The sequence below is a fragment of the Pseudomonas frederiksbergensis genome (assembly GCF_900105495.1).
Lineage (GTDB): Bacteria > Pseudomonadota > Gammaproteobacteria > Pseudomonadales > Pseudomonadaceae > Aquipseudomonas > Aquipseudomonas frederiksbergensis.
In genome coordinates this window covers 3624929-3737328 of sequence record NZ_FNTF01000002.1, presented here as the reverse complement: position 1 = coordinate 3737328, position 112400 = coordinate 3624929, and the positions used below count along the sequence as shown (strand labels likewise).

Below are 112400 nucleotides of genomic sequence, written 5' to 3'. Positions count from 1 at the left end.
ATCTGGTGGGATGGCTGGTTGAATCCTGGTTCGATGCCGACAAGCGCCGGGCGACGTTGCTCCCTGTTCTGCCAACTGGGCAGCAAGCGCTCTATGATGCTTTGATCGGACTCAGTATCCGACAAGGAGAAGTTGGTGCCTCGTGCCGGACAGCCTAAGCAGGAAACGCGACATGGCATGTCGTCCAATCAGTAGTTGGAACTCAGGAGAGATCACCGATGCCCCGAGAATTTGAGCTCATTAAGTCCGTGCCAGTCCCCTCGAGGTCCGGCATCACCCACCTTTACAAGTCGATGAACCTGGCGGACGCTTTTGCGATTCGGCTGCCTGCGGGCACATCCGGCAATCCAGATTTGCTTGCTCGATTCATCCTTTCCCACCAGCCATCCTGGATCGGATGGCTCATGAAAGTCCGGGACACTATCGTTGCCTGTTTTGGTCTCAAGACAGCCAGACAGTTGGCATCACTTGCCAATCGGGTTGGAATCTTCAAGGTCTACAGCACGAACCACACTGAAATCGTGTTGGGAGAGGATGACAAGCACCTCGACTTCCGGATATCGATCCTGTGTTCTGGAGAGGCAGAGCCAGAAGGCAGTCGCCAACTCGTTTTTTCAACCGTGGTCCACTGCCACAACCGCTTAGGCCGGGCCTACATCTTTGTTATTGCCCCCTTTCACCGCATGGTTGTTAAGGCCAGTCTCCTTCGTGCAGCGCGAATTGGTTGGCCACTGGCTACCTGCCCCCAAGGCTGAGAGCGCTGACCCATCACGCACAAAAAAGCCCACTGACCGTCACCGGTTCAGTGGGCTTTTGATCAGGCCTCTAGTTACAGAGCCATATCCGTCGCAGCATTAGCCTTCGGCGCCTTGGCCGGAGCAGCCGGAGCAGCCGCCGGAGCCGCCATCTGACCAATCGCCGGTGGCGGAGTCAGCTCCAGCACCTTGGAGGTGTAAGCCCACTCTTCAGCCACTTTCGCAGGGTTGCCATTCAACTGAGTGCCATAGCTCGGCACGATCTGGTGCAGCTTTTCCTGCCAGGCAGGCGATGCAACCTTGTCCTTGAACACCTTCTGCAGCACGGTCAGCATGATCGGTGCGGCAGTCGATGCACCCGGCGATGCGCCCAGCAGACCAGCGATGGTGCCGTCTTGCGAGGCAACGATCTCGGTACCCAGCTTCAGCACGCCACCGGCGGCTTCATCACGCTTGATGATCTGCACGCGTTGGCCGGCTTGCCACAGGCGCCAGTCTTCAGCTTTGGCGTTCGGGAAGTATTCTTTCAGGGCGTTGAGGCGGTCTTCATCAGACAGCATCAGTTGGCCAGCAAGGTACTCGACCAGCGGGTACTCCTTGATGCCGACCTTGGTCATTGGCCACACGTTGTGCGTGGTGGTAGTGGTCAGCAGGTCCAGGTACGAGCCTTCTTTGAGGAACTTGGTGCTGAAGGTCGCAAATGGGCCAAACAGGATGACGCGCTTGCCGTCCAGGACGCGGGTGTCCAGGTGCGGAACCGACATTGGCGGTGCGCCAACGGAGGCTTTGCCGTAGGCCTTGGCCAGGTGTTGCTCGGCCAGGGTCGGGTTCTCGGTCACGAGGAACGAGCCGCCTACCGGGAAGCCTGCGTATTCCTTGGCTTCAGGAATACCGGACTTCTGCAGCAGGTGCAGTGCACCGCCGCCCGCGCCGATGAACACGAACTTGGCGTCGGTTTCGGTTTTGCTGCCGTCTTTGAGGTTTTTGTAGCTGACGCGCCAGGTGCCGTCTTCGTTCTTGGTGATGTCTTGCACTTCGCTAGACAGTTTCAAGTCGAATTTCGGCGTGGTTTGCAGGTGCGCAACGAACTGGCGGGTGATCTCGCCGAAGTTGACGTCGGTCCCGATAGGAGACCAGGTGGCCGCGACTTTCTGGTTCGGGTCACGCCCTTCCATCATCAGCGGAACCCACTTCTTGATCACAGCCGGGTCTTCGGAATACTGCATGCCAGCGAACAGCGGGCTCGCTTGCAAGGCTTCGTAGCGCTTTTTCAGGAACTTGATGTTGTCATCGCCCCACACGAAGCTCATGTGCGGCGTGGAGTTGATGAACGAACGCGGATTCTTCAGCACGCCTTGCTGAACCTGCCAGGCCCAGAACTGACGGGAGATCTGGAAGGCTTCGTTGATTTCAACGGCTTTCGGGATCTGAACGTTGCCTTTATCGTCTTCCGGGGTGTAGTTCAACTCGGCCAGGGCGGAGTGACCGGTACCGGCGTTGTTCCAGCCATTGGAGCTTTCCAGGGCGACGCCGTCGAGGCGCTCGATCATTTCCATCGAAGTGCCAGGTTCCAGCTCATTGAGCCAGACACCGAGGGTCGCGCTCATGATGCCGCCGCCAATGAGCAGTACATCGACTTTCTTTGCCTCTTCCGCGTGAACGGACGTGATCCCCATCGACAAAGCCAGCCCCAGCAGGGCCGTGTTCATTTTTTTAAACATGTGTAGCACCTATGATAAAACGCCATCCGCCCTTCCATCCCCATGCTTGAGGCCCCGGTTCACGGCATGCAGGCAGCATGCAGTGGGTTGCGCTCGCAAAGGGATTGGAGGGTGGGCACACAAGGCCGACGTGTCTCCATCGACCTCAGTTTATATGTCCCTACTGAACTGACTTCTTATCGTTATTGGCTTCAGCTACTTGAGCGACAGTGATTCTGTTGGCGCGTCTCAAGGACACGCAAACTGAATAGGTCAAAGCAAGTTGGGGCGAAGAATATCACGACACGGCAAACCCGCGCGTCTGTTCCCGACTTGATAGTCTGCCCCGGCCACTATACTCATCGTGCTTTTCTCGATGAGCCGGTGAGGAGATGTCATGAGCGACAAGGTTGATCTGCGCAAATATTCCTCCCAAGTGGTCGACGGCGTAGAACGCGCGCCCGGCCGCTCGATGCTGCGGGCCGTGGGTTTTACGGACGAAGACTTCAAGAAACCGCAGATCGGCATCGCCTCGACCTGGGCGATGGTCACGCCCTGCAACATGCACATCGACAAACTGGCCATTGAAGCCGAAAAAGGCGCGAATGCCGCTGGGGCCAAGGGCGTCATTTTCAACACCATCACCATTTCCGACGGCATCGCCAACGGCACCGAAGGCATGAAGTATTCGCTGGTATCGCGTGAAGTGATCGCCGATTCCATTGAAGTGGTGGCCGGCTGCGAAGGCTTTGACGGCCTGGTCACCGTGGGCGGATGTGACAAGAACATGCCGGGGTGCCTGATCGGTATGGCGCGGCTGAATCGCCCTTCCATCTTCGTCTATGGCGGCACCATCCGGCCGGGCGCCGGCCACACCGATATCATTTCGGTGTTCGAGGCCGTGGGTCAGCACGCACGGGGCGATATCAGCGAGATTCAAGTCAAGCACATCGAGGAAGTGGCGATTCCGGGCCCTGGCTCCTGCGGCGGCATGTACACCGCCAACACCATGGCGTCCGCGATTGAGGCGTTGGGCATGAGCCTGCCCGGTTCCAGCTCTCAGGACGCCGTCGGCAGCGACAAGGCGTCGGACAGTTTCCGCGCTGGCCAGCAGGTCATGGAGCTGCTCAAGCGAGACATCAAACCGCGCGACATCATGACCCGCAAGGCGTTTGAAAATGCCATTCGAGTGGTGATCGCCCTCGCCGGCTCGACCAATGCCGTGCTGCACCTTCTGGCGATGGCGCATGCCGTGGATGTCGAGCTGACGCTGGATGATTTCGTCGAGCTGGGCAAGGTGTCCCCGGTGGTGGCCGACCTGCGTCCCAGCGGCCAATACATGATGAGCGAACTGGTGGCCATCGGCGGCATCCAGCCGCTGATGAAGCGTATGCTCGCCGCCGGCATGCTGCATGGCGATGCGCTGACAGTCACCGGCAAGACCCTGGCCGAAAACCTGGAAAACGTACCTGACTACCCCGCAGACCAGGACGTGATCCTGCCTTTCGACCAACCGATCAAAAAAGACTCCCATTTGGTGGTGTTGCGCGGCAACCTTTCGCCAACCGGCGCCGTGGCCAAGATCACCGGCAAGGAAGGCCTGCGCTTTGAAGGCACGGCGCGGGTCTATCACGGTGAGGAAGGTGCGCTGGCCGGCATCCTCAACGGTGAAGTCAAGGCCGGCGATGTGATCGTGATCCGCTACGAAGGCCCCAAGGGCGGGCCCGGCATGCGCGAAATGCTTTCGCCGACGTCAGCGGTCATGGGCAAGGGACTGGGCAAGGACGTTGCGCTCATCACCGATGGCCGTTTCTCCGGCGGCTCACACGGGTTCGTGGTGGGCCATATCACGCCCGAAGCCTTTGACGGCGGGCCGATCGCGCTGATTGAAGACGGCGACAAGATCACCATCGACGCCGAAACACGGCAGATTACGGTCGATGTCTCCGACGCCGAACTGGCCGAGCGCAAAACCCGTTGGGTGCGCCCGGAACCCAAGTACAAACGCGGTGTGTTGGCCAAATACGCGAAGACCGTGTCCAGCGCCTCGGAAGGCGCCGTAACGGACAAATATCTCTAGGCGTTGAGGAAATGGCCTGGCGGTTACCCCGCCGCCAGTCCCTTCCCGGCCCGCTCCAGATTGCGCCACAACCAAACCGGCAGAACATCTGGGTCAAGGCTGTCGATCAGGTTCTTCAATGCCAACCCCAACTCCGTATCGCCCTCAATCACCAAACGCCGGCGAAAGAACAACGTGTCCGGATCTTCCTGACGGCTCGCCAGCAATAGAAACTCGCGCCAGTTACCACTGATCGTCACATGCGCCGTGGCGTGTTCGGCAATTCGCAACCCGTCACGAGTCAACGTCAGGAACCACGACAACCCCAGGTCCGGGATCCGCAAGCACAACCAACGCCCGCGCAAAACCTCAAACTCGCCATCGCGTAACGGCCCGGCGAGGCAGCGATTGAGCGCCTGTTGCAACGCCAGGCGCTGCACCGCAAATGGCACCCGGCGCACCAACGGCAACAACCGGTCGGCGCCTTTCAGCAGCCATTTCTTTCGATTCAACACAGGCCAACCTCCTCGACGCGCAACATGCCGGCCTGGCCATGCCAATAGCCATTGCAACCGTCGACGAACAACGGCGGTGTCTCGCCCAAACGAACCCGTTGATAGGCCGCGATCACCTCGGCCATGCCCTGAGCGCGGGGGCTCAGACGCAACAGATCGGCGCCACAGGCCACCAGCCCGGAGTAATCCGCCAGCAGATTGGTCACCTCCGCTGACATCGTTTGAATACCGTTGATGGTGAACAACGCCTGCCCTTCCTGACTGGTCAGCGGCAAGCCATCGGGGTAGTTGAGGCAGCAAAACCGGCAGTCGTCCTTGGGCAGGTTTTCCGCCCGTGCGGTGAAGCAGCGAGCGGAATAGGCCAACGGCAAATGCCCATAGGCAAAGATCTCGACTTCCGGCACCTCGCGGCCCAGTTCGCGCACTTGCTCGAGCACATCGCCAATCAGCGCCGCGGAGCATTCCACCGGCGGCACCCACCGGGTCATCCCGCAGTCCAGCAGTTGCGCGAGGGTATGACCGTTGTACACATTCAGTGCCGGACCGCCCACGAATGGCAACTTGCGCTCGGCCAGAAACTGCACCGCGCCCATGTCGTTGGCTTCCACCAGCAATTGGCCGTTGTCGCACAGCCGCCGCAGGCTGGACAGTTCGGAGGCCGCTTCGATCAGCGTCAGGCTGGAGATCACTAACTGTGCCTGGCTGCATTCCTGCAACTCGCGCCCCAGCCCTAGCCATTGATCCAGCGAAAAGGCCCGGCGTTTCGAACACACGGTTTCGCCCAGGTAAATCACGTCCAGCGGCAAGGCCGACATTTCGGCGTAAAAGTTGCTGAGTTGCTCTTTGTCCCAATAAAACAGGACCGGTCCAAGGCTGAGTTTCATGTCGCCTCCCTCATTGCCATGATCGATGATAAGCACCCAGGGTGGTCTGGCTGCCTTCGGACAAACCGGCCAGTACCTTGCGCCATTCCTCCTTGACCCGAAAACTGCCCGGCGAGCCACGATGGGCATCCAGTGCCGCACGCCAGACGCGGGTGACTTGTTCGACATAGGCCGGGCTGCGTTGCCGGCCTTCGATTTTGACCGCCTCGACGCCGATGGCCGTCAATTCCGGCAGCAAGTCCAGGGTGTCGAGGCTGGTAGGTTCTTCCAGCGCATGAAAGCGTTTGCCGCCGACCAGGAAACGGCCCTTGCACAGAGTCGGGTAACCGGCGGGTTCTTCGGGGGTGTAACGGTCGATCAGCACTTCACTGAGCCGCGCGCTCAAGCCTTCGGCGTCGTCGCTCCAGCGCACCGCTTTGGCCGGTGAGCAGACGCCGCAGAGGTTCGGCGACTCGCCGGTGATGTAGGACGACAGATGGCAACGCCCTTCGGCCATGATGCACAAGCTGCCGAAGCCAAACACTTCGATGGGCACCGGGCTGCTCGCGGCGACCTGGCGCACTTGCGCCAAGGACAACACCCGCGGCAGCACCGCACGTCGAATGCCGTAGCGTTGCGCGTAAAATTCCAGCGCCGCAGCATGGGTCGCCGAACCCTGGACTGACAGGTGCAGCGCCAGTTGCGGATGGCGCTGGCTGGCGTAGTTGAGTACTCCGGGGTCGGCGGCGATCAACGCATCCACACCGAAATCGGCGGCGCGATCGACCGCCCGTTGCCAGCGTTCCCAGCCCTTGGGTTGCGGGTAGGTGTTGACCGCGACGTAGAGTTTGCGTTGATGCTGGCGGATGTGGGCGACCGCCGCGTCGAACTGTTTGTCGTCCATGTTCAGCCCCGCGAAGTGCCGGGCATTGGTGTCATCGCGAAAACCGACATACACGGCATCGGCGCCTTCGCGCACCGCCGCTTTTAGCGCAGGCAGGTTCCCTGCCGGGCAGACCAGTTGCATGGGTGATCCTCATGGAAAAACGCGCTGCCAGTCTAGCGAGACCGGCAGGCGCGGCCTTGACGGCAATCAATTGCGATCAATGCATCAGGTCGGCGAAGGACAGGAACATCACGTTGTCGTGCTTGAGCACTTGCTGCTCGCACTCGATCACCGCCAGCCCATCGGCCCAACACGCGGCGCTCAACATCGCCGAACTTTGCTGAGGGTGGAGCTCCACGCGCAACTGGCCGTCAGCACCCGGCGTCAGTCGAGCCCGCAGGTACTGCCGACGCTTGTTGCGCTGCAACCAGTCGAACCCGGCGGGCACGGCCATTGGCAGCGGCAACACGTCTTTCACGCCCTGGGCCCTGAGCAGGAACGGCCGCACCACCACCAACGCGGTAATCAGCGCCGCCGAAGGATTGCCCGGCATGCCGATCCAGGGTTTGCCGGCCACTTCGCCGAAGGCCAGCGGTTTGCCCGGCTGAATCGCCAGCCGCCAGAAATCCAGGCTGCCGAGTTCCTCGATGGCCTGCTTGAGGTGATCTTCCTCACCGACCGAGACGCCGCCGGAACTCAACAACAAGTCGCATTCCGAGGACGCCAGGCTCAAGGCATGCCGGCTGGCCGCCAACTCATCGGCCATGACGCCATAGTCATGTACCTCGACACCCCAGCCGCTCAACAACGCCGCGAGACAGTAGCGGTTGCTGTTGTAAATCTGCCCCGGCGCCAATGAGTCGCCGGGCTCACGCAATTCATTGCCACTGCTGAGCAAGCACACCTGCAACGGTCGATAAACCTCGACCCGCGCAATGCCCGCGCCGGCCAGTAACCCCACTTCTTGCGCGCGCAGGCGTTTACCGGCCTGGAGCAACAGGTCTCCCCGGCGAACCTCCTCCCCTTCCTTGCGCACGTGATCGCCAACGCTTACGGACGGGAACCAGACGCGCTCGCCATCGATCCGGCAGCGCTCCTGCGGCACCACCGTGTCGGCACCCGGCGGTAATGGCGCGCCGGTGAAAATCTGTACCGCCTGCTGTGCGAGCAAGGGGGATTTCGCCTGATCGCCCGCCGCAATTCGTCCGCCAATCGCCAAATAGCCGCCGTCCGGTGGCAGGTCAGCGGCCCTGAGGGCGTAACCGTCCATGGCGCTGTTGTCCCAGGCCGGCAGGTTGACGGGGGAATGAATGTCCGCCGCCAGCACCCGACCCAAGGCTTGATCCAGACCGATCTTTTGCGCCAGGGGCGGCGGCGGTGCCTGCTCCAGCAGACGGTTGATGGCCTCGTCCACCGGCATAAGGTGGCCGAGGTCGCACACCCGGCCAGTCATGAGCGTGGCTCGCAGGCGTCGATCACCCGTTGCGCTTGCGGCTTCAAATGCGGGGCGAAATTGCACGGGCCGGTGCGGCTGTCCAATTGTTCGAGCAGGATCTGGTTCCAGGCAGTTCGACACGCGCCGGGCGAACCCGGAACGCAGCACACCAGCACGCCGTTGCTCATCCCGGCCAGCGCCCGTGACTGCAGACTGGACATGCCGATTTCCGCCAGGGACACCTGACGAAACAGTTCACCGAAGCCTTCCACGTGTTTGTCCAGCAACGGCAAGACCGCTTGCGGTGTGTTGTCGCGCGCGGTGAAACCGGTGCCGCCGGTCATCAGTATCACTTGAACCTTGGGGTCGGCGATCCAGTGAGAGACCTTGGCGCGAATCTGATAAATGTCGTCCTTGACCAGGTCACGGTCGATCAATACATGCCCGGCCGTTTGCAGCAAATCCGTCAGGGTCTGCCCCGAGGTGTCGGTGTCAAAGGTGCGCGTATCGCTGATGGTCAGCACGGCAATGTTCAGGGGTTCAAACGTGCGTTGCGCCAGATGGGCCATATCCAAGCCTTCCCGTGAATGAGGGTATGGGACAAAGCCTGAACCGGAATCCCCGGTGAGCCTATTCCTCCAAGGAGGTACCTCGACAGGGACATAAGCAGAATGTGTCGGGCACACAAAAACCTGTGGGAGCGAGCCTGCTCGCGATAGCGGTGTGTCAGGCAACATCAATGGTGACTGACACACCGCTATCGCGAGCAGGCTCGCTCCCACACTGTCTCCCATCGCTATCAGGGCGCCAGTCGGTTGCGCTGCCAAACACCATCGCGCAACCGGTAATCGAGGCGGTCATGCAAGCGGTCGGCACGGCCCTGCCAGAATTCCAGACGCTCAGGGCGCAAGCAGTAGCCGCCCCAATGTTCGGGCCGCGGCACGGTCTTGCCGGCAAAGCGCTGGATGGTTTGGAGCAACAGCGATTCGAGCTCGGCCCGATTGGCCAAAGGCCGGCTTTGCGGCGAAGCCCAGGCGCCCAGGCGACTGTCCTGCGAGCGGGAATCGAAGTACGCATCCGACAGCATTGGGTCGAGCCTGGAGACCTGGCCTTCGATACGCACCTGACGCTCCAGCCCCGGCCAGAAAAAGGTCATCGCCGCATGCGGGTTGGCAGCCAGTTGCTGGCCCTTGTCGCTCTGGTAATTGCCGAAAAAGGTGAAGCCTTCATCGCTCAAGCCCTTGAGCAGCAGGACCCGGCAGTGCGGGCGCCCTTCACTGTCGACCGTCGCCAACACCATGCTGTTGGCTTCGACAGGCGCGCGCTCGGTGTCGCGGGCCAGTTGCAGCCATTGCCGGAACATCGCCATCGGGTCGTCCAGCGCCGACTCGTCTTGCAGGCCAAAAAGGGTGTAGTTGCGACGCATCTGTGCCAGGGAAAGGGGCATGACGGTGATCTCCAAAAAGGTTCTGCCCAGTGTGCAATGCACAGCGCAAGACCACCTTGACCACCATCAACCTTATTTGAGACGCAGACGCCGAGCCAGTTTGTGCAGGTTGCTGGGATCGACTTCCAGAATCCGCGCGGCGCTGGCCCAGTTTTCCCCGGACAGGCTCAAGGCCTGGAGAATTTTCTTGCGCTGGTAATCGTCGACCGCTTCACCAAGAGGCTGGAACGGCTCATCAGCCGTGACGTCCAGTGGATTTTCGACGACCGCACCCTGCCCGCCCACGGCACTGTCGAGGTCCAGAATCTCGGGCTCCAGGGTCATGATCAACGTGCGACTGGTGCCGCGACTGAGCTGCTTCAACGCGGCCCGGCTGATCACATGCTCCAGCTCACGCACGTTGCCCGGCCAGGTGTACGTCAGCAGCGCTCGCTCGGCCGCCGGCGACAGACGCAAACCGCGCAAACCGAGCCGCGCCCGATTGAGTTCAAGGAAATGCCCGGCCAGCATCAATACATCGTTACCGCGCTCGCGCAGCGGTGGAATCGGCACCGGGTACACCGAGAGCCGGTGATACAGATCGGCCCGAAACAAGCCGTCGCGGATGCTGTCCGGCAGGTGCCGGTTGGTCGCGGCGATGATGCGCACATCGACATGCAACGGCTTGTCGGCGCCGAGGCGCTGGATCTCGCCGTTCTGCAGGGTGCGCAGCAGCTTCGCTTGCACGGCCAATGGCAATTCGCCGACTTCATCGAGAAACAGCGTGCCACCGTTGGCCGCATCGAAACGTCCGGCACGGTCACTGGTGGCACCGGAAAACGCGCCTTTGACATGGCCGAACAATTCACTCTCTGCCAGAGACTCCGGCAACGCCGCGCAGTTGACCTGTACCAGCGGCTTGTGACTGCGACGCGACAGACGATGCAAGCGCCTTGCGAACAGCTCTTTGCCGACGCCGGTCTCGCCCAGCAGCAACACCGGCAATTCGGAGTCGGCCAGCACGTCCAGTTCATTGAGCAACTGATGCAGCACTTCACTTTGCCCGAGGATTTCGCCTTCATCAGCCGGCCGCCGCACGTCTTGAATATCGCTGCGGGACAAGCGCAGGCTGCGGTTTTCCTGCTCGAGCCGGGTAACTCGCACGGCGGCTTCGATCTGCAAGGTGCAGCGCTTGAGTTCTTCCCGCGCACGACTGTCGAAAGTCCCGGCGTGCAGCGCATCGAGGGTGATCGCGCCCCAGATCCGCCCCTCCACGTACAGGCTCACGCCCATGCAATCGTGCACGGGCATCGGTTCGCCGGCGTGATGGTCGAGCAAGCCGTCATAGGGGTCCGGCAGACGGCTATCGGGCTCGAACCAGGTGGGTTCGCGCGACGCCATGATCGCCGCCAGCCGCGGATGCTGGGCGATGACGAACCGACGGCCCAACGCTTCATGCACCAGCCCCACCGTCGCCACCGGCCTGAGGCTGTCGTCGTCCAGACGCAGCAATCCCACGGCGCCACTGTTGAAGTACTCGCGCAGGGTCTGGACCAGTCGTTGCAACCGCACAGCATTGGGCAACTCGACAATCAGGTCGGCCGCCAGGCTTTCTCGCAGCATGGTAGTTATTACCCTCTATGGTTGGATTCACCCTAAAGCGTCCGGGTGTCTATCACCACAACTAAAAATAAATCTCTATTTTTCAATACGTTAAAGATGGCATGCCGGGTGCAATGAGCCTGGGGAACCGTTGAAATCCAAACAAGGAACCCCCTGATGAGCCTGACCCTACTGGAACAAAGCCTCGGCCAACTGGCTTGCGATATTCCCGGCGCCACGCGGATTTTCCACACCTTCAAACTGGACTTCTGCTGCGGCGGGCATAAAAGCCTGCGTGAAGCGGCCGCGGGCAAAGACCTCGACCCGGCGCTGATCGCCGATGCGCTGAACCGGCTGCAAGACACCGGCGAAACCCAACACGACTGGCGCAGCGAACCATCAGAGCTGTTGATCGCCCACCTGCTGGCGCGCTACCACGCCCGCCATCGCGAGCAACTGCCGGAACTGATCCGCCTGGCCCGTCGTGTCGAGCAGGTCCATGGTGCGCGCAGCAGCTGCCCCAATGGCCTGGCCGATCTGCTGACTGACATGCAACAAGAACTCGAAGGCCACATGCTCAAGGAAGAACAAGTGCTGTTCCCGATGCTGCAACAGGGCATCGGCCCTCAAGCAGCACCACCGATCCAGGTCCTGCGTTTTGAACATGATCAACATGGCGAAGCCCTCGAAAAGCTGCTCGCGCTGACCAACAACATCACCCCGCCGGCCGATGCCTGTAACACCTGGCGCGCTCTGTATCGTGGGCTGCTGGAGTTTCGGGATGACCTGATGCAACACATCCATCTGGAGAACAACGTGTTGTTTGTTAATGCCCTCAAACCCCGCCATTGATCGGCAACCAGTGACACCGCTTTCGCGAGCAGGCTCGCTCCCACAGGGGATGGAATTCCAATGTGGGAGCGAGCCTGCTCGCGAATAGCGTCACCTCGGAATTACGGGTTCTCCAGCGCGATCAACCGTGCCAATAGAACATCGCCTTGGCCAGGATCACGATCAACACCATGTGCCCGAGGATGCTGCGGCGAATCCAGCTCGCGCGGGTCGTGGTCAGTCGTGCGCTTTTCAGCCAGTACGCCAGCAGGAAGTAATGGCCGATGATGCTCAGGGCCAGGATGATTTTCAGACTCAGCAACGTGCCAAAACTGCTCGCCAGCGGCTGACTCAATACGCCGCGGTGTTGCCACGCCAGGCTGATGCCGGCGCCATACAACAGCAACACCACGCCATGCAGCACCTTGCGCGAACGCACTGCAATCGCTTGATCCGCCGTGGTTAGCGCGGTATCCGCCAACTGCTGGCGAGCGCGGTGCCAGATCACCACCTCAAAAAACAGCGTGCCGATGAAGGCAATCGCTGCCAGCAAGTGGGTGACCAGTAAAAAGGGATATAACACTGGCAGCCTCCATCAGTTGACTTGCTTAGCCCGGATGACCGTCGACACGGGCCCGCAGCAGCATCGGCCCATAGCGCCAGGCGTACAGCGCAAACGCCAGCGCCCAACACACACCGGCCAGCCACAACGCAGGCAGGGGAAAGAACAGGATCAACACCACCCGGCTCAGACAGGCCAGATTGAGCAGAATGAACGCCAGGGTCATGCCCGACGGCGGCTCCAGCGCACGACCGGTGTGGCCCAGGCTGACCCGCGCGATCATCGCCAGCACCAGGCCGCCCATGGCGCCGATGGTCAGGCAATGCACCGCCAGACTCGGATTGATCGGCACACCGAAATGCCACAGCGCCATTCCAAGACAGGCCGCTGCCAACCAGGCATAAGCCAGGTACAACGACCACAGCAGCGGCACGTGCCAGAGGGCCCGATCATGCCAGCGAACCAGGCGCACCAGATGCCCGGCGGCCAACATGGCGAACAACAGGCCGACCCAGAGATTGGGGTCAAGCGCAGGTCCGGCGGCATATAGCAACGCCACCAGCGGTGAGCCAATCAACAGCAGCCAATCCAGCCACGGCCAAGGGGTCACGCCATCGACCTTGCCGAGACCGCGCTGGATAAAGAACGGAATGACGCGCCCGCCGATCAAGCCCATCATCGCCGCCACCAACCAGAGGCCGGTCAGCACGCCTTGACGCTGCCAGGCTTCATGACCTTCGACCAGGCCGTAAAGGGACAACCCGTCGGCCGCCGCTAACAACAACAGCACCACCGCAATCGGGTAGTTACGTTTCTGCCGCACCTTCCACAAGGTGAAGCCCATGAGCGCCGCCACCGCCAGTGGGAACGCCAATTCCAGCACGGCGAGCACCGGCCACGGAGCATTGACCAGCCAGGCCACGCGCGCCAATAACCACAGCAACGCCAGCGCGGCCAGGGGTCGCCCGCTGAGGCCGGGACGACCGGTCCAGGTCTGCACGGCCGTCAGCAGAAAACCCGCGATGATTGCCAAGCCGAATCCGAACAGCAGTTCGTGTCGATGCCAGCCCAGCCAGCCACCCGCCGGCTGCCAGTCGGCAATCGAACCGCTGAAGGCGGCCAGCCAGAGTGGAATGGCCAGCACTGCCAGCAGGCAGCCGGCGAGGAAAAATGGCCGAAAGGCCAAACGTAACAGCGGCGCGATGGCCATCGCTTTACGGCGGTCAAGCACTTGCATAAAGCCACTCCTTTACCTTGCTGCTGACCTGACGCCAACCCGCACGCGTCGAGGTAAGTCCGGGAGCAATGATCGGGTATTAGCGATCCATTGCCTTTGTCACAGATCAAGTGTGCAAAGGGCGTGCCCCGGATCCCAACTCAACCCACTGTGGCGAGGGGGCTTGCCCCCGTTGGAGTGCGAAGCACTCCCAAAACCGGTATCCGCGGTGCGTCAGATAGAACGCTTCAGCCGGTATTACGACTGCTACGCAGCCGAACGGGGTGGTGCGGCGGTCCGACAAGCCCCCTCGCCACAGGTGTTTCGGATCAGGGTAAAAATGACCATTTAAGGGTTATTTAAACCATTAACCTCGTGGTCGTTTTTACCCTCCTTTCTGACAACCCTAATAAACAAGGGGTCTCCAGGCATGGCCCGCGTCTTGCTCAGGCTTTCAGCAATCAAAAAACCTTGATCCCTCTCGAATCCCCAGGAGTCGTCATGAAAAAAGTCATCCAGCCACTGGCCTGGTTCGTGGTGTTGACCTCGGTCCTGGCGTTGGCCAGCGGCGTCTCGCTGGGCCTCGTTTGACTTGATCGCCACCCCCTTCTCAACCTTCAGGATGAATTCTTATGGTGCTTCATCGCGTCCATCACCAGATTCTGCGCAGTCACCACTTGTTCGAGCCGTTGAACGAAGAACAGCTGGATGAACTGATGAGTACCAGCCACCTGCTGAGCATCGACAAGGGCGAACCGTTGTTCCGCCAGGGCGAGCCGGCCGACTCGTTCTATTTCGTGATTGCCGGCGCGGTGAAAATCTACCGCCTGACACCGGATGGGCAGGAGAAAGTGTTTGAGGTCATCAGCGATCGGCAAACCTTCGCCGAGGCGATGATGCTGATGGACACCCCGAACTATGTGGCCTCGGCCGAAGCGATCTGCCCGACTCAGCTCTATCGGTTATCCAACAGCACCTACATGCGCCTGCTGCAGAGCAACAGCCGGCTGACCTTTGCGCTGCTCGGCAAGCTCTGCGTTCGCCTGCATCAACGGGTCAACGAAATCGAAACCCTGTCCCTGAAAAACGCCACCCACCGGGTCGTGCGTTATCTGCTGACGCAACTGGTGCGCCAGCAAACCGTCGACAGCCAATTCGAACTGCCGATGGCCAAGCAACTGATTGCCGGGCATCTGTCGATCCAGCCGGAAACCTTTTCGCGGATCATCCGTCGCCTGATCGATGAAAACATCATCACCCAGGACGGCCGCCAGATCGCCATTCTCGATCGTCTGCGCCTGGAACAGTTCGAGTGAATGCCATGCCCGTCTGTTTGTATTGCCAGCACACCCACCCCGCGCAAGAAACCGAGTGCAGCCAATGCGGCATGCCCCTGCCGGCATTGGCGGCACAGGCAGGGGAACGCCGGCTGCGCCGGTTCACGTGGTTCTGCATCGGCCTGACGATCTTCTGCGTGGTCATGTTTTTCTGGCTGCCACGCAGCATCTGATCCCCACACATTTCCCTGTAGCAGCTGCCGAGCCTGCGAGGCTGCTGCTACAAGGGCGTAGGTGACTAGGGACCGTGTCGATCACGGCTGGGTCAGCTGCCGATACAACTGCGGCAAGCGCAGGGGCAATTGCTCGGGCTGGCGGATCAAGGTGTAGCCATTGGCGCCGAACATGTACGGCAGGTAGTCCCCGGCCTCGCGGTCAATCGTGATACAGAACGGCGTCAACCCCTGGCGCCGCGCTTGCAGCACCGCTTCGCGGGTGTCTTCAACGCCGTAGCGACCCTCATACAAATCCAGATCATTCGGTTTGCCATCCGTGAGCAGCAGCAACAGTTTGCTGCGGCGTTTGCTCTTGCCCAGCAGTTGGGTGGCGTGGCGGATGGCGGCGCCCATGCGGGTGTAATACCCCGGTTTGAGCCCTTGAATACGACCACGGGTATTGTCGTCATAACGTTGGGTGAAGGACTTGAGTTCCTGCATGCGCACTTGATGGCGGCGCAGCGAGGAAAACCCGTACAGGGCGAAATCATCACCCAGCACCGACAGGGTTTCGCCGAACAGCAGCAAACTGTCGCGGATCACATCGATCACCCGATGCTCATCGTTCAAGTGCGCGTCGGTGGACATCGACACATCGGCCAGCAACAGGCACGCCAGGTCGCGGCGTGTCTGCCGTTGTTCCATGAACAGACCTCGCTCCGCACACTGGCCATGCTCGCGTTCAACGTGAAAATCCAGCCAGGCCTGCATGTCCAACTCAGAGCCCTGAGGCTGCTGGCGTAACCATTGGCGGTCATTGCGCAGGTGCTCGAACTGGCGGCGCAAACGGTGTGCCGGGGCCTTCAGCCGTGGCGGCAGTGGCTGCGCCTCACAGTCCCGGGGCACCATCATTTGCAGATTGACGAAAGCGTCCTGCAGCTGCTGTTTGCGGTAGTCCCACTCCGGCAACTTGATGCCCTCGCCCAGGGGAATATCGTCGACATCGGCCGGCGGCAAATCCAGGTGCAGCTTGAGGCCGCCGCCCTTGCGCAGACGGGTGCGCGACAGGCTCAACTCGTCAAGGTCTTCGGCGACTCTGGCGGCGTCCGGGTTTTCGCTGTCGTCTGTCCAGCGATCCAGGTCCACGTGTTCGGTCCAACTGAACAGGTTCTCCAGGCGCACGATCAACAATCCGCCATCGCGGTTGCCTTCATCGATCCGCTTGGCGCGTTTGCTTGCGCCTTTCTGCTCACCGGGTGGGGTCGTCAGGGATTCTTCCGACTCGTCACCGAGGTCGGCCGCCTGCGGGCTGGCGAGGTTCTGCGGCGGGTACAGCCACAGCGGCAGCGGCCATGCGGCCCGTTCGCTGCGGGGAAAATGTTCGACACTGCCCGGCTCGCGTAGCGCCTGGCATAACGCTCGTTCCAACGCCGCTTCGCCGGTACTTAAAGTTGCCGGATCCGGGCGCAATTGCAGGTGCGCATCGACTAGACGTTTATACCGGGCACGCAACGCGGGATAGCGCCGCAACAGCTGTTGCGTCCAGCGTTGATTGTCCCGCCCCCAATGACGCATCTGCCCGGCCTGGGCCGCCAGCAACGCGAGCCAGCGATAGAGCTCCTCGTTCAGTGCGACTTCAGGAAACACTGCCAGGCTCGACGGCAGACGCAGATTGGCCTCGTCGCACCACGCCAGGGGCACTTGCTTGCAGGTGCCGGCGATCTGCTGCAGCACGTTGCGCCGCAACAGCAGATCACGTTCGCTGGCGGCTTCCACGCCGACGCCACTGGCCCCACCCATGGCGCGAAACAACAACGCCAGCGGCCGCTGCTGGTGGATCAGTTCGACCCGGGCCTCGGGAAAGTCCGGGCTGGCGCGACGGGTGATAAAGCGATGCCAGACACTGCCGACCCACTCTTCCAGTTCGACGGTAAAGGCCATGGTTTTTTTCCTCTGAAACCAATGTGAAACGGCCCGCTGTACCAGCCGGGCCGTCCTCCTTCAGGGTGTTATTGGCTCACGAACGAACAGCGGAGGCGGCAGTGGCAGTGATCCCCACTGGCACCCGACGCTTGAAGCTGAACAGGTAGCAGATCAGCCCTGCGAAGAACCCGAGACCGGCGCCAAGACGAGCCCAGAACAGCACTTGCAGATGATCGACAGTGGCCATGAACGGTAACGCGACGCCATCTACCGGCCAGCGTTGCAGATAGATCTGCACGACACCGGCTGCGGTGAGCAACAGCGTGATCATCACCATCGATAGGGTCATCAACCAGAAACCCCAGATCTCGAGTTGCTGCGAACGCTCGTCCGCTGCCTCACCGAGCCCGCGCAGTTTCGGCATGGCGTAGCTGATCAAGGTCATCACGATCATCGCGTAAGCACCGTAGAAGGCCAGGTGACCGTGAGCCGCCGTCAACTGCGAACCATGGGTGTAGTAGTTGACCGGTGCCAGGGTATGCAGGAACCCCCAGACGCCAGCGCCGAAGAACGCGGTGACCGTGGTGCCCTTGGCCCACAGCGTGGCGGCGCGGTTCGGGTGGTCTCGACGACGGTTCTTGACCATGCTGAAGGCGAATATCACCATCGCCAGGAACGGTAGCGGCTCGAGTGCCGAGAAGATTGACCCCACCCACAACCAGACCTCAGGCGCACCGATCCAGAAGAAGTGGTGACCGGTACCGATAATCCCCGTTATCAGCGCCATGGCGATGATCACGTAGAGCCATTTCTCAACGACCTCTCGGTCCACGCCGGTGATCTTGATCAGGACGAAAGCGAGCATCGAACCCATGATCAGTTCCCACACGCCTTCTACCCAAAGATGCACCACCCACCACCAGTAGAACTTGTCACGGGCGAGGTTGCCGGGGTTGTAGAAGGAGAACAGGAAGAACACCGCGAGACCGATCAGCCCGGTCATCATGACCATGCTGACGGTGGTCTTGCGCCCTTTGAGCAAGGTCATGCCGATGTTGTAGAGAAAGCCCAGGCAGACCACCACGATGCCCATTTTGGAAATGGTCGGCTGTTCCAGGAACTCTCGCCCCATGGTCGGCAGCAGTTCGTTGTGGGTCAATTTGGCCAGGCCGGCATAAGGCACCAGCAGGTAACCGAGGATCGTCAGCACACCTGCGGCGGCGAATACCCAGAACAGGATGATCGCCAGCTTCGGACTGTGCAGTTCGCGGTCGGCCTCTTCCGGAATCAGGTAGTAGGCCGCCCCCATGAAGCCGAACAATATCCAGACGATCAGCAGGTTGGTGTGCACCATCCGCGCCACGTTGAAGGGGATGATCGGGAACAGAAAGTCGCCGATCACGTATTGCAGGCCCATGATCAAACCGAACAGTATCTGACCGAGGAACAGCATCAGGGCAAACACGAAGTACGGTTTGGCCACGGATTGCGAGGCGAATTTCAGATGCGGATTAGCAATGCTCATGTCTTAGCCCTCCTTGTTTGGCGGCCAGCCATTGGTGTTGATTTTCGAGCTCCATTTGAGGAACTCGGCGATGTCATCCACCTCCTGGTCACTCAACTTGAACTGCGGCATCGCGCGTCGGCCCGGTACGCCCAGTGGCTGCATTTTCATCCAGGCATGCAAGAAGGGTTTGAAGCCCGCCTCTCCGCCGCGCCGCTGGAACACGTTGCCCAGCTCAGGCGCGAAATAGGCGCCCTCGCCCAACAGCGTGTGGCAGCCGATGCAATTGTTTTGCTCCCAGACCAATTTGCCGCGCTCGACTGATTCGGTTAACAACGCCTCATTGCTGCGCTCTGGAAAGGTCTGTTCCGTGTGATAGGTCAAAGCCAGGAATATCAGGAAGAAGAAGATGCTTCCCCCGAAGTAGATGTTCCTGGCCATGCCTTTGGTAAAGGTGTCTGACATGGTCGCTTCCTCTTTGCTAGGCCCGTCCATCATAGGAAGCGAAGGGTTGAAACCTGCTTGATGGCGATCAAGAAAGGCAGATGGTTTCGGTCGGGTATTACACCTGAGCCAAACTCGGTCCTTGTAGCAGCTGGCGAAGCCTGCGTTCGGCTGCGCAGCAGTCGTAAAATCAGGCACTGCGGTGTATCAGATTGACCGAGGTGGCAGGATTTACGACTGCTGCGCAGCCGAACGCAGGCTTCGCCAGCTGCTACAGGGATCGTTTAACGGAACAAGATAAGCGTCAGGCCTACCACCGTTGCCAACACCAGCGCCCAGCTCAACATCAAGCGCCGCCACAGTCGCGGCGCGTGGCGCATCTCCATGAAGCCATCGGTGATCAGCCACGCCTTGCCGACCGCCACCAGCAAAATCGCAATCGACAGCAACCACGTCGCCCCGGCCTGGGCCAGCACTACGGTGCATACGCTTAACGTCGCGAGCGCCGCCCAACAGACGAGCAAAACCCTGGAAACAGACATGAGAACCTCGTCAACTCAACACGTAGACCAGCGGAAACAGCACCACCCAGATCAGATCGACCATGTGCCAATACAACACGCCGGATTCAAACCCGCTGCGATTGTCGGCGTCGTACAGGCCACGGCGACAGCGCTCGGCCAGCCATCCGAGAATGACCATGCCGAGTACTACGTGGAGAAAATGAAACCCGGTGAGGATCCAGTAGAGCGTGAAAAAGGTGTTGTGCTCCATGCCCAGCCCCGAGGCGAGCAAGTGCCGATATTCGGTGAGTTTCAACCCCACGTAGACACTGGCAACGAGCAACGCCATCAGCAGGAAAACCGTGCCATGACGAGGCCGCGAGCGCCTGACCTGCTCCTGCGCCAGTGCAGCGAACAGGCCCGCGGTGAGCAGGCTCAGGGTCATCGCCAAGCCGGTTGAGGTGTTCAGCAACAGGCGGCTTTCACTGAACATCTGCGGCTTGAGCGCCTGGGTCACGGTGAACACCAGGATCAGGATGGCGAACACCGACAGCTCGGCCAGAATGAAAAACCACATCGCCAGATCACCCGGCAAGTGGCGACGCGAGACGCCCGCGGACTCAACCGAAGTGGACATCAACCACGTCCATCAGCGCGGCAACGGTCAGCGGATCATCGCTCAGTGGCTCGGCCAGGCATGCCATGCAGGCCTCACGCGGGCTCATGCCGGAGCCGATCATGCGCGCGGTAAAAATCAGCAGCCGCGTTGAGGCGACCTCCTCCAGATCATGCTGATCGAGCCGGCGCAGTGCCTGCCCCAGCCGCACCACTTGCGCCGCCAGCGCGCTGTCCACCTGTGCTTCCCGGGCCACGATGCGTTCCTCATCGGCCACCGGCGGATAGCCAAAGCGCATCGCCACGAAACGTTGCCGAGTGCTGGGCTTCATGCCTTTGAGCAGGTTCTGGTAGCCGGGGTTGTAAGACACCACGAGCATGAAGGAGGGCGGCGCCTTCAGCACTTCGCCGGTGCGTTCCAGGAACAACTCCCGACGATCATCAGCCAGTGGATGCAGTACGACCACGGTGTCCTGGCGCGCCTCGACCACTTCGTCGAGGTAACAGATGCCGCCTTCACGCACCGCCCGGGTCAGCGGTCCGTCCTGCCACCAGGTGCCCTGGGCACCGATCAGGTGACGGCCGATCAGGTCGGCCGCGCTCAGATCGTCATGGCACGCCACGGTGTACAGCGGCAGTTTCAGCCGATGGGCCATGTGCTGGACGAAACGGGTCTTGCCGCAGCCCGTCGGGCCTTTGATCAGCACCGGCATGCCGTGTCGCCAGGCTTGTTCGAACAGCGCCTCCTCATTATTCAGCGGTTGGTAGAAGGGTTCGGTCGGGTGTTCGCAAGACGGGGTACGGTCCATGGGCTGTCTGTTCCAAAAGCGGATTCAAGGAACACGCTACGGGCCCCTGCGACAACCTGGCAAGTGAGATGGCCGGCAAACTTGATCGTCGTCAAGCGGACATTGGCCTGCTCGGGCATAGCCTTGCACGGCACTAAGAACCTGCGTTCTGCGCTGCCGTTTCAGCACATCGCAAAGGTCTTGCCTGAGGAGAAATGGAATGCTGATCAGCAATAGAAAAACGTTTGCCCTGACCCTCGTCACATTGTGTTCGTCACTGGCCCTGGCGGTGAGCCATGCCGCCAGCGCTGAAGAGCCCGCCGCCGCGGCCGCCCCGCCCATGGTCAAAACCGCGGGTGCTCCCGACATGAGCCAGGCCGAGTTCGACTCGTCCAAGGAAATCTACTTCCAGCGTTGCGCAGGCTGCCACGGCGTGCTGCGCAAAGGGGCGACGGGAAAACCACTGACGCAAGACATCACCCAGTCTCGCGGGCAACCGTTCCTGGAGGCCTTGATTACCTACGGCTCGCCAGCGGGCATGCCGAACTGGGGGACGTCCAATGCGCTGACCAAGGATCAGATCACGTCAATGGCCAAGTTCATTCAGCACGCGCCGCCGACGCCGCCGGAATGGGGCATGGCCGAGACGCTGAAAACCTGGAAGGTACTGGTCAAACCCGAGGACCGCCCGAAAAAGCAGCTGAGCAAACTCAACCTGCCGAACCTGTTTTCGGTGACGTTGCGCGATGACGGCAAGATCGCCCTAATCGATGGGGACAGCAAGAAGATCGTCAAGCTGATCGAGACCGGTTACGCGGTGCACATCTCGCGGATCTCTGCCTCGGGTCGCTATCTGCTGGTGATTGGTCGAGACGCGCGGATCGACATGATCGACCTGTGGCCGCTGGAGCCGACCAAGGTCGCCGAAGTCAAAGTGGGCATCGAGGCGCGCTCGGTCGAGACCTCGAAGTTCAAGGGCTACGAAGACAAATACACCATCGCCGGTTCTTACTGGCCGCCGCAATTCACCATCATGGACGGCGAAACCCTGGAGCCGAAACAGATCGTTTCGACCCGCGGCATGACCGTCGACAAGCAGGAGTACCACCCCGAACCCCGGGTCGCGGCGATCATCGCCTCCCACGAATGGCCGGAGTTCATCGTCAACGTCAAGGAAACCGGCAAGGTCATGCTGGTCAATTACCAGGACATCAAAAACCTCACCGTCACCTACATCGACGCCGCGCCTTTCCTGCATGACGGTGGCTGGGACAGCACGCACCGCTACTTCATGACCGCCGCCAACAACTCCAACAAGGTTGCCGTAATCGACTCCAAGGAGCGCAAGTTGACCGCGCTGGTGGACGTCGGCAAAACCCCTCACCCGGGTCGCGGCGCCAACTTCAACCACCCGACCTACGGCCCGGTCTGGGCCACCAGCCACCTGGGGGATGACGGCATCTCGCTGATCGGCACCGACCCGACCAAACACCCGCAATACGCCTGGAAACAGGTCGGCTCACTCAAGGGCCAGGGCGGCGGATCGCTGTTTATCAAGACCCATCCCAAGTCTCGCCACCTGTACGTCGACACCACCCTCAACCCGGACGCCAAGCTCAGCCAGTCGGTGGCGGTGTTCAACCTCGACAAGCTCGACGCGGGCTACACCGTGCTGCCCATCGCCGAATACGCCGGCATCAAGCAAGGCGCCATGCGCGTGGTGCAGCCGGAATACAACAAGGCTGGCGATGAAGTCTGGTTCTCCGTGTGGAGCGGTCAGGCAGAGGAATCGGCGCTGGTAGTGATCGACGACAAAACACTGAAGCTCAAATCAGTCATAAAGGACAAACGACTGATCACACCCACCGGCAAGTTCAATGTCTACAACACCCAACACGACATCTATTGAGCTCCATCAATGCAAGGAAACACCATGAAAAATACTCTGTTTTCACTGTTCGCCCTGACCGCTGCGCTGAGTGTGCAGCCGGCCATGGCCCAAGACGCGCAGGAGCTGTTCAAGAGCAAACCCTGCGCAGCCTGCCACTCCATCGACACCAAGATTGTCGGCCCGGCCCTCAAGGAAGTGGCGGCCAAGAACGCTGGTGTACCCGGGGCCGTGGACACCCTGGCCAGCCACATCAAGAACGGCACGCAAGGCAATTGGGGCCCGATGCCAATGCCGGCCAACCCGGTAACGGATGAAGAAGCAAAAATTCTCGCAACCTGGGTACTGACACTCAAATAACCGCCTGGAGGGCGTCTGATGGTTTATCGACACGCTGTGATTCTGGCGGCCCTCCTCCTCATTTGCGCAACCGCGGTTGCGGCGCCGGACGCCCAGCGTCAGGCACAACTCGAACACCTGCTGACCCAGGACTGCGGCGCCTGCCATGGGCTGCACCTGACCGGCGGGCTGGGCCCCGAACTGACGCGCCCAGCGCTGGCCGGCAAGTCACGGGACAGCCTGATTGCCACCGTCACCCATGGCCGGCCCGGCACGGCGATGCCCGGTTGGGCACCGTTGCTCAGCCCCGATGACATCCGTTGGCTGGTCGATCTTCTTCTCCAGGGAAATCCCGCACCATGATCCGTTCAATCCTGCTGTCAGCGGCGACCGGGCTGTTGTTGTCCGCTTGCGTTCAACCACCGTTGCGTGGCTCCGGCGACTTGGGCGTGGTGGTGGAGCGCGCCAGCGGTAGCGTGCAAATCATCGAAAGCGACACCCGCACCACGCTGGCCCGACTCGAGGGTTTCGGCGACCTGTCCCATGCCTCGGTGGTGTTCTCCCGTGACCAGCGCTACGCCTATGTGTTCGGGCGCGACGGCGGGTTAAGCAAAATCGATTTGCTGGCCCAACGTATCGACCACCGAGTCATTCAAGGCGGCAACAGCATTGGCGGCGCCATCAGTCAGGACGGCAAGTTGATCGCGGTGTCGAACTACGTGCCCGGCGGGGTCAAGGTGTTCAATGCCGACACCCTGCAACTGGTGGCCGATATTCCGGCCACGGCCCTGGCCGATGGCAGCAAGCGCTCGCGGGTGGTCGGCCTGGTCGACGCGCCGGGGCAACGTTTTGTGTTCAGCCTGTTCGATACCGGCGAAATCTGGACCGCCGATTTCAGTCAGGGCAGCACACCGCAGATCAGCCGTTTCACCGGTATTGGCTCGCAACCCTACGACGCCCTGATCACCCCGGATGGCCGCTATTACATGGCCGGGCTGTTCGGTGAAGACGGCATGGCCCAACTCGACCTCTGGCATCCAGAGCGCGGTGTGCAGCGGGTACTCGGCGACTACGGACGCGGCCAGGTGAAACTCCCGGTCTACAAGATGCCGCACCTGGAAGGCTGGGCTGTCGCCGATAACCAGGCCTTTGTGCCCGCCGTTGGCCAGCATCAGGTGTTGGTGATGGATTCACGCACCTGGCAGCAGACCGCGGTCATTCCGGTCGCCGGCCAACCGATATTCGTCACCTCGCGCCCGGACGGTCGGCAGCTGTGGGTCAATTTCGCCTACCCGGACAACGATCGGGTGCAGGTCATCGACACCGAAACCCATGCCGTGGTCGCAGATCTGAAGCCGGGACCGGCGGTGCTGCACATGGAATTCACCGCACGCGGCGACCAGTTGTGGCTGTCGTTACGCGACGGCAATCAGGTTCAAGTCTGGGATCCGTACCGCCTGAAGCTGCTGAGCACCCTGCCAGCCTCCGCGCCGAGCGGCATCTTCTTCAGCAGTCGCGCGCAGAAAATGGGGTATTGAAATGAACCTTGAACGGCTCAGCCGCCAACTCATCGAGCGCTTCCAGCACGGCATGCCGCTGTGCCCGTCACCGTACAAGGAGATGGCGCAGATTCTCGGTTGTCGCGAATCCCAAGTGATGGCCTGCCTGGAAGAAATGGATCAGGCCGGCACCCTCTCACGCATCGGCCCGGTGTTCGAGCACAGCCGCGCCGGGGCCAGCACCCTCGCCGCCCTCGCCGTGCCCGCCGACCGCCTGCAACAGGTGGCCGATCGCGTCAGTCAGTACCCGGAGGTCAATCACAACTACGCACGGGAGCATTTCTACAACCTGTGGTTTGTGCTGACCGCCCCTGATCGCCAACACATCGACCGTGTGCTCAAGGAACTGGAGGACGACACCGGCCTCATGCCGCTGGACCTGCCGATGTTGACCGCTTACCGCATCGACCTCGGTTTTGCCCTGGGAGAAAAGTCATGACGCCCGGATTGAGCCCCCAACAAGCGCTGGCGCTGCGCCGACACCTTGAAGGCGGGCTGCCGTTGGTAGCGCGCCCGTATCAGGCCCTCGGCGAACGGATAAACGCTGACGAAAACCAGGTGCTCGAACAAATGCGCCAGTGGAGCGAGCAAGGGCTGTTTCGCCGTATCGGCCTGGTGCTGCACCATCGCGCGCTGGGCTTTACCGCCAACGCCATGCTGGTGCTGGATGTTCCCGATGCGCTGATCGACGAAGTCGGCCAGCGCCTGGGAAGAGCACCCGGCATCAACCTCTGCTATCAACGGCCACGGCGTTTGCCGCAGTGGCGGTACAACCTGTTTTGCATGGTGCACGGGCGTAGACGTGATCAGGTGGAGGCGCAAATTCAGGCGTTACTGGAAGAGAATTTGCTGAGCGATTTGCCCCATCAATTGCTGTTCAGCACCCAGGTCTTCAAGCAGTGCGGCGGCCGCTTTGCGCCCTCGCGTACAGGCGCACCTTCCCATGGATGACTTCGACCGTCGACTGATCAACCGTTTGCAATTGGGCCTGCCGCTGGTGCGCCACCCTTGGCGGGTATTGGCTGCGGAACTGGAGAGCAGCAGCACTGAACTGCTCGGCCGACTGCATACCCTGCTCGATGACGGAATGCTCACGCGCTTTGGCCCGATGTTCGACATCGAACGCCTGGGCGGCGCCTTCACCCTCGCCGCCCTGGCGGTGCCGGAAGAGCGTTTCGACGAGGTCGCCGAGCAACTGCATGACCTGCCTGAAGTGGCGCACAACTACCGACGCGAACACGCCTGGAACATGTGGTTCGTGCTCGCCTGCGCAACTGAACATGACCTGACCGAGACCCTGAACCACATCGAAACCCTGACTGGCTTGCCGCTGCTCAACCTGCCCAAAGAGGAGACCTACCATGTCGGTCTGTATTTCCCGGCCTGAAGACACCCTCGTCCAGCGCCTGATCGTGTTGACCCAGGCGGGTCTGCCTTTGCTGGAAGACCCGTGGGCGTGGCTCGCCGAACAGTTGGGGCTGAACATCGACGCCACCCTGGATCTGCTCAAGCGCTTGCAGGCCGAGGGCGCGATTCGGCGGATCGCCGCCGTGCCCAATCACTACCGCCTCGGCTATCGCCACAACGGCATGACGGTCTGGGATGTGCACGATGCCGACATGCCGCGCCTCGGCGCGCTGATCGGCGCGCAACCCTTCGTCAGCCACTGCTATCGCCGTCCACGCCGAACCGACTGGCGCTACAACCTGTTCGCCATGGTTCACGGCCGCAGCCGCGATGAAATCAACAATTACCGCGAGCACCTGCGCCACTTGCTGGGTGACGCTTGTGCGGCCGACGAAATGCTGGTGAGCAGCCGCATCCTGAAGAAAACCGGCTTGCGCTTAACACCAGTCAGTCCAACACAGACCTTGTAGCAGCTGCCGAGCCTGCGAGGCTGCGTTCGGCTGCGCAGCAGTCGTGAAATCAGACAGTGCGGTGTTTCAGATAAACCTCGCACACAGGTTCTACGACTGCTGCGCAGTCGAACGCAGCCTCGCAAGCTCGACAGCTGCTACGGGTATCCGCGCTGAACACACCTGACTCAAGGAGAGTTGCATGTTGAGGATCAGCCAATACCTGCGTGCGTTAGCCGGCCAGGCGTCTGCACCCAGGACCAGTCCACCGGGCAGCAATCGGGCGCCGGTGGTGATCTGGAACTTGCTCAGGCGCTGCAACCTGACCTGCAAACACTGCTACGCCACCTCGGCCGACAGTGTCTTTCGCGACGAACTGGATACGCCCGCCGCGCTGACCGTGATCGACGACTTGCACGATGCCGGCGTCAAGGTGTTGATTCTTTCCGGTGGCGAACCGCTGTTGCGCGAGGATCTGTTTGTGCTCAGCGCCTACGCCCGGACCAAGGGTTTCTTTGTGGCGTTGTCCACCAACGGCACGCTGATCGATGAGCACAACATCGCGCAGGTCAGCGCAGCGAATTTCGACTACGTCGGGATCAGCATCGATGGCCTGGAAGCGACCCATGACGCCTTCCGCCAACTCAAGGGTAGCTTCGCCCGTTCCATGCAGGCGATCCGGCTCTGTCGCGAACAAGGCATTCGCGTCGGGCTGCGCACCACCCTGACCCAGGAGAACCATGCGCAGCTGCCGCAACTGCTGGCGCTGATGAACGAGTACGACGTGCAGAAGTTTTATCTGTCGCACCTCAACTACAGCGGTCGCGGCAAACGCAGTCGCAAACTCGACGCGCACCAGCAGATGAGCCGCGAGGCCATGACGTTGATCTTTGAGCGGGCCTGGGAAGACATCCAACAGGGCCGCGACAGCGATTTTGTCAGCGGCAACAACGATGCCGACGCCATTCTGCTGCTGCAATGGGCAGCCCTTCGTTTGCCCGAGCATTACCCACGCCTGGAAAACATGCTCCGCGCCTGGGGTGGCAACGCCTCCGGCAGTGGCATCGCCAACATCGACAACACCGGCGAAGTGCACCCCGACACCTACTGGTGGCAGCACTCGGTGGGCAATGTCCGGCGCACGCCGTTCCGCACGTTGTGGCTGGATCAGCCGGATGCCCTGCTGTTGCGCTTGCGCGAACATCCCCGCGCCGTCGGTGGCCGTTGCGCGCAATGCCGCTGGTTGCCCATCTGCAACGGCAACACCCGCACACGCGCCTGGGCCGAAGGAGATCTGTGGGGCCAGGACCCCGGCTGCCACCTCAGCGATGACGAAATCGGCGTGCCGCCGGTGACGACCATCCCTTGCATCACCCACTGAATAGCCCGTCCGGCCAACCACCTGACAAAGGTGGGGCCGGCCAACCTGATGAAGCACCAAGGACGTCCCATGCCTCCATCGATTGCTATACCGGCCACACTTGAGTCCCCGTTCCGACCGGGCGAAGTTGCCCTGGTCGGCGCCGGCCCCGGCGATCCACGCCTGCTCACCCTGCGCGCCTGGAGCCTGTTGATGCAGGCCGACGCCGTGGTGTACGACCGGCTGATCAGCCCCGAATTGCTGACCTTGATCCCCCTGACCTGCGCCCGCCATTACGTGGGCAAGGCCAGCGGCTGCCACAGCCTGCCCCAGGACCAGATCAACGAACTGCTGGCCGACCTCGCCGATCAAGGGCAGCGCGTGGTCCGGCTCAAGGGCGGCGACCCGTTCATTTTCGGTCGCGGTGCCGAAGAGCTGGAGTACTTGCTGCAACGCGGTGTTGATTGCCAGGTGGTGCCGGGCATTACCGCCGCTTCCGGCTGTAGCGCTTACGCGGGCATACCCTTGACTCACCGCGACCTGGTCAATTCCTGCCGATTCATCACCGGTCATTTGCAACGCGATGGCGAGTTGTCGTTGCCCTGGAACAGCCTCGCCGACAGTAGCCAGACCTTGGTGTTTTACATGGGCTTGTCGAACCTGGGGATCATCGCTAAACGCTTGATCGAAGCCGGGATGTCAGCCGACACGCCGGCGGCGCTGATCAGCAACGGCACGCGGCCCGACCAGCACGTCGCCCGTGGCAAGTTGCACCAATTGCCGACCCTGGCGCTGGATTGTCCACCGGGCATTCCGACATTGACGGTGATTGGCACCGTGGTCGATCTGTTCGCCGCAGAACAACTCGAATACCCGGCGCGGCTGTACCCGGCGCAAGCTCTGCAACGTCAGGCCAAGGTGGCGATATGAGGCGAATCCTCCTTGCCCATCTGTTATGGATCAGTGCCGCCCAGGCCGGCGCAGCGGTTCCGGCACTTGAACACGCGGCGCATAACTATCAGCAGCATTGCCAGAGTTGTCATGGCACTAACCGTCTCGGCGGTGCGGGGCCGGCGTTGTTGCCGGAGAGTCTCAGCCGGATCAAGCCTGATGAAATTCGTCGGGTGATCCAGAACGGCCGACCTGCGAGCCAGATGGCTGGTTATGCCAACGTGTTCAGCCCCGCTCAGATCGACGCGCTGGTGGATTACCTTCAGCAACCACCCGCCACCCCGCCCACCTGGAGCAATGACGACATTGTCGGCAGTCACTCGATGCTCGCGGATCTCGGCAAATTGCCCACTACGCCCCAGCATGGCGCCGATCCGCTGAACCTGTTCGTGGTGGTGGAAGCCGGCGACCATCACATCGACATCCTCGACGGTGACCGCTTCGAGGTGTTGGCGCGGTTTGCTTCGCACTTTGCCGTGCATGGCGGGCCGAAGTTTTCGCCGGACGGCCGCTTCGTCTACTTCGCCTCCCGTGACGGCTGGATCAGCCTGTATGACCTGCACAACCTGAAGTTGATCGCCGAAGTCCGCGCCGGCCTCAATACCCGCAACCTGGCGGTGAGCAAGGATGGACGCTGGGTGCTGGTGGGCAACTATCTGCCGGGGAATGTGGTGGTGCTCGATGCCCGTGACCTGTCGCTGGTCAAAACCATTCCCACGATCGGTCAGGACGGCACCGCGTCACGGGTCAGCGCGGTCTACTCCGCCCCGCCGCGGGACAGTTTCATCGTGGCGCTCAAGGACGTGAAAGAAGTCTGGGAACTGTCCTGGGCCGGCACACCGGATTTCGAACCACGGCGGATCCCGGCCGGGGACGTTCTCGACGACTTCTCCTTTTCACCGGACTACAAACAGCTGCTGGCCACCTCGCGCAAGGCCCAGGGCGGCCAGGTGATCGACCTCGACAGCGGCAAGGTGATCACCGACATCCCGCTGCCGGGGATGCCGCATTTGGGCTCGGGGACTTATTGGAAACGCAACGGTGAGTGGGTGTTCGCCACGCCGAACATCAGCAAGGGGCTGATCTCGGTCATCGACTTCAAGAGCTGGAAACTGATCAAGGAAATCCCGACCCTGGGGCCGGGGTTTTTCATGCGCAGTCACGTCAATTCACGGTATGCCTGGAGCGATGTGTTCTTTGGGCCGGACAACGATGCGATTCACTTGATCGACAAACAGACGCTGGAGATTGCCCACACGCTGCGTCCGATGCCGGGCAAAACGGCCGCTCATGTCGAGTTCACTCGCGATGGCCGTTTCCTGCTGCTGAGCATCTGGGCCACCGACGGTGCGCTGATCGTCTACGACAGCAACACACTCAAGGAGATCAAACGTATCCCGATGAACAAGCCTTCGGGCAAGTACAACGTGGGGAACAAGATTGAGTTTGCCGAGGGGACTTCGCATTAGGGTTTGGATCGGGTCAACTCGCCACCCGCACAACCCCCATATCAATCCCCAAATGCACCAGTTCGGTATGGGAAGTCACCTGCAACTTACTCTTGAGCAAGGTCAGGTGATTGGAAACAGTCTTGCTGCTAATGCTCAGCTGCTCGGCAATCACCCGCGCCGGAGTACCTTTGGCAAGCATCACGAAAATCTCCAGTTCACGCTGAGTCATGCTCTGCAAGCGCGGATCACTGGCATCCTGTTGCGGATGACACGCGAGCTGAGTGGCCAGCGGCTGCTCAATGTAGGCATGACCGGCGAGGATGCGCTGCACGGCCTCGATCAGCACTTCGGGTGCCGAGCTTTTGGTCAGGTAGCCCGAAGCCCCGGCGTCGAGCGCCTGGCGCACCAACGGCAGTTCATCGTGCATGCTGAAAAACAGCACCCGCAGTTGCGGCAAGCGCTGACGCAATCGCCGGGTGGTTTCCAGACCGCTGATCCCCGGCAGACCAAAATCCATGATCACCAGATTCGGTACGGCTTCGTGTACCCGCGTCAGCGCCTCCTCGCCCGTCGCCGCTTCACGGACTTCCATTGCCGGCAACAACGCTCGCAACAGACTGGCATAGCCCTGACGGACCACCGCATGGTCATCGACCAACAGGATATTCATGACACCTCCCAAGGCATGCTCAACGTCAGCGCCCAACCGGCGCCGGGGTGACTGATGACTCGCAACTCGCCGCCCAGGCTGCGCGCACGTTCGAACATCGAATACAAACCGACACCCGGCCGCTGCGGCTGTTGCGCGCCTCGTCCGTTATCCCGAATGAGCAAGCGCAAACGGCCGCCGTGGAATTGCAGGCGGACCCGCACCTGGCTGGCTTCGGCGTGCCGGGCGATGTTGGTCAATGCTTCCTGCAACAAACGATACAGATGGGTTTTGTTCGGTGCGGACAGCGGCGGGAGCTGCGCGCTGACCCGTAACTGGCAATCGATGCCTTGCCGGCCCCGCCATTGCTCCACCAGCAAACCGAAGGCTTCGGCCAGCGGCAGGTGTTGCAACACCACCGGATAGAGGTCATGCACCAGCGCCCGGAAACCCTGTTGCAAATGTTCGCAGTTGTGCTCCAGTTCCCGCACCGTGCGCTCCACCACCCCGGGTTGATCGGCCACCAGTCGCAACAGGCAGGCCTGGGCGCGAATGCCCGCCAGGTATTGGCCGAGGTCATCGTGCAGGGTCTGCGCCAGATGGGTGCGTTCCTGCTCCTGCACCGCTAATAACGCCTGAGTCAGTTGGGTCTTGTCGGCGCAAGCCTGCTCCAACGCAGCGGTCATCTGATTGAAGTGCACCGCCAGTTGCCGCGCTTCCGGCACACCTTCAGCGCGCAATCGCACCTTGAGTTGCCCACCGGAGACCTGTTGCAACGCGCGCAACAATTCATCGAGCAAGCCCATGCCCCGGCGCACGGCCCAGCGGATGGTCAACAGACTCAACAGCAACGCCAACCCACAGAGGCTCAGCAGCTGTAGCAAGGAATCCCGGACTTCGTCGATTTCATCCCGCGGATCGACCGCGATCTGGACACGCCGGCCATCCTGCAAATCCAGCACCTGGGCGCTGTGTCGAGCTTGGGCAAACAACAAGCGCCCGAGCCAGGCGTCGGCCCCTTCCTGAACCGGCAGCCGTGCCGCCTCGCCGGGTTCCAGCCAGCGCACCCGTACATGCCGCAAACTGCCTGTCAGCCGGGGTTGCAGGCTGGCGGGGTCACGCTCGGCGGTTTCGCTCAAGTACTCGACCACCGCTTCGGCGGATTGCAGTTCACGCTCCACGTCCGCCAGCGCCTGGTGCACCAGCAAGCCCATGCACGCCAAGGTGACCAAGGCGAAAAATCCGCCGACCCAGAGGTTGATCCGCCACAGGGCCGACATCCCTAGCGCCCCGGTGTCATGGGCAGGACCAGCAACGGCGCGGGACGCGGGCCGTGGAGCTTGTCGACGCCGATCAGGGTCAGGATCAGCAGCAACGGCAGAAGCAGCGCTTTGAGAATACGCATGATCGATCTCCTCCCGTGTGATGGCCGTTATCGCCCATGCTAGAACCGCGCCACCCCGGGCGAGCTACTACCTTGGTACTGGCTCACTGGTACTTTCTGCATATTTCCTTCTGCCTCACAGCGTTCCTATGCTGGCGCTACCTGTAATGGAGTGCCCTATGCGCCAGCTTGCCCCTTACGCCCTGATCTACCTGTTGGCGATTGCCTGTGCCGCCGGGCTGGCGACCCAGAGCCAGGCTGCCGAGGCGTCGTTGCAGGTGCAGATCGGCTACCTGGGCTATCGCCCTGATCCGGGCCCGTTGCTGTCGAACGTCATTCCCGAGCCGGTCGATGCCGGCCTGCGTGGCGCCGAACTGGCGATCACTGACAGCAACAGCACCGGGCGTTTCCTCAATCAGAGCTACAACCTGGTCAGCGCCAACGTCGACAATCCGGATGCCCTGGTCGAAGCGGCCAAGGTTCAACATGCCCAAGGCCTGCGCCTGTTTGTCGTCAATGCGCCAGCCGCCAGCCTGCGCCAACTCAGCACCGTGCTGCCCGACAGCTTGCTGTTCAACGCCGGCAGCCCCGATGACAGCTTGCGCACCAGCGACTGCCTGCCGAATGTGCTGCACAGCCTGCCAAGCCGGGCGATGCTCGCCGATGCACTGGCGCAATTTCTGGTGCTGCGCAAATGGCAACGGGCGCTGCTGATCGTCGGCCCGACCCCGGACGATCAAGCCTATGCAGCCGCCCTGCGCCGCGCCGCCAAACGCTTCGGCCTGACCCTGGTCGCGGAAAAAGCCTGGAGTTTCGACAATGATCAGCGCCGTAGCGCCCAGGCCGACATGCCGCTGTTCACCCAGACCGCCGAGTACGACGTGGTGCTGGTGGCGGATGAACGGGGTGATTTCGGCGAATACGTGCCCTACCAGACCTGGTACCCACGGCCGGTCGCCGGCACTCAGGGACTGACCCCGGTGGGCTGGCACAAAACCGTGGAAACCTACGGCGCCGCCCAATTGCAGAAACGCTTCGAAGCCCTGGCCGGACGCTGGATGAATGACCGCGATTTTGCCGCCTGGATCGCCGTGCGCAGCATCGCCAGCGCCGTGAGCAAACTGCGTCAGGTTGATCCGGTGGCAATCCGTACGCTTGAGATCAGCGATCAATTGCCGCTGGACGGTTTCAAGGGTCGCAAGCTCAGCTATCGACCGTGGAACGGCCAGTTGCGCCAACCCATTCCCATCGTGCAGCCCCGGGCGCTGGTCAGCACGTCGCCGCAAGACGGCTTCCTGCACCCCTTCAACGAGATGGACAGCCTCGGCTACGACAAACCCGAGGTCAGCTGCCGTTTTCCCTGACCCAATAATTAAAACAACAAGGAATCTGCCATGCGCCGCACCCTGCTTTCCTGCGCTCTGCTGCTCGCCGCCGGGCACGCCGCTGCCAGCACCGCCTGGGTTTCCAACGAAAAAGACAACAGCCTGAGCCTGATCGACCTGCAGACCCTGCAAGTCACCGACACCCTGCCCGTCGGCCAGCGCCCGCGCGGTCTGCTGCTGTCCCACGACAACAAGCTGCTGTACATCTGCGCCAGCGACTCGGACCGGGTCCAGGTGATGGACGTGGCCACGCGCAAGATCATCAAGGAACTGCCCTCGGGCAAAGATCCTGAACAATTCGCCCTGCACCCGAATAATCGCTGGCTGTACGTTTCCAACGAAGACGATGCGCTGGTGACGGTGATCGACACCGAAACCTCCAAGGTGCTCGGGCAGATCAGCGTCGGTGTCGAGCCTGAAGGCATGGCCGTCAGCCCCGACGGCAAGTGGGCGGTGAACACCAGTGAAACCACCAACATGCTGCACTGGATCGACACCAGCACCCAGACTCTGGCCGATAGCACTCTGGTGGATCAGCGACCGCGCTTCGTTGAGTTCACACCCGATGGCTCGAAGCTCTGGGCTTCGGCGGAAATCGGCGGCACGGTGACCATTCTCGACGTCGCCAGCCGCAAGGTCCTCAAAACCCTGACCTTCCAGATCAAGGGCGTGCACCCGGACAAAGTCCAGCCAGTGGGGATCAAGCTCAGCGCTGACGGCAAGTACGGTTTCGTCGCCCTCGGCCCGGCCAATCATGTGGCGGTGATCGATGCCAAGACCTTCGAAATTCTTGATTATCTGCTGGTCGGCCGGCGGGTCTGGCAGATGTCGTTTACCCCGGATCAAAAGCAATTACTGGCCACCAACGGCGTCAGCGGCGACGTGTCGGTGATCGATGTCGACAGCCTCAAGGTGACTAAATCGATCAAGGTCGGGCGTTATCCGTGGGGCGTGGTGGTGACGCCATGAACGCACTCGAAGTCAGCGAACTGAGCTTCGCTTATGGTGCGAAAGAGGCGTTGCGCCAGGTGAGTTTCAGCCTGGCGCCCGGCCGTTTCGCTGCGTTGCTCGGGCCGAATGGCGCGGGCAAATCGACGCTGATTGCCCTGCTCACCCGGCTCTATGATTTACAGCGCGGTGACATCCGCGTCGGCGACTGTTCGTTGCGCAACGCCGCACGTCCGGCGCTCAAGCAATTGGGTGTGGTGTTTCAGCAAAGCACGCTGGACCTGGACCTAAGCGTCGAGCAAAACCTGCGTTATCACGCCGCGCTGCATGGCATGTCGCGGCGCCAGACCAGCCTGCGGGTCGACGCCGAACTGGCCCGTCAGGCCTTGACCGAACGCCGTCGCGAACGGGTTCGCGAACTCAATGGCGGCCACCGTCGCCGAGTGGAAATCGCCCGTGCCTTGCTGCATGAACCGCGCCTGCTGCTGCTCGACGAGGCCAGCGTTGGCCTCGACCCGGCCAGTCGGCTGGCGCTCAATCAACACATTCGTAGTTTGTGCCGCGAACAGAACATCAGCGTGCTCTGGACCACCCATTTGCTCGATGAAGTGCAGCCCAGCGATGACTTGCTGATTCTCCATCAGGGCCGGTTGGTGGCCAGCGGACAGGCCGATGCGCTGAGTCTGGAGCACGGTGGTGACCTGGGTTCGGCCTTCGCTCGACTGACCACTTCAGGAGCCGCCCAATGAATGCCTACTGGCAATGTTTCAGCGGCATCGTGCTGCGCGAATGGCTGCGTTTTGTGTTGCAGCGCACGCGGTTTCTCAGCGCGCTGGTTCGGCCGTTGCTGTGGCTGCTGGTGTTCGCTGCCGGTTTTCGCGCGGCACTGGGGATCGCGATCATCGAGCCCTACGACACCTACATTCCCTACGAGGTCTACATCATTCCCGGACTGGCCTGCATGATCCTGCTGTTCAACGGCATGCAAGGTTCACTGTCGATGGTCTACGACCGGGAAATGGGCAGCATGCGCGTGCTGTTGACCAGCCCCCTGCCCCGGACTTTCCTGTTGTGCAGCAAACTGCTGGCCACCTCGTTGATCTCGTTGTTGCAGGTGTACGCCTTTCTGGCGATTGCCTGGGTGTACGGCGTGCAGCCACCGGCCATGGGGCTGTTGATCGCCTTGCCGGCGTTGCTGCTGGTGGCGTTGATGCTCAGCGCGCTGGGTTTGTTGCTGTCCAACGCGATCCGCCAGCTGGAGAACTTTGCCGGGGTGATGAATTTCGTGATCTTCCCGCTGTTTTTCCTGTCGTCGGCGCTGTATCCGCTGTGGAAGATGCGCGAGTCCAGCGAGTGGCTGTATTGGTTGTGCGCATTGAACCCGTTCACCCATGCGGTGGAACTGGTGCGGTTTGCCTTGTACGAACGCTTCAATCCGCTGGCACTGGCGGTGTGCGTGGGGCTGACGCTGGTATTCGCCCTGCTCGCCGTACTCACCTTCAACCCGCAACACGCCGCCCTGCGCAAATCCAACTAATGCCGTGTAACCCTGATCGTTCCCACGCAGAGCGTGGGAACAATCAATCAGCGATCAACGGTTCGAAATTACTACTTTAGTACTGGTTTTCCTGTCTATCGTCGCATTCCAATCGCACCGAGACTGGCATGTAATAGGTTCATAACTATAAGGATTGAACCCCATGCCGCGTGCCCGACGTCGTCTGCTGCGCCCTTCTCTCGCTGCGCTATCGCTAAGCCTGTTGCTGGGCGTCGCGCAGGCCGAAACACCGCTGTTTTCCGCCGACGGCTATCGCATCGGTCTGTACCGCAGTCCGACCCCGAATCACGTACAGGGCGCCGACATCATCGATACCGCCGCCCTGCAAACCCTGCTGACCCAGACACCCCGTCCAGTATTGATCGACGTCTACCGCCGGCAATGGCTGCAAGGACGTTTCATCGAGGACCAGCCCCACGAAAGCCTCCCCGGCAGCCATTGGCTGGCCAATACCGGCGACGGTGACCTGACGCCTGACTGGGAGGACTATTTTGCGCGTAAGCTGAACACATTGACCGCAGGTGATCTCGCACAACCGCTGGTCTTCTACTGCCGCTCCGATTGCTGGCTGAGCTGGAACGCCGTGAAGCGCGCCGCCGCCATGGGCTATAAGACTCTGTATTGGTATCGCGACGGCCTGGACGCCTGGCAGGCAGCCAACCTGCCCGTAACGCCCGCCCAGCCCGAGCCCTTCCCCTGACCTTTACGCGTGCGAGTTGTTGCCACACCCTAATCAAAATAATGAGGTGAAAGGCTATGTACAAAATTCTGATTGCCGATGATCACCCGCTGTTTCGCGAAGCCATTCATAACGTCATCAGCGATGGTTTTCCGGGCAGCGAGGTGATGGAAACCGCCGACCTGGACAGCGCCCTGGTGTTGACGCAGGAACACGACGACCTGGACCTGATCCTGCTCGACCTGAACATGCCCGGCATGCACGGCCTCAATGGCCTGATCAATCTGCGCAACGAGGCACCGACCATTCCGGTGGTGATCGTCTCGGCCGAACAGGACAAACAAGTCGTGCTGCAAGCCATCACTTACGGCGCGGTGGGCTTCATCACCAAATCCTCGCCACGGGTGCAGATGACCGAAGCCATCCAGCAGATCCTCAACGGCAATGTCTACTTGCCGCCGGACATCATCCGCACGCAAAAAAGCGGTACAAGGCGCATGAACGATGCCCCGAGCTTCCCACCTGAGCTGCTACAGGCCTTGACCCGCAAGCAGTTGCTGGTGCTCGAACGCATGACCAAGGGCGAGTCGAACAAACAGATCGCCTACACCCTGGAAATCGCCGAAACCACCGTCAAGGCCCACGTCTCGGCGATCCTGCGCAAACTGAATGTGCACAACCGGGTGCAGGCGATTCTGAGTGCCGGGGATATTGATTTCGGGTCTTACTTACGCCGCTGATGTCTGATGATGATCGTTCCCACGCTCCGCGTGGGAATGCAGCCCGGGACGCTCTGCGTCCCTCCAGAGCCGAACGCGGAGCGTCCGTTGAGGCATTCCCACGCGGAGCGTGGGAACGATCATCTCAAGGCCTGCCGAGCAAATGACTCATCGCGGTCTTGAGCTTCATCGGCCGCACCGGTTTGTGCATCAGGGTGTGGCCCAACTCGCGGATCTGCTGTTTGAGTTCGTTGCTGTAGTTGGCGGTGATCATCATCGCCGGGATCGCCGAACCGCGACGGGCGTTGATCCGGGCCACGGCATCGACGCCGTTCTGATCGTCGTCCAGGTGATAGTCGGCGATCAGCAAATCGGCTTCTTCGTGATAGTTGTCCACTTGCCGCGCCAGGTCCTGCTCGGACAGCGCCGTGACCACCAGACACCCCCACCCTTCGAGCAAGGTGCGCATGCCGGCGCAAATGGCCGCGTCGTTGTCCAGCACCCAAACCCGCGCCCCACGCAGGCGTTCAAGCATCGGCTCACTCATCAACAGGCTCGGCAGCGCCTTGGGGGCCGTAGCGCTGAGGGGCACTTCGACCGAGAACATCGAGCCCTTGCCCGGCCACGAACGCACATGAATACGGTGGCCGAGAATCCTCGCGATCTTTTCCACGATCGCCAGTCCCAGACCTAACCCGCGATCCTGATCCGGTCGCTGCACATCACCACGTTTGAATTCCTGAAAAATCTCCTCGAGGCGGTTTTCGGCGATGCCCATGCCGCTGTCCCAGACCTCGATCGACAGGCGCTGGTGATGACGCCGACAACCGAGTACCACACGTCCGCTGTAGGTGTAGCGAATGGCGTTGCTCAGCAGGTTCCGAAGAATCCGCGCCAGCAACTGAATGTCGCTGCGCACCAAGGCGGAACAAGGAATGAAATGCAGCTCCAGGCCTTCACTGCGAGCCACCTGGGTGTACTCGGCCGCAAGGTTTTCCAGCAATTCGCTGAGGGCAAATGGCGCAATGTCGGCCTTGATCACCCCGGCATCGAGCTTGGAGATATCGACCAGCGTACCCAGCAGGTTCTCCACGTCTTCCAGGGAGTTGCTGACATTTCGCACCAAAATGGCATTGGCCACCGGCTCCCGCCGTTCGAGCAACGCGCTGGTAAACAGCCGCGCTGCGTTGAGCGGTTGCAGCAGGTCATGACTGACGGCAGCGAGAAACTTGGTCTTCGACAGGTTGGCTTGTTCGGCCTCGAGCTTGGCTTCACGCAGGCGAGATTCCGCCCGCCGACGCTCGTCGATTTCGCGCAGCAACTGGTCATTGAGGGTGGTCAGTTCTGCCGTGCGTTCGCGCACCCGCAACTCAAGATTCTGATAGGCCTGGTGCAGCGCTTCGGCGGTGCGGCGGCGTTCGGTGATGTCGCGGATCAGCACGAAAATCCCCACCACTTCCCCGGTGGCCAGGCGATTGGGCACATAGGAGCGCAACATGTAGCGCTCCTGATTGTTGATGTTGGTTTCGGCGAACTCGAACGTCACGCTCTCACCGGCCAAAGCCCGGGCGACGTAGGCTTCCAGGCGCTGGTAATGCTGTTCGCTGTGGACTTCGCGCAGGCTCTGCCCAAGCATCACACCCCGAGGCCAGCAGTACCATTCTTCGTACACCTTGTTGGTGAATTCGTAGACCAGATCGGCATTCAGGTAGGCAATCAGCGCCGGCACATGGTCGGTGATCAGGCGGATCCAGCGCTCGCTTTCGCTCAGCGCTTCGGCGTGTTGGTAGCGTTCGGTGATGTCGGTGAAGGTGTTGACGAAACCGCCGGTGGGCAACGGATGGGTGCGAATTTCCAGCACCCGGCCATCGTAGAGGCGCTGCTCGCACTCCAGCACATGCCGTCCGTTCAGATCCCGGCTGGCCGGGGTCAGCAGATTCAGCTCGCTGTCGCCGATCACTTCGGCAAACGGACGATGGGCCGCCACCGGGGCCAGGCCGCTGAGTTCGAGGAATCGCCGGTTCCACAATTCCAGAATGCCCTCGGCGTTGACCATGGCCACGCCTTGGGACAGGTTGTCGACCGCCCGTTGCAACAAGTGGGATTTCTGCGCCACCGCCTGCTCGCGGCGCACGGTTTCGCGGAGTTTGACGTCGGTAATGTCGGTGAACAGGATCACCCGCCCGCCTTCCTGGGTGGGGCGTTCGCTGACTTGCAACCAGCGACCGTCCTGCAGGCGATAAAGCAGGTTTTCGTCGGCATGCCCGCGCGGCTCTTCAGTGAACAACCCGGTGGCGGACATCAGCCGCTTGACCTCGGTCAGGCGCATGCCGGCGTTGATCCGCACCCGGCTGTTGCCCCAGAACGCCTTGAAACGGCTGTTGAACAACACGATCCGCTGGTCCGCATCGAACAGCACGAACGCGTCGGAAATGCTCTCGATGGCATCGATCAAATGCTGATGCGCGGTTTCTGCTCGCAGGCGTGCCTCGCTGAGCAAGCGATTGCCCGACTTGAGTTCAGCCATGGCCTGGTTCAAGGCGTCGGTGCGCTCACGCACCTGCTCGGCCAGCACCACAGAATGCTGGAACGCCGCGTACGGGTCATTGCCGCGGGTGATGCCGGACTCGATCCGCTCGATCAGCGCGCCATTGATACGCTGCAGCTTGTGGTTGTCGCGCTGCAGGCTGGCGATCTGCGCTTGAAGCTCAACGATGTCCAGGGGACCGGCCTCGGGCAATGGCAACCCCGGTGAAGGTCTGGTTGATGTGCATGCCATTGAACTGTTCTCCGTAGGTGTTGAAACCCATCACCCGCTGGTCACGCAAAAACGTTCCGATCTGCTCCAGACTGCCGCTGTCTTCCAGTTCCATACGCCTTAGAAAGCAGTCGCAGCCGATGGTCAGCAACAGATCGCCAAGGCGCTCCTGCAAGCCTTCGAACAGGGTTTGCAGGTTTGGCAGCATGGGGCCGGGCTTCATGACAGTAAGGACGATGCCGTTTTCCACCGCACAGTAGAAACTCAGGCTCAGGTCCGGATGAACCTGCTGGATCGCCCTCACGTAATACTGATCGTTGATCCGCACGGCCAAGGGGTGCGCGGCGAAGATCCGGTGATCGAGCTCCGCCACCGGCACACCAATGTGCCGGGCGTATTCCTCGGCGGCCGGTTCGGCATTCAGTTCAAAGACCCGGCGTGAGGCGCTGTCGGCGCCGGTGACCACCAGTTTTTCCGCCCGCGGCAGAATGTGGTGGGTGGTGAAAACTTCAAAGTCGAGCCAGGTATTGACCAGCACCACCACCGCCGCGCCGCTGTGGAACTCGCCATTGAAATAGACGTGGGTGTGGGTCAGGTAATTGTCGTCGCCGGCAGAACCGCCGAAATGCGGGATGTCGCCCAATGCTGCACTCAGGGCCGCGAGGACCATTTCTTCACGACTGGACAAGCCATCGAGCAGAGTCAGGGCAAAGCTGTTGCCCTTGATCGGCGCCAACGTGTTGCTGCGACAGCCACTGACCAGGCGCTCGACCATTTGCTGGGCGTCGATCAGGCTGAAGCGCTCCATCTCGCAGATCAGTTCGGCGTCGATGGAAAAATGCCGGTGGTCGAAGCCGACCGCGGTCACGCAGTTGCGGCCATAGCCCAAGGGCGTGATTTCCCCGGCACTGGTGCAACCCACCAGGCGTATACCGCCGAAGCTTTGTTGCAAGGCCTGGCCCAGCGCCTGCAAGTCGTACTCGGCGGAACAGAAGAACAGCACGAAGCCCAAGTGCGGATGCAACAGTTGTCGCGCCAGCTCCTGCGCCACTTGCTGGGCATCGGTGGCCTGGGACATGGCACTGACCACACCTTCACTCTGGACCTGCTGCATCGTCGCCTCCCGCAGGTGCGCATGTATGAGGCTGGAGTGTACGAAGCCTGTGAGCTGCGACGTATGCTACTTGGGTAGCGGGTAGCCGCTTCGATGGGATGAGAGTCGGCAAATTGAGTACTTGATGACTGACGCATTTGTGGCGAGGGAGCTTGCTCCCGCTGGACTGCGAAGCAGTCCCCAACCGGCCGATGCGCGACCAGGATCGGGACCGCTACGCGATCCAGCGGGAGCAAGCTCCCTCGCCACAAGTAAGCGGCGTCGCTACAGGGTTACCAGGTCAGCACAGCCCCCACCGCAAAGGTGTCGGTGTCTTCATCCTGGTCGCTGGTGTCGTGGCCGTTGATTGCGAACTGGTTGTACTCGGCCACCAGCTTGAGGTTGTCGTTGATGTCATGGAACAACGCAACGCCGCGCGTTTCGTAGTCCGCGCCGCTGCCGACCACGCCATTGCCGTCGTCGTTGGTCTTGCCGTAAGACAAGGCCAGTCGGTTCTTGCCCAGTTTGTAGGAGCCCTGCAGCAGGTAACCGTCACTGTCGACATTGCGCAGGGTCGGTTCGCCAGCGTTGTTGGTGAAAAACGGGTTGATGCCTTTGGCCTGGAAGCCGGAGCCTGTAAGGGACAAACCGCCCATTTTCGCCTGCACGCCATAGCCGACGCCTTTGGAGGTGACGGACTCGACGGTGGAATCGGTATTGTCCGACGTCTGGTAGCTGCCGTTGACCCAGCTGTAGATCTTCGCCCCGGCGAGGTCGAACTGATAGGTGATCTCGCTTTCGGTACGCGGGTTCTCTTGGTACGCCTTGCCGGTCGGGCTGCTGTCGTTGGTGTCCACCGGGTCCATGATCCCCACGGCCACTCGCAAACCCTCCATCACCGGCGTGCGGTAGGTGATCTGCGACGTCGGGAACGGGTACGGATAACCCGTGCCGATATTGCCGAACGACACCCCGCCACCGTCCACCAGCCCCAGGGTATCGCTGACCTGGCCGTAACCGGCGAGCAACTCATCGAGCAGGATGTTGGAACGGGCGAACAGGCCGAAGTCCTTGCCGACCAGCACTTCGCCCCACTCAGGGTTGGCCACCGTGCCGTAGAACTGACGCACGTCGATGGCGGTGTCGGTGCCGTTGGTTTCGCTGTCGTTGATGGTCACCCAGAAAGAAGACCGGGCGCCGAGCTTGAGGTCATCGACCTGCTTGCCCATGTTGAAGCCCAGGTAGTTGGGCAGAAAACCCATTTTGACCCGCGCTTGCTTGCGGTCGAACTGGTCGCCGGCACGGTCCACATCGCTGTTCACGTAAAAAGCGTTGATGTAGCCGTCGGTGGAAAACGTGGTCTGGTCCTTGTCGTACAGCACGATCTCGGCTTGGGCCATCGAGCTCAAACCGAGGGTCGAAAGGCTGGCGATGAAGGCAGGCAAGAAACGATGCTTGATGTTCTTATTGTTGTGCATGACGCGCTCCGCAGCGGGGGACTGGATGTCGGAGGCGATTATCGAAAGCTGACCGGCGGCGTCATACGCTGCCTTGGAGGCGGTTTTGAAATGCTTTGGAGTGGCAGGTGATGCGCGGCAAGTTCGGTGTAAGACCGTCCGTCGACGAGGCCCGGAACTTAAGGCGTACGCCTGTGGAACGGACTGGCGTCCACAGGAACCGGTACTTGCTAGACGCCCGCTCTAAACAGCATGTAAGCGGCGACCACGACACAGATGCTGGCGAAGCCGATCTGCAATGCCCGGGCCGGGACTCGCGCACAAAGTCTTCGGCCAATGATCATGCCGACGATGCTCGCGACGATAAACGCCACGCCCAAACCGTCGATTCGCACCCCGGCCTGAAACGCGCCAATCACGCCGATGGCGGAAATCAGGCTGATCACCATCAACGACGTGGCGACGATGCCGCGCATCTGCACATCGGTCAGTTGCTTGAATGCAGGGACGATCAGGAAGCCGCCACCGACCCCGAGCAGCCCCGATACCACACCGGTCACCGCGCCCAGTGCCGCGAGGGTCGCGGTGCATTTGGCGGTCCAGGAAAAGCGCCCGGTCTGCTGGTCGAGCATGCAGTTCTTCTGGCCCCAGTTGGCGTGGCCGTGGTCGCTTGGCCCTTCGTCCTGGCGCTCTCGGCGCAGCATCCGCCAGGCCACCATGACCATCAGCAGGCTGAACAGGATCATCAGGATTTTTTCCGGCAACTGATGGGCGAAGTAGATGCCGATCGGCGAAAAAATCGCCCCCAGCAGAGCGATCAGCAACGCTGCGCGATAACGCACCAGGCCATGGCGCAACCCGTCAATGGCGCCGACAGCCGCCGCACTGCCCACCGCGAACAGGGCGACCGGCGCGGCTTGCGTCATGGTCCAACCCAGCCCCAGCACCAGCGCCGGCACCGCAAGAATGCCGCCACCGGCGCCGGTCAAACCGAGAACCAACCCCATCACCACGCCAAAAAAAATTGCCAGCAACATAAAACACTCGTGATCCGCGAAAAAAGCCGGGAACGCCCGGTATCGATGACTGACAGAATAGAGCCCGCGCAGCTTTTTTGATTAATTGAATTGATGCGGGCTGGTCAGCGCAGGGAGAATGAAACTACCCTCATGGCTTGTCCTAAAAGAAAACGGCCACCATGCCTGCCTTGATTGAAGCTTTTTTAGACCCTGCCTCGTCGACCTACAGCTACGTCATCTACGAACACGATGGCGGACACTGCGCCATCGTCGACCCGGTGCTCGATTACGACCCCGCCGCGGGGCGAACCGCCACCACCCAGGCCGACAAGATCATCGCCTTCGTTCGCCAGCATCAGTTGCAGGTGCAATGGCTGCTGGAAACCCACGCCCATGCCGATCACCTGTCCGCTGCGCCGTATCTGCGTCGGGAACTGGGCGGGAAGATTGCGATTGGTCAGTCGATCAGCAAGGTTCAAAGCGTGTTCAAGACCCTGTTCAACCTTGAGCCGGAATTCTGTATCGATGGTTCGCAGTTCGATCATCTGTTCGCGCCGGATGAATCGTTCCGCATCGGCAATCTCAAGGCCACGGCCCTGCATGTTCCCGGCCATACGCCAGCGGACATGGCTTATCTGATCGACAGCGATGTGATTCTGGTGGGCGATACATTGTTCATGCCGGATGTGGGCACCGCGCGCTGCGACTTTCCCGGCGGCAATGCCAATCAGATGTTTGCCTCGATTCACAAGCTGCTGGCCTTCCCTGCCGGCGTCCGACTGTATGTCTGTCATGACTACCCGCCCGAGGGGCGTAAACCGCAGTGCATGAGCACGGTGGGTGAACAGCGCAAAAGCAACATTCACATTCATGACGGCATCGACGAAGCCACGTTCGTTGCCATGCGCACCCGGCGCGATGCGGGGTTGGGCATGCCGACGCTATTACTGCCGGCGATCCAGGTGAATGTGCGGGCGGGGAATTTGCCGCCGGCTGAGGGCAATGGCGTCACCTATTTGAAGATCCCTCTGAATAAACTCTAATGATCGAACACGTAACCCGTAGCAGCTGTCGAGCACCGCGAGGCTGCGTCCGCGGTTTACCTGAAGGAACTCGGTTGTAGGGTCTGCGACTGCTACGCAGCCGAACGCTGCCTCGCGGTGCTCGACAGCTGCTACAGGGGATTTGCGTTTAGTTCGCGAGAGTTAACCCATTCGCCGGCAACGGCAACGCCGTCTTATACCGCACCTGCTTGAGCGCAAAGCTCGAGCGGATATTGGCAACGCCGGGGACTTTGGTGAGGAAGTCCATCATGAAGCGCTCCAGCGACTGAATAGTCGGCACCAGTACGCGAATCAAGTAATCCGGGTCGCCGGCCATCAAATAGCACTCCATCACTTCCGGGCGATCCGAGATCGCTTCCTCGAAATGCTGCAACGCCTCCTCCACCTGTTTTTCCAGGCTCACATGAATGAACACATTCACATGCAGCCCCAGCAAGTCGGCATCCAGCAGCGTCACTTGCTCACGAATCAGGCCCAATTCCTCCATCGCCTTGACCCGGTTGAAGCACGGGGTTGGCGACAGATTGACCGAGCGTGCGAGGTCGGCGTTGGTGATGCGCGCGTTCTCCTGAAGGCTGTTCAAAATGCCGATATCGGTACGGTCCAGTTTGCGCATGAGACAAAACCACCTGTTTTTTATGTTTATGCAGATTTTTTATCCTCAAATGATCACCAGCGCAATGAAACAGAGAGAAATATTCTTCTTGGCCCGGCCTATGATTGTTGTAGGACAAGATTTCTTTCACCGAAGAATGACGGTCAGCTCACTACAAGAAATTCACAAGATCGAGCGTAGAAGCCATGAACCAAGCGTACGAACCGCTGCAACTGCACGTTCCCGAACCATCGGGCCGTCCAGGCTGCAAAACCGACTTCTCCTACCTGCGTCTGACCGACGCCGGCACGGTGCGCAAACCCCCAATCGACGTTGAACCGGCCGACACCGCTGATCTGGCCAAGGGACTGATTCGCGTCCTCGATGACGAGGGCAATGCCCTCGGTCCCTGGGCTGAAGGCGTGCCGGCAGAGATCCTGCGCAAAGGCATGCGCGCCATGCTCAAGACGCGGATCTATGACAACCGCATGGTGGTCGCCCAGCGTCAGAAAAAAATGTCGTTCTACATGCAGAGCCTTGGCGAAGAAGCCATCGGCAGCGGCCAGGCCCTGGCGCTGAACGTCGATGACATGTGCTTCCCGACGTACCGCCAGCAAAGCATCCTGATGGCGCGCGAAGTGCCGCTGGTGGACCTGATCTGCCAGCTGTTGTCCAACGAGCGCGATCCGCTCAAGGGCCGTCAGCTGCCGATCATGTATTCAGTCAAAGACTTCGGCTTCTTCACCATTTCCGGCAACCTCGCCACCCAGTTCGTGCAAGCCGTGGGCTGGGGCATGGCCTCGGCGATCAAGGGCGACACCAAAATCGCCTCGGCCTGGATCGGCGACGGCGCTACCGCTGAATCCGACTTCCACACCGCCCTCACCTTCGCCCACGTTTACCGTGCGCCAGTGATCCTCAACGTGGTCAACAACCAGTGGGCGATCTCCACGTTCCAGGCGATTGCCGGTGGTGAAGCCACCACGTTCGCCGGTCGTGGCGTCGGTTGCGGCATTGCCTCCCTGCGGGTCGATGGCAACGATTTCGTCGCGGTCTACGCCGCCTCTGCCTGGGCCGCCGAACGCGCCCGCCGCAACCTCGGCCCGACCATGATCGAATGGGTCACCTACCGCGCCGGCCCGCACTCGACTTCTGATGATCCGTCCAAATACCGTCCTGCCGACGACTGGAGCTACTTCCCGTTGGGCGACCCGATTGCGCGTCTCAAGCAGCATCTGGTGAAAATCGGTCAGTGGTCCGAAGAGGAACACGTCGCCGTCAGTGCCGAACTGGAAGCCGAAGTGATCGCCGCACAGAAAGAAGCCGAGCAGTACGGCACCCTCGCCGGCGGCCAGATTCCGAGCGCCGCGACCATGTTCGAAGACGTCTACAAAGAGATGCCGGAGCACTTGAAGCGCCAGCGTCAAGAGTTGGGGATCTGACATGAACGATCACAACAACAATATCGAGTTGGAAACCGCCATGACCACGACCACCATGACCATGATCCAGGCCCTGCGCTCGGCCATGGATGTGATGCTTGAGCGTGACGACAACGTCGTGGTGTTCGGCCAGGACGTCGGCTACTTCGGCGGCGTGTTCCGTTGCACCGAAGGCCTGCAGAACAAGTACGGCACCTCCCGCGTATTCGACGCGCCGATCTCCGAAAGCGGCATCGTCGGCGTCGCCGTCGGCATGGGCGCCTACGGTCTGCGGCCGGTGGCCGAGATCCAGTTCGCCGACTACGTTTACCCGGCGTCGGACCAGATCATTTCCGAAGCCGCCCGCCTGCGTTATCGCTCGGCCGGCGAGTTCACCGCCCCGATGACCCTGCGCATGCCTTGCGGCGGCGGCATCTACGGCGGCCAGACCCACAGCCAGAGCATCGAGGCGATGTTCACCCAGGTCTGCGGTTTGCGCACGGTGATGCCGTCCAACCCTTACGACGCCAAAGGCTTGCTGATCGCCTCCATCGAAAACGATGACCCGGTGATCTTCCTCGAGCCAAAACGCCTGTACAACGGCCCGTTCGACGGTCACCACGAACGCCCGGTTACCCCGTGGTCGAAACACCCGGCCGCGCAAGTGCCGGACGGTTACTACACCGTGCCGCTGGACGTCGCCGCGATCACCCGTCCGGGCAAGGACGTGACCATCCTGACTTACGGCACCACCGTTTACGTGTCGCAAGTGGCGGCTGAAGAAACCGGCATAGACGCCGAAGTCATCGACCTGCGCAGCCTGTGGCCGCTGGACCTGGAGACCATCGTCAAGTCGGTGAAGAAAACCGGCCGTTGCGTGATCGTGCACGAAGCGACCCGCACCTGCGGTTTCGGCGCCGAACTGGTCGCCCTGGTGCAAGAGCACTGCTTCCACTACCTGGAAGCGCCTATCGAACGCGTCACCGGTTGGGACACTCCCTACCCGCACGCACAAGAGTGGGCGTATTTCCCTGGTCCGTCCCGAGTGGGCGCGGCTTTGCATCGGGTTATGGAGGTCTGAATGGGCACGCACGTTATTAAAATGCCGGACATTGGTGAAGGCATTGCAGAAGTTGAACTGTCGGTTTGGCACGTCAAAGTCGGCGACATGGTCGTCGAAGACCAGGTACTGGCCGATGTCATGACCGACAAGGCGATGGTCGACATCCCTTCGCCGGTGAACGGCAAGGTGATAGCCCTGGGCGGACAGCCTGGCGAAGTCATGGCGGTTGGCAGCATCCTGATCAGCATTGAAGTCGAAGGCGCGGGCAACGTTAAAGAGTCGGCGCAGCCTGCACCGGTTAAAGAAGCGCCGGTGTCGGCACCGAAAGTTGCCACCGCTGTCGAGAGCAAACCGGTTGTTGCCGCAGCGCCGCGAGCTGCCGTATGCCAGGGCCCGATGGTCGCTCGCGAAGCGGATGAGCGTCCGCTGGCCTCACCGGCCGTGCGCAAACATGCGCTGGACCTCGGCATTCAATTGCGTCTGGTGCGTGGCACCGGCCCTGCCGGTCGGGTGCTGCACGAAGACCTCGAGGCCTATCTGGCTCAAGGTCAGCAGCCGCAATCCACCGCTGTCGCCGCTTACGCCCAGCGTAACGATGAAGAACAGATCCCGGTCATCGGCATGCGCCGCAAGATCGCCCAGCGCATGCAGGACGCCACTCAGCGCGCCGCTCATTTCAGTTATGTCGAAGAAATCGACGTCACCGCCGTGGAAGAACTGCGCGCTCACCTGAACGAAAAACACGGCGCGACCCGCGGCAAGCTGACCTTGCTGCCGTTCCTGGTCCGCGCACTGGTCGTTGCCCTGCGCGACTTCCCGCAGATCAACGCCCGTTACGACGACGAAGCCCAGGTCATCACCCGCCTCGGCGCGGTGCATGTCGGCATCGCCACCCAAGCTGACATCGGTTTGATGGTGCCGGTGGTCCGTCACGCCGAAACCCGCAGCCTGTGGGACAGCGCTCAGGAAATTTCGCGCCTCGCTACCGCTGCCCGCAATGGCAAGGCCAGCCGCGATGAGTTGTCCGGTTCGACCATCACCCTGACCAGCCTCGGCGCCTTGGGCGGTATCGTCAGCACCCCGGTGCTGAACCTGCCTGAAGTGGCGATCGTGGGCGTCAACAAAATCGTCGAACGCCCGATGGTCGTCAAAGGCCAGATCGTGATTCGCAAGATGATGAACCTCTCCAGCTCCTTCGATCACCGCGTGGTCGACGGCATGGACGCGGCGCAATTCATCCAGGCCATCCGTGGCTTGCTCGAACAACCCGCAACCTTGTTTGTGGAGTAAGACATGCAGAATTTGAACACCACGCTGCTGATTATCGGCGGCGGCCCTGGCGGTTATGTGACGGCGATTCGTGCCGGTCAGCTGGGCATCTCGACCATTCTGGTCGAAGGCGAATCCCTGGGCGGCACGTGCCTGAACATCGGCTGCATTCCGTCCAAGGCGTTGATCCACGTCGCCGAACAGTTTCACCAGACGCAGCATCACAGCCAGCATTCGGCGCTGGGCATCAGCGTGTCGGCGCCGACCCTCGATATCAGTAAAAGTGTCGAGTGGAAGGACGGCATCGTTGATCGCCTGACCACCGGCGTGGCGGCGCTGCTGAAAAAGAACAAGGTTCAGGTCATTCAAGGTTGGGCCAAGATCGTCGACGGCAAAACCGTCGACGTCGGCGACACGCGGATTCAGTGCGAACACCTGGTGCTGGCCACCGGCTCGAAAAGCGTGAACCTGCCGATGCTGCCGATTGGCGGCCCGATCATCTCCTCCACCGAAGCCCTGGCGCCGACGTCCGTGCCGAAACGGCTGATCGTCGTCGGTGGCGGTTACATCGGTCTGGAGCTGGGGATCGCCTATCGCAAGCTCGGCGCTGAGGTCAGCGTGGTCGAGGCTCAGGATCGCATCCTGCCGGCCTACGACGCGGAACTGACGCAGCCTGTGCATGACGAACTGAAAAAATTCGGCATGAAGCTTTACTTGAAGCACAGCGTCCAAGGCTTTGATTCTTCTAGCAATACACTGCAAGTTCTTGATCCGAATGGCGACACCCTGAACCTGGAAACCGATCAGGTACTCGTCGCCGTCGGCCGTAAACCGAACACTCAGGGCTGGAACCTCGAAGGTTTGAACCTGGACATGAACGGCTCGGCGATCAAGATCGACAACCGCTGCCAGACCAGCATGCGCAATGTGTATGCCATTGGCGACGTGAGCGGCGAACCAATGCTCGCGCACCGGGCCATGGCTCAGGGTGAGATGGTTGCCGAACTGATCAGCGGCAAATCCCGCGAGTTCAACCCGACCGCCATCGCCGCCGTGTGCTTTACCGACCCGGAACTGGTGGTGGTCGGCAAGACCCCGGACGACGTCAAGGCGGCGGGCCTGGACTGCATCGTTTCCAGTTTCCCGTTTGCCGCCAATGGTCGGGCGATGACGCTGGAATCGAAAAGCGGCTTCGTGCGGGTCGTGGCGCGGCGTGACAATCATGTGATTGTCGGCTGGCAGGCGGTCGGTGTGGGCGTGTCGGAATTGTCGACGGCGTTCGGCCAGAGCCTTGAAATGGGCGCCCGGCTGGAAGACATTGCCGGCACCATCCACGCGCATCCGACACTCGGCGAGGCGGTACAGGAAGCGGCGTTGCGAGCCCTCGGCCACGCGCTGCACCTGTAACCGCTTCATCTGATCGTTCCCACGCTCCGCGTGGGAATGCCTCAACGGACGCTCCGCGACCGCGTTATGGACGCGGAGCGTCCCGGGCTGCATTCCCACGCAGAGCGTGGGAACGATCAAAGGAACGAATTGCGGGCTGCGAAATGGGCCCGGAATGAAGTATTGTTGTCCCCATCCAGAAAAACGTCAGAAGCCTTGAACCGTTTCGGCGGTTGTTAAGCGATAGAGGGTGTCATGGGTAACGAAAGCATCAATTGGGACAAGTTGGGTTTTGACTACATCAAGACAGACAAGCGCTATCTGTCGCACTGGCGTAATGGCGAGTGGGACAAAGGCACCCTGACCGAAGACAATGTGCTGCACATCAGCGAAGGCTCCACTGCCCTTCACTATGGCCAGCAATGCTTCGAAGGGCTGAAGGCCTATCGTTGCAAGGACGGTTCGATCAACCTGTTCCGCCCGGACCAGAACGCCGCCCGCATGCAACGCAGCTGCGCGCGCCTGCTGATGCCACAGGTGTCCACCGAGCAGTTCGTCGAAGCCTGCAAGGAAGTGGTCCGCGCCAACGAGCGTTTCATCCCGCCTTACGGCACCGGCGGCGCGCTGTACCTGCGTCCGTTCGTGATCGGCGTGGGTGACAACATCGGCGTGCGTACCGCCCCCGAGTTCATCTTCTCGATCTTCGCCATCCCGGTCGGTGCCTACTTCAAGGGCGGCCTGACCCCGCACAACTTCCTGATCTCCAGCTACGACCGCGCCGCCCCACAAGGCACCGGTGCAGCCAAGGTCGGTGGTAACTACGCGGCCAGCCTGATGCCAGGTTCCCAGGCCAAGAAAGCCCACTACGCCGACTGCATTTACCTGGACCCGATGACCCACACGAAAATCGAAGAAGTCGGCTCGGCCAACTTCTTCGGGATCACCCACGACAACAAGTTCGTGACCCCGAATTCGCCGTCGGTCCTGCCGGGCATTACCCGCCTGTCGTTGATCGAGCTGGCAAAATCGCGTCTGGGCCTGGAAGTGGTCGAAGGCGACGTGTTCATCGACAAGCTGTCCGACTTCAAGGAAGCCGGCGCTTGCGGTACTGCTGCGGTGATCACCCCGATCGGCGGCATCAGCTACAACGACAAACTGCACGTGTTCCACAGCGAAACCGAAGTCGGCCCGGTCACCCAGAAGCTCTACAAAGAGCTGACCGGTGTACAGACCGGCGACATCGAAGCGCCAGCGGGCTGGATCGTCAAGGTTTGATTTGACGGGACCTGATCCCCAGCGGCACATAACCCATCCATCGCTTTGCCGATGGGTGGGTTTTTTATTGCACAAGGAATGGCGATTCGGGGTCCGTACCCATTCCCTGGTTCACTTGATAAACTAGCCCATTTTTCAGAGCCGAAGGCTAGGGACTGCGCCGTGAATTTAGAAACTTTGACGATGCATTGGAAATCGGAAGTTTCAAACAAGAAAAAACCAGGAAGTCGCATCGGCCTGATCACCAATATTCTTAAACGAACCAGAAAGAGCAACACGCTCAGGTACTTGTTCATATTCAGACTGGCGCAGTATTTAAATGCTCGCAAAGGTTTGTGCCGCGTTTATGCGAAACGGCTGGAAAGAAAGAGCAATCTAAAGTACGGAGTTGACATAAATATCGATGCCCAAATAGGCCCCGGCTTTCGTATCGGCCATTTGCCTGGGATCGTTATCACTGGCCATGTGCGGATCGGCCGAAACTTCTTTATCCGTCAAAACACTACCATTGGCATTAAAACCATGGGACTAGCTGAATATGACCTCAAGATCGGCGATAACGTAAGTATCGGGGCAAATAGTTGCATCATCGCGGACACCCTCTCAATTGGTGATGACGTTACTATCGGGGCCATGTCCTTCGTCAATAAAAACATTCCCGCAGGCACTACTTTTTATAACGCCCGATAATCGTGAGTGCATCCCGTTCTATCTGAGCAAACAACCACTCCACAAACACCCGTGTCTGCGCCGTCACATTAGGCGCGACACCGTAGTAATAACGCGGCAACGGCATTCGCAATTCGGGCAATGGGCAAATCAGGCGACCGCTAGAGAGATGGGTGCCCAGCAAAGAGGTCGGGCACAAGGCAATGCCCTGTCCTTCCACGGCGGCCTCAAGCACCCGGTGCATGTGGTCAAACTGCCGGGTGACCTGAGAGGCTGACTGGCCTTGACCAAAATGCAGGGCCCAGTTGTGCCAATCTTCGCGACGCGCCTTGGCGGTCAGTAACGTGTGACGGCTCAGGGACGCGAGGTCTTCAAGGGCCAGGCGCTCGATCAGCGAAGGTGCCGCGACCAGCAACAGTTCGTCTTCGAAGAGCGCTCGTGCCTCGATCGCCGGTGCCCAGTCATCACGACCACGGCGAATGACGATGTCGAACCCGTCGCGGGCATGATCGGGTGCCTGGGTCTGGGTCATCACTTGCGGCTTGATGTCGGGGTGCTGCGCGATGAAATCTTCCAGTCTGGGCGCTAGCCACAGCATCGCAAAGGATGGGCGGACATTGATCTTCACGGTCGGCAGCGAGGCATGTTGCTTGAGCGCAGCGGTGGCGTTGGCAATCTGCGCCAGCCCGGCACTGACCTGCTCATAAAAGCGTTGACCCGCCGGCGTCAGCACCGATTGCCGGACACGCCGCTCGAACAGCAGCACACCCAGGTGCTCCTCAAGCAATTTGATGTGCCGGCTGACGGCACTGTGACTGACATGCAGCTCTTCGGCCGCCAGGCTGAAACTCTGATGGCGAGCAGCAACAGCAAAGGCGCGAACAGCATTGAGGGGCGGTAGTGGATTGATCATGTGTCTAATTTAGTCACATATGCAGCGCAATTAAAGCGTTTGTCATGCCCACGTCGTCACGCCAATCTGCTCGCACGCAGCCAGCGCCACCTGACGGAGCAAGACATGAACAGCTACGGACTCTTTCTATTGTTCGCCACCCTGACCATTTTGAGCCCGGGGCCTGGCGTGGTCCTGACCCTGTCCAACGCGGTGCGCCATGGCTGGACCGGGGCAGTGCCGGGCATTCTGGGGATCGCATCGGGTGCGTTTATCGTCGCCGCCATCAGTGCCACCAGCGTCGGCCTGATCCTCAGCACTTCCGCCAACGCCTTTACTGCGTTGAAATACGCAGGGGCCGCCTATTTGCTGTACCTGGGTTACAAGAGCTGGCGCTCGGCAGGTTTCAACACGCTGCTTGAAACACGTCCCTCAAGCCCGGGCTACCGCTTCCTGGAAGCGGCTTCGATCCAGTTTCTGAACCCCAAGGCCGTGTTTTTCTTTCTGGCGGTGTTCCCGCAATTCATCGACACCTCAGCGCACTTCTCCACCCAGTTTTTCAAACTGGTCGCCTCCTATGGCGTGCTGGTGATCCTCGTGCATGGCAGCTATGCCTTGCTCGCCAATGCTGCCAAAGGCTGGTTGTCGAGTCCGAAAGGTTCCTGGCTGGCGGCGAAAGTCTCGGGTGTGACCTTCGCCGGTTTCGGCGTGCTGATGGCCTCGGCCAGTCGCTAAGGTGCAGACCTGGCGATCGCTCGACGCCGGGGCTCGGTGAGCGCGGTTTGTGTTGTCGATACCTGAACTGGCAGTTCAACAGCGAACCGGCTGCTGAGCTCCTTGCATCCCGTCGCCGTCAACGTCAGCACGCGGCTGTCCAGGTCTTGAGTTACCCATTTGCGCGTGATCGCCGTTTTCAACAACGCCGCCCCCAGCGATCCACCCAGATGCGGGCGGCGCATGCTCCAGTCCAGGCACGGGCAGGCAAAACGGCGGCGCAGCGTGCTCAAATCCTTGACCTCGATACCCAACCCTTCAAACAACGCCTCACCGCTTTGGCTCAACTGATAAGCCTGTTCATCGGTTGCCAGCAGCCACCCCGCTTCGATCATCCGGTCATGCAGCAGCACCGCCAACGTGCCGGCCATGTGGTCGTAACACGTGCGGGCGAATTGCAGGCGATCCGGGGTGCGCGAATTGAAGATCGGCGTAGCGTTCTGCCCGATCACCATCAACGCTTCCAGCGCCTGGGCGACGCGCTTGTCCGTCAGGCTGTAATAGCGATGTCGGCCCTGCACGTGCAGCCGCACCAGCGCCAACTCCTTGAGTTTGGCCAGATGCGCGCTGGCGGTGGAGGCACTGACTTCGGCAATCGCCGCCAACTCAGTGCTGGTGCGGGCGTGGCCGTCCATCAGCGAACAGAGGATTTTCGTCCGGGCCGGCTCCGCGATCGCTGCAGCCACCTGGGAGACGCCGATGTCGTGCTGTTCTACGTTCATATTTCGTTCCCGGACGAATCAAGGCCCTTTCGGACTGGAGATAGTAGCAACACTTTTCCAACCACGAACAAGGCTGCGACCCATGGACCCGATCATCGCTGCGACTCATGCCGATCCTTATCCCTATTACGCGCAACTGCGCGCGCAGGGCGGGATGGTTTTTCACCAAGGACTGAAAGTGTGGGTGGCGAGTAGCGCCCGAGCCGTTGCGGCAGTGCTGGCGCATCCTGACTGTCATGTTCGGCCGTCCCATGAACCGGTGCCCAAGGCGATAGTTGGCGGGATGGCCGGCAAGGTCTTCGGTCGGTTGATGCGGATGAATGAGGGCGAGGGGCAGCGTTGCCCGAGGTCGGCGATACAGCCAGGGTTGGCGTCTATTGATGCAGATGAAGTCAATGCGCTCGTCGGCGCTCGCCTGATCACTGCAGACGCCGATGGGTTGTACAAGGCAATGTTCCGCGGGCCGGTTTGCGTGGTGGCTGCATTGCTGGGGTTCTCTGCGGCTCAAAGCCGCGCTATCAGCGAGCTGACCGTAAATTTCGTCGCGTGCCTGTCGCCCCTCGGCGATCAGGCGCAACGGGATGCCGCGCACGTAGCGGCGGAACACTTGAGCGGCTATTTGATTGAGCTACTGGATGACCCGAACAATCAGAGCGCCCTGCTCGCCGGGATCCGCCAGCGCTTCGCGGCAACCTCTGGCGACGCTGAAACGTTGATCGCCAACCTGATCGGGCTGTTTTCCCAGACCTATGAGGCCACCGCGGGGCTGATCGGCAACGCGTTGTTGGCGTTGATTAGAACCCCCTCGTTGCACAGTGAATCGACATCCTTGGACGACTTGATCGCTGAAGTTCAGCGCTTCGATCCGTCGGTGCAGAACACCCGCCGGTTTGTCGCTGCGCCTTGTGAAATCGAGGGGGTAAGCCTGAACCCTGGCGACGTGATTCTGGTGATGCTGGCTTCGGCCAATCGTGATCCGCAGCTCAATGACCATCCCGACGTCTTTCTTCTGGATCGTCCAGACCGGCGCAGCTTTACCTTTGGTGCGGGGCGGCATCAATGTCCGGGGCAGGTGTTGGCCTTGAGTATTGCCTGCGCCACCTTGAGGGAGATTCTGACGTTAAAACCTGCGTTGGATCGCCTGACCTGGCATTACCGGCCTTCGCTTAACGGGCGTATTCCGCTGTTTAGTGATTTGCCGTAAGACCACGTCAACACGCAACGGTCACGCCAGTCGCTGCGCAACAAAATCGATAAAGGCTTTCAACTTCGGCAGTGATTTTCGCGAGCGTGGATACACCATCTGTACCGGCTTGGGTGGCGGCGCATAGGCGTCCAGAATCCGCACGAGTTCGCCTTTGGCCAACGCGGCCGACACCAGGAAATCGGGCTGCATCAAAATCCCCTCTCCGGCCACGGCCGCCTGCAGCAGCACTTGGCCGTCATTGCTTTTCAACACCGCTCCTTCGGGCCAGGGAACCTCGCTTGCGCCGTTTTGCAAAGGCCAGGCAAAACGATTGCTCCAGGACGTGTGGGTGAGGATTCTGTGTCGGTGCAGGTCTTCGGGGGACTGAGGTACCTGCCATTTTTCCAGATACCGGGGCGATGCGCAGATCACCATTCGATACGGTGGCAATGGCTTGGCCAGCAGATTCACGCCGATCAGTTCGGAAATCCTGAACGCCAGATCGAATGACGTCTCGTACAGGTCCACCACTTCGTTGCTCAGAATCAGCTCGACCTGGATCTGCGGATAACACTGCATGAACGCCGAAACCAGAGGACCGACCAATGCCACGCCGAGGGTCATCGGTGCGGTGATTCGCAACAGTCCGCTGGGCTCCGGGTTCGACGCCTCCACCCGGCTGAACGCGTACTTCACCTGCTCCAGTGCCCGCTTGGCTTCTTCATAAAACAACCGACCTTCCCCGGTGATGGATTGGCGTCGGGTGGTGCGTTGAATCAATTTGGTATTGAGGGTTTTCTCCAGGCTTTGAATATGCCGTCCAACCATGACCGCCGACATCCCGACATCACTGGCCGCATCGGCAAAGCTGCCTGCCTCGACCACGGCGACGAAAACCTCCATTTGCCTGAGTTTGCTCATGACCATGCCTTGTGAAGGGAGAAAGCGGAACGCTTGATTAAGTACATCAGGTTAAAGGAGTAATAACCGGCAATGCGTTTATCACGAAGGGCGTCCTCCATAGAGTCACATTATTAAAGGTGAACAACGAGGCTCCATTGATGCAAACCCTACTGGACACGTCACTGAGTTGTTTTGCGCGGGCAGAGCTCCTGCAAGGCACCACGCCCATTCAGCGCGCTGAACGCCTCGAACACCTGCTGGGCTTGAAGCCGCAGGGAATCGGCCTGTTTCTCAAGCGCGACGATCATATGCTGATTGGCGGTGGCGGTAACAAACTGCGCAAACTCGAATTTCACATCGGCGCAGCGCTGGCGGCCGGAGTCGACACGGTGATCACTGTGGGCGGCATTCAGTCCAACCATGCGCGCCTGACCGCCGCGGTGTGCGCGCGCCTGGGCCTTGCCTGTGAACTGATTCTGACCCGCGCGGTACCCAAAACCGATGTGGATTACGAACTTAACGGCAACGTCCTGCTCGACCAATTGTTCGGCGCACAGCTACAGGTGCTTGCCGGCGGCAGCAACTCACTCGCCGTGGCCGAAATACGGGCCGCACAACTTCGGGATTTGGGGCGCAACGTGCTGGTGATTCCCACCGGTGGTTCAACGCCGCTGGGCAGTCTCGGTTATGCGCGCTGCGCAGCGGAGATCGCACAGCAAGAGACGGAACTCGGCCTCAGCTTCAATCAGGTCGTGGTGCCCAACGGCAGCGCCGGCACTCACGCAGGGCTCGCGGCGGGCTTCCAGTTGCTGGGCCGAGGCACCTCGATCGTCAAGTCCTATTCGGTTTTGTCCGATCGAGACACGTCAGCGGACAGAACCCGGCAATTGACCCAGGACGCATTGGCACTGTTGGGTAGCAAGGCCGTCGTTCAGGCTGAAGAGATCGCCATTGACGGCAGTCAGTTGGGCGACGGTTACGGTCTGCCAACGCCAGCCATGCAGGAAGCAGTGCGCCTGATGGCTCGCGCCGAAGGCCTGTTGATCGACCCGGTGTACTCCGGCAAAGCGTTTGCCGGGCTGTTGGCCGATCTCAGACAAGGACGCTACCGTACCGGAGACAACGTGCTGTTCGTGATGACCGGCGGAACACCGGGTTTGTATGCCTATCGGGAGACCTTTCAGTCTTAGCGGTTAATCATCCCGCGTCAGCACTTCCAGCAGTTCATAGAGCCACGGACATGTCAGAACATGGAATAAACTCCATCAAGATATGAAAAATGTATTAATCAAGGCAAAAAAAGCCGATATAAAGGGAAACATCCTGGGAGTTAAACAGTGAGTCTTATCTACCACGATCCGTCGATTAGCCATGACGAAGCAGTCGGTCTCTTTGATAGCGGCTTAGAAAAGAACATTATCATCGCGCTGATTTCCATCGGATTAAATGAGCAAGACAGTGCCTGGGCTCAGACCATTTGCCTGAAACATCTCGAAAGTGGCACTCAATCGGTGGCTGCGGCAGCAATCACCGCACTCGGCCATGTAGCCCGCAGATTCGGTGAGCTTGAAATGCAAGCCGTGATGCCCGCCCTTGATTCCGTAAAAGGAAAATTCCCTGCACTTGAAGCCACAGTTGCTGACACGCTCGACGATATTGAAATGTTCACCTGACTCGCTGAATCAAACCAGAAAACATAAAAACCCCACCATTTCTTCTAACTGAGATGGCGGGGTTCGCCATTTCAGCCCACACCCAACAAATCAATCATCCCGAGTCAGCACTTCCAGCAATTCAATCTCGAAAATCAGGTTCGAGTTCGGCGTGATCTTGCCCATGGTCCGTTCACCGTAGGCCAGATGCGCCGGCACCAGCAATTTGCGCTTGCCGCCGACCTGCATGCCCATAATCCCCTGGTCCCACCCCTTGATCACCCGCCCCGTGCCAATCACGCACTGGAATGGTTTACCCCGGCTGTAGGAAGAATCGAATTCTGTCCCGTCTTCCAGCCAGCCGCGGTATTGGGTGGTAATCAGCGCGCCTTTGACGGCGGCTTTGCCGTCGCCCGGCTCAAGGTCAATGATTTGCAACTCGTCGTTCATGATTCCTACTCGTTCACGGTCGCCCGGTGATTGGGGCGCGGACGGAGGTTTTCGCAGAAACCGGCGCGCAAGGCAATCCACGGAACCGAAAGACCGTCCTCCGGCTCACATGAATAACGTCTTCGTTTCAGGAAAGGATGCTCTGATGACCGACTCATCACCGCTGTACAGTTTCATCCCGCCCTACATCCTCAACCGAATCATCGCCTACGGTTCCGACCATCAGCGCTCCAGCGCCCAGGCCACGCTGAGCCATGTCCGTCGTCTGCGGCACAATCCCGGCCCGCCATCGCGGCCACCCGCCAAAGCGATCCTGCCGCTGTCCGGTCGCCCCGGCCTGGCACAGCGCAGTATTCATGACGCGCAAGGCAAAATGCTGCTGCCGGGTATGCCTGTGCGACTTGAAGGTCAGGCGGCAACCGGCGATCCGGCGGTCGACGAAGCCTACGACGCAATGGGTGCCAGCTATGATTTCTTCTGGAAGGTGCTGGGTCGGGACTCCATCGACAACAAGGGTTTTGCCTTGGTCGGCAGCGTGCATTACGGCCAGGATTACGAGAACGCCTTCTGGAACGGCGCGCAAATGGTGTTCGGTGACGGCGATGGCGAAATCTTCGAGCGTTTCACCCGCTCTCTGGATGTGGTCGGGCACGAGTTGACGCACGGCGTGATCGAAAGCGAAGCCGGTCTCGTTTATGCCAACCAGTCCGGGGCTTTGAATGAATCGATATCGGACGTTTTCGGGGTGCTGATCAAACAACATGTACTGGGCCAGACCGCCGAAGAGGCTGACTGGCTGATCGGCGCCGACTTGCTGGCACCGGGCATCAAAGCTATCGGTTTACGCTCGATGGCCCATCCGGGCACGGCTTATGACGACCCGTTGCTCGGCAAGGATCCGCAACCGGATCACATGCACAAGTTCGTCATTACCCAGGAAGACAACGGCGGTGTGCACATCAATTCGGGCATCCCCAATCGGGCGTTTTATCTGGCCGCGATGGCGCTAGGCGGTTTTGCCTGGGAAAAAACCGGCCGCATCTGGTACGACGCGCTGTGCGACAAGCGCCTGAGTAGCGAAGCGACATTCAGTGCCTTCGCGCAATTGACTGTCGAGCATGCCGGGCAAGGATTGGGTGCAACGGCAGTCGAGGCGGTGCGACACGGCTGGTCTGAAGTGGGCGTCGACCTGACGCTGGAGGAACAATGAAAACCTTGCCAACGCTGGACGATAACGCGGTGGTCTGTGTCTCCCGCCAGGGCGGTATGGCGGCGATCCACAGCTTGACCCGCCCCCGAGAGATCGAATTCGCCCAATGCGATGCAGAGCAACGTAGCCGCATCTGCTCGTTGCTCGAAGGTTGCCTGCCTATGACGAGTTCATCCGCCGGCCGCGGCGATCAGCGCTTCTATCAAATCGAAGTGCGCTACCGCAGCGGCGAACAGGACGACCGGATGGTGATGAAGGTGCCTGAAGATAAAGCGCCTGGAGAATTGGTGCATCTGTGGGACAAGGGTGAGCTGCTATAAGTTTGGCGCCTCCGGTAATAGAGGCTGCTGATCGAGGGCCGTGTGAACTAACATAGGCGCACCTCTCCCGATACGGCTGATACGCCACGATGGCAAAACCTGCATGAATGTGGACTGGACCAGCGCCGCCATCGGCTCAGTGATGCTAGCCCTGATCGTCGCCTTGATCGGTCGCGAGCGCTCGCTGCAAAAGCAGCTGGCCGAGTATCGCGTGCTGCTCACCAGCCTGACTGACGGACAAAACATCCGCCAGGACGGTGACGCCGAACGCTTCAAGCGCAGCCAGTATTTTGCCCGTATCGGCACATGGGACTGGGATGTCGACACCGACAAGCTCTACTGGTCGGAAGCTATCTACGGCATGTTTGGCTTCAAGATCGACGAAGTAACGCCCTCCTACGCGCTGTTTTGCTCATGTGTCCACCCGGACGACCGGGCCAGGGTCCGGGCCGGGGAATTGCGCTGCCTGGATACCGGCGACAACCATGACGAGGAATATCGGGTGGTGTGGCCCGACGGCACGATCCGCTGGCTTCGGGAAACCGGCAATGTGGTCAAGAACGACCACGATGCAACGATCAAGATGATGGGTGTGGTACGCGATATCACCGAGGAAAAAGCCTCCGCCAGCTACCTGCAACACCTGGCCCATTTCGATCCGCTGACTGGTCTGCCCAATCGTCTGGTGCTCGAGGAGCGTCTGTCCGAAGCGCTGGAACAGGCGCGCATCAGCGCCACGAGGGTTGCGCTGGTATTTGTCGATCTCAATGGTTTCAAGGCAATCAACGACCATTACGGCCATGCCGCCGGCGACCGGGTATTGATCACCACCGCCACGCGATTGAAGAAAATCCTGCGTTCAACGGATACCGTCGCCCCGATTGGTGGTGATGAATTTGTGGTCATCCTTCAAGGCCTGCCCCAAGGCAACAGCCTGCAAGACGAAGCCCGCAGCATCTGCCAGAAAATCTTCGTCGAACTGTCGCCACCGGTGACCATCGGCAATGATCAACGACACATCGGCACCAGCCTTGGGGTCGCGGTGTTCCCGGACCATGCGCCGAGCATGGACCGGTTGATTCATATTGCGGATCTGGCGATGTATGAGGCGAAGCGCAGTGGGAATAATCAGTATCGGTTGGGTGAACAATCGATGAGTCATAGCCGGGTCGATTGACCCGTTCAGTCCTTGCGCCGGCCGAAAGGAATGCCGTTAAACGTGTGGGTGCAGCAATGACAGTTTGGCGTCATGTGCTCGGCTTTCAGCTCAGGATTGACGATCCGCAGATACCCTTGACCATCGACATACAAGCCGCTGAAGTAGCTCGACTCTCCCAGACACACCTGCGCTTTCCTTTGGTTTTCATGCAAAGCAACCATCCAGAACACCGGTTCAGGCCGATCGAGGCGAGCCACCGTTTCGCTGAAAACCTCATCCCATTGCCTACCGACGCGAGACAGCAGAAACCGGAACAACGGCGTGTAATCGAACCCGTGCCGGCGAGTTCCATGCATCGAACCCCGTGACGCATCGTTGTTGATTTCATTCTTGGTATTGCGCTGATGCCGGTAATGCCCGGTAATTTCGTTACGCCAGACACCCCAAGTGCGGGTATTGACCTTGCGGTAGAGGGATTTCTTGTCCAACGGGTAGCTCCTGACATCCAGTCAATGAAATCGCCGCCGAGCTTTACCGGAACCGCTGGCGATTTCAATCAGCCTTCAATGGCCAAATGTTGCTTGCGGGCTAACGCTCCACTGGCGTGATATCCACAAGCAGGCGCACTCCCACATTTATTTGCAGGGGGCGGAGATACTGTGTCCACCGCAGAACCATTGTGGGAGTGAGCCTGCTCGCGATGGCGGTAGGCCAGGCAACATCGTTATCTGTCATTGCTGACGCATGAAGCATCACCCTTTATCCTTGTCCCCCCGCCATACCGAGTGAATGGAGTTTTTGTCATGCCCCATGAAGGCAACCTGCTGCAAGCCGCTGTCGTGTTTCTGTTCGCTGCGGTGCTCACCGTTCCCTTGGCCAAGCGCCTGCAACTGGGGGCGGTGCTGGGTTACCTGTTTGCCGGCGTGATCATCGGCCCGTCGGTGCTGGGCTTGATTGGCAATCCGCAAAGCGTCAGCCACATATCCGAACTCGGGGTGGTGTTGCTGCTGTTCATCATTGGCCTGGAACTGTCGCCGCGACGTTTGTGGGTGATGCGCAAATCGGTGTTCGGCGTTGGTCTGGCGCAGGTGTTGCTGACGGGCACGCTGATTGGTGTGCTGGCGTTGTTCGTGTTCGGCCAACCGTTGAACAGTGCGATCGTTCTGGGCTTGGGCCTGGCGCTGTCGTCTACGGCATTCGGATTGCAAAGCCTGGCCGAGCGCAAGGAACTGACCAGCCCCCACGGGCGTTTGGCATTTGCGATTCTGCTGTTCCAGGACATCGCCGCTATCCCGCTGATCGCCATGGTGCCGTTGCTGGCGGGCGGCGATCACACCAGCAGCGCGGGTGAAGGCCTCAATCACGGCTTGCGCGTGCTGGGCAGCATCGCGGTGATGGTGATCGGTGGCCGATACCTGTTGCGGCCGGTGTTCCGGGTGGTGGCCAAGACCGGTTTGCCGGAAGTCTCCACGGCCACCGCATTGCTGGTGGTGATGGGCACGGCATGGCTGATGGACCTGGTCGGCGTGTCCATGGCGCTGGGGGCGTTTCTCGCCGGGTTGCTGCTGGCGGACTCCGAATACCGCCACGAACTGGAAGCGCAAATCGAGCCGTTCAAGGGATTGCTGCTGGGGCTGTTTTTCATCAGTGTCGGCATGGGCGCGAACCTGAGCCTGCTCCTGAGCGCCCCGATCACGGTGCTGGGCCTGACCCTGCTGCTGATCGCAATCAAATTGCCGCTGTTGTTCGTTGTCGGTCGGTTGGCCGGTGGCTTGGGCAAGGTCAGTGCGATTCGCCTAGGCATCGTGCTCGCGGCCGGTGGTGAATTTGCATTTGTGGTGTTCAAGATTGGCCGCGATCAGGGGCTGTTCGAGCCGAACCTGTACGACTTGCTGGTGCTGACCATCACCTTGTCGATGGCGGTGACGCCATTGCTGTTGCTGATTTGCGCGCGACTGGTCAGCCCCAAGGTTCAACCGGTGGTGGTGCCGGAGAAATTCCGCGAAATCGATACCGACACGCCACGCGTGGTGATTGCCGGCATGGGCCGTATGGGGCAGATCGTTGCGCGGATTCTGCGCGCGCAGAACATCAAGTTCGTCGCCCTCGACACCTCGGTGGAAACCATCGAACTGTCGCGCAGTTTCGGCGGTGTGCCGGTGTTCTACGGCGACCCGATGCGCCCGGAGATCCTCAGTGCGGCCAAGGTCGAGCAGGCGGAGTACTTTGTCATCGCCACCGACGACCCGGACACCAACATCAAGACCGCCGAACTGGTGCACAAACTCTACCCGCACATCAAAATCATCGCCCGGGCACGGAACCGCCAGCATGTGCATCGCTTGGTGGACCTTGGCGCCGAGGCCATCCGGGAAACCTATTATTCGAGTCTGGAAATGAGCCGGCGCACGCTGGTCGGCCTGGGGCTGACCCAGGCCCAGGCCGATGCGCGGATCAAGCGTTTCAAGCATCACGACGAGCAGGTGCTTGAGGCCCAGCACATGATTTATGACGATGCGGCGAAGGTCTTGCAGACGGCGCAGGAAGCCCGGGCGGAATTGGCGAGATTGTTTGAGTCGGATCAACTGGAAGAAGAATCAGGCAAGGCATAACTGATCGTTCCCACGCTCTGCGTGGGAATGCCGCCCGGGACGCTCCGCGTCCCTTCGCAAGTCGTGACGCAGAGCGTCACAGGATGCATTCCCACGCAGAGCGTGGGAACGATCGACATAAGGAATCCACAATGGCCGCTGACCAACCCGCTCCCGCCCTGAAAGAAATCTTCAACGCCGACCGCCTCAAGCACATCGCCACCGAGATGACCGCCGTCTACCCTGCGTTCAACGCCAAGTCCTTCCTTAAACTGGCCAACGACGGACTGGCCGAATTATCCATCATGCAGCGCATGGCCCGTGTCAGCGAGTGCCTGCACGCGGTCCTGCCGTTGAGCTATGAAGAGACGCTTGAAGTGCTGCGCGCCCTCGCTCCACGGCTGAACAGCGGCTTCGTCAGCATTTCATTACCGCATTACGTTGCGACCTATGGCGGACAGGCCTTCGAGCAGTCGATGGAGGCGCTGAAATATTTCACCACCTTCGGTTCCTCGGAATTCGCGATCCGCTATTTCCTGCGCAGTGACATCGAACGCTCCCTGGCGGTCATGCACGAGTGGTCCCAGGATGAAAACGAACACGTCCGCCGTCTGGCCAGCGAAGGCAGCCGACCGCGCCTGCCATGGTCGTTTCGACTGGAACAGATTCAGGCTGACCCGACATTGGCGGCGGCGATCCTCGACAACCTCAAGACCGACAACAGCCTCTACGTGCGCAAATCCGTGGCCAACCACCTCAACGACATCACCAAGGATCACCCCGAATGGGTGCTGGACCTGATCGAAGGCTGGTCACTGGACAACAAACACACGGCATGGATCGCCAAACACGCCCTGCGCAGCCTGATCAAACAAGGCAATCAACGCGCATTGGCGATCATTGGCGCGGGCGGCAAGCCTGAGGTCGAGATCATCGATGTGAAGGTGGAACCGGCGGTGATTCGTCTGGGTGAAAAAATCACCCTGTCCTTCACCGTGAAATCCAAGGTGCAGGACAGTCAGCGACTGGTGATCGACTACGCGATCGATTACGTCAAAGCCAACGGCAGCACCTCGGCAAAGGTGTTCAAGCTCAAGGCGCTAACCCTTCCCGGCAAAGCGACCGAGTCCATCGCCCGTAGCCAGCAGATCAAGGAACTCACCACCCGCCGGCATTACGCCGGTCAACACGCCGTGCACATTCTGGTGAACGGCGAGCGCCTGGCCAGCACCGGGTTCGAGATTAGCGCTGACGTTGATTGACCGTATTGCCGGATCGACCGGGCAGCATGCGCGTCAGGGTGTTGTCGCGGACCCAATAGTGATGAAACAACCCTGCCGCCGCGTGCAAGCCGATCAGCCAGTAACCGGCGCTGCCGAGCAATTCGTGCCAATGCTTGAACTGCTTGGCCAGGTCAGGATCGACCGCCACCGGCGAAGGCAGGAAAAATCCGAAATAAGGCATCGGCTTGCCACCTGCTGACAGCATCAGCCAGGCCAATAACGGCGTGGCGATCATCAGCCCATACAACGCCAGGTGCATCAGGTGCGAAACGCCTGTCTGCCAGACGGGCAGCGTCGGCGTAATCGGCGGACGCGGGGTGAGCCGCCCGAGCAAGCGCACCCACACCAACACAAAAATGCTCAGCCCGAACAAGCCGTGCAACCCAAGAAACAAGCTCTTCAAGGCGTGTCCCTTTGGCAACAGCCCTTTGATTTCGATGCAGGCATACACGCCGACAAACAGCGCGAGCATCAGCCAGTGCAAGGTGATCGAGAGTTTTCCATACCGGTGAGCGAGTGCATCGCGGGTCATAACAGGCCTCGTGAACGTTATTGTGGCTGTCGAATCATTCGCGCAGCCCGGTTGCGCTGTGTTGCCGAACCGATGGGCGCCACCCTGCCCGCCCAGTCTTAAGGCAATCTGAAGACTGGCCCGAGCGATCTTTCGGCCACCTTCAGACTCCGTTAAGAAATGCCTCCGATACTCCTCCCACACTTACTTGGGGAGGCGTCTTTCAATGCCCGATTTCAACTGGAACATCCCTCTGCCCCTGCATTTGGGACAAGCCGAAACATCGCAGATGAGTTTGGCCAGAGCCCTGCCGGACGAACCCCTGCGTCCCGTCTTCGAAGCCTTTATCCAGCAACGTTTCCGTAAGGCCCACGGTGCCGACATCCGTCATTTCATGCCGGAGCTGTTTGGCATGAACAACGCGTCAGGTGAACTGTGTGCGGTGGCCGGCGTGCGGCTGGCAAATAGCGAACCACTGTTTCTGGAACGTTACCTGGACGAGCCGATCGACCCGCTGATCAGTGCTGCAGCCGATTGTGCAGTAGACCGCACGGGTATCGTCGAGGTGGGCAACCTGGCTGCCAACGACACCGGCAGTGCGCGAATGAGCATCATCGCTATCACTTACCTGCTGGCCATGGGTGGCCTGGAATGGGTGGCGTTCACCGGCAACATCGGCCTGGTGAACAGCTTTCATCGTCTGGGTTTGAAACCCGTAACTCTGTGCGCCGCCGATCCTGCGCGGCTGGGCGACGACCGCCATAGCTGGGGCAGTTACTACGAGAGCAAGCCCTGGGTGCACGTTGGCAACATCCGCGCCGGCTTCATCCATTTGCGCAATATCGGGATGTTCAATCGCCTGGGGTTGCCATCGTCGATCGAGGAATCCAGCCATGTCGCCTGAAACCGAGCGTTTCAAACAGGCCCTACGCAGCCATGCCGAACGCAAGACCAATGCCATCGCCCTGTGGGGCGATCACCTGAAACTGGACTACGCCACGCTGTACGCAGAAGTGACGTATCGCCAGCAGCGTCTGCGCGATGAAAGCGTCAAGGTAGTTGCACTGGCCCTGGACAATGGCGTCGAAGCCATGCTCTGGGACCTGGCCGTGCTGTTTGAAGGCCTGACCTGCCTGACCTTGCCACCTTTTTTCAGCCCGGCTCAACGCAAACATTGCCTGAAGCAAAGCCAGGCCGCCCTGGTGATTGCCGAGCCAGCACTGGAAGCGGAATTGCAAATGGCAGGTTACGAAAAAACCGGTGAATTCTGGCGGTGCACCTTCAGCGGCCCGAACCGGATGCCCGAAGGCACGGCAAAACTGACCTTCACCTCGGGCACCACCGGCACACCCAAAGGCGTGTGCTTGAGCGCCGAAAGCATTCTGCGGGTTGCTCGCGAACTGAATCAGGCCAGCAAACCCACCCACCCACAGCATCACCTCGCACTTCTGCCGCTGGCGATCCTGCTGGAAAATCTGGGTTGCTACGCGGCGCTGTATGCCGGCGCGACGCTAAGCTTGCCCAGCCAGAAAACCCTGGGCATTCAGGGTGCCAGCGGTGTGGAGGTGCCGCGACTGCTCGGATGCCTGGCCACCCGTGTCCCCGAGAGTTTGATCCTGGTGCCGCAGCTGCTGTTGATGCTGGTCAGCGCCGCCGAGCAAAAAGCCTTCAGCCCCCACGCGTTGCGTTTTGCCGCCGTGGGTGGCGGTCGGGTTAGCGAAGAATTGCTGCTCCGAGCGCACCGGATCGGCCTACCGGTTTACGAAGGCTACGGACTGTCCGAGTGCGCGTCGGTGGTGTGCCTCAATCGACCAGAAGCGCGCCGCCCCGGCAGTGTCGGCCGGCCCCTGCCCCACGTGGACATTCGCCTGGCCGACGACGGCGAAGTGCTGATCAAGGGGGCGACCTTGCTCGGTTACCTCGGCGAGGCGCCGCACACCGATGAATGGTGGCCCAGCGGCGATCTTGGCGAGTTCGACCCCGAAGGCTTTCTCTACCTCAAGGGGCGCAAGAAGCATCAATTCGTTACCAGTTACGGCCGCAATGTGAACCCGGAATGGGTCGAGGCTGAATTGACCCAGCGTCGTCATATCGCCCAGGCCTTTGTCTACGGCGAAGCGATGCCAAGCAACCACGCGCTGCTCTGGCCCCATCGCCCGGATTGCACCGACGAAGAACTGGCCGCCGCCGTGGCCGAGGCCAATGAGGCCTTGCCCGATTACGCCCAGGTCCATCACTGGACCCGGCTGGATCAACCGTTCACACCCGCCAACGGTCTGCTGACCGCCAATGGCCGTCCGCGCCGGGACGCCATCGTCGAGCGTTACCGCGAGCAACTGACTGAAGCTGTCTTTTCAGAGGAATCTGCGACATGAGTTTTTTCGATACGCTGCAAGAAGCCACGCAACACGAACGCCATGAACTGTTCAATCTGCCGATCATCCGCGACGCCCTCGAGGGCAAGGTCAGCCTGGAAAGTTACCGGGCCTTCCTGGCGCAAGCCTATTACCACGTGCGCCACACCGTACCGCTGATGATGGCGTGCGGTGCCCGTTTGCCGTCGCGCCTGGAATGGCTGCGTAAAGCGGTGGGCGAGTACATCGAGGACGAATACGGTCACGAACAATGGATCCTCGACGACATCGAAGCCTGCGGCGGCGACAAGGACGCGGTGCGCGACGGTCGTCCGTCCTTGCCGATCGAATTGATGGTCAGCTTCCTCTACGACCTGATTGCCCGGGACAACCCGGTCGGTCTGTTCGGCATGGTCAATGTGCTTGAAGGCACCAGCATCGCCCTGGCCACCCATGCCGCCGACAGCATCCGCGAACGCCTGGACCTGCCGCAAAGCGCTTTCAGCTATCTCAGCTCCCATGGTTCGCTGGATATCGAGCACATGCAGACCTATCGGCGACTGATGAACACCCTCGATGATCCGGCCGACCAGGCGGCTGTGATTCACGCCTCCAAAGTGGTGTACACGCTTTACACCGACATGTTCCGCGGTTTGCCACGCGACGGGGAGAACCTGCATGCACCTGTCTGAGACTCGCGTGGTGTTGACCGGCGCCAGCGGCGGCATCGGGTTGGCAATCACTACTGCCTTGTGTGCCAGTGGCGCCCGGGTATTGGCGGTGGCTCGGCATCGGGAACCGTTGGCGCCGTTACTCGAACGCTATCCGCAGCAGTTGTGCTGGATCGGCGCCGACCTGACGTTCCTCAATGACCGCCGCAAAGTGCTGGCCGCCGCCGAAGCCATCGGCGGTATCAACCTGCTGATCAATGCCGCCGGGGTCAATCACTTCGCCATGCTTGAACAGCTCGATGACAGCGACATCAACGCCATGCTGGCGGTGAACATCAGCGCGCCAATCTGCCTGACCAAGCTATTGCTGCCGCTGCTCAAGCAAGCTGAAAGCGCGATGGTGGTGAACGTCGGTTCGACCTACGGCTCCATCGGCTACCCCGGTTACGCCAGCTATTGCGCCACCAAGTTTGCCCTGCGGGGGTTTTCCGAAGCTCTGCGTCGGGAACTGGCCGACACCCGCGTCGGCGTCTTGTACGTCGCGCCACGTGCCACCCGCACCAGCATGAACAGCCCGGCCGCGCAGGCCTTGAATGACGCACTCAAATCCAGTGTCGACAACCCGCAAACAGTCGCCTCGGCGGTGATGCACGCCATTGCCGGTGACCACCGCGACTTGTACCTGGGCTGGCCGGAACGCTTTTTCGTACGCCTGAACAGCCTGTTGCCAAACCTGGTGGATCGCGGCCTGCGCAAGCAGTTGCCACTGATCCGCCGCCTGAGTCAGAAACCTGATAACGAGAACCTCAAACCATGAAAAAACTCTTTGCCTGCTTGCTGATGGGCGCCTTGAGCCACAGCGCCTGGGCGCTGGACGCCGCCGATCAACAACGTCTCAATGGCATCCAGCAAAGCTGGGCGCACATTCAATACGAACTGCCGGCCGAGCAGCGCACCGCCGCGTTCGAAAAACTCGCCGGCCAGGCCTCGGCGTTCACTCGCGAACGCCAATCGGTGGCCGAAGCCTGGATCTGGTCCGGTATCGTCTCTAGCAGTTGGGCCGGCGCCCAGGGCGGGCTCGGTGCGCTGAGCAAGGTCAAGGATGCAAAAGTCGACCTGGAGAAAGCCCTGGCCCTGGACCCAAAAGCCCTGCAAGGCTCGGCCTACACCAGCCTCGGCGCGCTGTACGACCGTGTACCGGGCTGGCCCATCGGTTTCGGCGACGCCGACAAGGCCGAACAGTTGCTCAAGCAGGCCTTGCAACTGAACCCGAACGGCATCGATAGTCTGTACTTCTGGGGTGATCACCTCTACCGTCAAAAACGCTACAGCGAAGCCCGGGGCGCGCTGCAAAAAGCCCTGCTGGCAGACCCAAGGCCCGGCCGGGAAACCGCCGACGCCGGGCGGCGCAAAGAGATCGAAGCGTTGCTGGCGGACGTGAACAAGAAAATCGACTGACAGGAATCTGTGTGCGCTTATTACTGATTGAGGATGACACGGCCCTGGGCGAAGGCATCCAGCAGGCCCTGGGCCGCGAAGGTTACACCGTCGACTGGTTGCAGGACGGCAGCAGCGCGTTGCATTCGCTGCTCAGCGAATCCTTCGACCTGGCAGTGCTCGACCTCGGCCTGCCGCGGATGGACGGGCTGGAGGTATTGCGTCGCCTGCGTGACAGCGGCTCCAACCTGCCGGTTCTGATCCTCACCGCGCGGGACGCCACCGAAGACCGTATCGCCGGGCTGGATGCCGGGGCCGACGATTACCTGATCAAGCCCTTTGATCTGTCCGAACTCAAGGCGCGTCTGCGGGCCTTGCTGCGGCGCAGTGCCGGCCGCGCGCAGATGCTGATCGAACACGCCGGCATCAGCCTCAACCCTGGCACCCAGCAAGTCAGCTATCAGGGCGAACCGGTGGCGCTGACACCCAAGGAATATCAGCTGCTTCACGAATTGCTCTCGCCACCAGGCCGGGTCATGACCCGCGATCACTTGATGCAGTTGCTTTACGGCTGGAACGAGGAAGCCGAAAGCAACACCCTGGAAGTGCACATCCACCACCTGCGCAAAAAGTTCTCCACCGATCTGATCCGTACCATTCGCGGTGTCGGTTACCTGGTGGAGGAGCGTCGATGACGTCCATTCGACGCCGCACCCTGACGCTGATCATCGGCCTGGTACTCGCCGGTCTGGCGGTGATCAGTGTGTTCAACTGGAACGACAGCAACCACGAAATTGCCGAAGTCTATGACGCCCAGCTCGCACAGAACGCCCGGCTGCTGCAGGGTGTGATGCGCATGCCGCTGGCCAGCAAGGAACACGCCGAGCTGTATCAGGCGTTCAACAAAGCCCTGGGCGAAGCGGTGCCGAGCGTCGATGGCCATCCCTATGAAAGCAAGATTGCCTTTCAGGTCTGGAATCGTCAGGGCGAAGTGCTGGTGCACACCGCCAGCGCGCCCTCCTTCACCGCGCCCCCGTCGAAACCCGGTTTCAGCGATGTGGTGGATCTGAACCACCGCCATTGGCGCGCGTTCATGCTGGAAGACAAACAAACGGATTTACGGATCTGGGTGGGCGAACGCGACGATGTGCGTTCGGACCTGGTGGACCGGATCCTGCGCCATACCCTGTGGCCCAATGTGCTGGGCAGCCTGATTCTGGTGGCGTTGGTCTGGCTGGCCATTGGCTGGGGCCTCAAGCCCCTGGCCGATATGGCGGCGACGTTACGGGCACGGCACAGCGGTTCTCTGGAACCGCTGCAACTGACCCCGCTGCCCAGCGAGCTCGAACCGATGCAAGCGGCGCTCAATCGCATGCTCACGCAAATTCAGGAAGTGCTCGGCCGCGAGCGGCGCTTTATCGCCGACGCCGCCCATGAAATGCGCACGCCCTTGGCGGTGCTGCGGGTGCATGCGCAAAACCTGTTGGAAGCCGGCACCGAACAGGAGCGCCGGGAATCCTTGGCGTTTCTGATTTCGGGCGTGGACCGAGCCAGCCGATTGGTCAACCAATTGCTGACCATGGCTCGCCTTGAACCCACAGCCGTAATGCCGGTGCTGCACTCGATCGACCTGACTCAAACGGTGCGCGACAGCCTGGCTCAGCTAACACCCTGGTTACTGAGCAAGAACCTTGAGCTGGCTTTCGACGTCACTGACCGGCCGCTGAACGTAATCGCTGACGCCGCCGCCATCGACATCGCCCTGAATAACCTGATCAGCAACGCGGCAAATTTTTCCCCCGCGCACGGCGTCATCACCGTGCGCCTCGATCAGGCTGACGGGTTCTATTCATTGAGTGTCGAAGATCAGGGGCCAGGCATCGACGAAGCTGAACGCGGCCGGTTGTTCGAACGTTTTTACAGTCGCGGTAACGTCCAGGGGGCGGGATTGGGGCTGACGATCGTCAACACCATTGCGACTCGGCTGGGCGGACAAATCACCCTGGTCAACCGGCCGGAGGGCGGGTTGCGGGCGACGCTGTCGATTCCGGACGGCCCGTGTTCCGCGATGCCCTAGGTGTTACGTGTGATCGGTGTAGCGAGGCTTACCCGCGAAGAACGAGTAGGCGGGTGTGTCAGGCCTGACCCTTCGCGAGCAAGCTTCGCTCCTACAGCGGATTTGGGCCTAGTAGTAAGTCTTGCTCCGCCTCACACAACCCCACCACGTAATCCCACAACACCCGCAACCGCACGGATTTGTGCAGCTCACGTCGCGTGCTGATCCAGTAGCTGCGCTGAATACTCTCGTCCGGCAGCAACGGCACCAGCCCAGGATCGGCGCTGGCCATGTAGCACGGCAGCACGGCGATCCCCAACCCGGATCGCGCGGCCTGTTGTTGGGCAATGACGCTGGTGCTGTGAAACACCACCTGCGGATTGCGGCAGAAGCTGTTGAGGAACATCAGCTCCTGGCTGAACAACAAATCATCGACATAGCCGATCCAGGCGTGGCGACCGAGGTCTTCACGGCTGCGCAACGGTGGCGAGCGGTCCAGATACTCCTGGCTGGCGTACAGCGCCAATCGATAGTCAGTCAGCTTGCGCGTGACCAGCATGTCGGCGGCCGGGCGCTCCAGGTGGATGCTGATTTCGGCCTCGCGGTTGAGAATGCTGACAAAGCGCGGCACCGCCACCAGTTCCACTTCCAGCCCCGGATAACGTTCGAACAAGCCGTTCATGCGGCTGGCGAGGAACATGATGCCCAACCCTTCGGTCACGCCGACGCGGATCTTGCCTAACGGTGCACTCGACTGAGTGATTTCTTCCTGAGCCAGCAAGGCGACGTTTTCCATGGCTTCGGCGTGTTTGAGCAACGCTTCGCCCGCAGGGGTCAGCTCATAACCCTGGGCATGCTGGACAAACAACGCCGTGCCGAGGCTCTTTTCGATGGCCTCGATGTGCCGGGCCACGGTGGCGTGGGTGGTGTTCAAACGCCGGGCAGCGGTGAGCAAACGCCCGCTGCGCTGCAACTCGAGAAAAAACCGCAGGTCATTCCAGTCGAACATGAACCGTCCTTGAAGTAAGGCTGTTTAAAAACGCACAGCGGCTGCGCAAAAACTAACATTCTTTTGACGAAAGCTAACAACTAGGATGACCGACAACAAGAACAACAACATGAGGTCATGGATGCAGACTTCCCTGGATGAATTCGACTACATCGTGGTCGGTGCCGGCCCGGCCGGTTGTTTGCTGGCCAATCGGTTGTCGGCCGATCCGCAGAACCGCGTGCTGCTGCTCGAAGCCGGCGGCCGCGACAACTATGCGTGGATTCACATCCCCGTGGGTTACCTGTTCTGCATCGGCAACCCGCGCACCGACTGGTGCTTCAAGACCGAAGCGCAACCCGGTCTGCAAGGTCGCACCCTGAGTTACCCGCGTGGCAAGGTGCTCGGTGGCTGTTCGTCGATCAACGGCATGATCTACATGCGCGGCCAGGCTGGCGACTACGACGGCTGGGCGGCGCAGGGCAATCCCGGCTGGAGCTGGAACGACGTGCTGCCGTTGTTCAAAAAGAGCGAAAACCACTTTGCTGGCGACTCGGAGTTTCACGGCGCAGCCGGGGAATGGCGGATCGAACGTCAGCGGCTGTCGTGGCCGATTCTCGATGCCTTCCAAAGCGCCGCCGAGCAAACCGGCATCGCCAGCATCGATGATTTCAACCAGGGCGACAACGAAGGCTGCGGCTACTTCCAGGTCAATCAGAAAGCCGGTATTCGCTGGAACGCGGCCAAGGCGTTTCTCAAACCGATCCGCAACCGCCCCAATCTCACCGTGCTGACCAACGTCGAAGTGGATCGCGTGCTACTGGAAAACGGCCGTGCATCAGCGGTCACTGCGCGTTGGCAGGGTCAGGCGAAAACCTTCAAGGCGCGCAAGGAAATCGTGCTGTGCGCCGGTGCCGTCGGCTCGCCGAGCATCCTGCAACGTTCGGGAATCGGCCCTCGCCCGCTGCTGCAAAAACTGGGGATTGGCGTTGCCCATGAACTGCCCGGCGTGGGTGGCAACCTGCAGGATCACCTGCAATTGCGCCTGATCTACAAACTGGAAAACGCCCGTACGCTGAATCAAATTGCCGGCAGCCTGTGGGGCAAGATGGGCATGGGCCTGCGCTACCTGTATGACCGCAGCGGCCCGCTGTCCATGGCGCCGAGCCAACTCGGGGCCTTCGCCCGTTCGGGACCGGAGCAGACGTCGGCGAATCTCGAGTACCACGTTCAGCCGCTGTCTCTGGAGCGTTTCGGTGAGCCATTGCACGCCTTCCCCGCCTTCACGGCGTCGGTGTGCGATCTGCGCCCGCAAAGCCGTGGTCGCATCGAGATCCGCTCCACCGATCCGCAGGAAGCGCCACTGATTCAGCCCAATTACTTGAGCCATCCGCAGGACTTGCGGGTGGCAGCAGACGCGATTCGCCTGACCCGCCGCATCGTCGCCGCGCCGGCCTTGCAAGCGTTCAACCCGGTCGAGTACTTGCCCGGCGACAGCTTGCAGAGCGACGAAGAATTGCATGAAGCCGCCGCCCGCATCGGCACCACGATTTTCCACCCGGTCGGCACCTGCCGCATGGGCAATGACGTGGACGCCGTGGTTGATGCGCAGCTCAAAGTCCATGGCATTCCGGGCCTGCGCATCGCTGACGCCTCGATCATGCCGCGCATCACCTCGGGCAACACCTGTTCGCCTACGCTGATGATTGCCGAAAAGGCAGCACAAATGATCCTTAACACTTCGACTGTAAACCTATCCCCTGTGGGAGCGAGCCTGCTCGCGAAAGCGGTGGATCATTCAACATCGAGTTGACTGACACGACGCCATCGCGAGCAGGCTCACTCCCACAAGGATCGCACTAGATTCGCGGATGTTGGAATGACCCCTGCAAGGAATACGCAACACCAGTGGAACAAAAAAAACAATCACTGTGAGGGATACCGATATGTCAGAACATGTTCAGCCCCTGGAAGCCGTGCGTAGCGCGGGCACCAGCAAGGAAACCCAGAAAGTCATCTTCGCCTCGTCGCTCGGGACAGTCTTCGAGTGGTATGACTTTTTCCTCTATGGCGCCCTCGCGGCGGTGATCAGCAAACAGTTTTTTGCCGGGGTCAACGACACCACGGCGTTCATCTTTGCGCTGATGGCCTTCGCTGCCGGCTTCATCGTGCGGCCGTTCGGCGCCTTGGTGTTCGGCCGGTTGGGGGACATGATCGGGCGTAAATACACCTTCCTTGCGACCATCATTCTCATGGGCGTGGCGACCTTCTGCGTCGGGCTGTTGCCGACCTACTCGAGTATCGGCATTGCCGCGCCGATCATCCTCGTGGTGCTGCGCATGCTTCAGGGCCTGGCCCTGGGCGGTGAATACGGCGGCGCTGCGACCTATGTCGCGGAACACGCACCGATGGGTAAACGCGGTTTCCACACCAGCTGGATTCAGTCCACCGCAACCCTCGGCTTGCTGCTGTCGCTGCTGGTGGTGCTCGGTTGCCGCTACTTCACCGGTGACCAGTTCGAAGTCTGGGGCTGGCGGATTCCGTTCCTGTTCTCGATCATTTTGCTGGGCATCTCGACCTGGATTCGCATGAGCCTGCACGAGTCGCCGGCGTTCGTGAAAATGAAAGAGGAAGGCAAACTCTGCAAATCGCCGCTGCGCGATTCCTTCGGCAAATGGGAAAACCTGAAAGTCGTGCTGATCGCCCTGTTCAGCATCAACGCTGGACAAGCCGTGACCTTCTACGCAGCGCAGTTCTACGTGCTGTTCTTCCTCACCCAGTTCCTGAAAATGGACCCGGCGTTGGCCAACAGCCTGCTGATCGTCAGTGTGATCATCGGCGCACCGTTCTTCATTTTCTTCGGCTGGCTGTCGGACAAGGTCGGGCGCAAACCGGTGCTGATGATCGGCCTGCTGCTGGCCACCGCACTGTACTTCCCGATCTTCAAATCCATCGCCCACTACGCCAACCCGGCCATTGACCAGGCCAGCCGTCAGGCACCGATCACCGTACTGGCGGACCCGGCCACCTGCACCTTCCAGTTCGACCCGGTGGGCAAGGCGAAATTTGACAGCCCTTGCGACAAGGTCAAAACCTTCCTGGTGAAACAGGGCCTGCCCTATAACAGCGAAGCTCTACCGGCCGGCAGCGCCGTACAGGTGAGCGTCGGTGACGTGAAGCTCGAAGGCTACGATGAAGCGGCCCTGCGTGGCGCCGTGACGTTGGCCGGGTATCCGTCACAAGCCGATACGCAGCAGGTCAACAAGTCCATGATCGTGATGTTGATGGTGGTGCTGATCATCATTTCGGCCATGTGCTACGGCCCGCTGGCAGCGCTGATGGTCGAACTGTTCCCGACCCGCATCCGCTACACCTCGATGTCCCTGCCGTACCACATTGGTAATGGCTGGTTCGGCGGTTTCCTGCCAACGGTGTCGTTTGCCTTGGTGGTGTACACCGGGGATATCTTCTACGGGCTGTGGTACCCGGTGTTGATAACCGGGGTGAGCCTGGTCGTGGGGATGATCTGCTTGCGTGAGACCAAGAACGTGGATCTGGATACCAACTGACAGCAGTGCAAAAAAACGCCCCGCAATGCGGGGCGTTTTCGTTAATCTGGCTCTACGCTCGACGAAACCATCGCCCCGCCACTCACAGACCGAGGCACCATGATCATTTCATCCGCATCTGACTATCGCGAGGCAGCACGTCGCAAACTCCCGCGTTTTTTGTTTGATTACATTGATGGCGGGGCCTACGCAGAGCATACGCTGAGGGCCAATAGCGCTGATCTGACCGGCATCAGCCTGCGTCAGCGCATTCTGAAAAACGTCGAAACCCTGAGCCTTGAAACCACCCTCTTCGACCAACCACTTTCAATGCCAATCATATTGGCCCCGGTCGGCCTGACGGGCATGTTCGCCCGTCGTGGTGAGGTGCAGGCCGTTAAAGCGGCAGAGAACAAAGGCATCCCGCTTTGCCTGTCAACGGTTTCGGTGTGCTCGATCGAGGAAGTCTCGGCACAAAGCCAACAGTCCATCTGGTTTCAGCTGTACGTGTTGAAGGACAGAGGTTTCATGAAAAATGCACTGGAACGGGCGAAGGCCGCCGGTGTGAAAAACCTGGTATTTACCGTGGACATGCCCACGCCCGGCGCCCGATACAGGGATGCACATTCGGGCATGTCAGGCCCTTTTGCATCATCGCGGCGAATGCTTCAGGCCATGACCAAACCCGACTGGGCATTCAACGTCGGCCTCATGGGGCGTCCACACGACCTGGGCAATATCTCGAAGTACCTTGGCAAGGCCGTCACGCTCGAAGACTACATGGGCTGGCTGGCCAACAACTTCGACCCTTCGATCAGCTGGAGTGATCTGGAGTGGATTCGTGAGTTCTGGAAAGGCCCGATGATCATCAAAGGCATTCTTGATCCTCAGGACGCCCGGGACGCGGTCAGCTTTGGCGCGGATGGCATTGTCGTGTCGAACCACGGTGGGCGACAACTGGACGGCGTGCTCTCCACCACCAAGGCATTGCCGCCCATCATGCAAGCCATCGGTAATGATTTGACGGTGCTGGTCGACTCGGGCATCCGCTCGGGGCTTGATGTTGTACGGATGCTGGCGCTGGGCGCAAAAGGCGTATTGCTGGGGCGTTCCATGGCCTACGCACTGGCCGCCGATGGTCAACGCGGGGTGGAAAATATGCTGGATATCTTCGCCAAGGAAATGCGCGTCGCCATGACCTTGACCGGGGTGACCTCGATTAGCCAGATTGATGAATCCACGCTGGTGGATGCTGTTCGAATGAGCTGAATGCAAGGTTGGGGGATATGCCCCCAACCTCAAGTGAACAGCATCACCATCACTGTCAGAAACTCGCCTTGACCGACACCATGAAGTTGCGAGGATCACCGTAGTAATTACCGAAAGTCTCGGTACCGATGGTGGCGTAGTAGCGCTTGTCGAACAGGTTGTTGCCGTTCAACGCCACCGACCAGGTGTCATCAATGCGGTAACCGATGCGCCCGTTCCAAATCGCATAACCCGACTGGCTGATCTTGTTTCCGCTGACCGGAGACACCCGGAAATTATCGCTTTGCGCGTTGACCCCAGCACCGACAGTGAACCGTTCAAGCGAACCGCTCAGGGCATAATCGCCCCACATGCGCAACACATGCCGAGGCACATAACTGTTGAACGCGGCGCCATTGAGGCTGGTGTCGATGTCGTCGAGGGTCTTGGTCTGAGTGTAGGTATAACCCGCAAGCAACTGGAGTCGCTCGATGACTTCACCACTGATCTCGGCCTCGAAACCCTGGGCGCGAACTTTTCCGGCGTTGACGTAGCAGTAGCCATCCGATGACGGGCAACTTGAGTTGTAGTCAGTCTGCGCCTGGTCCTTCTGGATAGTCCGGAACAGGTTGAAAGAGCTGTTCAGGCGACCGTCGAACCAGGCGCCCTTGATGCCCAACTCATAGCTCTGGCCTACGAGCGGTTTGAGAGCGGACCCGTCTTCCGATCGGAAATTGCCTTGCGGGGTAAAAATATCCGAGTAGCTGGCATAGGCCGTCAGGTTTTCGTTCAGGTCCAGCAGCAGGCCGGCAAACGGCGTGACCTGGCCCGTCTCCGTAGTGCTGGAGTGTTCCGAGGTGCCGGAATTAATGAACACCGAATCGGTGTCTGAGCTGTACCAACTCACCCGACTGCCAGCCACCAGGGTCAGAGGATCCGCCAGCTTCAGGCGCAACGTAGAGTAAACCCCCTTCTGCCGGATGACTGAATTGACCGGCCCACCGCGTGACGAGTTGTCGATGAAGTAACTGTCGTCCGGCTCCGGAATATGTTTGTCGGGATTGAACACATTCTGTCGCTGCGGCAGAAACGCCACCGAGTAGAAGTCGTCTTTTTTCGAACGGCTGGCGTTGAACCCCACCACCAATTCATGTTGCTGACCGAACGCGCCGAACTTGCCATCCACGTACGCGTCAAGTCCGTAATCGACCTGATCGTAGTCGTACATGCTACCGAGGACGCCGGTGGTGTCCACGCCGGGCGTCACCGATCCGGAGGCGAACGCGTATTTGATGTCCTGAGTGTTCTTTGTATAAACGCTGGCGACCTTCAACGCCCAGTCTTCATTGATCTGATGTTTCAGGTCGCTGAAGACGGTGGTTCGCTGGCTGCGCCAGGTGTTCCAGGAAGGGTCGAGGCAAGTCGAGCGACTGAGTTTCAGATCACTGCCGTCCTTGTAACGAGGCAGGCCGCCCCAGCAAGGACTGGCGTCAATGTCTTCATAGGCAACACCCAGGCCGAGGGTCGTATCGGGATTCAGATCGACGTCGAGCGCGCCGTAGTACACCTGGTCCTTGCGACTGGCGTCGTCAACGAAATAGTGTCGGCTCTGCTCGGCGACGACGGCGCGTCCGCGAATGGTGCCGGACTCATTCAGCGGGCCACCGGTGTCGACCTGTCCGCGATAGTTGTCCCAACTGCCGCCGGACAGCGTGATGTCGGTATGTGGATCGGCCTGACCGCGCTTGCGAACGAAGTTCACCCCGCCAGCGGTGCCACCCGAGCCTTTCATCATCCCCGCGGCACCCCGCAGGATTTCGACCCGATCGTAATACGCCATGTCACCGCTGAAACTGTCGGCCTGGACATAGAGATTGCCCATGTCCAGCGGCACACCGTCGTACTGGTACTGGCCCGACATCCGGAACCCACGGGAATAGAAATATTTGCCGCCCATGGTCGAGTCGTAGACGGTAATGCCCGGGGTCTTTTCCATGACCTGATCGATGGTGTTGAGGTTCTGGTCATCGAGCATCTTGCGGGTCATCACCGTGATCGATTGCGGTGTCTCTTTCAGGGAGTGCTCACCCTTGCCGATAGTCACCGCTCCCGTCGTGTATGAACCGCTGTTCTCGGTAGTCGCGCCCAGCATCTGCCCATTGATGTTGGTAGCACCCAACTCCAGCGCCGAACCGGCAGCGGGAACTGGCCGCAGTACGTAAGTGCCATTGGCCTGGGGATTGGCTTGCAGGCCGCTGCCGCCAAGAATGCGCGCGAAGCCTTCACTGACCCCGAACACACCTTTGAGCCCGGGAGATTTCAACCCTTCGGTTTGTCGCGCATCAAAGGAAATGGCGGCACCCGCAGCACTGGCGAAATGGCTGAGGACTTCGGTCAGGCTGCCAGGCGCAATGTCGAAGGACTGCACCGAATTTTGTTGTTGCGCCGGGGCTGCGGTCGCTGCAACTGGCCATACGCACATCGACGTTGCCACGACTAATCCGACCTTCACTGCAATCGCCAGACGACCTGGCGTGTACACCCGAGACATGCTTACCCTCCCCCAAAACCAATCAATAAAAACTCACTGAGGGATGAGCCGAACGATGTGTATGAAAAGTGCAAAGGCAACAAAACTTTTTGTGCGCTGCGTGCGCTACTGCAAATCGCTACCCGAAACAGTGACCCAGTAACGGCTGTATCGGCTGACGCGAAGGGAGAAACCGCTCTCCAGCGCGGCCAGCGCCAGGTCGGTGTCATCGATGGGAAACGCGCCAGACACCCTTAAATTGGCAATGCGCGGATCACAACGCAGCACCCCGGTGCGATAGCGCGAAAGGTCGGCCAACAACTCGTCCAAGGGACGATCGATGGCGATGATACTGCCTCGCTGCCACGCGCCTGCCGAAGCATCGTTGCGCCGTACCGTCCCCAGCGAGATGGCATTGAAGCCGATAGCCTGGCCAGCTTCGAGGCGCACGGTCGATCCACCGCCAGAGGTGACTTCCACCGCTTTCTCAAGCACCGCCACCTCGCCACTCTCACTTTGGGACCGAACGATAAAACGCGTCCCCAGCGCCAGCACCTCGCCATGGCGGGTGACCACCTTGAACGGCCGCTGCGAAGGATCGACAGCGGTGGTGACGAGAATCTCGCCCCGCAACAGTTCCAGCACGCGTTGATGAGTGTCGAAACGCAGGTTGACCACGGTGTCGGTGTTCAGCAGCAACGAACTGCCATCCGCCAGACGAAACTCCCGGCGCTCACCCACGGCGGTGCGGAAATCGGCAAGCAGGTCTTGGGTTGTTTCACTGCGCCATCCGGACCAGCCCAGCGAACCGGCCGACGCCAATACCAACACACTGCGCAATACCTGACGGCGGGATCGCTCGGCCCCCCGCAAGGCCGGCGAAGCCAGGGTGCCCGGCACGCTGCTCATCTGCTCGCCGACAGCGGCCATGCGCTGCCAGGCCTGGCGATGTGCAGGATCAGCAACCAGCCAGTCATTCCACGCCGCACGATCCGAATCGGTCGCGACGCCGGACTGCAGCCGGGCGTACCACCGGGCGGCGATGCTGATTGCCTTTAACTCGACGGGCGACAGGCTCATGCGAGCTGCAACCGGATCTGCATCAGGCAGCAATGTTCCATGGCCTTGGCCATGTGATTGTTGACCGTGCGCACGCTGACACTCAGGCGCTCGGCAATTTGCGGATAGGTCAGGCCATCGAACTGAGACAGGATGAACGTTTGCTTGACCTTCGGCCCCAGCCCTTGCAGCAAACGGTCGATTTCCATCAGGGCCTGCAGCAGGATCGCCTGTTCCTCCAACGAGGGCTGTTGCCATTCGGGCATGGCGGCCAAGGCTTCCAGATAGGACTGCTCCAGCGAGCGCCGACGGAACAGATCGATCAGCAAGCCCTTGGCGATCATTGACAGGTAAGGTCGCGGCTCGCGAATCTCCAGCGCGTTGCGCGCCTTGATGACCCGGACGAAGGTGTCCTGCGCCAGGTCCGCCGCATCGAAGGCATTGCCCAGCCGTTTGCGCAGCCAGCCGTTGAGCCAACCGTGATGGTCGCAATACAGATCATTGACAGCGCTGCGCAGGGACAAATCGTTGACGGTCATGACAATAGAATAATTCGCGAGTGATAATGACTCGCATTGTCATCCGTGCAGGCGGTGATTGGCAATAGCCACCTTAGGCAAAAACCACCCTCTCACTCGATGTCCTTGAGCACCTCAAACGTGACTTGATCGGGATAGAAGGCCATATAGCCGCGAATCTGCTCGACCGACACTTTGGGGTCTTCATAGCTCCACACCGCGTTAGCGCCCTCATGTCCCGGGATTTGCAGACTGAAATAGCTGGCATCGCCCTTATAGGGGCAATAACTCGTGTGATCGGTGCGGGCAAAGTACTTTTCATCGATGTCTTCACGCGGTACGTAATACACCGGAGGGTAGTTGGCCTCGAGCAACACCAGCGCTCGTGCGGACGCGGCCACCTGGATGCCGTGAAACTTCACAAGCAGGCAGCCCGGCTGCTCTGCAATGGTGATGACAGGACTAGGACCGGTGCTTTTCATGAAATACGTTCCTCATGACGGTGATGGACCTGCAGGTGCGAGCGATGCGCGATTTATTAGGTATACCTCATGTTTTGCACTCATGACGGCTTCGCAGCCGAACGGGAGAGAGCCTCCTCGCCGATAGCGATCAGTGGGCTGAGAAGTCTGTGCAATGAATCGCAACGCACCAACTGTACATCCATACAGATAAAGATTGCCCCATCGCTCTTCAGCCGCCATCCTGTGCACCTCTCGACAGTTGATGAGCGATGGTGGTTATGCGGCTGTACCTCTGTGAAAAACCTTCCCAGGCCAAAGACATTGCGGCCGTCCTCGGCGCTAGGCGTCGTGGCGACGGCTGCTGGCTGGGAACGGACGTCACGGTAACCTGGTGCATCGGCCATCTGCTGGAAACCGCGCCGCCCGACGCCTATGACGCGCGTTACAAGCGATGGGTGCTGGCGGACCTGCCGATCATTCCAGAGAAGTGGAAAATGACCGTCAAGCCGCGTACGGCCAGCCAATACAAAGCGGTCAAGCGGCTGCTCGGAGAGGCCAGCGAACTGGTGATCGCCACCGACGCCGACCGTGAGGGCGAGATGATCGCCCGGGAACTGGTGGAGCATTGCCGTTATCGCGGGCCGATCCAGCGGCTATGGCTGTCGGCGCTGGACGATGCATCGATCCGCAAGGCATTGGCGGCACTGAAGCCGGGGGCAGAGACCTTTAGCCTTTACCATTCGGCACTCGGGCGCTCGCGGGCCGACTGGCTGATCGGGATGAACATGAGTCGGCTGTTCACGCTGTTGGGGCGTCAGTCCGGTTATCAGGGCGTATTGCCGGTCGGTCGGGTGCAAACGCCGACCCTGCGCCTGGTGGTGGATCGCGATCGCAGCATCGCCGATTTCGTGCCAGTCGCCTATTGGGCCATCGATGTGCAACTGCTGCACGACGGCACTACGTTCACCGCCCAGTGGCGTGCAGCCTCAGAGGTTTGCGACGATCAGGATCGCTGCCTGAATCAGGCGTTGGCGCAGCAAGCAGCGGCGGCAATCGGCACTGCGGCGAGTGCCCGGGTGATCAAACTGCGTACCGAGCGAATGCGCGAAGTGGCCCCCCTGCCCTTCGATCTGGGCACCTTGCAGGAAGTCTGCTCGAAGAAGCTCGGGCTCGGCGCCCAGGAAACCCTCGACATCGCCCAGGCGCTGTACGAAACCCACAAGGTCATCACCTATCCACGCAGCGACTGCGGTTATCTGCCCGTGAGTCAGCACAGCGAAGCTCCGGGCATACTTGCTGCGCTGAGGCAGGCTGATCCGGCGCTGAACGCCTTGAACGATTTCCTCGAGCCCCAGCGTCGCTCAAGGGCCTGGAACGACGCCAAGGTCAGCGCTCACCACGGCATCATCCCCACCGCTGCGGCGAAAAACCTCGAGCGGCTGGCGGGCAAGCAGCGGGCGGTCTACACCCTGATCCGCGCGCGTTACCTGGCGCAGTTTCTGCCCAACCATGAATACGACCGGACCCAGGCCGACTTCGACTGCGCCGGTGAAGCCTTTCGTGCCGTCGGCAAGCAGATCGTCGAGCCCGGCTGGAAACGCGCCCTGCCCGAGGCCCTTGCCCCGGCCAAGGGCCGGGAAGCACCGGCGCCGCAAACATTGCCGGCATTGGCTGAAGGACGTGACTGCGCAGTGGCCGACGTCAAGCTCAAGGACCTCTGGACGCAACCACCCAAACCGTTCACCGAAGGCGACCTGATCAAGGCGATGAAGAACGTCGCCAAACTGGTGGAAGATCCGCTGCTCAAACAGAAACTCAAGGACACCACTGGCATCGGCACTGAAGCGACCCGCGCTTCGATCATCCAGGGCCTGCTCGACCGGGGTTATCTGATCAAGAACGGCAAGGCCCTGGCCGCCACCCCGGCCGCGTTCAGCCTGATCGATGCCGTGCCGCGAGCCATCGCCGACCCGGGCACCACAGCCATTTGGGAGCAAGCGCTGGACATGGTGCAGAGCGGCGAGATGAGCCTGGAAGAATTCGTCACCAAACAGGCCGCGTGGATGAGCAAACAGGTGGCCCGTTGCGCCGGGCTGAGCCTGACCATCAGCGGACCGGCAAGCCCCGCCGGGCGCGGTGCAACACCGTGGAAAAACAAACGCAAGCCCGCCAAACGCAAGCCCTCGACGGGTACCAAACGCGCGGCAAAACCGGCGAGCAAGACCTGAGGGGATTTCGAGCGAGACTGAATGGACTATGTTCTTCAGAGTCAGCTGAGATACTCCCCAAGTTACGCACCAGGCAACAACCCTGCTTTCTGCGAGGTACGATCATGGCGACAATCAGCAGCCAGCCCTTGATTGAACTGCACGCCGCACAGCGCGACGAACTGGAAACGATTGAAAACCTGATGCAGTTCTACCTGTATGACTTCAGCGAGTGGCTGCCGCTGAAGCTCGGTGAGCATGGCTTCTTCAACGCTCAGCCCAAACCGGGCTACTGGCGCAACCCCGCCACCCGGCCGTTTTTGATCAAGGTTAATGGAGAATTGGCCGGTTTCGTGACGGTGGATGATGAAACCCAAGTTCCCGGCGCCGAGTACAACATCGGCTACTTCTTTGTCAGTCGACGCTTTCGTGGCCAAGGCGTCGCGAAGTTTGTCGTTTCCGCCCTCTTGAGCCGGTTCCCCGGTCAATGGCAAATTTTCCACCTCGACGTGAATCAACCTGCGCAGCGGTTCTGGGCTCGGGTCCTGCCTGATCTCACCCATGGCGAGTTCACCCTGCATCAGCAGCCGGTAGACGGTTATCCCTGCACCGTTTACCGATTCCAGACATCGCTGCCATCGTCCTGACTGGCGCGTTCCCCTAGCGCTTTTTAATTCCAAACAACTTTGTCCGACAATATGTAGTGACCAAAAATAATCACTACAAAACCGTTGACGCCTCCGATTTGCCCTTGCATGATGCAGACGTCTCCCCGATCGGGAGTACAGGCAACACGTTTGAGCAAGCTCGTCTGACCGCCGAGCTGTTTTTCCCGGATACACGCTGCCCACAAGGCAGATTGAAGAAGCTGACCTGGCCTGAACGTCCAGTACAAGGACGAGAAGCGCTGGCGATCAATCCTCATGAAGCTTGTGACCGACCCCTGAAAAGGTTGGCAGTGGCCTGAAGGTTTTCGCTGCTTCTCCTCGTTGTGACGCTATTGCGTAGCAGTTATTCAACACGACTACATGCAACAGACGCGGGACCCCGTCAATTTGGCGGCTGACTGCTGACGTCCTGGTTTCGGTGCCAGGGATCAACTAACCGATGGGCTACCTGTATTAGCGAATCAACTTTGAAAGATCACCAAATGGTCAAGGGGCTTACTATGAATCTGAACAATCAACCCACTATCGATGAACTGGCTCATCTGTTCGCTGCGCAAAAAGACAGCCATGACAGCCATATTCTGTGGATCAGCAAGTCGGGCCAGGTGCATATCGACTGCCTGTCGCCTCACGCTCACGAAGCGGAGTTCGACAAGAACAACCAGAACCTGCTCGCCCGACTGAAGATGTACCGTCGCGGCCAAGGCTATGTCGGCAAGAAAGCCGCGGCTGACAAGGACTTCATCGGTAACGTTCTGCAAACGCTGAAACAGGCGTGGGCCTCGATGCAGAACCAGAACGAAGTTCGGGTGATTGACCGGTTCTACTGACACCTGCACACCCCATCCATAAAAAGGCCTCGCTCGTTACATCGAGCGGGGCCTTTTTGTTTGCCTCATGCGCACCAAACACCGCTATCGTTAACCGTGTGCACTGGATCATTGGAGGTTTGTGATGAACATACAACTGACAGGCTTGCTGTTACTCGTAATGGCTAGTGCTGCCCATGCAAACACCGTCACCGGCGTGCCGTTGTTCGATGCTGACTGCCCCGGCAACATCATTGTTCATGCGGATCAGGACGGACCGGTGTTGATCAATAGCAAGGAAGCCGAGACCAAAGCCATTGACGATCGCCGTTTCGAAGCCAGGGGTTCGGGCGTCATCATCTCGATCACTCTCTCCGATGACGACTCGGTCACGGTGTCCTCCACGGGCAAGGCGCCCAATGGTGTGTGTGAATTAATAGAAGACTGACGTCGTCGACTCACCGGCAGCCGCACCCAATACCAGCTCCATAAAAGCCACCGACGCTGCGCTGTGATAGTTGTTTTTGCGTCGAAGCAGCGCGGCCCCTCGTTTGGGCGACTCGCCCAACAACGGGATTTTGCGCAACGCCCGGTCCTCGGTGGCAATGGGCTCCGGAAGAATGGTGGCGATGGCCGTGTGCCGAATGACTTCCAGCAAGGTGCTCACCGAGTTGACCTCGATCACCACCTTCGGCGTGATTTGCTCCTGGGCAAAGTACTCATCAATGCGGGTGCGGGTAACGAAGTCGGGGGTCAGCAGCGCAAACTCCAGTTGCGCGATCTCTTGCACGGACAACGCGACCTGGCTTTCGTATAACGGGTGATCACGCCCCACCATGACGCCCAACGTCTCGGTAAACGCCGGGATCGACTCGATGTCGGCATTTCTGACCTGGGTAAACGCGATGGCGATGTCCAGAGAGTCATCCACCAGCCCCGCCTCGATGTCATCCATCGACAGCTCGTAAATCTGTAGATGGATGTTCGGATACCGCGCCAGGTAATCGCGCACCAGCGGCCCCACCAGGTAAGCCATGAACGTTGGGGTCATGGCCAGTCGCAGGGTGCCTCGGGACAAGTCCTTTACGTCATGCAGCGCACGTTTGCCTGCCTCCAGTTCCACCAGCACCCGACGAGCACATTCGATGTAGGCCTCTCCCGCATCGGTGGGTTTCACCGTGCGCGAGGTTCGATCGAACAGGCTGACGCCCAGGGTTTCTTCCAGTTGCCGGATCTGTTGGGACAGGGTCGGCTGCGAAACGTGAAGTGCCTCGGCGGCGCGGGTGAAACCGCCGTGGTCGGCGACCGCCAGTAAATAGCGCAAATGTCGGAGCAGCATGAGGAAACCACCATCTATAGGCTGTGCTTATGCGCTGCATTGTATATCGGTCTTGGACGCTATGGATCGATCGGCAGAAGATGGCTCCACACCCAAGCAACCTCACTCCCGACAGGAGAATCACCATGCAACAGTCCCACGCCTACAGCGACCCAAGCCTGGCCCTGACCACGTCGATCCTCGATGCAAAAGCGCGCAAAAACCTGTCATGGCAGGACCTGACTGACGGCACCGGCCTCGGGCTGGCCTACGTCACTGCCGCCCTGCTCGGTCAGCACCCGCTGCCGGAAAGCGCCGCCAAAGTGATTGGCGAGAAGCTGGACCTGGACGCCGACACCGTTGCCCGCCTGCAGATCATCCCGTTGCGCGGCAGCCTCTCGGGTGTCCCGACCGACCCGACCATCTACCGCTTCTACGAAATGATCCAGATTTACGGCACCACCCTCAAAGCCCTGGTTCATGAGCAATTCGGCGACGGCATCATCAGTGCAATCAACTTCAAGCTCGACATGAAAAAAGTCGAAGACCCGGAAGGCGGCTCCCGCGCGGTGATCACCCTCGACGGCAAGTTCCTGCCACTGCGTCCGTTCTAAACGGATGACAGGCGAGTCGAGTTTCCACCTGTGACACACGATTCCCTGTAGCAGCTGCCGAGCCTGCGAGGCTGCGTTCGGCTGCGCAGCAGTCGCCTGGATCTGGCGAGGACTACGTCCTCGAACGCAGCCTCGCAAGCTCGGCAGCTGCTACAAAACAATCATTTGATTCACGTAGAGGACATCGCCATGAAAGCGCTCATCGAAGGTTTTTTGAAGTTCCAGAAAGACGCCTTTCCACAACGCACCGACCTGTTCAAGCACCTGGCCACCACCCAGCATCCGGGCACGCTGTTCATCACCTGCTCCGACAGCCGTGTCGTGCCAGAACTGCTGACCCAACAAGAACCCGGTGAACTGTTTGTGATCCGCAATGCCGGCAACATCGTGCCCTCCTACAGCCCTCACCCCGGCGGTGTGTCGGCTACGGTCGAATATGCGGTCGCGGTGCTTGGAGTCACCGATATTGTGATCTGCGGGCACTCGGACTGTGGCGCCATGACCGCCGTCGCCAAGTGCACATGCATGGACCACTTGCCCGCCGTCAGCGGCTGGTTGCAACACGCCGAGTCAGCGAAAGTCATCAACGAATCGCGTCCGCACGCCAATGAAGCGGCGAAGGTGAGTTCAATGGTTCGGGAGAATGTCATCGCGCAACTGGCCAATATCCAGACGCATCCGAGCGTGCGCCTGGCTCAGGAGAAAGGCCTGTTGAATTTGCATGGTTGGGTCTACGACATCGAGACCGGTTCCATCGAGGCACTGGATGCCGACAGCCACCGTTTTGTGGCGCTCGCCGAGTATCCGGACACCTGCGCCCTTCAAGCCCGATCCATAGAAGCAGCAGCCTGAAGTGTCGATTGGCAGACAGGCGATCGACGCAACGCTCCCGGCTCACGGGAGCGTTGCACTGACACCATCGACCGGGTTATTTATCGTCGATCCTTGTTGACGATTGTGGCCGACTCTCAGGGGCCTCTTCCGCGTTGGGTGGTTGTTGAGTACTGCCTGGCGTGAACACGTGAGTCAGCAAGTCTCTGGCATCCACTTCGACAACCCCCGGAACCGAACGGGCCAAAGCAACCGCCCGCTCACACTGTTTATGGGTGTTGACGCGACCGCTCAATGCCACCGTCCCCCCATGGGTTTTCACATGGATTTGCAGGCCAAAGCTGGGTTCGGCCATTGCCAGGGCTGACTTCACCCTGGCGGTAATCCACGTGTCGTGAACGCCCCTTTCCAGATCATGAGAGTATTGTTGGAAGGAATGAAGTTTCATGGTGTAACCCTCTCTCCGTCATCTGGTGCACTGCCCGTCCCTTGGCGGTGCAACCTTGACGCTCGGGCGAGCGTTATGGACATCTGATTCGTTTCGAGTGCTCGCCACGCCCATACGGGCGCACATTAAGTATAGTGCGGCCGTTGACTGGGATCGTGGTGCCGGATCAGCGTTTGACCGACAGATCCATCTGAGTCATGCGACTGCGGATCGTGAACACCCCATCTCCCGAGAGAATCGCGCTACGAGCAAACAGGCGACCGCTCTCCCAGTTCGAAAGCCCCAGTTCCGGCTTGTTCAGCGCGTACTGTCCGTCGACCCAGCGGGTAATCCCGTTGCCGACAAAAGGTGCGTTGACCGCGTTGTAGAAGCGTTCCTGAGCGGCGGCGTCTTCACTGATCAGCGAGACGGTGAACTGCGGGCTATAACAATTGAACAAGGCGATGGCGTTATCCAGGTCATCGACAATCTTCAAGCTGACTTCCGGGGTTTCTTCCCATTCCCACTCGCGGCCCAACTGGTCCTCGGGCAACGGTTCGGCCAACGCTTCGGTCTGATAGCCTTCGGCGCGGTACACCTCAACACTGGCGGTCTGCCAATCAGTCGGCAGGTATTGCTCGCTGCCTTCGACAATGTGCAATTTGCAGCCCTGCCCGCGTGCGGTGCCGGCCTGTTGCAGCGCGTCGAGGAACAGCGGCAACAATTCTGCGACACGGTCACGGTGAATCAGGCAGACATTCATTGTGTTGCAGACTTTGCGATCCAGCGAGTTGCGCACTACCGCGGCAAAGCGCTGGGCATCGGCATCCTTGTCGGCGATCAGCCAGGCGCCACCGGTGCCGTGCAGGCTGACGGCGGTGCCAGCCTGTTGGGCGATGCTGCCCAACTGGCTGACGGCGCGCCCCGAACCACGGGCCACCGCCAGTGACAGGCGTCGGTCGGCGAACATTGCCCAACCGGCCGCGTGATTGACGCTTTCTACCAGCGACACCGCGCCGGCAGGCAACCCTGCGTCGCTCAGTGCCGGATTCAACGCGTGGGTGACGATGGCTTGCGCCGTGCCCAACGCATCGCTGCCGATTCGCAACACCGCTGTGTTACCCGTGCGCAACACACCGGCGGCGTCGGCGAAAACATTCGGCCGGCCTTCGAAGACGAACGCGACGATGCCCAGCGGAGAAACCACTTGCTCGACTTTCCAGCCGTCATGCTCGACGCAACTGACCACCTTGCCGCGCGTAGCCGACGCATCGCGCCAGGCCCTGAGGCCGGCGATCATGTCGCGGCGCATGCGTTCATCCGCCAGAAGGCGCGTGGTGGAGCGCCCGCGGGCCTTGGCTCGTTCGATATCGGCCAGGTTGGCGGCTTCGATCAAAGCCCAGCAGGCAGGGTCTTCCAGGCGTTGGGCGAAGCGATCGAAGAACTCGCTGATGGCTTGATCGGAAACCGCGGATATTGCGCTGAAAGCCGCTTCCGCCCGCTCGATTGCAATGGCCGCCGCTTGCTGGTCGACTACCGGAATCAGTAACAATTCGCCGCTGACCTGCTCCACCAGCAAATGGTCCCCGGGCTGAAAACGCGCGGCCAATTCGGGGCTGACCACAGAGACACGATTCCCGGCGAAAGGGATAGCTGTGCCAGCGACTAGACGTTCGAGCGCAAGAGACATGAAGCGGTTTCACCATGCAGGGGGCGGTCGGAAAATGTATAGGAAAATCCCTGGAGCGTCATTAACCGCACGCCTGGCCACTGATCGAAAACCCGGCGGCCCGTTTCCTCGCTAAAAGCATTTCCGGTTTTCCAGGATGGCCGTCGAGCGGCAGTACCGTGCCTAGAAAACCGACCAGCCAATCCGCTGACTCAGCAGCTCCAGCGCGGCCATGCCCGCGAGGGAGTTGCCGGCGGTGTTCAACTCCGGCGACCAGACGCACACGGTAAATTGCCCCGGCACCACCGCGACAATTCCCCCGCCCACGCCGCTCTTGCCCGGTAAACCGACGCGATAGGCAAAGTTGCCGGCTTCATCGTAGAGGCCGCTGGTGGCCATGATCGAGTTGACTTGCTGGATCTGGCGCGCGGTGAGGATCTGTTCGCCGCTGTGCTTGCAGAAACCATCGTTGGCCAGGAAACAGAACGCCCGCGCCAGATCCACGCAGCTCATGCGTAGTGCGCAATGGCTGAAATAACTGCGCAGCACCGCTTCGACATCGTTGTGAAAATTGCCGAACGATTGCATCAGGTAGGCCATCGCAGCATTGCGCGCGCGATGCTGGTATTCCGACTCGGCGACCTTGCCATCTACCATGACTTGCGGGTTGCCGGACAGCCGACGGACAAAGTCGCGCATCGACAGCGCCGGCGCGGCAAAGCGTGACTGGTTGATGTCGCAGATCACCAGCGCACCGGCGTTGATGAAGGGATTGCGCGGTCGCCCGCGTTCGAATTCCAGTTGCACCAGCGAATTGAACGGTTGGCCGGAAGGCTCGTGACCCAGGCGCGTCCAAATGGTTTCGCCGGAGTGTTCGATGGCCTGCACCAGGCTGAACACCTTGGAAATACTCTGCACCGAGAACAGCGTATGGGCGTCGCCGGCGCAATACAGTTCGCCGTCATTGCCGTACACCGCGATGCCCAACTGATCGGCCGGCACTGTACCGAGGGCGGGAATATAGTCAGCCACCTTGCCCTGGCCGATCAGGGGACGAACTGCGTCAAGGATCTCGTTCAACAGCGCTTGCATGCAGGGTTCCGAAGTCTCGCCCCATGGGATCGCGGGGACACAGACGCTAGACGCCACTGGTCAGTGCTGGATCACAGTTTCCTGCAGGAGCATGCGATATCTGCACGACTGAAACACTACCCCTGTAGCAGCTGTCGAGCCCTAGCGAGGCTGCGTTCGGCTGCGAAGCAGTCGTGAAATCCAGCGGCTCGGTAGTCCAGGTTAATCGCGTGCACTGGGTTTACGGCTGCTTCGCAGCCGAACGCAGCCTCGCTAGGGCTCGACAGCTGCTACAGAGCTGAGCGCAGGCTCGACAGCTGCTACAGGATTTCGGGTTGGCCGAGAAATTTCAGGGTTACGTATCACAGTGTGTACAGCGCCCCTGCCGACACACCCCGCCCCTAAAACCCCTCGCCAAAGACACATCGCAGATACACCTGCTTGATGAACTGTGCCCGTCGATTGGCCGCGCCAATCAAAGCGTTCAACTCACTCAATGCTACGGAGTATCACCATGTTCAAACTCTCGACTTCTTCCTTGACCCTCGGCCTGATCATCGCTGGTGGCCTGGCCCTGTCCAACGCGGCTTCAGCCTCTGAGTCCGAGGCGTTCAGCATGAAACAACTGACCCACGGCTATAGCCAGGCCCAGGCCGACTCGGCAGAAAAACCGGCGGAAGGTAAATGTGGCGAAGGCAAATGCGGCGAAGGCAAGTGCGGCGCCAGCAAGTAACCTTTTGCGTGGGGCACCGCGGTGCCCCTCCTCCCTGACTGAACGGAGATCTCCATGACCACCTCACTCTCGTCGGCCGTAAAAGGCTTGCATCTGAAGCTCGACTGCGTCGGTAGCTGGATCGCGCCACTGACCCTGCGGGTATTCCTCGCCTGGGAGTTCTTCGAATCAGGCCTGGAAAAATTCAATGGCGAAAACTGGTTCGCCGATATTCAGGACAACTTCCCGTTCCCCTTCAACCGCGTGCCAGCCACGCTGAACTGGGAACTGTCGATGTGGGCTGAACTGATCTGTGCCCTGGCCATACTGGTCGGCCTGGGAACCCGGATCTCGGCGTTGATTTTGATCGTGGTCACGGTCGTCGCGACCGCCGCCGTTCACTGGCCAGCCGATTGGTCTACATTGAGTGAGCTTGCTCAGGGTTATGCCATCAGCAACAAAGGTCACGGCAACTTCAAACTGCCGCTGATCTATCTCGCGGCCTTTATGCCGCTGTTGCTCTCGGGTGCCGGCAAGCTCAGCCTCGATGCGCTGCTGGCTCGAGTCTTCTGGCGTCGCGACAAGCGTTGAAGCGCCACCGGTATTGGCAGTGGACGGCTTCGCCGAATGATGGAAACGTATGCAGGCGCTGCCAAGCCTCAAGACTACGCAGCCCAGTAACCTTCACCCCACTCACTTGCGAAGACAGGAGCCACCATGAGCGTGACCACCCAATGGATCGAGATCGACAGCGCTGACGGCAAATTCGGCGCTTACCTGGCCATTCCGCATACCCGCAAAGGCCCGGGGATCGTGCTGATCCAGGAAATCTTTGGCGTGAATGAACACATCCGCTCGGTCGCTGAACAATACGCTGCCGACGGTTACCTGGTGATTGCACCGGACCTGTTCTGGCGCAACGGCCACCGTATCGAACTGGGTTACGACGAGGCCGGCTGGAAACGCGCCGTCGAGTTGATGAACGCCACCGACGTCGGCAAGGCACAGACCGACATCGAACTGGCCATCGACGCCTTGAAAGCCCAACCGGGGCTGGACGGTGGGATCGCCTCGATTGGTTACTGCTTCGGCGGTTTGCTCTCGTACCACACCGCCGCCAATGGGCTGGTGGACGTGGCCATCGCCTATTACGGCGGCGGAATCCAGAATCAGCTGGACCGCGCCGATGAAATCGAAGTGCCGCTGCTGATGCACTTCGGCGAACAGGACAGCCATATCCCACTGGAAGCCGTGGAAAAGATCGCCGAACGTTTCGAGAACAACGATAACGTCGAAATTGTCGTGTACCCAGAGGCCGAACATGGCTTCAACTGCTCGCATCGCGACAGCTACAACCAACGCGCAGCGGCAGAGGCCCATGGCAATACGTTGATCTTTTTGGGTCAGGAACTGTAAGGCCGGAGTTTTTTAGCGCCTGTAATGGCCCCATCGCGGGCAAGTCGGATCATCGCATCGCACGCTCCCACATTGGAATGCATTTCCCCTGTGGGAGCGTGGCTTGCCCGCGATGGGGTCGATACGGTCTCAGCCGCTTAACGACAGGTTTCTTCTACCACCTCGCTCACTATCAACTTCGGATGTGCACTGCGTTCATGCACATGACTCGTCGGTGTACGGTCGATCAGCAGGCTCAGCAGTTCCGGGCGGCTGTAGTGACCGCGCGAATCCATCATGCGTTTGCGCCTGTCGATCAGGCCCATGTCGAGGTCGGCGATCACCTCGCCTTCGCCTTCGGTCAGCGAGCCCAGCACCACGCCGTCCGGGCTGATGATCGCGGTAAAGCAACCACCGGAAATCGGGCCGATGGGGCAACCGGTGTCGGCCATGATTTGTGCCTGTTGTTCAGGGTTCAGCCAAGCGGTGGAGTTGACCACGAAACATGCCGCCTCCAACGCATGCTGGCGAACGCTGACTTCCATTTGTGAAGCGAACAAAGGCCCCGCAAACGATCCTGGATACATCGCCGCATGGATCTGTTCGCCGTCAACCATCAAGGCATAACGAGCCAGCGGGTTGTAATGTTCCCAACACGCCAACTGGCCGATGCGCCCTACCGCGCTGTCGGTGGCGCGCAGGCCTGAGCCGTCGCCCATGCCCCAGATCATGCGTTCGTGATAGGTCGGGGAAATCTTGCGCCGATGCTGAATCAGGCTGCCGTCGGCGTCGAACAACAACTGCGCGTTGTACAACGTGCCGCCGTCACGTTCATTGACACCGATTGAAACCACCATGCCCGCCTGTCTGGCGGCGGCGCCGATGGCCTCGGTGGCAGCCGAAGGAACAGTGACGGCCTGATCCAGCAGTTTGAGGTGTTCAGCCGCCATTTCGAAAGGCGACTGAACGAACGAAAAGTACGGGTAGTAAGGCACGATGGTTTCCGGGAACACGGCGAACTGCACGCCCTGCTCGCCGAGTTCGAGAATCTTCTGCACCACTTTGTCGACGGTGCCTTCACGGCTGTAAAGAACGGGGCTGATTTGGACGGCGGCGGCTTTTACGAGGGTCATGGCGGTGATCTCATTGAGGGAATGGACTTCAACGAGATCAAAATTACGCCAATAATATTTGGGCCGAAATGTCGAATACACCACCTTTTAGGACATCCCAAGCATCACCCGCGGTAATCGATGAGTAACCTGTGGCGAGGGAGCTTGCTCCCGCTGGACTTGCGCAGCAGTCCCCTTCTTTTTTGGGGTAAGGGGGCCGCTTCGCGACCCAGCGGGAGCAAGCTCCCTCGCCACAGGTTCAGTGTCACGTTTGACTGACTGGCATCAACCGCGATTGGCGCGCTGGATGACCTGTGGTGGCTGGCCAAATGCGCGGATAAACGCCCGACGCATCCGCTCTCGATCGCCAAAACCGGTATCGGTCGCCACCACGTCGATGGGGTGCCGACCGGTTTCCATCATCAGACGCGCCGCTTCTACCCGCAGGTTTTCGATGGCCTTGGCCGGTGATTGCCCGGTTTCGGCATGGAACACACGGCTGAATTGCCGGGGGCTGAGGTGGGCGGCACTGGCCAGTTCCTCGACCGACAGTGCAGCCTTCAGGTTCTGCTTGGCATAGGCCAACGCGGCCTGGACGCGATCGGTCTTGGGCGCCAGTTCGAGCATTACCGAAAACTGCGACTGCCCTCCCGCGCGTCGGTGATACACCACCAATTGCCGGGCGACCCGCCGCGCCACTTCCACGCCCAGGTCGCCTTCAACCAGGGCCAATGCCAGATCGACACAAGCGCTCATGCCCGCCGCCGTCCAGATGTTGCCGTCATTGATGAAGATCCGGTCTTCCTCGACCTTCACCTGCGGGTACGCCTTCTGCAGCGCCGGCGCGTGACACCAGTGAGTGGTCGCCCGCCGACCGTCGAGCAACCCGGCCTCGGCCAGCGCAATCGCGCCGGTGCAGATCGAGCCCAGACGCCGGGTGGTCCGACTGGCGTTGCGCAAAAACGCCACCATGCCCGGGGATACCGGGCGGATCAGGTTGTCGCCCATCACCAGCAGCGTGTCGAACGAGCGCTGGTCGAACGCCGTGGTTTCCACGCCAAAACCGGCGGAAGTCTGCACCGTGCCGCCGAGCTCGGACAGCAAGGCAATGTCGTACGCCGGCTCGTCGGTGGCCATGTTGGCCAACTCGAACGTGGCGCACATGGCCAGGCCCAACACCTGAAAACCGGGGTAAACGATGAGTCCGATGGTGTGCATGGTGGCGGCTTTCTTTTGACCTTAAAAGTGGTCTGTCTGATTTAACAGCCACTGACATCGCGTCGCAAGATGGTCATCAGGTACTGATGCTGACCGGCATCGGCGGCTCGGCCATTGTCGATGCGTTGAACTATGCGAAGTTCTAGCAGCAACGGGTATTGCATTTTCCACGGCCGAAACGGGCCTCCTGACGCTCTCGAAAAAACGCTGAATAGCTCATGACCGGCTCGCCGGGATGATTGAGCGCCATTTGCGCAACGTAGTTATCGTAATCGGGCACTCCGACCATCAAACGGGCGCTCTGGCTGAGGAACTTCGCGACCTGCTGCAGTTTGCGGTACATGGCAATTCTCTCTATGAGTGGGGGCTGGCCCATGAAAGCGCACTGATGTATCTGCACTGTGTCAGCACCGGGGTCTTTTGTATTTTCAAGTATCAACCGCAGCGGCGATCAACGTCCGGCTCGTTCTCACGCTAGGCTGAAGATTAACGACATCGTGGAAGGAGGCGTTCGAGATGCAACTCAGCACGTTGAAAATCGATAAACCGGAAGCGACGAACTTCATTCTGGGGCAGACGCACTTCATCAAGTCCGTCGAGGACATCCACGAAGCGTTGGTCAATGCCGTGCCGGGAATCCGCTTTGGCGTGGCCTTTTGCGAAGCTTCCGGCAAATGCCTGGTGCGCTGGTCCGGCACCGATACCGCCATGATCGAACTGGCCCAGAAGAATGCGACAGCCATTGGCGCGGGCCATAGCTTCATCGTTTTCCTCGACGATGGCTTCTATCCCGTAAACGTGTTGAACGCCGTCAAAATGGTTCCAGAGGTGTGCCGTATTTTTTGTGCAACGGCCAACCCGACTGAAGTGATTCTCGTCGAGACGGAGCAAGGGCGAGCGATTCTGGGCGTGGTGGACGGCTTCTGTGCCCGTGACATTGAAGGCGAGGAAGACATCCTGTGGCGCAAGAGCCTGTTGCGGCAGATTGGCTACAAACTTTGAGCACCTTGCGTTATAAACGGGCGCTGAACTCATACCATGCACTTGTCTAATCAAGGAAGAAACGGCATTGAAAATAGCTTTTGGCGCCCTGTTGTTGACCGGGCTGACGACTCTCGCACTCGCTGACGAGAACCCTGTCGGCTTCCACGCTTCCACACTGGCGGACTCGCACAATGACCGTGCGCTAGAAATGGTCGTCTGGTACCCCAGTGCAACTACCGCTGCCACGCAAATGATTGGTGATGATGCGGTGTTCGTCGGGGCTTCTGCCGTTCGTGACGCGCCGCCTGCTGCTGGCAAGCATCCATTGTTGGTGCTCTCCCACGGGTACAGAGGTAACTGGAGCAACCAGATCTGGCTTGCCAGTGCTCTGGCTCATAGGGGTTACATCGTCGCCGCAATCAACCACCCCGGCACTACCACTCATGACCGTAGCCCTCCAGCAGCGGCGCAGTTATGGCAGCGGCCCGTTGATTTGCGCAGAGCTATTGATGGGGTCACGACTCAACCTGAAAAATTCGGCTTGGTCGCCAATGACCGAATTGCGGTGGTGGGCCATTCACTCGGCGGCTGGACCGCCCTGGAAATCGCCGGCGCCCGGTTCGATCCAGACCGCTTCGCCCATGACTGCAAAGCCCACCCGCAGTTATCAAGTTGCACCGTCTACGCAAAGATAAACCCCGCAACCACCTCGGAATCAAAGGCCGCATTGACCGCCGATTGGCGCGATAAACGCGTCACTGCTGTGGTTACCTTGGACCTGGGCCTTTCACGGGGCATGACCGATGAAAGCCTGGCAACGCTGCCGGTACCCGCGCTGGTGATCGCTGCCGGCGTACCGTCGGAGGAGCTTCCCGCTGAGTTGGAGTCTGCCAATCTGGTCAAACGCCTGCCTTCGGCATCAAGCCGCTACGTCGAAATCAGCGATGCAAGCCATTTCAGTTTCTTGTCGATGTGCAAACCTGGCGCGCAGGCATTGCTTGAAGAAGAAGTACCAGGCGATGGCATCATTTGCCGAGATGGCAACAACGCTCGCCCGCGCGGGGAGATTCAACAGCAAATTACATCGCTGATAGCAGAGTTTCTTCAGTCGTCTATCTACAAAGAAGACAGTTTGTAGAATCGGGGTACGAGAAACTGTCGCAGTTCAAAAAAACCGCTTGAGTAGTTTCAGCGTTCAATAGGTGACAGATTTATTTTTTCGCTAAATAGATCCGTCACCTTTTATCGGATCGGCTGTTTTTACGACCAAGCGATCACCGATGTTCCGCTGCCAACATTGACCTGAACTGAGAAATGATTTCCGAAGATAGCCCGGCACCTTCGAACACTGCGCAGGTGAAACTAACGGGTGCAGGGCCTGGAGCAGTGATGATGCGGTCTGCAACCACTGCGACCGGACTGTTTTGATAAAGCGTGCCCCCTTCATAACCTACGGCATGCTGTTTTAAGAAATCAGCGCTGTTTGAAGTATGAGGAACCGTGTCGAGAAGCCCGGCCCTGGCAAGTGCCAGCGTTCCCCCACAAATACCGGCAATTGCAGCTCCACTTGAACGACTGGCGTGAAGAAAGGCCCGAATATCCGGTGCGTCTGAACGCTCCCAGACCATTCCTCCAATGACGACAACAACGTCCGGTTTCCAGTCCAGACATTCTTGCAAACTGCTATCGACCGTTACTGCCAATCCACCTTGCGAGCGGAACTGCCCCGCAGCAGGAGCGAAAAACCTGACGTCGATCCCGTAAAACGGGGACGCAGTTCCAGCAATGAAAGCGTATTCCCAGTCCGCAAAACCGGGTGTCAGTATCAATCCCACGCGTGCCATCAGTCAGAATCCTCCATGAGTGCCAATAATAAATGGCGACAACAAACATACATCAGGGGCTGGTTTGGGCCGATAGCTGCCCATCGCGAAACGGTGCAATCCCCCTGTATGCGCACGCAATGGTTTTGAAAGGCTTCGAGGGCATCTGCCGTCCACGCGGTTGAGTTCACTGACAGCTAGCCACTTGGTAGCCGATCGACGAGGAAATCCACTAAAGGTTTTCACCCTTCGGATCGGCGTGCCAACGGTAGTGACCTAAAGAAGCGACTAATTGTTGTGTTGGACCTCCAGCATCCTGAACGTCACTTTTCCGCCCTCGGTGGGATAGCCGGTGTTGTCCTGCACATATGCGCCCGCTTTGAAATACAGTGGCTTGGTCTTCCAGCTCGGGTCGATGGTGGTTCTCCAGTTGTTTCCTGCTGCGCTGATGCCCAGCGCGCCCTTCGGGCTGAGGTGGAGCTGGTAGGAAAAGTTGCGGCCGAGCGGCACACCCGTCGCAATGGTAATGACCTGGCCCTCTTCATCGTCGGCGCGCATGCGCACCTTGGCGACAATGTTTCCCGTCGAAGCCGACGTTTTGTATTGGTATTCCAGCTTCACCATGGGACTGTTGCTGTCCTTGTTGTGAATCTGACCAATCACGATCTTGCCGGAGCTGGGCACCTGATTGACGCTCAGATTCGCCCGCAGAATGTTATCCGCCGCTGAATACTGCCAGTTGCGTAGCCTTCCATCGCTATAGGTTTCCCGCAACTCGCTGCGCGGGTAAATAGCGTTGGCCGTCCTGGAACCGGTTACAGGTGCCCAGAAAGAAAGGGTAGCGGCTTCAGAACTGAAATACTGGCCCTTGAAGCCTTGCGCCAGTCGAGGCGTTTCTATGGTGGCCGGTGGGCTGCCTTCAGGGATGCTTAAATTCCAGGTGGCGAGGTCGATCATGTCAATAATCCTGTATGCGGGGAATGTTGCGGCCACAGTTGCGCTCGAACCGACGCTATTGAGCTGTGTCAATTGGGTCTGCTGATCAGGAAAACGGTATGGCAGTAGATTGACGTCAAATGATCGTCGAGGTGATTAGTGCAGGCTTTGTGCCTGCCGGGGTTACCGTTGGTCGGCTATTTTGAACGTTGACGGAACTAATTCTGGTTGCTTGCGGCGAAGGGACCTGAGCCATCAGCGGTGCACAGGTCGGCTAGGATGAGTGGATGCACTGGACCAAGAACACGTTCAGAAGCCGGTTCTGAATAACCGGCGCGCCGCGCCATAAAAACAGGAGACCGCTCATGAGCCACCGAAGCAGTTTTGCGCTGTTGAGCTTTGATCCAGCGTTTGCGTCGTTGCGCAATGGCCTTTCGGTCGCTCAGCAGATTGACGACACACTCTGGGTGGCGAACGACGAAACCACGAGCCTGGAACGCCTGAAAATCCAGGATGCTGCGCCCGGCGGCGTCGTAAGGTGCGACGAGCACAAATCGTTTGCGCTCCTGGAATATCTGGATCTGCCCATACCGAAACAAGACGCCGAGATTGATATCGAAGGCTTGGCCTATGTCCCTGACAGTGGCTACCTTTGGGTGGTGGGCTCCCATAGCCTGAAGCGAAAGAAAGCCGAGGCCGGCACTTCTGCACAGAAGAATATCAAGCGCCTGTCGACAGTAGAGGCGGACGGCAATCGTTTCCTGCTGGCCCGCATCCCTGTGGTGCAGCAAAACGACAGCTATGTACTCGCCAGGAAAGTGGATGCCGATGGACGTACAGCGGCGCAACTACCGGGCAACGAAACCGGTAACGACCTGACCGCGGCCATTGCTGAAGATCCTCAGCTACGCGACTTCCTGCGTATCCCGGGTAAGGACAACGGCTTCGATATCGAAGGGTTGGCGGTGATCGGCTCGCGCCTTCTGCTGGGGCTGCGTGGACCGGTGCTACGCGGCTGGGCCGTGTTGCTGGAGATAGAACCTGAGCTGAACGACGCCTCGACTGACACGCTGGTGCTGAAGAAGATCGGTCCGGATGGGCGCCGCTACCGCAAGCACTTCTTCGCGCTCAATGGGCTGGGCTTGCGTGACCTGTGCACCCGCGGTGACGATCTGCTGATCCTGGCGGGCCCTACGATGGAGCAGGACGGTCCGGTAACGGTCTTCCGCTGGCGCGGCGGTTTCGCGTCCGACGAGGAAAGCGTGGTCTTCACCGATCAATTGGAGAAGGTGCTGGAGGTGCCTTTCGGGCAAGGCAACGATCACGCTGAAGGCATGTGTCTGTTCCAATCGGGCGAGCAGCCCGGGGAGGTTCTGATGATCGTCTACGACTCTGCGGCAGAGAGTCGTAAACACGGCGATACGGATGTGGAAGGAGACCTGTTCATCCTGGATTAGCCACGCACATCTACGTCAACGCGGCCTGTAGATACACGGTGGTGTTGTCGGACTTCTCCAAACTGCTGGCCATTCCGTTACGCGACGGCTGTGACTTGATGGATGTGATCGGCCGACGCTTGCGGGCTCAAGCAGCGGAATAAATGAAAACGGGCGCCGTGACGGCGCCCGTTTTTTGTGTCCCGCCTTTTATCGTCCCTCCCCCGTGCGCAGGCCCAAGCCGCGCTCAAGGCGTCATCGCAGACTATTCTTGATCTGGGTACCCGACCGGTCGCACCGAAGGAGGTCACTCGTTTATGCGCTGTGCCCTTTTCAAAATCCGCCGCAGTTCGATCTGATGCATGAAGGCAAATCGAGCCGCGCCGTCATCGAGTTCCGATGAACTACCGGTCTGGGGCACGGCCCAGGCACTCTGTCACCCTGAAACGGAGACGCCAGCATGAGCACCTTGCAACTTCACCCCGCACTGGACAATGGTATCCAACCCGCCGCCGAGAATTTCGCCGGTGGCACCCTGCAATGCCTGTGTGCGACCGACAAGGTCGAGGTCAAGATCGACGCACAAACGCTGCATAACCACGCGTGCGGTTGCAGCAAATGCTGGAAACCGCAAAACGCGATATTCGCCGTCATCGCCGTGGTGCCACGAGATAAGGTCAGCGTCATTGCCCATGGCGAAAAACTGGAGATTGTCGACGAAAACGCAACCATCCAGCGCCACGCCTGCAAGCAGTGTCACGCCCATTTATTCGGGCGCATCGAGAACAAGGACCATGCATTTTATGGCCTGGACTTCGTCCACACCGAGCTTTCGCCACAGAGCGGATGGGCTGCGCCGGGATTCGCGGCGTTCGTGTCCTCCATCATCGAAACCGGTACGCCGCCAGCGCAAATGAAGGCTATCCGCGAGCGCCTGCGCTCGATCGGCCTGGAACCCTATGACTGCCTGTCCCCGGACTTGATGGACGCACTGGCGATTCACGTCGCCAAACAGAAAGGCCTGCTCCCCGCCGCCTGATTGATCGGTCGCCGCGGTTGCCTTTTCCGGGCCGCGGCTCCGATTCTCCCTCTAATATTGTGCAATTTGATTCGGGTGGAAAGCGGACGCTGGAGCTACCAGATCCGTCATGCCCATAGGTCTATCTATAAAACCGTTTGTCGCGGCGTTAAACCCTATTTCTCTCCTGATTGGTCGAAAAAACTGTGACGGCATGATGTTGCCAAGACCGTTGACTGATTGGGGATTGCGGTTATGAAAATCGCACAAATAGCGCCACTGTACGAATCAGTCCCCCCTTTTCTCTACGGAGGAACTGAAAGAGTAGTCGCTCATTTAACGGATGCTTTGGTCGAACTGGGACATGACGTCACCCTCTTCGCTGCGAATGGATCCCGTACATGCGCGACATTGGTCGCCGCCCGGGATCAAGCGTTGCGGCTTGACGGCACGCCCTTGAAGTCAGAATTGGCAAGCCATTTGAACTTGCTGTATGAGTTGCGACATCGAGCGGCCGAGTTCGATGTGCTGCACTTTCATATTGATTTATTGCACTTTCCGTTTTTCGAAGATATGGCCCATAAGGTCTTGACTACCCTTCATGGCCGCCTGGATATCAAGGACCTGGATGGCACCTATTCTCGATGGCCTGCCTATCCCCTGGTTTCGATCTCGCAACATCAGCGCCAGCCGTTACCCTGCGCCAATTGGATCGATACGATTTATCACGGCTTATCGCAGTCCAGTTTGACGTTCCAGCCGAGACCGGGTGCTTACCTCGCCTTTCTGGGGCGTATCTCACCGGAAAAACGTCCTGACCGTGCTATCAGCATTGCCCGCGCTGCCGGGCTGCCGTTGAAAATGGCTGCCAAGATCGATGCGGCCGATCGCGAGTACTTCGAACAGCAGATACGCCCCTTATTGACGCTTCCCGGTATTGAATTCATCGGAGAGATTGGCGACGGGGACAAGGCCGAGTTCCTCGGTAATGCCAGGGCGCTGCTGTTCCCCATCGATTGGCCCGAACCTTTTGGCCTGGTCATGATAGAAGCCATGGCTTGTGGTACGCCGGTCATCGCCTGGCGCTGCGGATCTGTCCCCGAAGTGCTTGATCATGGCGTAACCGGCTTCATAATCAATAGCGAACATGAGGCGGTTCTCGCTACCCGCCAAGTGCTTGAGCTTGATCGACAAGTGATACGTGACGTATTCGATAGACGTTTTTCAGCCAAGGTGATGGCGCAACGTTATGTCGACCTCTACCGGACACTTACCGATAGGGTTTGATTTCGTGGTGCCTTGATTTAGCCCATGAAAAAATCATCCAGCGTTCCTGAACAGCCTCAACACGAACAGTGCGCAAATGAACCCATTGCCCAAAACCTGTTTGTGCTGGTCGACCACAACACGTACCTGGTAGCCAACGCGTTTGGCGATATCGACGGCGGCGCCGTGGGCATGTTTCACCACGACACTCGTTTATTATCCAGGTACCAGTTGACCGTGGCAGGCCAGCGTCCATCGCTGCTCTCCGCAGCGGTCAGTCAGGACAATGTCTATTTTCGTTCCCATTTGACCAACCACCCGCTCCCGGCACTGGGAGAAGAAGATACGCCACGGGGGGTCATCCATATCGAGCGCAAACGCTTTTTATGGGAAGAGCGAATGTTCGAGTGCATCAGCCTTTTCAACTACAGCGACCAACCTGGAAAACTGCCGATCGACCTGCGGTTTTGCGGCGACTTTCTCGACATGTTCGAGGTCCGCGGCCAAAGCCGGCCACTGCGCGGCACCTTCTCTGAGCCTGAAATATTCGAACAAGGCGTAGTGCTTCATTACAAGGGATTGGACAATCAGCAACGTTGCATGGCAATCAGCTTTTCTGAGTTTCCAGGACACATCAGCGGCGACAGTGCCAGTTTCCAGATCTATATCGGCGCTCATCAGAGCCACGAACTTTATATTGAAGTGGGCTCCAGCATCGTCCAGCCCGGGCGGACACGCTACCGGTCCGCCGCCGCTCAAGCTTGCCGGTCCATGCGCAGGAAAGAGCAACGAGGCGCGCGCATCAAGGCTTCTGGCCGGTTGTTCCAGGCATGGGTGAACAAGTCTCGTGCCGACCTTGCTTTACTGACGGCCGATCTTCCCTCTGGCCCCTATCCCTATGCCGGAGTCCCCTGGTACTCCACGCCTTTTGGTCGCGACGCCGTGATCACCGCTTATCAATCACTCTGGCTCAATCCGTCCCTTGCGCGAGGTGTGCTCGCCTACCTGGCGGCTCATCAAGCCAAGGAGGTTTCGACCTTCAGCGATGCCGAACCAGGAAAGATCATGCACGAGACGCGTCAGGGAGAAATGTCGAAACTCAACGAATTACCCTTTGCGCGCTATTACGGGGGCGTCGATACGACGCCTTTGTTTGTGATGCTGGCCGGAGCCTATGCAAAACGGACCAACGATCTGGCGTTCATTGATGCGCTTTGGCCCGCATTGGAATTGGCCACGCTCTGGATGGAAAGCAATGCGTTGAAGAATGCCGAAGGCTTCATCAGCTATCAGCGCGGGGAAGTCACCGGCTTGGCCAATCAAGGCTGGAAAGACAGTCATGATGCTATTTTTCATCGCGATGGCCGTAATCCCGAAGGCCCCATCGCTTTGGTAGAAGTGCAAGGTTATGCATGGCGTGCATTTTTGAGCATGAGCACATTGGCCAGACAACGAGGCAATGAACACGCCGCGGTTCGCTGGCAAAACATCGCAGTCAGGTTACGCCAGGCAGTCGAGCGGTGCTTCTGGATGGAGGATCAGCAATTTTACGCAATAGCGCTCGACGGTAATGGCAAGCGTTGTGAGGTAAAAGCTTCGAACGCCGGCCACCTGCTGTTCACCGGATTACCTTCGCCAGAACGGGGGAAAACCGTTGCCCGGCAATTTCTGACCAGTATTTTTTATAACGGCTGGGGCGTTCGAACACTCGAAACCGGAGCCGTGCGGTTCAACCCGATGTCATATCACAACGGTTCGGTCTGGCCGCACGACGTAGCCCTGTGCGCAGCGGGTATGGCCAGGTATGGCGAGCAGCTGGGCGTTGTCCGTGTCCTGAGCGGAATGTTCGAGGCAGCGACCTTCTTCGGGATGCGGTTACCAGAACTGTTTTGCGGGTTCAAGCGCGGTCCGGGTGAGGCGCCGGTTGCCTACCCGGTGGCCTGTTTACCCCAAGCCTGGGCGGCAGGCTCCATTTTTATGCTGTTGCAGGCATGTCTGGGCATCACCATCGATGCCTCAGACTATCGAGTAGTTATCAGACAACCTCGACTGCCCATTGGTATTGACCGTTTAGAGGTGCGGGAACTGACGTTTAATCAACACCGTGTCGATCTCGGTTTCCAACGGATCGGCGAACGCGTCGCCGCTTACATAGAGCGGCAAGACGGCCCGAATCTGATTCGGCTGGACGTAAAACTTTAAATTAGCTGTCAGCCAACAGAGTTCTGACAGGGAAGCTCTGTTTTCAAAGCCAGCATTTCACCTCGTAATTCGCTGATCAACTCCGCGATAGCACGGCTGGACGTTAGTGTTTCGGTTCTGACACCAGTGACCAACAATTCCACGTGACCCGTTGACGGGTCGATCACTTTTATCATGAGCGATCCATCCGGATTTGCGGTGCAGGTGCAAGAAAGAGGCAGAAAACCACATTCAATGATGTGGCGAAGCTCAAGTCTGGAGATCATGACTCACGCCCTCAAAGTCAAAGGTGGTTTGCGTTTCTGTCTAGTAATAATAGGCAAGCCGCCTCGCGGCTGACCGGGATCGCGACCAATTGCATCAGTGGGGCTCCGACCGGCCAATGCCTGCCTATCTCGACGTTTTTTTTTAAAGAGCCCGACTCTCGACAGTGGCGACCTCCGGAGAGGCCGCCATTTTTCAGCGGGTTTGATCAGTTGCCGTTAGGCAGTGACAAGTTGATGCCTTCTTTTTTCAGCGCATCACGCACGTATTGGAATTTCTGGTATTGCGACAGCTCGATCGGTCCGTCATAGCCCATGCTTTGCAATTTGCGTGGCGGGTAATCAAGGTAGGTTTTCATCAGCTTCATGATCGCTGCCGAGATCGGCACCATGGTCCAGGTCCGCTCGGTAAAGTTGTTCATGAACAGGTCGTAGCGTTCTTGCGGGTCTTGCCACAAGTCAAAAACCTGCGGCACGGTGGCCACATACTTTTGGGCGCCTTTCCAGCCCAGGTTAGAGTCCACGGCGAGACCGCCTGTTTGTGCGCCATCGTCGCCTCGCAGGTTGAATACCGCTTTGTAGTTCCCGACACGGGCCGCGCCCGGGGACAATTCATTCTCGGTAAAGTAGAACCACTCCTTGCGCGGCGAAGGGGCGCTACCGGTGAGTACTGGCGTCATGTCGTAACTGTCGAAGATGATCGGTTGACCTTCGCGATCCTTCTCGGGCAGCTTCACTCCAGCCACTGAGGCGAAAGTCGCCATCAAATCCAGGCCACCGAGTATCTCGTGGTTTTTCGTATTCGGCTTGATCTTGTCTGGCCACACGGCAATGGCCGGTACCCGGTTCCCGCCCTCACGCACCGTGCCTTTGGTGCCGCGAAACGGGGTGTAACCGGCATCCGGATAAACGTCCTGCCAGGCCCCGTTGTCGGTGGTGTAAACCACCAGCGTGTTCTTATCCAGGCCGAGAGCCTTGAGCTTGTCCATGATGCGGCCAATATGGGTATCGAGTTCGACGACCGAATCGGCATATTTGGATTTGGACATCGATTTATGAACGAACTCCGGGGCCGGCAAGTTCGGTTGGTGCACTTTCATGAAGTTGACGTTGATGAAAAACGGCTTGTCCGATTTTGCCGCTGTGTCGAGAAACTCCAGCGCAGCCTTTTCGACATAGTTATCAAAAAAAGGAATGCCGACCACGCCGGGTTTACCATCCACGACAGGCGTATCCACGTATTGACCATTGACCTTGAATTCTTCAACCACCTTTTCGCCGGCCTTGCCGGACAGTGCGCCTTTGGTCACCTTCTGGAACATCTCCCGGGTTTCCGAATCCATGTCGGGGAACCATGTTGGGTCGGCGTAGGTATAGGCATTCAGGTGATACAGGCCGACGTACTTCATCACGTCATAGCCCTGGGCATTGGGCAGCGCATAGTCGGCTTCGCCCAAATGCCATTTCCCAGTGAAATAGGTGTCGTAGCCGCCGGTCTTCAACACGGATGCCAGTGTCCATTCGGCTGCTGGCAAACCACCGCCCTGGCCCTGGAAAGCCACGGTGGTCATGCCGCTGCGATTGGGGATGCGCCCGGTTTGCATGGCCGCCCGGCCAGGGGTGCAACTTGGCTGTGCATAGAAGGAATAGAACGTCACACCTTCTGCCGCCAGCTCATCGATTTTGGGTGTAGGCATGCCGCGCCCGATCCCACCGCCATAGGGGCCCAAATCGCCATAACCGGTGTCATCGGAGACGATGAACAGGATATTGGTCTTTTCTGTTTGAGCGGCGTGGGCAAGCCCGTTCAATGACAACAGTGCAGCAAACACGACAGACAACTTGAAACGATCCGATAGCTTATTCATACCAGCAACCTCGTTGTTTCATTATGTTGGCCGGTGACAAGTGCACAACTGCATTGATTCTGGGTGCAACGACCACCGTGCGATTAGCCTAAGTACTGCATACAGAATCATTCCCCCTTGTTATATGAGCCCGTACGGTTTAAGGCGCACGAGGGAGTCTAGTGCGGTTTTTGCCGTTCAGCGACGGGCGCCTATTTGGGACGCCCGTCATTTATGGCAGCTGATCAGCCACGGCGTTAGTGTCAGCTCCTTCTCACAGAGCAGCTGTCCGAACGGCAACATGTTCAGTTGTTCATCGCATCATTTTCAGCGCTTTGCCTGCGCGACATCGCCGCAAAAGATATCGACGCTGCCATCTTCGGGTGATGTCCGTACGACGATGGAATACTTTCCGGCAAGCAACTCTGATGTTGCGACAGGCGCATTACGGTAAAAGCTCCAACCCTTGGAACCGGCCTCATTTTTTGTATTGACCTTATCGTTCATTGCATATGCGACAGGCCCGGGTTGCTGGCAACTGCCTTTGTTGATGAACGTGTAAATGCGCGGGGGCAGCATGGTTCCGGTCGGAACACCCGTGATATAGAAGTCAAAATTGGTTTGATTGCCTTCGGCGGTCAATATGGCGTTGCCAGTGTGACCCACATTGGCGTGGGTGGCAGCCAGAGGCAAATTCATTGAGTGGTTTGAAGCGGTACTGCAACCGAACAGACTTGCCATGAGTAGCGCGAACGGGACGATGCGGGTATTCATAAACAACCTCCAAAAGTGGAAGAAGTGCATGGGGGAATATTGGGTATAGCTCATAACTGTTCTCAATAAACGGGCAGCGCTGGCAACTTTATTCGTATCTTGCCCCTTCCAATATCGAGAATATGAACTACCACTTATGAGTGATCGAACCATGCTGGTTCAATGTTTCTCGATGATGGCTATTACCCTTATTTCGAAAATGCACACTTGCCGGGATCTAATCCATGCAAACCAGATCAGGTGCAATGCCCGCCTTCACGTTATTGGCCCTGTGCAGTCAGCAAGCCTGGGCCGGCGGTATCATGCTCTACGAAATCGGCACCGATAACGTTGGCCTGGCCAATGCCGGTGCCGCCGCCCGGGCCCAGGGTCCTTCGACTATTGCCAGCAACCCGGCGGGACTGAGCTACCTGCCAGGCACGCAGATTACCGGTGGCTTGCAGGTGCTGTATGGCGACCTGAGCTTCGATCGCGATGCCGACACCAATGTGCCTGGCAGCGGCAGTGGCAATGCCCTCGATCCGATTACCGGCGGCAGCTTTTTCATCAGCCATGAACTGGACGACCACTGGAGCGTCGGCTTCGGCCAGTACGCCGACTTCGGCCTGGCGGTCAACTACGACAACGAGTGGTCCGGGCGCTACTTCGCGCAGAACGCCAGCCTGGGTGGTTTGTCATTAGTGCCCAGCGTGGCTTACCGCTTTAACGAGCAATGGTCGGTGGGGCTCGGCGTAAAAGCCATGTACGGCATGCTCCAGGCCCAGACCGCGATTGACCGTTCGCCGTTCGGCTTTACCGACCGCGGGGACGGCCAGTTCAAATACAAGGATAAAGATTGGGGGTTCGGCGCCAACGTCGGGTTGATTTACGCCCCGCAAACCGGCACTCGCATTGGCCTGACCTACACCAGCAAGGTCGACCTGGATTTCGAAGACGGGCTGGATGTCAAAGGCAACGGCCCGGCGCTGGATCGCCTCGACGGCCTGAACACCCAGCTCGACATGACCGTTCCACAGACGGTCACCCTGAGCCTGTTCCAGCAACTCGACCGACAGTGGGCCTTGCTGGCTTCGGTGAACTGGCAGGACTGGTCGGAGTTTGGCGACATCGCCGTGCAGGTGGACACCACGGCCCTCGGTGCTCAGTCAACCACGGTCGACGCGCACTTCAAGGACACCTGGCACCTGTCGCTCGGCGCGCAATACCAGGCCACGCCGCAATGGCTGTGGAACGTCGGCGTGGCTTACGACAGCAGCGCCGTGTCCGACCATAATCGCACCGTGACCGTGCCAATGGCTGAATCCTGGCGCCTTGCAACAGGAGCCACCTATGCGCTGAACACGTACACCGACGTCAATGTCAGCTGGGCCATGATCTGGATTGGCGACATGCCGGTGGACCAGACCAAAAACGTTTCGGGCCATCGCATTTCCGGTCAATTCGACAGTGCCTGGATTCAAGCCGTGACCGGGAACATGACCTGGCGTTTTTGAGTGTCTTGCCATTCCCGGTAGAGAAGTGGCTGACATGGCCACTCACTGATTCGCAGACCCGCTAACGGCAAAAATGTTGCAGGGCACCTGGTACAGAACATGCTCTGTCGTACTGCCCACCCATTTGCCCAGTCCCTTGCGATGCGCATTTCCCATGACGATCACATCGGCCCGGTGATGGGCTGCAAAGTCGGCCAGGGCTTTGCCAGGTGGCCCTTCAACGAAGTGTTGGCGCTCAGTGGGCACGCCGTAGTGGTCGGCCAATGCGCTAAATGACTTTTGCAGTGACTTGCGCACTTCATTGCTGAAACCTGGCATCGTCACGGCACCAGCGCCTGCGTCGGATATATGGGTCAGCGACAGATCGTAGGCATGCAGCAAATGCAGTTCCGCGCTGCATTGCATGGACAATCCGTTCGCTGCCTGGATGATGCGCTCGTTGATGCCCGTGATCTGAGTCTCAGGTTGTGAGGGATCGACTGCCGCCACGACCACCCGCGGAAGTGGGCACCTGATTTCACTGACCAAATGCACCGCCACCGGACATTCGCGCAACAGGTGCCAATCCAGAGGCGTAATGAAAACGCGCTTGAGTGCTGATTCGTGTTGCACGTCCTTGATCACCAGATCCGGCTGCATTTCTGCCACATGTCGAAGTATTTCTTGCAGCGCAGTCCGCGTAACAAGCACTTCGGTACTCACCACGACCCCGCGCGCGCGTATCAGATCGGCCTCATCCTGCAACCATTTTTCGTTTTCTTGCTGACAGGCCTCACGAAAACGTGCACCCGCGCTCTTCAAACCCAACAGGTGGGACTCTTCGATAAACACCGTGATGTGCAGCGCTGCGCCAGTGGCCTGGGCTAT

Annotated in this window: 113 protein-coding genes (2 of these 113 running past the window's edge); 65 read left to right on the top strand and 48 right to left on the bottom strand. The window is 59.8% G+C overall.

The window, feature by feature from the left end:
* Positions 1–158, top strand: the 3' end of a protein-coding gene (locus tag BLW70_RS17795; RefSeq protein ID WP_074880643.1) for a DJ-1/PfpI family protein. It extends 463 nt beyond the left edge of the window; 158 of the gene's 621 nt are visible here — the last part of the coding sequence; its start codon lies off the left edge, out of view; its stop codon occupies positions 156–158.
* 60 nt (positions 159–218) lie between these two features.
* Positions 219–755 (top strand): DUF2867 domain-containing protein, encoded by a 537-nt coding sequence (locus BLW70_RS17790; RefSeq protein ID WP_074876087.1) that lies wholly within the window; start codon positions 219–221, stop codon positions 753–755.
* Positions 756–829: 74 nt separating this feature from the next.
* On the opposite strand, the gene mqo is transcribed toward BLW70_RS17790, so the two are convergent.
* Positions 830–2476, bottom strand: a complete 1647-nt coding sequence (gene mqo, locus BLW70_RS17785; protein ID WP_074876085.1) for a malate dehydrogenase (quinone) — start codon at positions 2474–2476, stop codon at positions 830–832.
* A 376-nt stretch (positions 2477–2852) separates the two neighbouring features.
* Between mqo and ilvD the strand changes: the two genes are divergently transcribed.
* Positions 2853–4535 carry a dihydroxy-acid dehydratase gene (gene ilvD, locus BLW70_RS17780; protein WP_074876084.1) on the top strand — a complete coding sequence of 561 codons (1683 nt, stop codon included), beginning with the start codon at positions 2853–2855 and terminating at the stop codon, positions 4533–4535.
* 23 nt (positions 4536–4558) lie between these two features.
* Here ilvD and ubiT read toward each other — a convergent pair whose 3' ends face one another.
* From ubiT to norR, 7 genes are all read right to left on the bottom strand, one after another.
* On the bottom strand, positions 4559–5029 hold the full coding sequence (ubiT, locus tag BLW70_RS17775) for a ubiquinone anaerobic biosynthesis accessory factor UbiT (protein ID WP_074876082.1): 471 nt from the start codon (positions 5027–5029) through the stop codon (positions 4559–4561).
* Positions 5023–5913 (bottom strand): U32 family peptidase, encoded by an 891-nt coding sequence (locus BLW70_RS17770; protein ID WP_074876080.1) that lies wholly within the window; start codon positions 5911–5913, stop codon positions 5023–5025. Before BLW70_RS17770 ends, ubiT begins: the two co-directional genes overlap by 7 nt.
* A 10-nt stretch (positions 5914–5923) precedes the next feature.
* On the bottom strand, positions 5924–6919 hold the full coding sequence (gene ubiU, locus BLW70_RS17765) for a ubiquinone anaerobic biosynthesis protein UbiU (protein ID WP_074876078.1): 996 nt from the start codon (positions 6917–6919) through the stop codon (positions 5924–5926).
* A gap of 76 nt (positions 6920–6995) precedes the next feature.
* On the bottom strand, positions 6996–8231 hold the full coding sequence (locus BLW70_RS17760) for a molybdopterin molybdotransferase MoeA (protein ID WP_074876076.1): 1236 nt from the start codon (positions 8229–8231) through the stop codon (positions 6996–6998).
* Entirely contained in the window at positions 8228–8782 is a 555-nt protein-coding gene (moaB, locus tag BLW70_RS17755) for a molybdenum cofactor biosynthesis protein B (RefSeq protein WP_074876074.1), read from the bottom strand. Before moaB ends, BLW70_RS17760 begins: the two co-directional genes overlap by 4 nt.
* A gap of 230 nt (positions 8783–9012) precedes the next feature.
* Complete coding sequence (pdxH, locus tag BLW70_RS17750; RefSeq protein WP_074876072.1) at positions 9013–9660, bottom strand: pyridoxamine 5'-phosphate oxidase; 648 nt, start codon at positions 9658–9660, stop codon at positions 9013–9015.
* A 72-nt stretch (positions 9661–9732) separates the two neighbouring features.
* A complete protein-coding gene (norR, locus tag BLW70_RS17745) occupies positions 9733–11262 on the bottom strand; it encodes a nitric oxide reductase transcriptional regulator NorR (RefSeq protein WP_074876070.1) in 1530 nt (509 codons plus the stop codon).
* A gap of 156 nt (positions 11263–11418) precedes the next feature.
* On the opposite strand from norR, the gene ytfE reads away from it, so the two are divergent.
* On the top strand, positions 11419–12093 hold the full coding sequence (gene ytfE / locus BLW70_RS17740) for an iron-sulfur cluster repair protein YtfE (protein ID WP_074876068.1): 675 nt from the start codon (positions 11419–11421) through the stop codon (positions 12091–12093).
* A 121-nt stretch (positions 12094–12214) separates the two neighbouring features.
* Here the strand turns inward: ytfE and BLW70_RS17735 are convergent, their stop codons facing one another.
* Positions 12215–12655: a CopD family copper resistance protein gene (locus BLW70_RS17735; RefSeq protein ID WP_074876066.1), complete on the bottom strand. Its 441-nt coding sequence runs from the start codon at positions 12653–12655 to the stop codon at positions 12215–12217.
* A 25-nt stretch (positions 12656–12680) separates the two neighbouring features.
* Entirely contained in the window at positions 12681–13871 is a 1191-nt protein-coding gene (locus BLW70_RS17730) for an NnrS family protein (RefSeq protein ID WP_074876065.1), read from the bottom strand.
* A gap of 611 nt (positions 13872–14482) precedes the next feature.
* Here BLW70_RS17730 and BLW70_RS17725 point away from each other — a divergent pair.
* Both BLW70_RS17725 and BLW70_RS17720 read left to right on the top strand, forming a co-directional pair.
* Entirely contained in the window at positions 14483–15166 is a 684-nt protein-coding gene (locus tag BLW70_RS17725) for a Crp/Fnr family transcriptional regulator (RefSeq protein WP_074876063.1), read from the top strand.
* Positions 15167–15171: 5 nt separating this feature from the next.
* The gene (locus tag BLW70_RS17720; RefSeq protein WP_074880642.1) at positions 15172–15360 is read left to right on the top strand and encodes a protein DnrP; all 189 of its coding nucleotides are present in this window, start codon (positions 15172–15174) and stop codon (positions 15358–15360) included.
* A gap of 81 nt (positions 15361–15441) precedes the next feature.
* On the opposite strand, the gene BLW70_RS17715 is transcribed toward BLW70_RS17720, so the two are convergent.
* The 6 genes from BLW70_RS17715 to BLW70_RS17690 all read right to left on the bottom strand — a co-directional run bounded on the left by BLW70_RS17715 (position 15442) and on the right by BLW70_RS17690 (position 21140).
* The gene (locus tag BLW70_RS17715; protein WP_074876061.1) at positions 15442–17283 is read right to left on the bottom strand and encodes a nitric oxide reductase activation protein NorD; all 1842 of its coding nucleotides are present in this window, start codon (positions 17281–17283) and stop codon (positions 15442–15444) included.
* Between the two features lie 76 nt (positions 17284–17359).
* The gene (locus BLW70_RS17710; protein WP_074876059.1) at positions 17360–18790 is read right to left on the bottom strand and encodes a cbb3-type cytochrome c oxidase subunit I; all 1431 of its coding nucleotides are present in this window, start codon (positions 18788–18790) and stop codon (positions 17360–17362) included.
* A gap of 3 nt (positions 18791–18793) precedes the next feature.
* Positions 18794–19234 carry a c-type cytochrome gene (locus BLW70_RS17705; RefSeq protein WP_008156283.1) on the bottom strand — a complete coding sequence of 147 codons (441 nt, stop codon included), beginning with the start codon at positions 19232–19234 and terminating at the stop codon, positions 18794–18796.
* 263 nt (positions 19235–19497) lie between these two features.
* Positions 19498–19755: a cytochrome C oxidase subunit IV family protein gene (locus tag BLW70_RS17700; protein ID WP_074876058.1), complete on the bottom strand. Its 258-nt coding sequence runs from the start codon at positions 19753–19755 to the stop codon at positions 19498–19500.
* 10 nt (positions 19756–19765) lie between these two features.
* A complete protein-coding gene (locus BLW70_RS17695) occupies positions 19766–20353 on the bottom strand; it encodes a cytochrome c oxidase subunit 3 family protein (RefSeq protein WP_074876056.1) in 588 nt (195 codons plus the stop codon).
* Complete coding sequence (locus tag BLW70_RS17690) at positions 20337–21140, bottom strand: CbbQ/NirQ/NorQ/GpvN family protein (RefSeq protein ID WP_074876054.1); 804 nt, start codon at positions 21138–21140, stop codon at positions 20337–20339. Before BLW70_RS17690 ends, BLW70_RS17695 begins: the two co-directional genes overlap by 17 nt.
* A gap of 199 nt (positions 21141–21339) precedes the next feature.
* Between BLW70_RS17690 and BLW70_RS17685 the strand changes: the two genes are divergently transcribed.
* The 11 genes from BLW70_RS17685 to BLW70_RS17635 all read left to right on the top strand — a co-directional run bounded on the left by BLW70_RS17685 (position 21340) and on the right by BLW70_RS17635 (position 30541).
* On the top strand, positions 21340–23028 hold the full coding sequence (locus BLW70_RS17685; RefSeq protein ID WP_074876053.1) for a nitrite reductase: 1689 nt from the start codon (positions 21340–21342) through the stop codon (positions 23026–23028).
* 24 nt (positions 23029–23052) lie between these two features.
* Complete coding sequence (locus BLW70_RS17680; protein ID WP_074876051.1) at positions 23053–23367, top strand: c-type cytochrome; 315 nt, start codon at positions 23053–23055, stop codon at positions 23365–23367.
* A gap of 18 nt (positions 23368–23385) precedes the next feature.
* Positions 23386–23709, top strand: a complete 324-nt coding sequence (locus BLW70_RS17675) for a c-type cytochrome (RefSeq protein WP_074876049.1) — start codon at positions 23386–23388, stop codon at positions 23707–23709.
* On the top strand, positions 23706–24884 hold the full coding sequence (locus tag BLW70_RS17670) for a cytochrome D1 domain-containing protein (protein WP_074876047.1): 1179 nt from the start codon (positions 23706–23708) through the stop codon (positions 24882–24884). The genes BLW70_RS17675 and BLW70_RS17670 overlap by 4 nt, the downstream gene beginning before the upstream one ends.
* A 1-nt stretch (position 24885) precedes the next feature.
* Positions 24886–25344 (top strand): Lrp/AsnC family transcriptional regulator, encoded by a 459-nt coding sequence (locus BLW70_RS17665; protein WP_074876045.1) that lies wholly within the window; start codon positions 24886–24888, stop codon positions 25342–25344.
* Positions 25341–25856, top strand: a complete 516-nt coding sequence (gene ahbB / locus BLW70_RS17660) for a siroheme decarboxylase subunit beta (RefSeq protein WP_074876043.1) — start codon at positions 25341–25343, stop codon at positions 25854–25856. The genes BLW70_RS17665 and ahbB (BLW70_RS17660) overlap by 4 nt, the downstream gene beginning before the upstream one ends.
* Positions 25849–26292: an Lrp/AsnC family transcriptional regulator gene (locus BLW70_RS17655; RefSeq protein WP_074876041.1), complete on the top strand. Its 444-nt coding sequence runs from the start codon at positions 25849–25851 to the stop codon at positions 26290–26292. The genes ahbB (BLW70_RS17660) and BLW70_RS17655 overlap by 8 nt, the downstream gene beginning before the upstream one ends.
* Positions 26267–26782, top strand: coding sequence for a siroheme decarboxylase subunit beta (gene ahbB / locus BLW70_RS17650; protein WP_074876039.1), 516 nt, complete (start codon positions 26267–26269; stop codon positions 26780–26782). The genes BLW70_RS17655 and ahbB (BLW70_RS17650) overlap by 26 nt, the downstream gene beginning before the upstream one ends.
* A 181-nt stretch (positions 26783–26963) precedes the next feature.
* Positions 26964–28142 (top strand): heme d1 biosynthesis radical SAM protein NirJ, encoded by a 1179-nt coding sequence (gene nirJ / locus BLW70_RS17645; RefSeq protein ID WP_074876037.1) that lies wholly within the window; start codon positions 26964–26966, stop codon positions 28140–28142.
* A gap of 69 nt (positions 28143–28211) precedes the next feature.
* Positions 28212–29051, top strand: a complete 840-nt coding sequence (gene cobA, locus BLW70_RS17640; RefSeq protein ID WP_074876035.1) for a uroporphyrinogen-III C-methyltransferase — start codon at positions 28212–28214, stop codon at positions 29049–29051.
* Positions 29048–30541, top strand: a complete 1494-nt coding sequence (locus BLW70_RS17635) for a nitrite reductase (RefSeq protein ID WP_074876033.1) — start codon at positions 29048–29050, stop codon at positions 30539–30541. The genes cobA and BLW70_RS17635 overlap by 4 nt, the downstream gene beginning before the upstream one ends.
* Positions 30542–30554: 13 nt before the next feature.
* On the opposite strand, the gene BLW70_RS17630 is transcribed toward BLW70_RS17635, so the two are convergent.
* Genes BLW70_RS17630 through BLW70_RS31310 form a run of 3 tightly spaced genes read right to left on the bottom strand, consistent with a single transcriptional unit; the run spans position 30555 to position 32577 of the window.
* Positions 30555–31193 carry a response regulator gene (locus BLW70_RS17630; RefSeq protein ID WP_074876031.1) on the bottom strand — a complete coding sequence of 213 codons (639 nt, stop codon included), beginning with the start codon at positions 31191–31193 and terminating at the stop codon, positions 30555–30557.
* Complete coding sequence (locus tag BLW70_RS17625) at positions 31190–32452, bottom strand: HAMP domain-containing sensor histidine kinase (protein WP_074876030.1); 1263 nt, start codon at positions 32450–32452, stop codon at positions 31190–31192. Before BLW70_RS17625 ends, BLW70_RS17630 begins: the two co-directional genes overlap by 4 nt.
* A gap of 2 nt (positions 32453–32454) precedes the next feature.
* A complete protein-coding gene (locus tag BLW70_RS31310) occupies positions 32455–32577 on the bottom strand; it encodes a hypothetical protein (RefSeq protein ID WP_008149743.1) in 123 nt (40 codons plus the stop codon).
* 158 nt (positions 32578–32735) lie between these two features.
* Between BLW70_RS31310 and BLW70_RS17620 the strand changes: the two genes are divergently transcribed.
* The 6 genes from BLW70_RS17620 to BLW70_RS17595 all read left to right on the top strand — a co-directional run bounded on the left by BLW70_RS17620 (position 32736) and on the right by BLW70_RS17595 (position 37866).
* Positions 32736–33920 (top strand): ABC transporter substrate-binding protein, encoded by a 1185-nt coding sequence (locus BLW70_RS17620; protein WP_074876028.1) that lies wholly within the window; start codon positions 32736–32738, stop codon positions 33918–33920.
* Between the two features lie 30 nt (positions 33921–33950).
* A complete protein-coding gene (locus BLW70_RS17615) occupies positions 33951–34910 on the top strand; it encodes a YVTN family beta-propeller repeat protein (RefSeq protein ID WP_074876026.1) in 960 nt (319 codons plus the stop codon).
* Positions 34907–35638, top strand: coding sequence for an ABC transporter ATP-binding protein (locus tag BLW70_RS17610; RefSeq protein ID WP_074876024.1), 732 nt, complete (start codon positions 34907–34909; stop codon positions 35636–35638). Before BLW70_RS17615 ends, BLW70_RS17610 begins: the two co-directional genes overlap by 4 nt.
* Complete coding sequence (locus BLW70_RS17605) at positions 35635–36426, top strand: ABC transporter permease (RefSeq protein WP_074876023.1); 792 nt, start codon at positions 35635–35637, stop codon at positions 36424–36426. Before BLW70_RS17610 ends, BLW70_RS17605 begins: the two co-directional genes overlap by 4 nt.
* A 163-nt stretch (positions 36427–36589) precedes the next feature.
* Entirely contained in the window at positions 36590–37147 is a 558-nt protein-coding gene (locus BLW70_RS17600; RefSeq protein ID WP_074876022.1) for a PQQ-dependent catabolism-associated CXXCW motif protein, read from the top strand.
* Between the two features lie 56 nt (positions 37148–37203).
* Entirely contained in the window at positions 37204–37866 is a 663-nt protein-coding gene (locus BLW70_RS17595; protein WP_074876021.1) for a response regulator transcription factor, read from the top strand.
* 124 nt (positions 37867–37990) lie between these two features.
* Here BLW70_RS17595 and nahK read toward each other — a convergent pair whose 3' ends face one another.
* From nahK to BLW70_RS17575, 4 genes are all read right to left on the bottom strand, one after another.
* Positions 37991–40585, bottom strand: a complete 2595-nt coding sequence (gene nahK, locus BLW70_RS17590; protein ID WP_074876020.1) for a hybrid sensor histidine kinase/response regulator NahK/ErcS' — start codon at positions 40583–40585, stop codon at positions 37991–37993.
* Positions 40554–41717, bottom strand: coding sequence for a nitric oxide-sensing protein NosP (gene nosP, locus BLW70_RS17585; RefSeq protein ID WP_074876019.1), 1164 nt, complete (start codon positions 41715–41717; stop codon positions 40554–40556). The genes nahK and nosP overlap by 32 nt, the downstream gene beginning before the upstream one ends.
* A 272-nt stretch (positions 41718–41989) precedes the next feature.
* Positions 41990–43174, bottom strand: coding sequence for a porin (locus BLW70_RS17580; protein ID WP_074876018.1), 1185 nt, complete (start codon positions 43172–43174; stop codon positions 41990–41992).
* Between the two features lie 209 nt (positions 43175–43383).
* Entirely contained in the window at positions 43384–44190 is an 807-nt protein-coding gene (locus BLW70_RS17575; RefSeq protein ID WP_074876017.1) for a sulfite exporter TauE/SafE family protein, read from the bottom strand.
* 161 nt (positions 44191–44351) lie between these two features.
* On the opposite strand from BLW70_RS17575, the gene BLW70_RS17570 reads away from it, so the two are divergent.
* Positions 44352–45215 (top strand): MBL fold metallo-hydrolase, encoded by an 864-nt coding sequence (locus BLW70_RS17570; protein ID WP_074876015.1) that lies wholly within the window; start codon positions 44352–44354, stop codon positions 45213–45215.
* 148 nt (positions 45216–45363) lie between these two features.
* Here the strand turns inward: BLW70_RS17570 and bkdR are convergent, their stop codons facing one another.
* The gene (gene bkdR, locus BLW70_RS17565; RefSeq protein WP_017339472.1) at positions 45364–45852 is read right to left on the bottom strand and encodes a Bkd operon transcriptional regulator BkdR; all 489 of its coding nucleotides are present in this window, start codon (positions 45850–45852) and stop codon (positions 45364–45366) included.
* 185 nt (positions 45853–46037) lie between these two features.
* On the opposite strand from bkdR, the gene BLW70_RS17560 reads away from it, so the two are divergent.
* The 6 genes from BLW70_RS17560 to BLW70_RS17530 all read left to right on the top strand — a co-directional run bounded on the left by BLW70_RS17560 (position 46038) and on the right by BLW70_RS17530 (position 52935).
* Positions 46038–47273 carry a 3-methyl-2-oxobutanoate dehydrogenase (2-methylpropanoyl-transferring) subunit alpha gene (locus tag BLW70_RS17560; protein WP_074876013.1) on the top strand — a complete coding sequence of 412 codons (1236 nt, stop codon included), beginning with the start codon at positions 46038–46040 and terminating at the stop codon, positions 47271–47273.
* Between the two features lies 1 nt (position 47274).
* Positions 47275–48333, top strand: a complete 1059-nt coding sequence (locus tag BLW70_RS17555; protein ID WP_074876011.1) for an alpha-ketoacid dehydrogenase subunit beta — start codon at positions 47275–47277, stop codon at positions 48331–48333.
* A complete protein-coding gene (locus BLW70_RS17550; protein ID WP_074876009.1) occupies positions 48334–49605 on the top strand; it encodes a dihydrolipoamide acetyltransferase family protein in 1272 nt (423 codons plus the stop codon).
* 3 nt (positions 49606–49608) lie between these two features.
* The gene (lpdA, locus tag BLW70_RS17545) at positions 49609–50991 is read left to right on the top strand and encodes a dihydrolipoyl dehydrogenase (RefSeq protein WP_074876007.1); all 1383 of its coding nucleotides are present in this window, start codon (positions 49609–49611) and stop codon (positions 50989–50991) included.
* A gap of 234 nt (positions 50992–51225) precedes the next feature.
* Positions 51226–52245 carry a branched-chain amino acid aminotransferase gene (locus BLW70_RS17535; protein ID WP_074876004.1) on the top strand — a complete coding sequence of 340 codons (1020 nt, stop codon included), beginning with the start codon at positions 51226–51228 and terminating at the stop codon, positions 52243–52245.
* A gap of 162 nt (positions 52246–52407) precedes the next feature.
* Entirely contained in the window at positions 52408–52935 is a 528-nt protein-coding gene (locus BLW70_RS17530; RefSeq protein ID WP_074880639.1) for a serine acetyltransferase, read from the top strand.
* Here the strand turns inward: BLW70_RS17530 and BLW70_RS17525 are convergent.
* Positions 52913–53827: a LysR substrate-binding domain-containing protein gene (locus BLW70_RS17525; RefSeq protein WP_074876002.1), complete on the bottom strand. Its 915-nt coding sequence runs from the start codon at positions 53825–53827 to the stop codon at positions 52913–52915. The two genes, BLW70_RS17530 and BLW70_RS17525, sit on opposite strands and share 23 nt — an antisense overlap.
* Positions 53828–53932: 105 nt before the next feature.
* Between BLW70_RS17525 and BLW70_RS17520 the strand changes: the two genes are divergently transcribed.
* Positions 53933–54541 (top strand): LysE family translocator, encoded by a 609-nt coding sequence (locus tag BLW70_RS17520; protein ID WP_008149720.1) that lies wholly within the window; start codon positions 53933–53935, stop codon positions 54539–54541.
* Here the strand turns inward: BLW70_RS17520 and BLW70_RS17515 are convergent.
* Positions 54538–55302: an ArsR/SmtB family transcription factor gene (locus BLW70_RS17515; RefSeq protein WP_074875999.1), complete on the bottom strand. Its 765-nt coding sequence runs from the start codon at positions 55300–55302 to the stop codon at positions 54538–54540. The two genes, BLW70_RS17520 and BLW70_RS17515, sit on opposite strands and share 4 nt — an antisense overlap.
* 82 nt (positions 55303–55384) lie before the next feature.
* On the opposite strand from BLW70_RS17515, the gene BLW70_RS17510 reads away from it, so the two are divergent.
* Positions 55385–56506, top strand: coding sequence for a cytochrome P450 (locus BLW70_RS17510; protein ID WP_074875997.1), 1122 nt, complete (start codon positions 55385–55387; stop codon positions 56504–56506).
* A gap of 21 nt (positions 56507–56527) precedes the next feature.
* Here BLW70_RS17510 and BLW70_RS17505 read toward each other — a convergent pair whose 3' ends face one another.
* A complete protein-coding gene (locus tag BLW70_RS17505; RefSeq protein WP_074875995.1) occupies positions 56528–57409 on the bottom strand; it encodes a LysR substrate-binding domain-containing protein in 882 nt (293 codons plus the stop codon).
* 140 nt (positions 57410–57549) lie between these two features.
* Here BLW70_RS17505 and BLW70_RS17500 point away from each other — a divergent pair, with 140 nt between their 5' ends.
* Positions 57550–58581, top strand: a complete 1032-nt coding sequence (locus BLW70_RS17500; RefSeq protein WP_074875993.1) for a D-cysteine desulfhydrase family protein — start codon at positions 57550–57552, stop codon at positions 58579–58581.
* 147 nt (positions 58582–58728) lie between these two features.
* Positions 58729–59064 (top strand): hypothetical protein, encoded by a 336-nt coding sequence (locus BLW70_RS17495; RefSeq protein WP_074875991.1) that lies wholly within the window; start codon positions 58729–58731, stop codon positions 59062–59064.
* 90 nt (positions 59065–59154) lie between these two features.
* On the opposite strand, the gene BLW70_RS17490 is transcribed toward BLW70_RS17495, so the two are convergent.
* Positions 59155–59493 (bottom strand): FKBP-type peptidyl-prolyl cis-trans isomerase, encoded by a 339-nt coding sequence (locus BLW70_RS17490; RefSeq protein ID WP_074875989.1) that lies wholly within the window; start codon positions 59491–59493, stop codon positions 59155–59157.
* Between the two features lie 145 nt (positions 59494–59638).
* On the opposite strand from BLW70_RS17490, the gene BLW70_RS17485 reads away from it, so the two are divergent.
* From BLW70_RS17485 to BLW70_RS17475, 3 genes are all read left to right on the top strand, one after another.
* Complete coding sequence (locus tag BLW70_RS17485) at positions 59639–60703, top strand: M4 family metallopeptidase (protein WP_074875987.1); 1065 nt, start codon at positions 59639–59641, stop codon at positions 60701–60703.
* Positions 60700–61023, top strand: a complete 324-nt coding sequence (locus BLW70_RS17480) for a protealysin inhibitor emfourin (RefSeq protein ID WP_074875986.1) — start codon at positions 60700–60702, stop codon at positions 61021–61023. Before BLW70_RS17485 ends, BLW70_RS17480 begins: the two co-directional genes overlap by 4 nt.
* A 103-nt stretch (positions 61024–61126) precedes the next feature.
* The gene (locus tag BLW70_RS17475; RefSeq protein ID WP_074875984.1) at positions 61127–62200 is read left to right on the top strand and encodes a sensor domain-containing diguanylate cyclase; all 1074 of its coding nucleotides are present in this window, start codon (positions 61127–61129) and stop codon (positions 62198–62200) included.
* 5 nt (positions 62201–62205) lie between these two features.
* Here the strand turns inward: BLW70_RS17475 and BLW70_RS17470 are convergent, their stop codons facing one another.
* Entirely contained in the window at positions 62206–62670 is a 465-nt protein-coding gene (locus BLW70_RS17470) for a hypothetical protein (protein ID WP_074875982.1), read from the bottom strand.
* Between the two features lie 315 nt (positions 62671–62985).
* Between BLW70_RS17470 and BLW70_RS17465 the strand changes: the two genes are divergently transcribed.
* Positions 62986–64794 carry a monovalent cation:proton antiporter-2 (CPA2) family protein gene (locus tag BLW70_RS17465; protein ID WP_074875980.1) on the top strand — a complete coding sequence of 603 codons (1809 nt, stop codon included), beginning with the start codon at positions 62986–62988 and terminating at the stop codon, positions 64792–64794.
* A gap of 131 nt (positions 64795–64925) precedes the next feature.
* The gene (locus BLW70_RS17460) at positions 64926–66035 is read left to right on the top strand and encodes a DNA alkylation repair protein (RefSeq protein ID WP_074875979.1); all 1110 of its coding nucleotides are present in this window, start codon (positions 64926–64928) and stop codon (positions 66033–66035) included.
* On the opposite strand, the gene BLW70_RS17455 is transcribed toward BLW70_RS17460, so the two are convergent.
* Entirely contained in the window at positions 66016–66588 is a 573-nt protein-coding gene (locus BLW70_RS17455; protein WP_074875977.1) for a cytochrome b, read from the bottom strand. The genes BLW70_RS17460 and BLW70_RS17455 overlap by 20 nt on opposite strands.
* A gap of 205 nt (positions 66589–66793) precedes the next feature.
* On the opposite strand from BLW70_RS17455, the gene BLW70_RS17450 reads away from it, so the two are divergent.
* Genes BLW70_RS17450 through BLW70_RS17420 form a run of 7 tightly spaced genes read left to right on the top strand, consistent with a single transcriptional unit; the run spans position 66794 to position 73106 of the window.
* Positions 66794–67471 (top strand): thermostable hemolysin, encoded by a 678-nt coding sequence (locus tag BLW70_RS17450; RefSeq protein WP_074875975.1) that lies wholly within the window; start codon positions 66794–66796, stop codon positions 67469–67471.
* A complete protein-coding gene (locus BLW70_RS17445; RefSeq protein ID WP_074875973.1) occupies positions 67461–68942 on the top strand; it encodes an AMP-binding protein in 1482 nt (493 codons plus the stop codon). Before BLW70_RS17450 ends, BLW70_RS17445 begins: the two co-directional genes overlap by 11 nt.
* A complete protein-coding gene (locus tag BLW70_RS17440) occupies positions 68939–69613 on the top strand; it encodes an iron-containing redox enzyme family protein (RefSeq protein ID WP_074875971.1) in 675 nt (224 codons plus the stop codon). The genes BLW70_RS17445 and BLW70_RS17440 overlap by 4 nt, the downstream gene beginning before the upstream one ends.
* On the top strand, positions 69600–70409 hold the full coding sequence (locus BLW70_RS17435) for an SDR family oxidoreductase (RefSeq protein ID WP_074875968.1): 810 nt from the start codon (positions 69600–69602) through the stop codon (positions 70407–70409). The genes BLW70_RS17440 and BLW70_RS17435 overlap by 14 nt, the downstream gene beginning before the upstream one ends.
* The gene (locus BLW70_RS17430; protein WP_074875966.1) at positions 70406–71050 is read left to right on the top strand and encodes a tetratricopeptide repeat protein; all 645 of its coding nucleotides are present in this window, start codon (positions 70406–70408) and stop codon (positions 71048–71050) included. Before BLW70_RS17435 ends, BLW70_RS17430 begins: the two co-directional genes overlap by 4 nt.
* Before the next feature lie 11 nt (positions 71051–71061).
* Positions 71062–71724: a response regulator gene (locus tag BLW70_RS17425; RefSeq protein WP_074875964.1), complete on the top strand. Its 663-nt coding sequence runs from the start codon at positions 71062–71064 to the stop codon at positions 71722–71724.
* Positions 71721–73106: an ATP-binding protein gene (locus BLW70_RS17420; RefSeq protein WP_074875962.1), complete on the top strand. Its 1386-nt coding sequence runs from the start codon at positions 71721–71723 to the stop codon at positions 73104–73106. The genes BLW70_RS17425 and BLW70_RS17420 overlap by 4 nt, the downstream gene beginning before the upstream one ends.
* Before the next feature lie 91 nt (positions 73107–73197).
* Here BLW70_RS17420 and BLW70_RS17415 read toward each other — a convergent pair whose 3' ends face one another.
* Positions 73198–74094, bottom strand: a complete 897-nt coding sequence (locus tag BLW70_RS17415) for a LysR family transcriptional regulator (RefSeq protein ID WP_074875960.1) — start codon at positions 74092–74094, stop codon at positions 73198–73200.
* Positions 74095–74215: 121 nt separating this feature from the next.
* Here BLW70_RS17415 and BLW70_RS17410 point away from each other — a divergent pair, with 121 nt between their 5' ends.
* The 3 genes from BLW70_RS17410 to lldD all read left to right on the top strand — a co-directional run bounded on the left by BLW70_RS17410 (position 74216) and on the right by lldD (position 78890).
* A complete protein-coding gene (locus BLW70_RS17410) occupies positions 74216–75886 on the top strand; it encodes a GMC family oxidoreductase (protein ID WP_074875958.1) in 1671 nt (556 codons plus the stop codon).
* A gap of 133 nt (positions 75887–76019) precedes the next feature.
* Positions 76020–77642: an MFS transporter gene (locus BLW70_RS17405; RefSeq protein ID WP_074875956.1), complete on the top strand. Its 1623-nt coding sequence runs from the start codon at positions 76020–76022 to the stop codon at positions 77640–77642.
* A 99-nt stretch (positions 77643–77741) separates the two neighbouring features.
* A complete protein-coding gene (gene lldD, locus BLW70_RS17400) occupies positions 77742–78890 on the top strand; it encodes an FMN-dependent L-lactate dehydrogenase LldD (RefSeq protein ID WP_074875954.1) in 1149 nt (382 codons plus the stop codon).
* 55 nt (positions 78891–78945) lie between these two features.
* Here the strand turns inward: lldD and BLW70_RS17395 are convergent, their stop codons facing one another.
* From BLW70_RS17395 to BLW70_RS17380, 4 genes are all read right to left on the bottom strand, one after another.
* The gene (locus BLW70_RS17395) at positions 78946–81420 is read right to left on the bottom strand and encodes a TonB-dependent siderophore receptor (protein WP_074875952.1); all 2475 of its coding nucleotides are present in this window, start codon (positions 81418–81420) and stop codon (positions 78946–78948) included.
* 105 nt (positions 81421–81525) lie between these two features.
* Positions 81526–82479, bottom strand: coding sequence for a FecR domain-containing protein (locus tag BLW70_RS17390; RefSeq protein WP_074875950.1), 954 nt, complete (start codon positions 82477–82479; stop codon positions 81526–81528).
* The gene (locus BLW70_RS17385; RefSeq protein ID WP_074875948.1) at positions 82476–82997 is read right to left on the bottom strand and encodes a sigma-70 family RNA polymerase sigma factor; all 522 of its coding nucleotides are present in this window, start codon (positions 82995–82997) and stop codon (positions 82476–82478) included. The genes BLW70_RS17390 and BLW70_RS17385 overlap by 4 nt, the downstream gene beginning before the upstream one ends.
* 92 nt (positions 82998–83089) lie before the next feature.
* The gene (locus tag BLW70_RS17380; protein ID WP_074875946.1) at positions 83090–83458 is read right to left on the bottom strand and encodes a DUF427 domain-containing protein; all 369 of its coding nucleotides are present in this window, start codon (positions 83456–83458) and stop codon (positions 83090–83092) included.
* Positions 83459–83718: 260 nt separating this feature from the next.
* On the opposite strand from BLW70_RS17380, the gene BLW70_RS17375 reads away from it, so the two are divergent.
* The 4 genes from BLW70_RS17375 (at position 83719) to BLW70_RS17355 (ending at position 87572) form a co-directional block, all read left to right on the top strand.
* Complete coding sequence (locus tag BLW70_RS17375) at positions 83719–85668, top strand: DNA topoisomerase III (RefSeq protein WP_074875944.1); 1950 nt, start codon at positions 83719–83721, stop codon at positions 85666–85668.
* Positions 85669–85772: 104 nt separating this feature from the next.
* Positions 85773–86294 carry a GNAT family N-acetyltransferase gene (locus BLW70_RS17370; protein ID WP_074875942.1) on the top strand — a complete coding sequence of 174 codons (522 nt, stop codon included), beginning with the start codon at positions 85773–85775 and terminating at the stop codon, positions 86292–86294.
* 521 nt (positions 86295–86815) lie between these two features.
* On the top strand, positions 86816–87145 hold the full coding sequence (locus BLW70_RS17360; RefSeq protein ID WP_074875936.1) for a hypothetical protein: 330 nt from the start codon (positions 86816–86818) through the stop codon (positions 87143–87145).
* 124 nt (positions 87146–87269) lie between these two features.
* Positions 87270–87572, top strand: coding sequence for a hypothetical protein (locus tag BLW70_RS17355; RefSeq protein WP_074875934.1), 303 nt, complete (start codon positions 87270–87272; stop codon positions 87570–87572).
* Here BLW70_RS17355 and cynR read toward each other — a convergent pair.
* Positions 87558–88463, bottom strand: a complete 906-nt coding sequence (gene cynR, locus BLW70_RS17350; protein ID WP_074875932.1) for a transcriptional regulator CynR — start codon at positions 88461–88463, stop codon at positions 87558–87560. The genes BLW70_RS17355 and cynR overlap by 15 nt on opposite strands.
* 125 nt (positions 88464–88588) lie before the next feature.
* Between cynR and cynS the strand changes: the two genes are divergently transcribed.
* Positions 88589–89056: a cyanase gene (gene cynS / locus BLW70_RS17345; RefSeq protein ID WP_074875931.1), complete on the top strand. Its 468-nt coding sequence runs from the start codon at positions 88589–88591 to the stop codon at positions 89054–89056.
* Positions 89057–89245: 189 nt separating this feature from the next.
* Positions 89246–89908, top strand: coding sequence for a carbonic anhydrase (locus tag BLW70_RS17340; protein ID WP_074875929.1), 663 nt, complete (start codon positions 89246–89248; stop codon positions 89906–89908).
* A 76-nt stretch (positions 89909–89984) separates the two neighbouring features.
* On the opposite strand, the gene BLW70_RS17335 is transcribed toward BLW70_RS17340, so the two are convergent.
* The 3 genes from BLW70_RS17335 to glsB form a co-directional block, all read right to left on the bottom strand.
* The gene (locus tag BLW70_RS17335; protein WP_074875927.1) at positions 89985–90335 is read right to left on the bottom strand and encodes a BON domain-containing protein; all 351 of its coding nucleotides are present in this window, start codon (positions 90333–90335) and stop codon (positions 89985–89987) included.
* Positions 90336–90501: 166 nt separating this feature from the next.
* Positions 90502–92004 carry an aldehyde dehydrogenase family protein gene (locus BLW70_RS17330; protein WP_074875925.1) on the bottom strand — a complete coding sequence of 501 codons (1503 nt, stop codon included), beginning with the start codon at positions 92002–92004 and terminating at the stop codon, positions 90502–90504.
* A 162-nt stretch (positions 92005–92166) separates the two neighbouring features.
* Positions 92167–93075, bottom strand: a complete 909-nt coding sequence (glsB, locus tag BLW70_RS17325) for a glutaminase B (RefSeq protein ID WP_074875923.1) — start codon at positions 93073–93075, stop codon at positions 92167–92169.
* A gap of 493 nt (positions 93076–93568) precedes the next feature.
* On the opposite strand from glsB, the gene BLW70_RS17320 reads away from it, so the two are divergent.
* The 3 genes from BLW70_RS17320 to BLW70_RS17310 all read left to right on the top strand — a co-directional run bounded on the left by BLW70_RS17320 (position 93569) and on the right by BLW70_RS17310 (position 95182).
* Entirely contained in the window at positions 93569–93787 is a 219-nt protein-coding gene (locus tag BLW70_RS17320; protein ID WP_074875921.1) for an HvfA family oxazolone/thioamide-modified RiPP metallophore, read from the top strand.
* Between the two features lie 54 nt (positions 93788–93841).
* A complete protein-coding gene (locus tag BLW70_RS17315; RefSeq protein ID WP_074875919.1) occupies positions 93842–94357 on the top strand; it encodes an HvfX family Cu-binding RiPP maturation protein in 516 nt (171 codons plus the stop codon).
* 126 nt (positions 94358–94483) lie between these two features.
* Positions 94484–95182 carry a dienelactone hydrolase family protein gene (locus BLW70_RS17310; protein WP_074875917.1) on the top strand — a complete coding sequence of 233 codons (699 nt, stop codon included), beginning with the start codon at positions 94484–94486 and terminating at the stop codon, positions 95180–95182.
* Between the two features lie 137 nt (positions 95183–95319).
* Here BLW70_RS17310 and BLW70_RS17305 read toward each other — a convergent pair whose 3' ends face one another.
* The 3 genes from BLW70_RS17305 to BLW70_RS17295 all read right to left on the bottom strand — a co-directional run bounded on the left by BLW70_RS17305 (position 95320) and on the right by BLW70_RS17295 (position 97834).
* The gene (locus BLW70_RS17305) at positions 95320–96294 is read right to left on the bottom strand and encodes a nitrilase-related carbon-nitrogen hydrolase (RefSeq protein WP_074875915.1); all 975 of its coding nucleotides are present in this window, start codon (positions 96292–96294) and stop codon (positions 95320–95322) included.
* 264 nt (positions 96295–96558) lie between these two features.
* Complete coding sequence (locus BLW70_RS17300) at positions 96559–97491, bottom strand: GlxA family transcriptional regulator (protein WP_074875914.1); 933 nt, start codon at positions 97489–97491, stop codon at positions 96559–96561.
* A gap of 142 nt (positions 97492–97633) precedes the next feature.
* The gene (locus tag BLW70_RS17295) at positions 97634–97834 is read right to left on the bottom strand and encodes a YbdD/YjiX family protein (RefSeq protein WP_074875912.1); all 201 of its coding nucleotides are present in this window, start codon (positions 97832–97834) and stop codon (positions 97634–97636) included.
* Between the two features lie 173 nt (positions 97835–98007).
* Here BLW70_RS17295 and BLW70_RS17290 point away from each other — a divergent pair, with 173 nt between their 5' ends.
* Positions 98008–98493, top strand: a complete 486-nt coding sequence (locus tag BLW70_RS17290; protein WP_074875910.1) for an adenosine-specific kinase — start codon at positions 98008–98010, stop codon at positions 98491–98493.
* 67 nt (positions 98494–98560) lie between these two features.
* On the top strand, positions 98561–99613 hold the full coding sequence (locus tag BLW70_RS17285) for an alpha/beta hydrolase family protein (RefSeq protein WP_074875908.1): 1053 nt from the start codon (positions 98561–98563) through the stop codon (positions 99611–99613).
* A gap of 136 nt (positions 99614–99749) precedes the next feature.
* Here the strand turns inward: BLW70_RS17285 and BLW70_RS17280 are convergent, their stop codons facing one another.
* Both BLW70_RS17280 and BLW70_RS17275 read right to left on the bottom strand, forming a co-directional pair.
* Positions 99750–100319 (bottom strand): DJ-1/PfpI family protein, encoded by a 570-nt coding sequence (locus tag BLW70_RS17280; RefSeq protein WP_074875906.1) that lies wholly within the window; start codon positions 100317–100319, stop codon positions 99750–99752.
* A 267-nt stretch (positions 100320–100586) separates the two neighbouring features.
* Positions 100587–101255: a polysaccharide lyase family 7 protein gene (locus BLW70_RS17275; RefSeq protein WP_074875904.1), complete on the bottom strand. Its 669-nt coding sequence runs from the start codon at positions 101253–101255 to the stop codon at positions 100587–100589.
* 344 nt (positions 101256–101599) lie between these two features.
* Between BLW70_RS17275 and BLW70_RS17270 the strand changes: the two genes are divergently transcribed.
* From BLW70_RS17270 to BLW70_RS17255, 4 genes are all read left to right on the top strand, one after another.
* Entirely contained in the window at positions 101600–102691 is a 1092-nt protein-coding gene (locus tag BLW70_RS17270) for a DUF3616 domain-containing protein (RefSeq protein WP_074875902.1), read from the top strand.
* 439 nt (positions 102692–103130) lie between these two features.
* Complete coding sequence (gfa, locus tag BLW70_RS17265; protein WP_074875900.1) at positions 103131–103709, top strand: S-(hydroxymethyl)glutathione synthase; 579 nt, start codon at positions 103131–103133, stop codon at positions 103707–103709.
* Between the two features lie 234 nt (positions 103710–103943).
* Positions 103944–104975 carry a glycosyltransferase family 4 protein gene (locus BLW70_RS17260; protein WP_074875898.1) on the top strand — a complete coding sequence of 344 codons (1032 nt, stop codon included), beginning with the start codon at positions 103944–103946 and terminating at the stop codon, positions 104973–104975.
* Positions 104976–104999: 24 nt separating this feature from the next.
* Positions 105000–107156 carry an amylo-alpha-1,6-glucosidase gene (locus tag BLW70_RS17255; protein WP_083383374.1) on the top strand — a complete coding sequence of 719 codons (2157 nt, stop codon included), beginning with the start codon at positions 105000–105002 and terminating at the stop codon, positions 107154–107156.
* Between the two features lie 8 nt (positions 107157–107164).
* Here BLW70_RS17255 and BLW70_RS17250 read toward each other — a convergent pair whose 3' ends face one another.
* The 3 genes from BLW70_RS17250 to BLW70_RS17240 all read right to left on the bottom strand — a co-directional run bounded on the left by BLW70_RS17250 (position 107165) and on the right by BLW70_RS17240 (position 110040).
* Complete coding sequence (locus BLW70_RS17250) at positions 107165–107422, bottom strand: DUF1652 domain-containing protein (protein ID WP_074875896.1); 258 nt, start codon at positions 107420–107422, stop codon at positions 107165–107167.
* A 206-nt stretch (positions 107423–107628) separates the two neighbouring features.
* Entirely contained in the window at positions 107629–109287 is a 1659-nt protein-coding gene (locus BLW70_RS17245; RefSeq protein ID WP_074875894.1) for an arylsulfatase, read from the bottom strand.
* Positions 109288–109593: 306 nt separating this feature from the next.
* Positions 109594–110040 (bottom strand): hypothetical protein, encoded by a 447-nt coding sequence (locus tag BLW70_RS17240; protein ID WP_074880632.1) that lies wholly within the window; start codon positions 110038–110040, stop codon positions 109594–109596.
* Between the two features lie 224 nt (positions 110041–110264).
* On the opposite strand from BLW70_RS17240, the gene BLW70_RS17235 reads away from it, so the two are divergent.
* Positions 110265–111533 (top strand): OmpP1/FadL family transporter, encoded by a 1269-nt coding sequence (locus BLW70_RS17235; RefSeq protein ID WP_074875892.1) that lies wholly within the window; start codon positions 110265–110267, stop codon positions 111531–111533.
* Between the two features lie 42 nt (positions 111534–111575).
* Here BLW70_RS17235 and BLW70_RS17230 read toward each other — a convergent pair whose 3' ends face one another.
* Positions 111576–112400, bottom strand: partial view of a universal stress protein gene (locus tag BLW70_RS17230; protein WP_074875890.1) — the 3' portion only. 78 nt of this gene lie beyond the right edge of the window; only the last 825 of its 903 coding nucleotides appear in the window; its start codon lies beyond the right edge, outside the window — the gene reads right to left on this strand; its stop codon occupies positions 111576–111578.

Bases quoted from the DNA above. Each gene is read 5' to 3' on its own strand.
- BLW70_RS17625 (WP_074876030.1), bottom strand. From the start codon at position 32,452: ATGTCGGCCCTGTGGCGGATCAACCTCTGGGTCGGCGGATTTTTCGCC.
- nirJ (WP_074876037.1), top strand. From the start codon at position 26,964: ATGTTGAGGATCAGCCAATACCTGCGTGCGTTAGCCGGCCAGGCGTCT.
- BLW70_RS17500 (WP_074875993.1), top strand. From the start codon at position 57,550: ATGCAAACCCTACTGGACACGTCACTGAGTTGTTTTGCGCGGGCAGAG.
- BLW70_RS17405 (WP_074875956.1), top strand. From the start codon at position 76,020: ATGTCAGAACATGTTCAGCCCCTGGAAGCCGTGCGTAGCGCGGGCACC.
- BLW70_RS17550 (WP_074876009.1), top strand. From the start codon at position 48,334: ATGGGCACGCACGTTATTAAAATGCCGGACATTGGTGAAGGCATTGCA.
- BLW70_RS17320 (WP_074875921.1), top strand. From the start codon at position 93,569: ATGTTCAAACTCTCGACTTCTTCCTTGACCCTCGGCCTGATCATCGCT.
- BLW70_RS17440 (WP_074875971.1), top strand. From the start codon at position 68,939: ATGAGTTTTTTCGATACGCTGCAAGAAGCCACGCAACACGAACGCCAT.
- BLW70_RS17355 (WP_074875934.1), top strand. From the start codon at position 87,270: ATGAACATACAACTGACAGGCTTGCTGTTACTCGTAATGGCTAGTGCT.
- BLW70_RS17520 (WP_008149720.1), top strand. From the start codon at position 53,933: ATGAACAGCTACGGACTCTTTCTATTGTTCGCCACCCTGACCATTTTG.
- BLW70_RS17790 (WP_074876087.1), top strand. From the start codon at position 219: ATGCCCCGAGAATTTGAGCTCATTAAGTCCGTGCCAGTCCCCTCGAGG.
- BLW70_RS17515 (WP_074875999.1), bottom strand. From the start codon at position 55,302: ATGAACGTAGAACAGCACGACATCGGCGTCTCCCAGGTGGCTGCAGCG.
- BLW70_RS17600 (WP_074876022.1), top strand. From the start codon at position 36,590: ATGCCGCGTGCCCGACGTCGTCTGCTGCGCCCTTCTCTCGCTGCGCTA.
- BLW70_RS17695 (WP_074876056.1), bottom strand. From the start codon at position 20,353: ATGTCCACTTCGGTTGAGTCCGCGGGCGTCTCGCGTCGCCACTTGCCG.
- BLW70_RS17610 (WP_074876024.1), top strand. From the start codon at position 34,907: ATGAACGCACTCGAAGTCAGCGAACTGAGCTTCGCTTATGGTGCGAAA.
- BLW70_RS17525 (WP_074876002.1), bottom strand. From the start codon at position 53,827: ATGATCAATCCACTACCGCCCCTCAATGCTGTTCGCGCCTTTGCTGTT.
- BLW70_RS17280 (WP_074875906.1), bottom strand. From the start codon at position 100,319: ATGGCACGCGTGGGATTGATACTGACACCCGGTTTTGCGGACTGGGAA.
- BLW70_RS17380 (WP_074875946.1), bottom strand. From the start codon at position 83,458: ATGAAAAGCACCGGTCCTAGTCCTGTCATCACCATTGCAGAGCAGCCG.
- BLW70_RS17655 (WP_074876041.1), top strand. From the start codon at position 25,849: ATGGATGACTTCGACCGTCGACTGATCAACCGTTTGCAATTGGGCCTG.
- lldD (WP_074875954.1), top strand. From the start codon at position 77,742: ATGATCATTTCATCCGCATCTGACTATCGCGAGGCAGCACGTCGCAAA.
- ubiU (WP_074876078.1), bottom strand. From the start codon at position 6,919: ATGCAACTGGTCTGCCCGGCAGGGAACCTGCCTGCGCTAAAAGCGGCG.
- glsB (WP_074875923.1), bottom strand. From the start codon at position 93,075: ATGCAAGCGCTGTTGAACGAGATCCTTGACGCAGTTCGTCCCCTGATC.
- BLW70_RS17395 (WP_074875952.1), bottom strand. From the start codon at position 81,420: ATGTCTCGGGTGTACACGCCAGGTCGTCTGGCGATTGCAGTGAAGGTC.
- BLW70_RS17330 (WP_074875925.1), bottom strand. From the start codon at position 92,004: ATGTCTCTTGCGCTCGAACGTCTAGTCGCTGGCACAGCTATCCCTTTC.
- BLW70_RS17340 (WP_074875929.1), top strand. From the start codon at position 89,246: ATGAAAGCGCTCATCGAAGGTTTTTTGAAGTTCCAGAAAGACGCCTTT.
- BLW70_RS17475 (WP_074875984.1), top strand. From the start codon at position 61,127: ATGAATGTGGACTGGACCAGCGCCGCCATCGGCTCAGTGATGCTAGCC.
- BLW70_RS17295 (WP_074875912.1), bottom strand. From the start codon at position 97,834: ATGTACCGCAAACTGCAGCAGGTCGCGAAGTTCCTCAGCCAGAGCGCC.
- BLW70_RS17580 (WP_074876018.1), bottom strand. From the start codon at position 43,174: ATGCACAACAATAAGAACATCAAGCATCGTTTCTTGCCTGCCTTCATC.
- BLW70_RS17310 (WP_074875917.1), top strand. From the start codon at position 94,484: ATGAGCGTGACCACCCAATGGATCGAGATCGACAGCGCTGACGGCAAA.
- BLW70_RS17290 (WP_074875910.1), top strand. From the start codon at position 98,008: ATGCAACTCAGCACGTTGAAAATCGATAAACCGGAAGCGACGAACTTC.
- BLW70_RS17465 (WP_074875980.1), top strand. From the start codon at position 62,986: ATGCCCCATGAAGGCAACCTGCTGCAAGCCGCTGTCGTGTTTCTGTTC.
- BLW70_RS17725 (WP_074876063.1), top strand. From the start codon at position 14,483: ATGGTGCTTCATCGCGTCCATCACCAGATTCTGCGCAGTCACCACTTG.
- BLW70_RS17635 (WP_074876033.1), top strand. From the start codon at position 29,048: ATGAGGCGAATCCTCCTTGCCCATCTGTTATGGATCAGTGCCGCCCAG.
- BLW70_RS17670 (WP_074876047.1), top strand. From the start codon at position 23,706: ATGATCCGTTCAATCCTGCTGTCAGCGGCGACCGGGCTGTTGTTGTCC.
- BLW70_RS17255 (WP_083383374.1), top strand. From the start codon at position 105,000: ATGAAAAAATCATCCAGCGTTCCTGAACAGCCTCAACACGAACAGTGC.
- BLW70_RS17605 (WP_074876023.1), top strand. From the start codon at position 35,635: ATGAATGCCTACTGGCAATGTTTCAGCGGCATCGTGCTGCGCGAATGG.
- BLW70_RS17615 (WP_074876026.1), top strand. From the start codon at position 33,951: ATGCGCCGCACCCTGCTTTCCTGCGCTCTGCTGCTCGCCGCCGGGCAC.
- BLW70_RS17555 (WP_074876011.1), top strand. From the start codon at position 47,275: ATGAACGATCACAACAACAATATCGAGTTGGAAACCGCCATGACCACG.
- BLW70_RS17595 (WP_074876021.1), top strand. From the start codon at position 37,204: ATGTACAAAATTCTGATTGCCGATGATCACCCGCTGTTTCGCGAAGCC.
- cobA (WP_074876035.1), top strand. From the start codon at position 28,212: ATGCCTCCATCGATTGCTATACCGGCCACACTTGAGTCCCCGTTCCGA.
- BLW70_RS17705 (WP_008156283.1), bottom strand. From the start codon at position 19,234: ATGTCAGACACCTTTACCAAAGGCATGGCCAGGAACATCTACTTCGGG.
- BLW70_RS17410 (WP_074875958.1), top strand. From the start codon at position 74,216: ATGCAGACTTCCCTGGATGAATTCGACTACATCGTGGTCGGTGCCGGC.
- BLW70_RS17385 (WP_074875948.1), bottom strand. From the start codon at position 82,997: ATGACCGTCAACGATTTGTCCCTGCGCAGCGCTGTCAATGATCTGTAT.
- BLW70_RS31310 (WP_008149743.1), bottom strand. From the start codon at position 32,577: ATGCGTATTCTCAAAGCGCTGCTTCTGCCGTTGCTGCTGATCCTGACC.
- ahbB (WP_074876039.1), top strand. From the start codon at position 26,267: ATGTCGGTCTGTATTTCCCGGCCTGAAGACACCCTCGTCCAGCGCCTG.
- BLW70_RS17445 (WP_074875973.1), top strand. From the start codon at position 67,461: ATGTCGCCTGAAACCGAGCGTTTCAAACAGGCCCTACGCAGCCATGCC.
- pdxH (WP_074876072.1), bottom strand. From the start codon at position 9,660: ATGCCCCTTTCCCTGGCACAGATGCGTCGCAACTACACCCTTTTTGGC.
- lpdA (WP_074876007.1), top strand. From the start codon at position 49,609: ATGCAGAATTTGAACACCACGCTGCTGATTATCGGCGGCGGCCCTGGC.
- BLW70_RS17420 (WP_074875962.1), top strand. From the start codon at position 71,721: ATGACGTCCATTCGACGCCGCACCCTGACGCTGATCATCGGCCTGGTA.
- BLW70_RS17715 (WP_074876061.1), bottom strand. From the start codon at position 17,283: ATGGCCTTTACCGTCGAACTGGAAGAGTGGGTCGGCAGTGTCTGGCAT.
- BLW70_RS17335 (WP_074875927.1), bottom strand. From the start codon at position 90,335: ATGAAACTTCATTCCTTCCAACAATACTCTCATGATCTGGAAAGGGGC.
- BLW70_RS17685 (WP_074876053.1), top strand. From the start codon at position 21,340: ATGCTGATCAGCAATAGAAAAACGTTTGCCCTGACCCTCGTCACATTG.
- ytfE (WP_074876068.1), top strand. From the start codon at position 11,419: ATGAGCCTGACCCTACTGGAACAAAGCCTCGGCCAACTGGCTTGCGAT.
- BLW70_RS17315 (WP_074875919.1), top strand. From the start codon at position 93,842: ATGACCACCTCACTCTCGTCGGCCGTAAAAGGCTTGCATCTGAAGCTC.
- BLW70_RS17275 (WP_074875904.1), bottom strand. From the start codon at position 101,255: ATGATCGACCTCGCCACCTGGAATTTAAGCATCCCTGAAGGCAGCCCA.
- BLW70_RS17575 (WP_074876017.1), bottom strand. From the start codon at position 44,190: ATGTTGCTGGCAATTTTTTTTGGCGTGGTGATGGGGTTGGTTCTCGGT.
- BLW70_RS17710 (WP_074876059.1), bottom strand. From the start codon at position 18,790: ATGAGCATTGCTAATCCGCATCTGAAATTCGCCTCGCAATCCGTGGCC.
- BLW70_RS17720 (WP_074880642.1), top strand. From the start codon at position 15,172: ATGCCCGTCTGTTTGTATTGCCAGCACACCCACCCCGCGCAAGAAACC.
- norR (WP_074876070.1), bottom strand. From the start codon at position 11,262: ATGCTGCGAGAAAGCCTGGCGGCCGACCTGATTGTCGAGTTGCCCAAT.
- BLW70_RS17305 (WP_074875915.1), bottom strand. From the start codon at position 96,294: ATGACCCTCGTAAAAGCCGCCGCCGTCCAAATCAGCCCCGTTCTTTAC.
- BLW70_RS17460 (WP_074875979.1), top strand. From the start codon at position 64,926: ATGGCCGCTGACCAACCCGCTCCCGCCCTGAAAGAAATCTTCAACGCC.
- BLW70_RS17490 (WP_074875989.1), bottom strand. From the start codon at position 59,493: ATGAACGACGAGTTGCAAATCATTGACCTTGAGCCGGGCGACGGCAAA.
- BLW70_RS17680 (WP_074876051.1), top strand. From the start codon at position 23,053: ATGAAAAATACTCTGTTTTCACTGTTCGCCCTGACCGCTGCGCTGAGT.
- BLW70_RS17665 (WP_074876045.1), top strand. From the start codon at position 24,886: ATGAACCTTGAACGGCTCAGCCGCCAACTCATCGAGCGCTTCCAGCAC.
- mqo (WP_074876085.1), bottom strand. From the start codon at position 2,476: ATGTTTAAAAAAATGAACACGGCCCTGCTGGGGCTGGCTTTGTCGATG.
- BLW70_RS17570 (WP_074876015.1), top strand. From the start codon at position 44,352: ATGCCTGCCTTGATTGAAGCTTTTTTAGACCCTGCCTCGTCGACCTAC.
- BLW70_RS17535 (WP_074876004.1), top strand. From the start codon at position 51,226: ATGGGTAACGAAAGCATCAATTGGGACAAGTTGGGTTTTGACTACATC.
- BLW70_RS17390 (WP_074875950.1), bottom strand. From the start codon at position 82,479: ATGAGCCTGTCGCCCGTCGAGTTAAAGGCAATCAGCATCGCCGCCCGG.
- ilvD (WP_074876084.1), top strand. From the start codon at position 2,853: ATGAGCGACAAGGTTGATCTGCGCAAATATTCCTCCCAAGTGGTCGAC.
- BLW70_RS17730 (WP_074876065.1), bottom strand. From the start codon at position 13,871: ATGCAAGTGCTTGACCGCCGTAAAGCGATGGCCATCGCGCCGCTGTTA.
- BLW70_RS17630 (WP_074876031.1), bottom strand. From the start codon at position 31,193: ATGAATATCCTGTTGGTCGATGACCATGCGGTGGTCCGTCAGGGCTAT.
- BLW70_RS17235 (WP_074875892.1), top strand. From the start codon at position 110,265: ATGCAAACCAGATCAGGTGCAATGCCCGCCTTCACGTTATTGGCCCTG.
- moaB (WP_074876074.1), bottom strand. From the start codon at position 8,782: ATGGCCCATCTGGCGCAACGCACGTTTGAACCCCTGAACATTGCCGTG.
- bkdR (WP_017339472.1), bottom strand. From the start codon at position 45,852: ATGCGCAAACTGGACCGTACCGATATCGGCATTTTGAACAGCCTTCAG.
- BLW70_RS17435 (WP_074875968.1), top strand. From the start codon at position 69,600: ATGCACCTGTCTGAGACTCGCGTGGTGTTGACCGGCGCCAGCGGCGGC.
- BLW70_RS17560 (WP_074876013.1), top strand. From the start codon at position 46,038: ATGAACCAAGCGTACGAACCGCTGCAACTGCACGTTCCCGAACCATCG.
- BLW70_RS17690 (WP_074876054.1), bottom strand. From the start codon at position 21,140: ATGGACCGTACCCCGTCTTGCGAACACCCGACCGAACCCTTCTACCAA.
- BLW70_RS17245 (WP_074875894.1), bottom strand. From the start codon at position 109,287: ATGAATAAGCTATCGGATCGTTTCAAGTTGTCTGTCGTGTTTGCTGCA.
- cynR (WP_074875932.1), bottom strand. From the start codon at position 88,463: ATGCTGCTCCGACATTTGCGCTATTTACTGGCGGTCGCCGACCACGGC.
- BLW70_RS17450 (WP_074875975.1), top strand. From the start codon at position 66,794: ATGCCCGATTTCAACTGGAACATCCCTCTGCCCCTGCATTTGGGACAA.
- BLW70_RS17700 (WP_074876058.1), bottom strand. From the start codon at position 19,755: ATGTCTGTTTCCAGGGTTTTGCTCGTCTGTTGGGCGGCGCTCGCGACG.
- BLW70_RS17770 (WP_074876080.1), bottom strand. From the start codon at position 5,913: ATGAAACTCAGCCTTGGACCGGTCCTGTTTTATTGGGACAAAGAGCAA.
- ahbB (WP_074876043.1), top strand. From the start codon at position 25,341: ATGACGCCCGGATTGAGCCCCCAACAAGCGCTGGCGCTGCGCCGACAC.
- cynS (WP_074875931.1), top strand. From the start codon at position 88,589: ATGCAACAGTCCCACGCCTACAGCGACCCAAGCCTGGCCCTGACCACG.
- BLW70_RS17430 (WP_074875966.1), top strand. From the start codon at position 70,406: ATGAAAAAACTCTTTGCCTGCTTGCTGATGGGCGCCTTGAGCCACAGC.
- BLW70_RS17620 (WP_074876028.1), top strand. From the start codon at position 32,736: ATGCGCCAGCTTGCCCCTTACGCCCTGATCTACCTGTTGGCGATTGCC.
- BLW70_RS17480 (WP_074875986.1), top strand. From the start codon at position 60,700: ATGAAAACCTTGCCAACGCTGGACGATAACGCGGTGGTCTGTGTCTCC.
- BLW70_RS17240 (WP_074880632.1), bottom strand. From the start codon at position 110,040: ATGAATACCCGCATCGTCCCGTTCGCGCTACTCATGGCAAGTCTGTTC.
- BLW70_RS17360 (WP_074875936.1), top strand. From the start codon at position 86,816: ATGAATCTGAACAATCAACCCACTATCGATGAACTGGCTCATCTGTTC.
- BLW70_RS17375 (WP_074875944.1), top strand. From the start codon at position 83,719: ATGCGGCTGTACCTCTGTGAAAAACCTTCCCAGGCCAAAGACATTGCG.
- BLW70_RS17510 (WP_074875997.1), top strand. From the start codon at position 55,385: ATGGACCCGATCATCGCTGCGACTCATGCCGATCCTTATCCCTATTAC.
- BLW70_RS17415 (WP_074875960.1), bottom strand. From the start codon at position 74,094: ATGTTCGACTGGAATGACCTGCGGTTTTTTCTCGAGTTGCAGCGCAGC.
- gfa (WP_074875900.1), top strand. From the start codon at position 103,131: ATGAGCACCTTGCAACTTCACCCCGCACTGGACAATGGTATCCAACCC.
- BLW70_RS17505 (WP_074875995.1), bottom strand. From the start codon at position 57,409: ATGAGCAAACTCAGGCAAATGGAGGTTTTCGTCGCCGTGGTCGAGGCA.
- BLW70_RS17455 (WP_074875977.1), bottom strand. From the start codon at position 66,588: ATGACCCGCGATGCACTCGCTCACCGGTATGGAAAACTCTCGATCACC.
- nosP (WP_074876019.1), bottom strand. From the start codon at position 41,717: ATGCAGCAGGTCCAGAGTGAAGGTGTGGTCAGTGCCATGTCCCAGGCC.
- BLW70_RS17250 (WP_074875896.1), bottom strand. From the start codon at position 107,422: ATGATCTCCAGACTTGAGCTTCGCCACATCATTGAATGTGGTTTTCTG.
- BLW70_RS17675 (WP_074876049.1), top strand. From the start codon at position 23,386: ATGGTTTATCGACACGCTGTGATTCTGGCGGCCCTCCTCCTCATTTGC.
- BLW70_RS17760 (WP_074876076.1), bottom strand. From the start codon at position 8,231: ATGACTGGCCGGGTGTGCGACCTCGGCCACCTTATGCCGGTGGACGAG.
- BLW70_RS17270 (WP_074875902.1), top strand. From the start codon at position 101,600: ATGAGCCACCGAAGCAGTTTTGCGCTGTTGAGCTTTGATCCAGCGTTT.
- BLW70_RS17260 (WP_074875898.1), top strand. From the start codon at position 103,944: ATGAAAATCGCACAAATAGCGCCACTGTACGAATCAGTCCCCCCTTTT.
- BLW70_RS17485 (WP_074875987.1), top strand. From the start codon at position 59,639: ATGACCGACTCATCACCGCTGTACAGTTTCATCCCGCCCTACATCCTC.
- BLW70_RS17370 (WP_074875942.1), top strand. From the start codon at position 85,773: ATGGCGACAATCAGCAGCCAGCCCTTGATTGAACTGCACGCCGCACAG.
- BLW70_RS17300 (WP_074875914.1), bottom strand. From the start codon at position 97,491: ATGCACACCATCGGACTCATCGTTTACCCCGGTTTTCAGGTGTTGGGC.